Genomic DNA, 115343 nt, shown 5'->3' on the forward strand with positions numbered 1-115343 from the left:
ACCTGCCGCCTGGCCCGGATCGCCTGCCGTTGCTCATGGGCACGCTTTTGAAAAAACGCATCCGTATGCAGGGCTTTATCATCAACCAGGATTATGGTCACCGCATCGAAGAGTTCCAGCGCGAAATGGGCCAGTGGGTTTCCGAAGGGCGCATTCACTACCGCGAGCACATTGTGGATGGCCTTGAGAACGCGCCGGAGGCGTTTATCGGCCTGCTGGAAGGGAAAAACTTCGGCAAACTCGTGATCCGCGTCGGCCAGGACGATGCATAAACCAGCTGAATAACAACTTGTTAACCACGGCGGCTGCCGATATGCTCGACCAAAGCCTGTTGTCGGGAGCCGCCTGTGCCGCTGTTAACCCTCTCTCATCTTAGCCTGCAAAGTCGCCAGGCAACCCTGTTGCGTGATGTCAGTCTGACCGTCGAACGCCGCGAAATGGTGGCGCTGGTCGGCGAATCTGGCTGTGGCAAAACGCTCACTTCCCTTGCCGTCACCGGTCTTTTGCCGCGCGGCGTCTGGCAGAGCGGCGGCGAGATTTGCTTTGACGATACCACGCCCATTCTTCCTGATGCGCCATACCCGGCGGGCCTGCGCGGCCGCCACATCGCCATGATTTTCCAGGAGCCGATGAGCAGCATGAACCCGGTGCTGAAAGTGGGCGAGCAGATTGCCGAAGTGCTGGTGCGCCATCGCGGGCTGGGCTGGAAAGCGGCCTCGCGCGAGGCGGTGGCGCTGCTGGGCCATGTCGGCATCGGCGAGCCGGAAAAACGGGCGCGTCAGTATATTCACCAGCTCTCCGGCGGGATGCGCCAGCGGGTGATGATAGCCAGCGCCATCAGCGGCAAACCGGATCTGCTGATTGCCGATGAGCCGACCACCGCGCTGGACGTCACGCTTCAGGCGCAAATCCTCGGCCTGCTGAAAGATCTCCAGCAGGAGATGGGCATGGGCGTGCTGCTGGTGACACACGATCTTAGCGTGGTGGCGCGCTATGCCGATCGCGCCTGCGTGATGAACGGCGGCGAAATTGTCGAGCAGGGGCCGGTGGAGCCGCTCTTTACTTCGCCACAGGCCGACTGGACGCGGCGGCTGATTGCGGCTTCAACACCACAGGAGCCGCCTGCACGTGTGGTGGCGTGTAATGACACGCCGCTGTTGCAGGTGACGGGTATCGTAAAAAGCTTTGCGCGCCGTGCGCGGCTGCCGTTTATGCCCCCGGAGCGCCAGCGTGTATTGCACCCGACTACCTTTAGCGTGGCGCGCGGTGAAATCGTCGGGCTTATTGGCGAATCCGGCTCCGGCAAAACGACGCTCGGGCGCGCGGCTATCGGGCTTATCGAGGCTGACAGCGGCCAGATTTTCTTTGACGGCGTCGATATGGCGCAGGCGAGCCGAACGGAGCAAAAACGCGTGCGCCGCCGCGCGCAGATGATTTTTCAGGATCCTTACGCGAGCCTCGATCCGCGCATGAGTGTCGGCGATCAGCTCGCCGAGCCGCTGCGGGTGCACGGCCTGCGCCACGGCGCGGCGATTGCCGAACGGGTGAGCGAACTGATGACGCTGGTGGGGCTAAAACCGGAATGGGCGCAGCGGCGTCCGGCGGCGTTCTCCGGCGGACAGCGCCAGCGAATCGCCATCGCCCGCGCACTGGCGCTGGAGCCGGAACTGCTGGTGGCGGATGAAGCGGTGGCGGCGCTCGATTTACCCGTGAGAGGCCAGATCCTGCGCCTGCTGGCGGAGCTTCGCGATAAGCTCGGGCTGTCGGTGCTCTTTATCAGCCACGATCTCCAGGCGGTGCGTCAGCTCTGCGATCGCGTTTTAGTGCTCTATCTCGGGAACGTGGTGGAGGAAGGGCCGACGCGTCAGGTACTGCAAACGCCTGCCCATGCGTATACCCGGCGGCTTATCGACAGCGCACCGGATATTCACCAGGCGCTGCGCCTGCGCGAAAGCGCTTAAGCGACGCCAAAGAGCGGCAGCGCGGTGCCGACATTCTCCTGCGTCGCGCGCTGCAATACCCGGGCGGCGAGCGCGATATCAAACACGTTCAGCCCGAACGACGAAAAGTAAACGCAGTCGTCCGGCGCTGCGCGCCATGCGCCCGTTAACAGTGCCGCGAGATCCGCTGACCAGCCGTCATCGGCAAATTCGCCCGCGCGGTACATCTGGAACAGGCTTTTGGCGCTGGTGTGGCGAAACTCCCCCCAGGCGTCCACCACCACCTGGGTGGCGCGTTTAATCGCCGCAAAACTCACTTCGTGATAGCCAATCTGCATGATAAGCCGCCCCGGCTGACACCATTCGGGGCCGAGAAACGGCTTTTGCGCGCCGGTGCAGGTGATAACGGCATCCCACGGCTGTTTCTGGGCCTCACGAAGATCGCCGTAAACCTCACACGGGAACGGCAACGCCGCGACGGGCATACTTTCCAGCCGCGCGGGCGTGCGGTTCCACAACCCTGAACACGAGAGCGCCGGAAAGTGCGCGCGTAGCATCTCCAGATGCGCGCGCGCCTGTACGCCCGCGCCGAGCAGCAGGACGCGCTTCACCTCGCGCGGCGCGGCGTGGCGCAGGGCGAGCGCCGAGACCGCGGCGGTACGCACCGCCGTCAGGCCGCCGCTCTCCACCAGCCCCACCGGCACGCCGCTGTCCGCGCGATTGATGAGCGTCACCGTCAGCGCCATCGGAAGCGCGTCCTGCGGCTGCGGGCGGTGCGCCGTCCACTTCACGCCGGTGGCGTTAAACCGCCCGCCCACGCGCGCGGGCAGGGCGTAAACCTTACCCGGCGCGGTATCGAGCGGCACGTGCGTTTCGGCGGGCATCACGGCATCGCCTGCCGCCATCAGCAGCGTCGCGTCGGTGACGTCACTGAGTGCGGCGTGCGGGTCAAGCCCGCCGAGCGCCGCCACCTGCTGGCCGGTGAGAAATCGCATGGTTATCTCCTGAGTCCGTCAGAATGAGAGCAGCCAGTCGCGCAGCGACCGGGTATAGCGCGTAAGCCCGCGCAGGGTGACAAATTCGTTCACGCCGTGCGCGTTGCCACCATAACCCAGCCCGCCGATGAGAAACGCGGGCGCCACCGGCGCAAAGGCGTAGGCTGGCGCGCAGCCGGGCGCCCAGGGCCAGAGCTGTGGGCGCGTCTGCTGCTGGTGATAGCTATTGAGAAGTTCCATGACGCCCGCGTCGTCAGCCGAAAAGCGCCTGCCGGGGTAACTGTCATCAACAACCATTTCCACGCCTGCGATCTCCTGATGAGAAAGCGACGCGCGCATGGCGTCGAGCAATATATCCGGTGAACTGCCCGGCGGCGTGCGCAGCGCGAATTCAGCGCAGGCGAGCGGGGGAATAATGCCGCGGCCCGGTAGCGGCGTGGTGCGGATCTCGCTTAAGTTCAGCACCGCGCTGCCAAGTAAAAACGCCAGCGCCTCGCGGGTATCGCCGGTTATCGTCAGCCGCTGGCTTTTGCGCATCGTCAGTTCATCAGCAATGCTGAACTGCGGGGCCAGCTCGTCAAGGATACTCAGCGCGGCGTCATCCAGCGGCAGCGTTTCCAGCACGCCGTTGCGCCCGGCGGGCGCGATGGCGGCGAGCGCCTGCACCAGCCGCCACGCGGGGTTGGCTATCCACGCCGCGTTGCTCGCATGAATGGCGGCCTGCGGGCCGCCCCAGTCGCCGCCCGCGACGCGCAGACGCCCTGCGGTCATGCCGGTAAAGCCAAGATAGAGCCGCGGCGCGCCGCCGCCATATTCGCACAGCGACGGAAAAAGCACGGCGAGCGCGGGCGAAACCGGGCAGGGTGTGCGGGCGAGATAGCGCCGGAGCGTACCGCTGCCGCACTCTTCTTCGCCCTCCAGCAGGATCTCCAGATTGGTGGTGAGCCTGCCGCTCTCCCACAGATCGCGCACGACGGTGAGCATGCCGGCGAGCGGGCCTTTGTTGTTCTCCGCGCCGCGCGAAATAAACACATCGCCTTTATCGGCCCAGTGGCGAATGCCGCCGGAGAATGGATCAACCTGCCAGCCCTCTGCATCGGCGGGCATGACGTCATACATGTTGTAGAGCACCAGCGTGTCGGGCGCACCGATGTCGACACGCACATGCACCAGCGGCGGGCTGTCGGTGGGCTGTTGCGCCACCGGCAAAATCACCTCGGCGTCCAGTGCGTCGATAAGCCAGGCTTCGAGCCAGGCGGCGAGAGATCGCTGCTCATCCGGCTGGTCCGCCACGCTTTGCCAGGCGGTAAGAGAAGAGAGCAGCTCCAGGGTCGCATCCAGGCTGGCATGCGGCTGAACGGTCATAAACGTATCCTTGGATTCAGTACCAGGTAAAGCAAATCAATCAGCAGGTTCACCACCACGAACGTCAGTGCGGCGAGCAATACCACGCCCTGCACCAGCGGAAAATCGCGGTTCTGAATAGCCTGCACTGCCAGGCGGCCAATGCCCGGCCAGGCGAAAATAATCTCTGTCACCAGCGCGCCGCCAAGCAGCGCGGCGAGCGAAATGCCCTGTACGGTCACGACAGGGATCAGCGCATTGCGAAGCCCGTGACGCACCAGCACCCGCCAGGCGCTGAGCCCTTTGGCGCGCGCGGTGCGGATATAATCCTGGTCCAGCACGTCAATCAGGCTGGCACGCACCAGACGCGCCATCGCGCTCATATAGTATGCGCCAAGACAGACAGCAGGCATGACGAGCTGTAACGGCTCGCCGTAGCCGCCGGAGGGCAGCAGGCGCAGCTGCAGGCTGAAGAATAAAATCATCAGCAGCCCCAGCCAGAAAACCGGCACCGCCTGGCCGCTAAAGGCCACCAGACGCGCCAGCAGGTCCCAGATAGTGTCGCGCCACAGCGCGCTCACCAGCCCGAGCGCCAGCCCCGCGAGCGTGCTCCAGGCGAGCGCGGTCAGCGCCAGCAGCGCGGTGGCGGGCAGACGCTCGGCAATCAGCGCGGAGACCGGCTGGCCAAAGCGCAGGGAATCCCCCAGATCGCCGCGCAGAAGGTGTCCCGCGTAATCGGCGTATTGGGTGAGCAGCGGCCTGTCAAAGCCCATCGCGTGACGAAAATCGGCAATCTCCTGCGTGGTGGCACCCGGCGGCATCATCACGGCCGCCGGATCGCCTGTCAGATGCAGGCTGAAAAATATCAGCAGCGAGACACCGAACATCACCAGCAGCGCCTGGAAAAAACGGGAAATCAGATAGCGCGCCATTATTCGACCCTCGCCTGGGTAGTGCGTAGCCAGTAGTCGCCGAGCAGGTTACAGCCCACCACCAGCATCGCGATGGCGCAGCCGGGCCAGACCACCAGCCACGGCGCAAGCAGCATATAGGCCCGGCCTTCGCCGATAAGATTGCCAAGCGTCGGCGTCGGCGGCTGGATGCCCATGCCGAGAAAGCCGACGGAGGCTTCCAGCACAATGAGACGCGGAATATCGAGCGTCAGCAAAACCAGCAGCGGCGTCGCGAGCGCCGGTAAAATATGGCGCAGCATAATACGCAGGTGCGAAAAACCCATGGTTCTCGCGGCTTCAATGTACTCCAGCTCGCGGATTTCCAGCGTTCTGGCGCGCGCCACGCGGGCGTAAATCGCCCAGCTGGTCACGCCCATAATCACAATAATGTTAGCAAGCGAGGTGCCAAACAGCGCCATCACCAGCAGGATCAGCAGAATAAACGGCACCGCCAGCTGAATGTCGATAAGCCGCATGATAAGCGCGTCGACCCAGCCGCCGAAGTAACCGGCCACCATGCCCATCAGCGTGCCCATGGTGGCGGCGATGAGGGCGGCGATAATCACCACGAACAGCGAAAGACGGGCACCGGCGAGAATGCGCGAGAGCACGTCGCGGCCCAGTTGATCGGCACCCAGCCAGTGCTGCGGGCCAGGAGCCTGAAAGACTGCCGCGAGATCGCTTTGCAGCGGATCGGGTAACGGCAGCCAGGGAGAGAGCAGCGCTGCCAGGATAAGGACAGCCAGCAGCGCGCCGCCGAGAAGGCCGTCCCCCGGTAGGGGACGGCGACGTGAACGGGATGCGTAACGGCCAGGGAAGATCATTTCACCCTCATATCGAACAACGACACGCGGGCGTCTTCACGGCCTTTAAACGTGACGTTGTCACTGGAAGCGTAAATCGCGTCTTCGCGGTAGAGCGGGATCAGCGGCTGTTCGGTCGCGACGCGCTCCTGAATCTGCTCCAGCAGCGCTTTACGCTTCGCGGCATCCACCGTGGCACGGCTGTCGTTCAGGAGCTTATCCAGCGCCGGATCGCTTACCGTTGAGTACGGCTCGCCCCCGTGCAGCACCGGGTAGAGCGCGGCGTCGGCGTCCAGCGTCTGGGTGGAGCCCCAGCCCAGCATATAGAGCGGGGCCTGTTTGCCGGACGCCACCTGTTGGGTGTAGACCGACCACTCCGGCACTTCGAGCTGCGCTTTTACGCCGATAGCGGCGAGATCGGCCACAATGGCCTGGCCTACGTCAGCGCTGGCAATATAACGGCGCGGTGCCTGGAATTTAACGGTAAAGCCCTGCGGGTAGCCCGCCTCTTTCAGCAGCGCTTTGGCTTTTTCGCGGTCCTGTTTCGGCGCGGCAATGGCTTTATAGCCGTAGTCTTTCGGGCCTGCCAGCGTGCCGGTCGGCGTGCCGAAGCCGTGCAGCAGCGACTGCGTATAAGCGTCGCGGTTCAGCGCCAGCGACAGCGCCTGGCGCACGCGCACGTCGTTTAGCGGCGGCTCGCTGTTTTTAATGCCGAGATAAATCGTCAGCCCGCCGCCTTTGACTTGCTCAAGCTTCACGCCGGGTTTGCTTTTCACCAGCGGTGCGAGATCCGCCGGAACGCCTTCCACCAGCTGCGCCTCGCCGGTCAGCAGCGCGGTGATGCGCGCGGTCGCTTCCGGGATAGGGCGCCAGGTCACTTCATCGATTGATGGCTTGCCGCGCCAGTAGTTCGGGTTGGCCTCCATCACAACACGCTCATCGGGAATGAAAGTTTTGACGATATAAGCGCCACTTCCGACAGGTTTTCGTGCAAATTCCGCAGCACCGACTTTACTTACATAACCAGGCGGCACGATATAGGCCGGATAACGACTCATGCGCGTGGGCAGGAGCGGATCGGGGCCGTTGGTGTGAATACGCACCTGATAGTCGCCGGTGACCTCTACCGATTTAATCGTACGAATATAAGAAATGGTGGGGGCGTGGTTGGCCGGGTCGAGAATGCGGTCGATGGAGAATTTCACCGCCGCGGCATTGACTGGCTCGCCGTTGGTAAATTTGACATCCTTACGTAAATCGAACTGCCATGTGGTGTCGTTGATGGCTTCCCAGTGGGTGGCGAGGCCGGGTTTCAGTTGCATCTGCGCGTCGCGCAGCACCAGAGTATCGAAAACGTTATCCACCAGGGTCGCGGCTTCTTTCAGGAAGCCGGGATCCATGGCAGTAGCGGAAGTGGGCTGCGCAATCGTCAGCGAACTGGCCTGACTGAGCGGAGCGAATAAAGAAAGCGCCACAGAAAGTGAGAGAAGCTTACGGGACAGTCGTTTCATTAGGTCAATACCTTAATGGTTGTCGTACTGGTCAGTGAACGTTTTGGTTATTTTTGGTTTTCCTGACCATAAAAACCGTGTTATCAAAGATATAGAATATATCCTCTGGTCAGGATGACGAGACGTTAGTTAAGCGCCTGCTAATACAAAGTAAATTTTTTACGACAGGAAATAAACATGTTGGATCTGGAAAAAGCGCAACGCCTGAGTTTAACCATGCAAGTGGAAGTGAGATTGAAAAACGCCCTTATCGTTGGCAGCCTGCGTCCGGGTGCCCGTCTGGTCACGAAAGAAATCGCCGATCAGCTGGGGATCAGCATCACGCCGGTACGCGAAGCGCTGCTGCGACTGGTCTCCTCCGGTGCGCTCAACGCGACCCCGGCACAGGCGTTTCTGGTGCCGGAAATCAGCGAGGCGCGTTACGACGAAGTGACGAAGATCCGTAAAAACCTTGAAGGAATGGCGGCGGAAGCGGCGGCGAAAAATATGACGCCAGCGCGTATGGCTCACCTGCGTGAACTCTGTGACGCGTTTCGCGAAGCCAAAATGTCCGACAGTGTCGAGCAGGCTTTGCAGGCTAACCGCGCGTTTCGTTTTCAGCTCTACAACTGGGCTGAGATGCCAACGCTGGTGTCGCTGATTGAGCAGCTCTGGATGCGCATCGGCCCGTGCTTTAACTATCTCTATCCGCAGTCCGACGATTTTGTGCGCGGTCATCATAATTATGATGATTTGCTGGAAGCGCTTGAGGCGGGCGATGGCGAAGCGGCGGCACGCGCGGTGCATAAAGCGATTAACGACGGCGCGCTTATCCTGAAAAAACAGTATTTCGGCTAATCCGCACACCGGCAAAACATTGCCGGAATGCGTATTTCCCTTTTCGTCTCCCCGGCGCTTTACTGACAGGGCAGCACAACGCCTGCGCACCGCCGAGGAGGCGATCATCATGCATATCTCCGTACGTCGTCACGCGTCGCGCTCACGTATTCGTCGCATTCTCCGCGCCTGGCTCACGCCGCACCCGCCCGAAACGCGTGCGCTGATGCTGGAATCCTTTATCCCTTACGGACATCTCTATGGTCTTGATTTCGGCAATATCGATCCGGGCCTGCACCGCCCGCGCTAACCGGTATCGCCGCGGTATCCGGCTGCGTTACTGGAATGAGTTATGCACGCTTCAGATGGCCTTTGTCACGACAGCTTCGCAGGAGGCTGTCGGGTAAAAGGCCATTTTTATTGCGTGTGAGTTTATGCCAGACGCTTACGCGACGCCGCTATCTTGCGCCAGACGCCCATGATGGCGCGCCAGGCGATAAACGCGCACAGCGCAGAGGCAATGAGATCGGTAAAAAACCACAGTTCGTCATAGTTTTCCTGATTAGCGCTGCCATGCAACCAGGTGGCGAACGCGTTAGCCGTCTCCAGGCCGATAAACCGGGACGCGTCAATCACACGTGCAAAGATGCAGAAAAGGGCGAGAAAGAGCAGCGTCTTAGCTGCGCGTCGGGCAAGTGTCGCCATAGACATGTCGTTGAACCTCAATGAAACCGCGTGCTTTAAGACTTTTCATGCAAGGTACATCAATAAGCGACGTACCGAGTAAGCTGTTACGCAGAACTTCAAAATCAGAGCTTCGATACAGAGTGATGCAACCTTCCGATACTGTACCTGGATGGAGACGGAAATTTCCTCTTTTAATTCCGTTGATCCATGTCCAGTCATCAATCCCTAAATCGTCCCGCCAAAGCGCAAACCAGTCCGCGTGACCAAACTGCGCATCGTGAAAAACTTTATTGTAGAGATCCTTCGTACCTGACACGCTTCGCGCATAGAACCCACCCTGCTCACGATCGACAATCCAGTATTTTCCTGGTGGAAGCGGGCCGATTGTCGGAATGTGGGAACACCCGGCACGATTACGATTTGCGCCATTTCCTGAAAATGCCATAAACGTTCCGATACCCGGAAAGGTGAGCGGAGCATAATCTGCTCCATTAAGAACAAATGAACCATTCAATGCCATTTACTTTTCCTCAACTCCATGTAAGAGAGTGAGGAATAATATTGCTCTTCCGTTTTTAACCTTGTGATTGGGATGGTTATTCTGGGCATTGCTTTTTGAATCAGAATTTGGCCTGCATTGCCCTCAGTCTCACGCTAACATGGTTATAAGAGCAAGAATAATTATTGCCCATTTTTTCCACATTTTGCTAAAAAAATCTGCGGCTTAGCCGATAACCTCCTGTGGCGCCTGACGAGGCCCGACTATCGTAAAACAGGAGGCAGGATGGCTGTACTGGTAAACCGATTACGCAACGTTCGCATAACCCGCAAGCTCGCCGCCGGATTTGGCGTGGTGCTGCTGCTGGTGGCGCTGGCGACAGCGCTCTCTGTGGCGCGTTTTATGGCCATCCGCGACGCTAACCTCAAAAGTCATCTTATCGACGACATTAATATCGACGTCTTACAGGCCAAAATTAACCGTCTTAACTATTTCTATACCGGCGATGACGACGCCCGCGCGTTGATGAGTCGCTATGTTGACGAGGCGCTCGCGAAAACCGCTGAGGCCAGCGCCCTCGACTGGCCCCCCAACGAGCGCGCCATCGTCGCCGATATCAGGCGTTATCTGGAAAGCTTCCAGGGCAGCGTCACCACCATGAGCGACGCCACGGCGAAGCTCAGCCAGATCCGAAGCGCGCTTGACGCGCTGGCAGGCCAGGATGAAACCGCGCGGTATACCCAGCTTATCCGCACGCCGGTGGCCGACCCCGAGCTCTCTTACGCGATTTACGATCTCCTGTTCGCCATCAGTAACCTGCGGGATTATGCTTACGCGCTGCGCTTTACCGGCACAGAGCAGGCAAGCGAGGCGCTCCAGCGCCGTTTTAGCACGGTAGAAAGCCAGTACCAGGCGCTCGTGAGCCGTCTCCCGCCGGAACTGCTGCCGCCGTTCGCGGGGCTCTGGCAGGATACCGTGCGCTATCAGACGCTGAGTCGTGATTATTACGCCGCCCGGGAATCGCTGAAAGGCGCGGAAAGCGCGGTGAAAACGGCAGGGGATCAAAGTAGCGGCGTGATTAAACAGATGGTGGCGCTCACTAAAGCTGAGAATGACGAACTGGCGTCCGGCTCCTCAACGCTAGCCCTGATCCTGGGCGCGTTTGTGATTCTGCTCGGCGTTATCGTCGCGTGGGCCATCAGCCGCCAGATAATTCGCCCGTTAAAGCTTAACCTGGCGCTGGCCGAGCGCATCGCCGGGGGCGATTTGAGCGCGCAGATTGAGATCGATCGCCATGACGAATTTGGCAAGCTCACCGGCGCGATGGCTCGCGTGAACGAGAGGCTTCGCAGCATGACTGGCGAGCTGCGCGCAAGCGTCGGGCGTCTCACTCACACGGCGCAGGAGATTGCCTCTGGCAACCATGCGCTCGCGGCGCGTACCGAACAGCAGACCACGGCGGTGGTGCAGACGGCCGCCAGCATGGAGCAGCTCACGGCGACCGTGAAAAATAATGCCGACAACGCCCGCCATGCCAGCCAGATAGCGTCGCAGGCATCACAGACCGCCGGGCGCGGCGGTGACGTGGTGCGCGATGTGGTGCAGACGATGCAGGATATCTCCGCCAGTTCGCGCAAAATCGCCGACATTACCGAGGTCATCAACAGCATCTCTTTCCAGACCAATATTCTGGCGCTCAACGCCGCGGTGGAAGCCGCACGTGCGGGAGAACATGGCCGCGGCTTCGCGGTGGTGGCGTCTGAAGTGCGCAGTCTCTCCCAGCGCAGCGCGCAGGCGGCGAAAGATATCGCGGTGTTGATCGATGAATCGGTCAACCGCATCAAAACCGGCAGCACGCTGGCGAGCCGCGCCGGTGAAACGATGAATGAGGTGGTGAGTTCCGTCACCCGCGTGAACGATATTATGGAAGAGATTTCGTCAGCGTCGCAGGAGCAGAGCCGCGGTATTGAGCAGATCGCCCGCGCGGTTGGCGAGCTGGACGCCACCACGCAGCAGAACGCGACGCTTGTCAGCGCGTCCTCCGCAGCCGCAGGCGAGCTCGGCACCGAGGCGGCGCGCCTGCGTCAGCTTGCTGGCGCGTTCCGCCTGAATACGCAACCGGCTTCGCCGCGACCGGAAGCCACCGCGCCCATCCGTTCGGCAGCGCCTGTCACCGTGACCGCGCGCAAACCCGTCACGGAAGAGGGCTGGACCACGTTCTGACGCCGCGTTTCCCGCACTTTCTTCTCTCGCGCCCGGTTCGCCGGGCGCCCACTTTTCTCGCGCTGTACTAAGCTTTCGTTACCCTTAACGCAAATCAGGATAACGACATGACAAAAAACGCCTTTGTTGCTGTCGTGACCGGCGGCAGTTCAGGAGTCGGGCGCGCGACAGCCAGTTACTTTGCGGCCTCTGGCTATGATGTGGCGATCATTGCCCGTGGAGAGCAGGGCGTGGCGGAGGCCACAGAAGACTTAAAGCGTTACGGCGGCCGGGTGCTTGGCATCTGCGCTGACGTGGCGGACCCGCAGCAGGTAAGCAACGCGGCACAGCGTATCGAAGAAGAACTGGGGCCAATGGCAGTGTGGGTGAACTGCGCCATGACAACCGTGCTTGCGCCGGTGGAGGATATCAGCTTTGACGAGTTCCGGCGTGTCACCGAGGTGACCTATCTCGGCGCGGTGAACGGCACCCGCAGCGCGCTGCGCTATATGCAGTTGCGTGACAGCGGCACCATCATTCAGGTGGGTTCGGCGCTCGCGTGGCGCTCGATTCCGTTGCAGTCCGCCTATTGCGGCGCGAAAGCGGCGATCCGCGCGTTTACCGATTCCCTGCGCTGCGAACTGCTGCATCAGAAAAGCGGGGTGCGGGTCTCGATGGTGCAGTTGCCTGCCATTAACACCACGCAGTTCAACTGGGCGCGCAATAAGTTTCATCACCGGATGCAGCCGATAGAGCCCATTTACCAGCCGGAAGTGGCCGCTAAAGCGATTTACGACGCCGCCGTGGCGCGCCGTCCGCCGCGCGAGGTGTGGCTTGGGAAAAACACGGTTATGTCGATTGTCGGCAATATGTTCTTTCCAGGATTACTCGACCGTTATGTGGCGAAAACCTGGGAAGGGCAACTCACCGACGAAGCCGAACCGACGCAGCGCCCTGATTACCTGTTTCAGCCGCTGGAGAACGGTCATCAGGCGCACGGACGCTTTGACAGCCACGCGAAGAACAAGGCCATTGCCGTGGATTCCCGCGTGATGGGCGTGGCAGCCGTGGCGGTAGCAGGGCTGCTGATAAAAGCCCTGTTCCGCCGCCGTTGATTTACCGTACCCGCAGCCAGCGGTAGCCATAGCCGTTGATGCGAAGTGAGCAGGCGACTGGCGGATACTCATCATCCGCCAGTATCTCGCAGGCGCCTTCCAGATCTAACTCGCCCAAATCCACCGTCACCGCCTCATGGCTCAGGTTCGTCAGCATCAGCGTGGCGACGTTATGGTTCTGATAGCGCACCGCAAACACGCTCTTTTCTTGCACCGTGAACGGGTGGAAATGCTGATAGCAGATCTCCGGCAGCGTGCGCCAGACGGCGATAATCTGCCGGATACGGTGCAGCAGTGAGCCGTCGCGCGCTTCTTGCTCTTCCACATTTATCGCCTGATAGCGAAAGGGGCCGTCGGTAATTAACGGCTCCACAAAGCGCGCCGGATCGCAGGCGGAAAACCCGGCACCCGGCCCCGCATTCCACTGCATCGGCGTGCGCACCGATTCACGCTCCGGCTGTGAAAGCAGATCGCCCATGCCGATTTCCGCGCCATAGCGCACCACCGGCGTGCCGGGCAGCGAAAAGAGCAGGGCATGCGCCATCGCCTGCTGGCGTTCGTTGCCGTCGAGCATCGGTGCCAGGCGGCGGCGGATGCCGCGCCCGTAAATGCGCATGTCAGGATCGGGGGCGTATTTCTCCATCACGAAGTCGTAATCTTCCGGCTCCAGATCTTCAAGATCCAGCTCGTCATGGTTGCGCAGCCAGAAGCAGTAACCGCCGTTGGCGGGCGGCATCGGCAGCTCGTTAAGCGCTTTCACCAGCGGTGCCGCCTCTTCGCGGGCCAGCGCCAGAATGGTGTTTTTGTTGATCCAGAAGTTAAGCAGTGTGGTCAGACGTTCGCCGCCGCCGAAGAAATCTTCAAATTCCGAGACGTTCACGTCCACTTCGCCAAGCAGGATCATATCCGGATGATCTTCCGTCAGCAGGTCGTAGAAGTGGTTAAACAGCCGGTAGCCGCTCTCTTTATCACCCGGCAGGCTGGCCTGTTCCACCATGTGCGAAGCGGCATCGACACGAAAGCCCGCCACGCCTTTATCCGCCCAGAAGCGCAGCACGTGATCGACAGCCTGAATGACGTCCGGGTGGCGCAGGTTGAGATCCGGCTCATGATGGTAAAAGAGATGGCGGTAGTAGCGCTGCGCCTGCTCATCCCAGCGCCAGATGTGCGGCTCGATTGTCGGAAACATCGGCGCGGGTTCATCCGGGCCTGGCGTGTCGCGCCACAGATAGTAGTCATGAAACGGGTTGTCGCGGCCTTTGCGCGCCTCCTGAAACCAGTCGTGGGCATCTGAGGTGTGCTGCGCCACCAGTTCGATAATCACACGAATTCCCCGCTTTTCCGCCTCGGCTATCAGCCATTCAACGTCATCCAGCGAGCCGATACGCGGGTCCGGCTCGGTGTGGTTTTCCACGTCATAGCCGTTATCCCGACGCGGCGAGAGATAAAACGGGGTCAGCCAGATGGCGGTTGCGCCAAGCGATTCAACATAGTCGAGCTTTTCGACAATGCCGCGCAGGTCTCCCCAGCCGTCGGCGTTGCTGTCAAAAAAGCGGGTGGGATCTATCTGGTAAATGACGGCGTTCTGGTGCCACAGACGGCTCATAAGCGGATTCCTTTTGGCGGTTAAACGGAATTCGACGAATGTTAAGTATAGGCGCGACGGTACGGCCTGCATGGCGAACGATGTGTCTCTGTGTTGTAAAGCGCGCAGAGAGGTTTCATCACAAATGCGAGCCGTGCCGAACGTTTTAACCGTCATTCAGCATCAGGCTTCTGGCGTATGCGCAACGCTGATAAGGTGCTGCGCAGTGGAAAGCGTAAGCCGTAACTTAACGCTTATCTGGGTGTTGCGCATGGCGCAACACTGATTTAAAATCTTCATCAGGAGCGAGGTGGCAGGGATGATCAGAAGCTTCAGGCATAAAGGCCTGCAACGCTATTTCGAAACGGGTTCCACCGCAGGCATTCATGCCCTCCATGCCAGAAAGATTTCTCTGCGGCTGGCGGTGCTGAATCAGGCGATAAGACCCGCTGACGTCGACTTACCGGGATTTTTCCTGCATCCCCTGACGGGGGATCGTAAAGGTATATGGGCTGTGACCGTCAGCGGAAACTGGCGCATCACGTTTGAGTTTCGGGATGGCGATGTCTTTATCGTCAACTATGAGGATTACCACTGATGGCAACGATGTTTAACCCACCGCACCCGGGCAGGCTGGTGCAAGAGTCAATGGAAGCGCTCGGCCTCAGCGCCCGTGCGCTGGCCAAAGCGCTGGACGTCGCGCCGTCGACGGTGCAGCGGCTGCTGGTCGGCAAATCTGACGTCTCCCCGGAAATGGCGCTGCGTCTCTCGGCAGTCCTTGGCAGCTCGCCGCATGTCTGGCTGGGTATGCAGAATGAATACGATCTCTTTCAGGCGCGCCAGTCTGTTGATCTCTCGCAGTTGCAACGGTTGCAGAGGGCATAAAAAAACGGGCGGTGAAGCCCGTTTTTTGTGTGCCGCTAAAAGCTCGCGAAAGCGTTACTCGAAGCGGTAGCTGACGCTTGCGCCAACGCCATAATTGCGGCCCGGCGCGGGCTCGTAGTAGCGGCCATTGGATTCGTTAACGATAACCGAGCCTACATACGATTTATCAAACAGGTTATCGACGCGGCCAAACACATCCAGCAGCCAGTTGCCGCGCTGGAATTTATAGCCGGTGTTGAGGCCAACCGTCGTGTAAGACGGCGCTTTGTCGGTATTGGCGTCATTAGCCATGATGCTGCTCATGTAGCGCACGTCGCCGCCTGCGTACCAGCCGGTTTCCGGCTCGTAACCGAACGAGGTGTAGAGCATATTGCGCGCAATCCCCGGCATGCGATTGCCGTTACAGTCGCCAGTGCGGCAGACGTTGGTGCGGTAGGTGGCGTCCAGGTAGGTCCATGCCGCTTTCAGCTTCCACGCATCGCCGAACTGCTGATCAAGCGCCAGTTCAACGCCCTGACGGCGGGTTTTTCCGGCGTTTTTATAGCTGCTGCGCCCGCTGCCCACACTCTGATCCACGACGATTTCGTTGTCCGTATCGGTCCGGAACAGCGCGGCGGTCAGCAGACCATTGCCGATGCGCGTTTTGCTGCCGATCTCCACCGTATCGCTGGTGGATGGCTTAAGCGCGAAGTTCAGGCCGCTCTGACCGTTTGAGCGATAAGAAAGTTCGTTGATGGTCGGCGTTTCAAAGCCGCGGCCATAAGAGGCATAGACGTTCCAGGCGTCGGTCAGGGCATATTTCAGCGAGCCTGCCGGCAGCCACTTGTGATAATTGGCCTCGCCGCTGTCGTCGCCGTTGCCCGGCACCACATAAAAATCGTTCGAATCGAACCAGATATTGCTGTAGCGCACGCCCGCGTCGAGGCTCAGTTTGTCGGTCAACTGCCAGGTGGTTTGCAGATACGGATCGACGTTCCACATCAGGTTGCGTTCGTTGCGGCGCAGGTTGCCTTTCTCGCCATACTGTGGCGCGCCGTTGACCAGACGGTAGTTTTCAAAGCCTTTACGGTCTTCGCTCATGTTTTCGTAATCAAGGCCGAGCGTGAAGCTCACCGGCAGGCTGAGCAGCGCGTCGCGGTGCGTCCAGCGGCTGTCGATGCCCTGATAGTGGCGGGTGAGGTCGATAACGCCGCCGGGGTTGGTGGGCGCCGCCTGGAAGCCCTGTTTGAACGACTGAAACTGGGTGGTTTCGCGCTCACCTGCGTACGCCATCACGCTGATATCGTCATTCTCCGTAAGCGCGCGCTCGTAGCGCAGCCCCGCCTGGGTCTGTTTTGTGGTTTTACGGGTGTTGAATTCATCGCCGCGCGGCGACTGGCGCGGGTTTTCACGCCACTCGTCGCGGGTCAGGCCGCCCGGATCGTTGGCTTTGATATCCACGCTGTTAAAAAGCAGCGTCAGCTTGCTGGCCTCGTCAAGCCGCACGCCGAGTTTCGCGTTAGCGAGGTTTTTACGCGCGCCGCTGTGGTCGCGATAGCCGTGGGTGGTGAAACGGGTCGTTGAAACCGTGTAATCGACATCGCCCGCCTGAGTGCCGTCGCCGGTCGCGCCGGACGCTTTCAGGCCGTAGCGCACGCTGCCGTAGCTGCCGTACCAGGTGCCCGCTTCGATTTTCGGCGGCTGCTCGCCGGTTTCGGTTTTCACATTGATGACGCCGCCGGAGGCGTTGCCGTAAAGCGCCGAAAACGGCCCGCGCAGTACGTCCACGCTCTCAATGCTGTTGAGATCGAAATTCGACGTATAACCCTGGCCGTCCGGCATCGTCGCCGGAATGCCGTCGACATACATACGAATGCCGCGCACGCCGTAGGTGGAGCGGGAACCGAAACCGCGCATGGAGAGCTGCAAATCCTGGGCGAAGTTTTGCCGATTCTGGATCTGCAGGCCCGGCACGCTGCCCAGGTTTTCAGAGAGATTGACCTGCGGCGCCGCGTGACGCAGATCGTCGCCGTTGACGACGCTGACAGACGCGGGCGTGTCGAGTTCAGAGATCCCGCCGGGCGCGGCGGTCACAATCATGGTTTGTTCATCTGTAGCGGCGGCCTGCGCGTGGGTGAGAGCGACAGGCAGCAGAAAAGCGAAGGGCGCATAGACAGCGCGGGAGATTTTCATGCGGTTTACGGAGTCCCGGAAGTAACAAAATCAATAAAATCTGTGACGTAATCTTAAACGTTATGTAAATTTTTGAAAAACTTAACGGCACGTTGCGTTAACTCAGGCAAGTGTAGCGGCCTTTTGTCATTTCGCTAGCCATAAAAAGGCTTCCTTTCACGTGAATAATGATTATTATTCTCATCCATAATAAAAGGTTCCGGCCAGACCGGGCCATGTTTTTCCTTTTGGTTCCAGTGTGATGCAACCCATTCTGTTTGTTTAAAAGGGAGTTCTTATGCCGTTACGTCACCTCTCCACGCCGCGTGCGCTGCTCGGCGCGCTGTTTATCGCGGGTACGTTCGCGTCGTTCACCTCGCAGGCGGCCGACGAGCTGCTGCGCAAGCCGGTCGGCAAAGGCGCGTATGAAATGGCCTACAGCCCGGCGGAGCAGGCGCTGTTCGTCGCCACGTCCCAGAGCCGCAAGCTGGATAAAGGCGGCGTGATCTACCGTCTCGACCCGACGACGCTGGATATTACCCAAACCATTCATAACGATCTCAAACCGTTCGGTGCCGCGATTAACACCAAAACCAATACGCTCTGGTTCGGCAATACGGTCAATGGCGCGGTAACGGCGGTGGACGCGAAAACCGGCGACGTGAAAGGGCGTCTGGTGCTTGACGGGCGCGCGCGTTCAGAAAGCGTGAAGCCATTGCAGCCGCGCGAGCTGGTGGTCGATGAGACTACCAATACCGTTTATATCGGCGGCATCGGTAACGAGAGCGAGATCTGGGTGGTGGATGGCGAGACGGTAAAACACCGCGCAAGCATTACGGGCCTTGGTAAATACAGCGCCGGGCTCGCGCTCGACGCGGCCGCGAAGCGTCTGTACACCACCAACGCTGATGGCGAATTTATTACCATCGACACCGCGACCAATAAAATCCTGTCGCGCAAAAAGCTCGCTGACGACGGTAAAGAGCACTTCTTTATCAACCTGAGCCTGGATACGGCTAACCATCGCGCGTTTGTGGCGGATTCAAAACAGCCGCAACTGCTCGTGGTGGATACCCGCACCGGCAACGTTATCAAAACCGTCGAGGCACCGAACGCGCTCGCGGTACTGTTCAATCCGGCGCGTAATGAGGTTTATCTGACGCACCGCGAGGCGGGCAGCGTCAGCGTGATTGACGCCAAAGGTTACACTGTCACGAAAACTTTTAAAACGCCGGTACACCCGAACAGCCTGGCGCTCTCGCCGGATGGTAAAACGCTGTATGTTACGGTGAAGCAGGCCTCCAGCCGTCAGCAGGAAGCTACCAGCCCGGATGACGTCATCCGCATCGCCCTGTAAAAAAAGGCCCCGCACTGGCGGGGCTTTTTTTAACGCTGCATGCCCCAGCGCCGCACCGTGGCTTTTTCCAGCGTGGCGAACACCAGTCCTTCCACCAGCAGCCCGATGATGATGACGGTCGCCAGCCCGGCGAAGACCCGGTCGGTAAACAGCTCGTTGCGATTCTGGAAAATATACCAGCCGAGCCCGCCGTCGCCGCTTGAGGCGCCAAACACCAGTTCGGCGGCGATAAGCGTGCGCCAGGCGAACGCCCAGCCAATTTTCAGCCCGGAGATAATCGACGGCAGCGCCGCCGGGATCAAAATGTTGAGCACCAGCCGCGGGCCGCTCAGCCCGTAGTTTCGCCCGGCCATTCGTAGTGTTTCCGGCACACTCTGAAAGCCCGACCACGTATTGAGCGCAATCGGCCACATCACCGAGTGGACCAGCACAAAAATCAGGCTCCCCTGACCAAGCCCGAACCAGAGCAGCGCCAGCGGCAGCAGGGCAATCGCGGGCAGCGGGTTAAGCATGGCGGTCAGCGTACTGAGCAAGTCGCGCCCCAGCCGTGTGGAAATCGCCAGCGCGCTGAACACCAGCGCCAGCACGCTACCAATGGCATAGCCTTTTAACAACGTGCCGAGCGAGTTGAGGATTTTCGCTGGCAGCTCGCCGCTGTGCATGTCTTCGCTAAAGGCGCGCAGCGTTTGCCAGAACCCCGGCAGCATCAGATCGTTATTCTGAATACGCGCCACGCTTTCCCAGACGGCAAGGAGTGCAATGACCAGCAGCGTTTTGCGTACCCATGCCTGGTTCCACAGCCGGGTGGTGAGCGGCAGTGGCGTGTCCAGCGGCAGTGCGCCGGGGAGCGCGGTTTCACGCTGATACTCGGGACGGACGGGGGGCAGTTGCGCCATAGCGGGTCTCCTTCGCCGGTTGCGTGGCATTAACAGGGAACAGCAGGTCGTGAATGTGGCGAGCAGCCTGCGCAAAGGCCGGGCTTGCGGTGTCATTCATGCCAAACTGGTGGCAGTTGATCTCGGCGCGCACCTGGCCCGGATGCGGTGAGAGCACCAGAATGCGGCTGCCAACCATCAACGCTTCTTCAATGGAGTGGGTCACGAAGAGCAGCGTAAAGCTGGCGTCCTCCCAGAGTTCCAGCAGCTCCTCCTGCATGTGTCGGCGCGTCAGCGCATCCAGCGCGGCGAACGGTTCATCCATCAGCAGGATTTTCGGCTTCATTGCCAGCGCGCGGGCGATGGCCACGCGCTGCTTCATGCCGCCGGAAAGCATATGCGGCAGCGCGTCGGCAAAGGCGGCTAGACCCACTTTATTCAGAAAGTGCAGCGCGCGCTCGCGCGCCTCGGCTTTGCTGGCCTGACGGCTAGCCACCAGCGGGAACATGACGTTCTCCAGCACCGTTTTCCAGGGCGGAAGCTGGTCAAATTCCTGAAATACCATCATGCGCTCCGGGCCGGGTTTGGTGACAACGTCACCGTCAAGGCGAATGGTGCCGCTCACGGGCGCAAGAAACCCGCCGATGGCCTTGAGCAGGCTCGATTTTCCGCAGCCGGACGGGCCGAGCAGGATAAACCGGTCGCCGGGCCAGACGTCAAAAGAGACCTCATGCGCGGCGCGAACGCGGCTTTCCCGGGTGCGGTATTCCAGGCTCAGCGCGTCGAGACGCAGCAGCGGGCCGTTGGTCTGTGCATTCTGCATGGCTGCCTCCGTTAAAATGGCGCGTCGCCTTCGATGGTGGTGCGATAGAGCTTGCGGCGCAGGTGCGCCGGGCAGCCGGTCGCGAGATGAATCAGCGAACGGTTATCCCAGAACACCATATCGCCCGGTTGCCACTGGTGGCGGTAGAGATGCTCCGGGCGCACGCTATGCGCCCAGAGCGCCTCCAGAATGTCGCGGCTCTCCGCCTCCGGCAGCCCTTCGATATGCGTGGTGAACCCTTCGCTGACAAACAGCGCCTTGCGCCCGGTTTCCGGATGGGTGCGCACCACCGGATGCGACACAGCCTGCACTTCGGCAAGCTGCTGTTCCGTCAGTTGCGGTCGCCAGTGGCTGCCGAATTTCGGGCGGCTGTAAGTCGCGGTATAGGAGTGCACCGCCTTTTTGCCTTCAATGGCGCGCTTCAGGTCGTCCGGCAGCGTTTCATACGCCAGCTCCATATCGGCAAAGAGCGTGTCGCCGCCTTCTTCCGGCAGCTCCTGCGCATAGAGCATGGAGCCCAGGCTTGGCAGCGTTTTATACGACAGATCCGAGTGCCAGAATTTACCGGCGTCGCCAAGACCAATCGGCTGGCCGTTCTCAATAATGTTCGAGACGATGAGGATTTCCGGGTGGTCAGGCAACAGGAACTGCTTCAGCACATGGATTTGCAGCGGCCCGAAGCGGCGGCTGAAATCGATCTGCTGACGCGGCGTGATTTTCTGGTCGCGGAACACCACCACGTGATGGTCGAGATGCGCCTGATGAATGCGCGCAAAGTCGGCGTTATTGACCGGCAGGCGCAGATCCAGCCCGGTAATTTCCGCGCCGAGGCGCGCAAAGGGCGTAATGGTAAACGGCTGCGCGGCAACCGGCGTGGCGTTGAGCGTTGTGGTCATCGGTTTTTCCTTTATCGTCGCAGGTGAATTAACTGCCGGGGTTTTCCCAGGCTTCGTTAAAGAAATAATCTTTCCAGCTGTCGGCTTTATTTTTTAATACGCCAAGCTCATGCAGCTTTTCGGCATAAACAAAAGTGCGTTGCGGTGAGACGGTAAAATCAATTTCCGGGTCATTCACAATTTTTTCGACTAACGCTTGCGGCAGGCGCGATTTTTCCGTGCGGATATACGCCGCAGCCGCCGCCTTTTTATCGGCGTTAATGATTTTCGCCGCCTCGCTTAAGGCGCGATAAAACGCGCGGTACGTTTTCGGGTTGTCATCGTGGAATTTCTGAGTGGTGTAGAGCACATTGAAAGTGGCCGGGCCGCCCAGCACGTCGTAAGAGCTTAAGATCTTATGCACGTTGCCGTGCTCCAGCGCCTGGTACTGAAACGGCGGGCTGGAAAAGTGCGCGGTGATTTCTGACTTCCCGGCGACAAGCGCCGCGCTGGCGTCCGGGTGCGGCAGGCTCACGCTGATCTTATCAAAGCGTTTATAGTCGCCGTTGCCATAAAGCCGGGCGGTTTCGATTTGCAGCGTGCGGGACTGAAAGCCCACGCCCGCCGCCGGTACGGCGATGCGGTCTTTATCGGTGAGATCGCGAACGCTTTTGACCGCCGGGTTGTTGCTCAGCAGATAATTGGGCATCGAGCCGAGCGACGCGATGGCTTTAACGTTCTGGCGGCCTTTGGTGCGATCCCAGAGCGTGAGGAGCGGCGGCACCCCCGCCGAGGCGACGTCCAGCGCGCCCGAGAGCAGCGCTTCGTTCATGGCGGTAGCGCCGGAGAGCGTGCGCCACTCCACCTTAATATCGAGCCCCTCTTTTTTGCCTTCTTTTTCGATAAGCTGCTGGTCGCGCACTACATCCAGCAGTAAATAACCAATGCCGAACTGTTGCGCGATGCTGATATTACCTTCCGCCTGCGCCAGACCGGCCGCCGACATTAACGCCAGCCCGAGCCAGGCGCGCCCCGTGAATTTTTTCATGGATATCCCGCTAATAATAAAAGTGAAGGGTGATATATCGTTCTGGCTTTTATCGTGCAGGGGCGGGATTAAAAATGAAAAGTGTTTATTGGAATAACTTAGCGCGAATAAATAAATGCTTTTTTTAGCGAAGCTTTGCCGGAAATAAAAAAAGCGGGCCATCGCCCGCTGTGATTATTTCGCCGGAATGACCTGTGTGACCAGCGTCGGCATCTCCCAGGTACCGCCTGCGCGGATGAGGCGGCATTCGCCGGTGGTGTAGTCTTCGCTCTGAATGAACGTTTCACCATTCCACGTCCAGTTCGCGCCGCCCATGCAGTCGCCGATGCCGCGCCCGCGCTGTACGGAAGTGATAACGCCTTTGTCGTAATCGCTGCCGATAAGCGTTACCAGCGTTGGCTTGCCTTTCAGCGCCTCGTCAATGACCCAGAAGCCGTCGCCTTCGTTATAGGCAGCACGCCAGCAGGTCGCCGAGACCAGCGCTTTGCCATTGCTTAATGGCGTGACGGTCACCGGCTCGTTACGCAGCGTTTCATCGGTGAGCCCGTCGCAGCTGTCGCCGTCGAGTTTGGTGGCTTCAAGACGCGGCAGCAGCGTGGCGAGCGCCGCGCCGGTGAGCGTGGCGGGCTGTGCGTCGCTTACGGCGGCGGCGTGGATCACCGGGGCGGCGATTGGCGCCGGTACCGCGCTTTCCGGCTTATTGCCCTTTTTCATGAGCGCGCCGGGCGTGCCGATGCGGCCCTGCACGTCATCCATCTTCAGCAGCACGGCGCTGGCACCGGCCGCAGAGAGCGTGAAACGGCGGTTATCTGAGGCAAACACCACGTTGCCGCGGCCTTTCACGGCGTTAATCACGGCGGCGGTCTGCGCGTCGTTCAATTCCCAGGTTTCGTCCTGCTTATTTTCTTTCAGCATGCCGGTGTCTTTACCGTCGATCTCAAGGCGCATCGGCCCCTTTGAGGGTTTTGCGTCGTCATCCATTTCACCCAGGCGGATCATGGCGGTAACCGGCGCGTCAGGCCCGGCTTTGCGGGTCAGCAGCAGTGAGCCGCCGGTGCCTTCATCGGCCTCGTAGGCATCCACACGGCAGGTGCCGGTGTTATCGCAGACCATGCTCCAGTCTTTATGGTTAAAGTAAGGCGGTTTCGGCGTAACAGCGGCGGCGCTGAGTGCCACACAGAGCGGCGTCAGGGCCAGTGCGCGAAGGATTGCAGGTTTCATAACGGTTCCTTGTAGACGTAGTGCAGCGCCATAGCGTGAAGCGCTGCGGCGTTTCGGACAAGCTACCAGTAATAGTACGCATAAAAAAAGGAGCCTTACGGCTCCTTTTCACAACATGCTATTTAATCCTGATGCGGTTGCGGCGCGGTGCTGTGGATCTCCGCCACGCGTTTACGCACGCCAAACCAGCCCGCAATCAGCAGAATAGCGAGAACCGGAATGGAGGCCACGGTAAAGGTGCCGTTCGGGTAGTCAAACGCCATCAGCACGACGACGGCGGCCAGGAACAGCAGCGTCAGCCAGGAGGTGAACGGCGCGCCCGGCAGCTTGAAGGAGACATCGTCCGCTTTGCCTTCTTTGATGGCTTTGCGCAGACGCATCTGGCAGACCATGATAAACGCCCAGGAGGAGATGATGCCGATGGATGCCACGTTCAGGACAATCTCAAACACCTGCGAGGGCACCAGATAGTTCAGGAAAACGCCGACGATATAGACGCAAACCGTCACCAGAATGCCCGCGAACGGCACCTGGGATTTGCTCATCTTCGACATAAACTTCGGCGCGGAGCCGCCCATCGACATCGAGCGCAGGATACGGCCAGTGGAATAGAGCCCGGAGTTGAGGCTGGAGAGCGCCGCGGTCAGTACCACCATATTCATGATATCGCCGATATAAGGTACGCCAAGCTTCGAGAAGAAGGTGACGAACGGGCTCTGACCCGCCTGGTAGGCGTTCCACGGCAGCAGCAGCACCAGCAGGACGACGGAACCAACGTAGAACAGGCCGATACGCCAGATAACGCTGTTAATCGCCTTCGGCACCATAGTCTGCGGATCTTTACATTCGCCCGCGGCGGTACCGACCAGCTCGATAGACGCGAAGGCGAATACCACGCCTTGAATCAGCACCAGCGCAGGCAGCAGGCCGTGCGGGAAGAGGCCGCCGTTGTCGGTTATCAGATGGAAGCCGGTAGCGTTGCCGTCGAGCGGTTTACCGGTGCCGAGAAACACCACGCCGACAATCAGGAACACGACGATAGCCAGCACTTTGATGAGCGCGAACCAGAACTCCATTTCGGCGAACCATTTCACGCCAATCAGGTTCATGGTGCCGACAATCGCCAGTGCGCCGAGCGCAAACACCCACTGCGGCACATCGCCGAACGCGCCCCAGTAGTGCATATAGAGCGCCACGGCGGTGATATCGACGATACCGGTCATCGCCCAGTTAACGAAATACATCCAGCCCGCCACGTAAGAGGCTTTCTCGCCGAGAAACTCACGGGCGTAAGAGACAAAACTGCCACTGGACGGACGGTGGAGCACCAGCTCGCCCAGCGCGCGAAGAATGAAGAAAGAGAAGATGCCGCACACCAGATACACCAGCGCCAGCGACGGCCCGGCCGCCTGGAGACGCGCGCCCGCGCCCAAAAACAGACCGGTACCGATAGCGCCGCCGATGGCTATCATCTGCACCTGACGGTTGCCCATCGCTTTGTGATAACCCTCTTCATGAGAGTTCAACCAGCGTCGTTTCGCGGCGCGATGCTCAGCCGCGTTTTGCTTCGTTGTTTTCATTGGTTTTCCTGTAGTCCTGTCTGAACCTGAACGAGCCAAAATAACCGACCGCCGTATACCAACCAAACGTTTGCCTGTGCTGGTTTTTGTACGGCAAATGTTCGTCTTTCCTGTGATTATGTTGTGCGGATAAGACAAAACATGGCGCAGCATCCTAACCGCAAACCGGGGGCTTCGCAAAGCCTACCAGTAAGGGTGTGAGCCAGAACGGATTAGCCCGTAAAAGTGTCAGGGTTGTTGTATGCGCGATAACCCAAATCCGGCGAGAAAACGTCCTGTGTTAGGGAAAATAATGGAGTTTTGTCACAGTAAGCGGAGATAATGGCGGTTTGTGTGCGATGAATGAGGCGAGGAGAGCCGATGAAAAGCAAAGTCAGTGCGCTGTTAATGATGATAGTTCTTGCGGGCCATGCGCAGGCCGCGCCCGTTGCGCCGCCGGATGCGGTCGTTAAGCCATTGATGGCGCGCTACCAGATCCCGGGCATGGCGGTGGCGGTGTCGGTTAACGGCGAAACGCATTTCTGGCATTACGGCGTGGCGTCAAAAGCAACGCGCAAGCCGGTGGATGAAAACACGCTTTTCGAAATCGGCTCGCTAAGTAAAACCTTTACCGCGACGCTCGCAAGCAAGGCGCAGCAAGACGGCAAACTGGATTTCAGCGCGCCCGCCAGCCAGTATCTTCCTGCACTGAAAGGCAGCGCGTTCGATAACGTGACGCTGCTGAATCTCGCCACGCACACCGCGGGAACGCCGCTCTTTGTGCCGGATGCGGTGAAAAACACCACACAGCTGATGGACTGGTATCGCGCCTGGCAGCCTGAAAAGCCGGTCGGCACCGAGCGCGTTTACTCGAATCTTGGGATAGGGCTGCTCGGGATGATTACCGCGAAGGCGCTCGATAAGCCGTTCAGCGAGGCGATGGAGCAGGGGCTGCTCAGGGATTTCGGCATGACGCACACCTTTATCAACGTGCCGGTGGCTGCGATGGACGACTACGCCCAGGGCTATAACAAGGACGACAAACCGGTGCGGGTGACGCCCGGCCCGCTGGACGCCGAATCGTATGGGCTGAAATCCGGCAGCGCGGATCTGCTGCGTTATCTGCAAATCCAGCTTGGCGAGCAGGAGGTGGCACCAGGCTGGCGTCAGGCGATTAACGCCACGCACAACGGCTACTACCGCAGCGGTGAGTTCACACAGGGGTTGATGTGGGAATATTATCCGTGGCCGTCGCCGCTCTCGCGCCTTGTTGAAGGCAACAGCAGCCAGCGCATCATGAAAGGGCTTGCGGCCACCGCGATCGTTCCGCCGCAGCCTGCGCCGCAGGCCGCGTGGTATAACAAAACCGGCTCGACCAACGGCTTTTCTACATACGCAGTGTTTATTCCTGAAAAGCGTATCGCGCTGATTATGCTCGCCAACAAGTGGTTCCCGAATGACGACCGTATTAAAGCGGCGTATGCGATTATTCAGGAGCTTGATAAGTAACGCGTCATAAAAAAGGCCGCCCGTGGGCGGCCTTTTTGTGAATTAACGCGCTCAGAGCTGCGTGATCACCACATCCTGATCCAGACGGGATTTCGGCAGTGTGGCGTTGAAGTCGGCATCGCTGCGATAACCGATGGTCGCTACCACCACGCTGCGCAGACCTTTTTCTTTCAGGCCCAGCACTTCATCCATTTTCTCCGGATGGAAACCTTCGATAGGCGTCGCGTCGAGGCCCATCGCGGCCGCGCCCAGCAGCAGGAAACCGAGCGCCAGGTAGGCCTGACGGGTCATCCATTCGCGCTGCTGCTCCGGCGTTTCGCTGTTCAGACCAACAAAAAAGCGGCGGCCTTTATCGTTCGCGGCGCGCGCTTCCTCGCTGTCGTAGCGACCATCCTGCTGCTCTTTTTCCAGCAGCTGCAGCAGATGCGCTTCGTTCAGCTCTTCTTTAATGGTGAACACCACGGTCATGGCGGCGTTTTTCGCTTTTACCTGATTAGCGTCCATCAGCGCTGGCAGGATCTGCGCTTTGCCTTCTTCAGTAGTCACGGCAAAGAAGTGCCACGGCTGGGAGTTGACGGAAGAGGGGCTAAAACGCAGCAGATCCAGCAGCTCCTGCTGCTGTTCGGCCGTCAGTTTACGGCTGTTGTCGTAGGCTTTGCTGGTATGGCGAGTGCGAATGATCTCATTAAGGTTCATAAATGTTCCCCGGTTGAATGCCGTGCCTTTATCAAAGGCCGCGAGCAGGTTACACCATTATTATCTTCGTTAAGGGAAACGATAGTAGCCTAAACCTGACGGCAGCAACACCTGTCGCCAGGGGTAAACCCGCTTGACGGCAAAAAATGCCAAATGCGTGACAACGTCACTGAGAAGGTAAGGTGTTGCACGTAAAAAAGCGTGAATGAACAGTCTGGTCTGGGGCATGATGATGAACCGTTCACGTTTCAAGGAACCGTTATGCCGCATATCGATGTGAAATTCTTCCCGCGCGATCTGAGCGACGCGCAACAGCAGGCGCTGGCCGATGAACTCACTAAGGTCATCGTTAAACATCTGCAAAGCAAAGAGAGTTCCGTTTCGGTGGCGCTCAATGAAGTCCAGCCGGAGCAGTGGAAAAGCGAGGTGTGGGATACCGAGATAGCGCCACAGCTTGATACGCTGGCCCGCAAGCCAGGCTATGATATGTAAGCCATAAAAAAACCCTGCCGGAGCAGGGTTTTCTTTTAAGGCCGGTTATTTTTTCTCAACCGGCTTTTTCGACTGACGCTCTACCGGGGGCACTGATGCGCCCATTTCCGCGCCGGTCACCGGGTTGATGCCCGGATCGGACTGCAGTCGCTGTGCCATGGTCAGTACGCTCGCCTGCTGTTCCGGCGAAAGCTGGATATCAATCATACCGTCGCCTCCATTAACTGCCGGCTGCGGATCGGCGACATACTCGAAGTTTTCGTCGCTGTTCCAGCTGCCGCGCAGGTCGTCACCTTTGGACATGTTGTAGTAAACATTTGTGTACTGTTCCACCGGCGGCAGTTTGCCCGGCGGGAAGTTATTACGAATAGAGTAGAGCGCTTTCTCAAACGAGAGCATATGCGCGACTTCACGGGTCATCAGGAAGCCGAGGGCATCTTTAACGCCCGGATCGTCCGTCAGGTTGATCAGTCGCTCATAGATAATTTTGGCGCGCGCTTCCGCCGCGATGTTCGAGCGCAGATCCGCGGTGATTTCACCGATGGTATCGATGTACGCCGCCGTCCACGGTACGCCTGCGGAGTTAGTCAGCGGCGGCCCGCCTCCGTAAAGCACCTGGGTCAGATGGCTGTCGTTACCCGCACCCGTAATGGAGCGGTAAAGCTCGCCTTCTGTTTCAGTGGCTTCCGCCAAATCGCCTTTAGCACCTTTGTTGAGCATCCCCACAAGGGAACCGATAATTTCCAGATGGCTCAGTTCTTCTGTGGCGATGTCCATCAGCATCTCTTTACGCGCCGGATCTTCATCACCCAGCCCCTGGGTGAAATAGCGGGTAGCTGCGGCGAGTTCGCCCTGCGGGCCACCAAATTGTTCCAGCAGTAAATTTGCCAGCCCCGGGTTCGGTTCCGCGACGCGGACCGTATATTGCAATTGTTTTACATGTCGGAACATCAGGTTCTCCTGTTTACACGACAACACTCATTTTTTGCCTGCCATATAAATGACAGGCGAATTTATTCAGAAATTATTTTTTCGCTTCAACGCCTGGCGCGGCTGCGCGATTAAGGAATTGCTGAGTAACATCCGGTAAATGGTTCAGACACCACTCTGCCATCGCAATTTCCTGCTCAAGGATCTGTTTAAAAATCACCACACCCTGTTCATCGCCCACGGCTTTTGCCGCCGCAATCAGCGAGGTGTAGCAGGCAATTTCAAACTGTTCGAAGACATAGCCGCTGATAGCGCCTTTCACCACTTCATCAGAAGCAAACATACCGCCAACGGCCTGGCCCATCGCCGTCATTTTGCTCATGGTGTCTTTGACAACAGAGGTTGAAACGTTATTTCTTTCAATAACGGAATTAATCAGCTGCTGCTGGTGGCGCGTCTCTTCCAGATGCTGCTCAAGACGGGATTTGAGGTCAGGATAGTGCTCAATACGGGAGGCCATTGACTCCAGCATCTGTTCCGCTTGTTTCTCCATCGCATGAGCGTCACGCAGCCAGTCATGATAATTTTCTTCGTATGTCGTCATAAATCACCTCTTCCGAAATATACAGTTACCTGTAAAGAAATATTTATGCGTCCTCTACAGAATTTATAAATTTGATACGCCCTAAAAAGCGTAGCAGATATTTTTAAACGGGAGACGGAATCGCGGATATCCTGGTTTTTGAGAGTAATCTTAACTCAAATTAACTGGATAATTATTATCCACTTGCGGCGAAATATGTACGAAAACTCCTTTTCTGTATAACTTCAGGAAGCAAATAATTGCATGTGAATTTTATTTTTACATTCGCTTTACATAAAAGGAAATAAATGTAGAGAGCGGTTTTAAGCGAAGCGGTAAAAAGGAGCGACTACGATTTTCATTAATATATCGCCCGATGCATGGCGCTTTTTCGTTATGCGGTGACAATTCAATAGCCTGAACACGCCCTGCCACATGCTTTACGGGAAAAGCGCTATCATCAGACAGACAAAGGACGCAGATTAAGGACTTCGCATGGCATTCAAACGACAGGATTACTTCTCCCGAATTGGCTACACCGGTGAACCGCGCCCAACGCTTGAGACGCTTACCGCGCTGCACAAGTGCCACACCGCGACCATTCCTTTTGAAAATCTCGATGTGCTGTTAGGGCGCGAGATCCTGCTTGATGATGACGCGATTTTCGTCAAGCTGGTGGAAGCCGGGCGCGGCGGCTACTGCTTTGAGCAAAACGCGTTGTTCTCCCGCGCGCTCGCGGAATGCGGCTTTGCCGTGGAAGCGCTCGCCGCGAGGGTATTAATCGCCGATCCTGACGCTATGCCGCCGCGCACTCACCGCCTGGTGCAGGTGATGATTGACGATGCGCCGTGGATTGCTGATGTCGGTTTTGGGGGGGCGACGCTGTGCGCGCCGATCCCGCTTGCACATGGCGCGGAGATAACCGGCCCGGAAGGGCGCTTTCGTATTGAGAGCCGACAAAGCGAGTTTTTGCTCTTAAAAGAAGAGGGCGACGACTGGCACGCACTTTACCGCTTTGACCAGGCGCGTCAATATCCGGCAGATTACCTGATGGCCAACCATTTTATTGCCCACTGGCCGGATTCTCATTTCCGCCATCACCTGCTGGCGGCGCTGCACCCTCCCGGACAAACGCCCTTAAAACTGCTTAACCGCCATCTCACCATGAATGGCGAGCGCCGGACGCTTGCCGACGACGGCGCGGTCTATGACTGCCTGCAAAAGGATTTCGGGATGCGCTTTACTCATCCGGTACATGGCGTTTCACGCGAGACGTTTTGCGCGATGATGGCGCAGCTTGCTCGCGATAACCCCTAAGGGCGGGCGTGCTGCTGGCGGAACTGGCCCGGCGTAACGCCCCAGGCGTTTTTGAACGCTTTGCTGAACGCGGCCTGGGTCAGATAGCCGCACGCCTCCGCCACGCGGCCGATAGCGTCCTGTTCGCGCTCAAGAAGCCTTGCCGCGCGCGCCATCCGCACCTGATTCAGCCAGGCCTGTGGGGTAAGCGGGTAACGGCTGGCAAAGTGTCTTGCGAAGGTGGCGCGGGAGAGAAAACAGCGTGCCGCCATGCTTTCCAGCGTCCACGGCTGTTCCGGATTCGTCAGCACCGCGCTTACGGCGGGTGCCAGCCGTTTATCCGCCAGCAATGGCAACATGCCAGGCGCGCCGTTCTCATCGGCCAGCAGGGCGCGCAAGACCAGCGTGAGCAGTGTGGAGGAGAGCTCGCGTACAATCGCCGCGGCACCCGGTCGCCCGCTCAGGCTCTCATCCGACAGCATGGTCAGAAGCGCCGCGAGCGAGCGGCAGTCTTCCCGCCCGTCTGTGGCGATACGCTGCAACGCAGGCTGACCGCTAAAAAGCAGTGCGCCGCTGACGCCGGTGCGAAACTCACCGCACAGCATCACCAGCGGCGTATCGTCGCCTTCCGTCACCACTTCCGTCACCACCGCATTGTCGTGCCGCTGCACGCGGGCGGCGGCACCGTCCTGCTTATGACTTTCCAGACGGTGCGCCGCGCCGTGAGGCAGCAGAAAGATATCGCCCGCCCGTGCATGAATGACTTCACCACTGAGCACCAGTCGCGCGCTGCCAGAGAGGATGGCATGCCAGGGAATATGGCCGACCGGGCTTTGCGCATGATCCGACTGCCAGCGTCCGGCGAAGCGGCAGTGTAAATCGACAGAACTTTCCGGCGCGAGAAGGGCGATGAGCTGGCTGAGGCTGTCCATAAAGCTCCTGAGACGATAAGACAAAAATCCGCGACGCCCGGCGGCAGATGGCGTAAGGCGTCACGCGTAGTATGCACACAACGCCCGCAGACGGGCATTTATTGACGAAGGAGTGCATCATGAGCCGTTTACAGACCATTGCGACAGAAACCGCCACCGGTAAAACCGCCCAGCTGTTTGATACGCTGAAAAGCGCGATGGGTAAAGTCCCTAACGCGTATGCCACCATCGGCAGCAACGCGCCGGATATTCTCTCCCAGGCGCTGCAACACAATATGACCCTGAAAAAAGGCGCGCTGAGCGCCCGCGAGCTGGAAGCCATCAATCTGCTGGTGAGCGAGACCACAGGCTGTGATTACTGCCTCGCCGCCCATACCCTGATGGCGAAAAAAGCGGGTTACAGCGCCGACGATACCCGCGCGCTGCGTGCCGGGCGGTTTGCGCAGGATGCCCATATCGACGCGCTGCTGCGTTTTGTGAAAACCATGATAACGACGCGCGGCACGCTGCCGGAAAGCGACGTGACCGCGCTGCGCGCCGCCGGTTTCGACGACCGTCAGGTTATTGAGATCTTAAGCGCCATCAGCGCCATTCTGTTTACCAACATGGTGAACCGGGTGAACGACACCGTGGTGGATTTTCCTAAAGCAGAATAATCCGCACCTGGCGGGGGAGGGGAGCGGTACTAACGATATCAAGACGTTAGCGCTCCGCTCCTTACAACCCACCCTAACCGGCACCGCCCGGTACCTGGCAAAAGTCACCGATGCGCAGTATAAGAAGTAAACACCGCTGATACGCGTAACCGGAGACAATAATGACCATGAAAGTGCTGGGCTATGCCGCGCAGAGCCCCGAAGCGCCGCTCGCGCCTTTTGAGTTTACCCGCCGCGCGCCGCGCCCCGACGATGTCGTCCTCGAAATTCTCTACTGCGGCGTCTGCCATTCCGATCTTCATCAGGCTCGTGACGACTGGGGTTTCAGTCAGTATCCCATTGTGCCGGGCCATGAAATCATTGGCCGCGTCACGGCGGTCGGCAGCGACGTCAAAAAATTCAAACCGGGCGATCTCGCGGGCATCGGCTGTATGGTCGATTCGTGTCGCAGTTGTCCTCCGTGTCGCGAGGGGCTGGAACAATACTGTCTTGAAGGCTGCATTCAGACCTATAACGGTATCGATCGTCACGATGGCGAACTGACGTTTGGCGGCTACTCACAGATTATTCTCGCCTCGCAGGACTTCGTGCTGCGCATCCCCGAAGGGTTAGATCTCAAAGGCACCGCGCCGCTGCTCTGCGCCGGGATTACTACCTGGTCGCCGCTGCGCCACTGGAACGTCGGCAAAGGCAGCCGTGTCGCGGTGGTTGGGCTTGGCGGTCTCGGGCATATGGCTATCAAGCTTGCCCATGCGCTCGGTGCCGACGTGACGCTGTTCACCCGCTCGCCAGGGAAAGAGGAAGACGCCCGCCGCCTTGGCGCGCATCACGTAGTGCTCTCTGAAGAGCCAGGCCAGATGCAGCAGGTCGCCGGACATTTCGATTTAATTATCGACACCGTGCCTTACGCGCATGACATCAACCCGTATCTGTCGACGCTCAAAATTGACGGCACGCTGGTTTTTGTCGGCCTGCTCGGAGAGGTACAGCCTGCGGTCAATACGGTACCGATGATTATGGGGCGGCGTAGCGTGGCGGGCTCGTGTATTGGCGGGATCGCCGAGACGCAAGAGATGCTCGACTTCTGTGCGAAGCACAACATCTCTGCCGACGTGGAAGTGATCAACATTCAGGAAATCAATGAGGCGTGGGAAAGGATGCTGAAAAGCGATGTGAAATATCGCTTCGTGATCGATATGGCGTCACTGCAGCAGGGCGCGCGTCTGGAACCCGTGACGGCGGCTTAAAACGCTCTTATTTTTGATGCAAAAAGCAAAAGCGGGCATGAAGCCCGCTTTTTTGTTACGCCTGTTTGGGCTGACCATTTGAGGCCGTCAGGCCGCCATCCACCGGCAAATTCGCGCCTGTGATATACCGGGCGTCGTCGCTCGCGAGAAACGCAATCGCATCGGCGATATCTTCCGGCTCGCCCGCACGTTGCAGCGGGATTCGCTCATAGAATTTTTGCAGCAGCGCTTCATCCTGCTTCATATCTTCTGTGAGATCGGTAAACGTAAAGCCCGGACAAATCGCATTCACGCGTACGCCATCGGCACTGTAATCCATCGCAAGCGATCGGGTAAAGTTTGTGACCGCGCCTTTTGCCGCGTTATAAACGCTCATGCCCCAGTCGCCACCCAGCCCGGAGACCGATGAAATATTAATCACGTTGCCTTTGGTTTTCAGCAGGCCCGGCATAAACGCGTGCAGGCAGTAGAATACGCCGTTGAGATCGGTGCCCATCAGCGTTTCCCAGTCCTCAAGCGTAATCTCATGAATTTTGCCCTGTACAATCACGCCAGCGTTATTCACTAACACATCGACGCGACCAAATTCATCCGCCACGCGCTGCGCGAGCGCCTGTACCTGTTGCGCGTCAGAAACGTCGCAGGGCACGACCAGGTGCTTGCCTTGCGTAAGCGTCGCGGCCACTTTATCGAGTTTTTCTTTTGTGCGCCCAACCAGCACAACGCTTGCGCCTTCATGCGCAAAACGACGCGCCGTGGCGGCACCAATGCCTGATCCTGCACCTGTCACGACCACGACTTTCTCTTGAAAACGGTTCATACATCCTCCTTTCCAGTGTCTGGCACAATGCTGTGCTTAATCATCAAGTCCTTGTTAACTCTGGCATTCATTGCACGCTTCGCAAGTCTCAGGCTTATTTTTCTTTATAAGCCTCTGTTTTCGTTTGAATAAAAAGTCATTAAAAAATGTGACGCAAACCAAAATTTCGCGCCGAAAATAAAGGGGGCCGGAGAGAGGGAGGGTTTAACTTTGCTTATCAACGGGTTAGTGATTTATCATAAAGATATTCTTGCGCGGGTTCGCTTTCTTGTGGATAACATGTGCAAAGTGAACAAAAAATATCCTGATAGACGATCGCATTTGATCCCGCCGCATGCAGAGCGACTAACTCTGTCACTTTTAGCGATCCTTTTTAATTAAACAGATCTTAATTTAGATCCCGACCTTTTTAAGTCGGAGTTAATTCCTGTACCCCAACCGGGAGGAGAGTGATGAGCGTTTCCCGTGAATACGTGACGTTTGTCCTGGACCAGCTGGCACCGCTCGGCGTGGTAGAAACCCGCCGTATGTTTGGCTGCGTGGCGCTGTTTCAGGCCGGACGGATGTTTGCGCTGGTGGATGGCGACGCGCAGCTTTACATCAAAGCAGACGATCAGAACCGCGAGCGGTTTATCGCCGAAGGCTTCCCGCCTTTTACCTATGTCACCACCCGGCGCAGCGGTGGCCAGCAGGAAGTCGCGTTGGGTTATTACCGCATTGCCGAAGAGCTGGTGGAAGATAATCAGGAATTGTTGCGCTGGGCGCATGAAGGAATTGCCGCTGCCATGCGCACACCGGAGAAAAAACCTCGCAAAACCACGAAAAAACCGGGCGTAAAGGCTTAACCGAACGATAATCACCTGCTTTAGTTACAACATACATAATACGATCCAACAAATCTGCTTCAGCGTCAGCGCCAGGAAAAGGCTTTCCAGAATAAAATGGCGGCGAATGGCAGGATTGATCGTTTGCCAGAGGCATAAAAAAAGCCAGACGCGCTGGCTTGGGAATGGACGTGAGAAGGGCGTTCAGATTTCGTTGTCAGTACGCGGGAAAGCCTCGCCGATAGCATAAAAATGTCCGCCCGCGACGTGATGCAGACTGCGCAGCTCAGACGGCGCATCTTCAAAGTGCCAGCGGCCATCGTGAAAAACGCGGGTATCCGCCCAGGCAGCAGTCACCTTACCGATAAACAGATCGTACTGCTGCTGATTATGCGGCTCGGGAATCAGCTCGCAGGCGAGCCATGCCGAGCAGCCCGCAACCAGCGGTGCCTCAACGCCGTCCATATGAAACAGTTCCACACCGGCGAGTTTCAGTTTCTCAGGCTCGTTATGCAGGCTCAGCGTGCCCGCCTGATACGTCATTTCCCGCTGTGCGATGGTTGGCACCTGTAAAACAAATGACCCACTGCGCTCAAGCAGTTCGCGGGTGCGGGCGATTTTATCGATAACCACCGTCACCTTTGGCGGCATAAAATCCAGCCCGCAGGCCCAGGCGGCGGCCATCACATTTTCCACGCCGTCATGACGGGCGGAAACCAGCACCGTTGGCCCGTGATTAATTAACCGGTACGCTTTGTCCAGCGGCACCGGTGCCATAAAAGAGTGAGTGTCGTTCATTCGCATAACCCTGTATTGACCCAGGCGGGCAGGGTAACACAGCCGCCCGGGCACCATTTTGCGCTACGTGTCGCGCATCCCAAGCGCCAGCGACTGCGCCGGGTCGAACAGCGACAGGCTCTCAATCTGATTGAGCAGAATGACTTTGCGATAAGCGAGCGCCGATTTCTCTCCGGCCTGCAGCGTGATGCCATGGCTGTCATACCAGGCGCTGTAATTATGCTCGACGCGCAAATCCAGCGTTTCGTGGTCGCGGTAGCCGCTCAGCATCGGAATGAGCACCAGATTGCTGATATCGCTGCGGGTACTGTCGAAGGTGGCGCTATGGATCATCCCGATATACACACGCTGGGATTTCATGGTTATCCAGATAAGCTCGCCCTCTTCCATGCACTCATACAGCAGCCCTTCGATGCCGTTGGCGCGCGAGAGCGTGCGGTAGAGCGTGCGGCGGCCAGTGTTATCAAGCTTCGCCGTCGGCGACCAGTTCGCGCGGTAGAGGCAAAACAGAATGGCAAAGCCCAGCATCAGCACCACCGGCGCCTGGATGCCGAGAAAGCTCCAGTTCATAAACGCCATCTGGTAGTGATAGTCGTCGCTGCCGGACCACGCCGGGAATGCATTCAGCACGCTTGAGACGCCAAGCAGCGCCAGCCACAGCAGGCCGGTGGCGATAATGCCCTGCAACACGAAAATACAGCCGTAAAGCGCCACCAGGAAATAGACGTCCCACCCCGAGGTGCGCATAAACTTAAACCGGGTGGAGAGATCGCGGCTGGTATACCAGTAACCGCACACCATCAGCACCATAAATATCGCCGTTCCCATCTTAAGCCCTCTTCAGCATTTCGACGTGGCGGGCGAAATCTTCCTGTACGGCAAGACACTCCACATTAACTGAGGCGTTGCCATCCTCGTCGATAATAATGCGTTCTCCTTCGTCAATCGCATCCTGGATATGCGCCGGATGAACGGCATGAACCAGCTTTTCCGGGCTGGTAAAAAGCGAGCGAAATATTCTTAGCATGTAAAACCTCCCGGCCAACAGTATAGAAAGCCTGGTGGATGCAGGGTAAAAGTGGCGGGTTTTACGGGTTTATCTGATGAAAAAGGCCCGCCAGCGGGGCGGACTGAGGGTTATTTGAGCGGCTTCAGGGCATCCAGCCGCGCGGTGCCCCGACTGGCGGCGCGTGGCCGGGATCGTCAAAGCGATGAGCGCCGCGTGGGGAATGGCGCTCGCCGCCGCCTTGCCAAGCGCCGGGTAGTCGCCAAGCGTCTTTTGCACTTCTGGCGGCGCGGCGTCTTTGCCGGGCGCGGTTGTATCTTTATTGCCAATCAGCAGCAGCGTCGGCATTTTCAGCTGGCCAAATTCATACACCACCGGCTGGGTGTAGATCATGTCGTAGAGCAGCGCGGAGTTCCACGCCACCTTCTCTTTGCCCGCGCCCTGATACATCCCGGCAAGCATCGTGACCCAGCGGTCATACTCCGGTTTCCACTGACCGGCGTAATAGGTGTTCTGTTCATACTTGCGGATGCTCTGCGCGCTGGTTTTTAGCTCGCGCTGATACCACGCATCCACCGACTGCGCCGGCACGCCTTTCGCTTTCCAGTCCTCCAGGCCAATCGGGTTAATCATCACCAGTTGTTCTGTTTCATCCGGGTACATCAGCGCGTAGCGCGTCGCCAGCATCCCGCCCGTGGAGTGGCCAATAACGGTCGCCTTTTTAACGCCGAGTTTTTCCAGCAGCGCGTGGGTATTCTGCGCCAGCTGCTGAAAGCTGTACTGGTAGCGCTCGGGTTTAGTGGATTTGCAAAAGCCAATCTGATCCGGCGCGATGACGCGATACCCGGCGTCGCGCAGCGTGCGAAGCGTCGTATCCCAGGTGCCGGCGCAGAAATTTTTGCCGTGCAACAGCACCACGGTGCGGCCGTTGGGTTTATCGGGTTGCACATCGATATACGCCATCTGCATCGGCTGGCGCTGGGATTCAAAATTAAAGCGCGCCACCGGCCAGCCGTAATCGAAGCCTTCAAGTTCGGGGCCGTAAGCGGGCGTTTCGGCAAGCGCAGATGCGGCGAGGGCGCAGAGCAGCGCCGCACAGGAAAGGCGTAATGACACAGGCGGTTCTCCTTAACGGTTCAACAGCAAACGTGTTTGACTATAGCCAACGGGAGCAGCGCGCGTGTCGAGCGGGGTAAATGGCCTGTAAAAAAGCGCAAAGCCGGGGCGAACCCCGGCAGAGATGATTAATGCGGGCTGGCCGTCGGACGCACTACGATTTCGCTTACGTCCACGTTATCCGGCTGTTCAACGGCGTAGGCGATAGCGCGGGCAATAGCGTCGGCAGGCAGCGCGATACGGCGGAAGTCGTCCATCGCCACGCGGGCGGTTTCATCCGTGATATGCGTCGCCAGTTCCGATTCCACGACGCCGGGGCTGATTAACGTCACGCGTATCGTTTCATTTTCCTGGCGCAGCCCGTCGGTTATCGCGCGCACCGCATATTTGGTGGCGCAGTAAACGGCGGCGGTTGGGGAAACTCGATACGCGCCAATGGACGCGATATTAATGATCTGCCCGCGATTGCGCGCCTGCATCACCGGCAACACGGCGGCGATGCCGTGCAGCACGCCACGCACGTTCACATCCAGCATCTGATTCCACTCGTCCACTTTCAGCGAGGCCAGCGGTGAGAGCGGCATCACGCCCGCGTTATTAATAAAGGCGTCAATCTGGCCATATTTATCCAGCGCCGTCTGCACAAAGGCTTCCATGCTGTCGAGTTTTGTTACGTCCAGCGCCGCGTAATCTATCTGCGCGCCGTTAAAGCGCAGTTCCTCGCACAGCGCCGCGAGACGGTCGGTGCGGCGCGCGCCAACCAGTAAACGGTAGCCCTGGGCGGCCAGCAGGCGCGCCGTCGCTTCGCCGATACCGCTGCTGGCACCGGTGAGCAGGATAACTTTGCGTTCTTCGGTCATCGTCATGGTGCTTACTCCTTCACAAGAAGGCCCGGCGGGCTGCCGGTGCCGTATGCAGAAAGCCTACGCCCGCAGCACTCGTCTCAATAGCGCCATTCCTCTTGCTGTATTGCCTGATCCTATTAGACCTGGTGAAGCTTTACGCGCAACGTGCCACAATCATTGCAGGAAAATATAACGGAGACGCCGCAATGACCATGCCGATGCCGCCAGTACAGCGTGAAACCATTCAACTGCTGGAACAGCTGGCCCCGCAGGAGGGCTACACCCGCTCACAGCTTGAGGCGGTGCGCTTTATGCGCTCCAACCGCGCGCTGCCACGCACACCGGTGCTGTATGAGCCGTGTATCGTGATTGTCTGCCAGGGCTGCAAGCGCGGTTATCTTGCCGATAAGATCTACACCTATAACGCCAGTCATTATCTGGTGCTCTCAGTGCCGCTGCCGTTCTCAACGGAAACCGACGCCACGCCGCAGGAGCCGCTGCTTGCCGTGGCGGTGCGGCTGGAAATGACCGTGATTGCCGAACTGGTGCTGGCGCTCGACGGCGAGCGGGGCGCAGATGCCGCACCGCCGGAAGGCATTCTCTCGACGCCGCTCGACGCGCCGCTTGCCGATACCACGCTGCGGCTGCTGCGTGCCCTGAGCCACCCACAGGAGGCGCACATTCTCGGCCCGGCGATTGTCAAAGAGCTGTATTACCGGGTATTGATCGGCGAGCAGGGCGGTGCCATCCGCGCGGCGCTGGCAAGCTTCGGCAAATTCAGCCGCATCTCGCGCGTGCTGCAACGCATTCACGCCGACTACGCCGGGCGGCTCGATGTCGCGACGCTCGCCGCCGAAGCCGGCATGAGCGCGCCCGCCTTTCACGCGCACTTCAAAGCCGTGACCAGCAACTCGCCGGTGCAGTACATCAAAGCGGTGCGTCTGCATCAGGCACGGTTATTGATGATCCGCGACAATCTCAGCGCCGCCACCGCCGCGTTGCGCGTCGGCTATGAAAGCCCGTCGCAGTTTAACCGGGAGTTTCGCCGTCTGTTTGGCCGCACGCCGGGGGCGGAAGCCCGTGAAATGAAACAGTCGTTCGCGCTGCTGCCGCCCACGCAGTTTGAGGCGATGACGGCGAATCATTAATGGCTCGCAGATTATTTTCCAGGTGTGGTTTTCAGACGCTGATATTTTATTTAAGGCCCATCGCAGGCAGAAAATATATTATTCGCGCCATTTTAAATGACGCGAAATGCATTAATTACCCGCGTTACTGGTTTCATTCTTTTTGCTTTCGTTTATTTCCCAACGCCCTGTGACGCGCCTCTCGCTTTGCGCGCAGGCCGCGCCGAATGGGAATATTCCCACTTGGCGTCCGCGCGCTTGCCGATAATATGATGATATCTTAACCAGCCGATACCGATTATTTCATGCGTATGCTTTCCTTTTTCGTTTGAAAACAGGAGACGTGACGGCGCGCCATTACGGGAATATCACCATGCGATTAACCGGATTTTGTCATGCGGACATTCTGATGGATAACGTCAAGGGGCGTCGTCATGGTTAACCGTATTACCGCGACATCACCGGGCGCGCCCGGCTCGCTGTTATTCTGGGCGCTGAAGGGCGAGGAAAAGCTTTCACCGCCGTTTCGCTTTGAAGTCGATCTGCTGAGCGACGATTTCATGCTGGATCGTCAGCAATTGCTCGGTCAGCCGATGACCGTCACGATCCCGACCCAGACGCTGAACCCGCGCTATCTGACCGGCAACATCACCGCCGTCGCGGTACGCAGCGAGGAGATCGACAGCAAGCGTTACGCCGTTTACCAGCTGACCCTGGAGCCTGATTTCTGGCCGATGACGCGCGATCGCAACTTTCGTATTTTCCAGCAGCAGCGCGTGCCGGATATCGTCAAAACGCTCTTTTCGGAGCACAACGTTAAATTCGAAGACCAGCTTACCCGCAGCTACCGGCAGTGGGATTACTGCGTGCAGTACGCCGAAAGCAGCTTCGATTTCATCAGCCGCCTGCTGGAGCTTGAGGGCATCAGCTATCTGTTTCGCCATGACAAAGACGGCCACACTCTGATGCTGATGGACGACTACACCCGCGCTACACCATTTCCCGGTTATGAGGTTATCGCCTGGCACGCCACCAGCGGCGGCGGCGTGGTGAAAGAAGAGGGCGTGAGCCAGCTCACCGCAAGCCATGTGGTGACGCCCGGCCTCTACAGCACCGACGACTACGATTTTCGCAAGCCGCACGCCTGGATGTTGCAGACAATGCAAAACCCGGTGTCGCCAAGCCCCGGCAAAATCGATGTGTACGACTGGCCGGGCCGCTTTGTGGAGCATGGCGACGGCGAAGCCTACGCCCGCATCCGCCAGCAGGCGTGGCAGGCGCAGCAGCAACAAACGCGCGGCTCCGGCACCGCCAGCGGCATCGCGCCCGGGCATACCTTCCGGCTTATCAAAGCGCCGCACGTGGCGGATAACGCTGACTGGCTCGTTGTCGGTGCAGAGTATGAATTTGAAGAAAACCCGTATACCTCCGGCGGGCTGGGCGAAGGCCGCCAGCGGATCGATTTTACGGTGATCCCGGCGCAAACGCCGTTTCGCCCGGCGCTCGTTACGCCGTGGCCGCGCACCTACGGGCCGCAAACCGCCCGTGTGGTGGGGCCGAAGGGCGAATCCATCTGGACCGATCGCTATGGCCGCGTGAAGGTGAAATTTCACTGGGATCGGTTCAGCCAGGGCGATGAAAACAGCTCCTGCTGGGTGCGCGTCTCCAGCGCCTGGGCGGGTCAGGGCTTTGGCGGCATCCAGATCCCGCGTGTGGGCGATGAAGTGGTGGTCGATTTCATCAACGGCGAACCGGATCGGCCGATTATTATCGGGCGCGTCTATAACGAGGCGCGGATGCCGCCGTGGGAGTTGCCCGCCGCCGCCACGCAGATGGGCTTTATGAGCCGATCCAAAGACGGATCGCCCGATAACGCCAACGCCCTGCGCTTTGAGGATAAACCGGGCCAGGAGCAGTTCTGGCTGCATGCCGAGCGCAATATGGATACCGAAGTGGAGCAGGATGAAACGCACTCGATCGGCAGCAACCGCACCAAAACGGTTGGTAAAGACGAAACCAGCCACATTAAGCAAAACCGCACCCGTACCGTGGACGGCAACGAAACGGTGACGGTGGGCCAGAACCGCACTAAAACCATTCAGGGCAGCGAAACCACCACGGTTAACCAGCACCGTACCGAAACCGTCAAAGGCAATGAAACCCTGAGCGTCGAACAGAACCGCGATGAAACCATCACCGGCAACCACACGGCGACGGTGAAAAGCAACCAGACCGGCATCGTCGACGGCAATCAGACGCTGACGGTGAATCAGGATCGCACGCGCACCGTCAACGGCAATGAAAAGGTGCAGGTGCAGCAGAACCGCACCGTCTCGGTCACGGGCAACCAGACGCTGAACGTCACCGGCAACCGCGACGTGACGGTCAACAGCAACGAAAACCGCGTGGTGAGCCAGAAACAGGTGGTGTCCATCGGTGCCGGGCGCACGCTGACCATCACCGGCGGCGATACGCGTTTTACCGAAGGCAGCGTCGCAGACAGCGCCACCACCACGTTCCAGATAAACGTCGGCGAAAGCGGCATTCTTATCAGCAACGGCAGTATAGAGATAACCGCAGGCGGCGCCAGCATCACCATTAATGCCGCAGGCGTCATGGTCAACGGCAAGAAAATCGAGCTTAACGCCTGACAGGTGCCACGATGAGCGCAAAAAACCCGACCGAAAATGCCGTCAGTAAACTGGAGCTTAGCTGGCTCGATCAAACGGATGATCCGGCGATTAAACTGATCGTCTGGCGAGTGCCGGCGAGTGGTGAAAGCCTGCTGAACGCGTTTTTCGCCCTGCAACAGCACCCGGAAGGGCGAAGCGTGCCGGATCTCTTTGTGACGCTCGACACCCCTTTTGATACCGGCTATGGCTACAGCCAGGCGCTGGCGCGCGACTTCCTTGAAAGCGTGGAGGCGACGCCCGACGCGCGTCCGTGGGAGGGCGAGCGCTTTCTGCCCTGTTATCACGCCGCGGCGCTCTGCGCGCTGCTGGAAGATTTCGCGCGCGTCCATCAGGACGATCTGCGCCATCTCATTTTAATGCTTAAACCCTCCGCGGTGAGCGATATCGCCGCGTTCAACCGCTGGCTGACGCAGTGGCTTGCCGCGCCGGCGCAGCGCGTACGCCTGCTGCTTACCGACACCACTGAACAGCCGCTCTGGCAGCCTCTCGTTAACGCGCACGCGCAGCAGGTGCGGTTACTGACCGATGAACCGGACGCCATGCAGGTGATGCAGCAGACTGCCCGCCAGCAGACCGATCCGGATAGCGATCGGTTACTGTTCCGGCGCTACCTCGCCGACGCCATGCTGCTGCTCGAAAGGGGCCGCGCCGCGCAGGTAGCTAGCCGGGCCTCGCTTGCCATGCCCATCGCGCAGCGTCGTGGCTGGGCCGATCAGGAGGCCGTGCTGCATCACCTGATGGCGGGTGCCTGGCTTAAAGAGAAAAACACGCAGCAGGCCGTTGCCCATTATCAGCAGGCGCAAAGCGCCGCGACCCGCGTTACCGATAGCCCGGTGCGCGGCCAGCTCGCTGTGCAGGGCGCGTTTGGCGAGGCGGGCGCGTGGTTTGCCGGTAAACACTACACCGAGGCGGCGAAGCACTATCGCCGCGCCGCCACGCTGGCGCGCGAGATCCCGCACCCGCTGTTTGAGCTGGAAGGCTGCCGGATGGCCGGGTTTGCGCTCTGGCAGGCGGGGCATCGCACCGTGGCGATGGACGATTACGCCGCGGCTCTGCACGCCGCAAAAAACATCGCGCAAGAAGAGCGCGCGCAGACCACGCTGCCGCTGGTTTTCGGCGATCTGCTGCGTATGCACGATAAACGTCGCAGCGAGGCGCTGGAAACCGCCGCGACGCACTACCATGCGGCGTGTCAGCGGCTGATTCTTGAGGCGGAAGCGGCCGTAGCGCTTCACGCCGCACCTGGCGCGGAGGTGGTAAAAGCGGCGGACCGCCGCCTGCAATTGCGCCTCGAAGCCGCGTTTCTGACACTGCGCCAGCAGCGCGAAGCGCTGATAGAACAGGGCGACGACAGCGTGCGCCAGACGGTTCGCCTCGCCCGCGACATGCTTCACCCTCACTGGAACGGCCTGCCGGATGTCGCGCACCCGTTCGACGCCCCGCCGGGCGAATGGCAATTCCTTCCCGCCTGGAGCGCCAGCGCGCCCGCGGCCCCGTTATCTGAACCTGCAGGAAGCGCCAACGCATGAGACAACGCCACGATCGTTCAAAAAACAACAGTCATTTCGCTATGAAAGCGGGCATCATCGTCGTCGTGACGCTACTCGCGATACTGTTTATAAGCCTCTCTGACAGCGACCTTGCGACAGAGATCCGCACCTTCCTGCGCGCGCTGCTTCGCGCCCTGTTCTGACGAGCATCCGATGCACTCCGGCGCCCACTTCGACCCGCAGCTCGGCCTGGATATTCATCTGTATCCGTGGCCGCTGCCGACGCCGCATATCGGCCTGGTGTTCGACGTGTTCGACTATCTGCCGTTTATCGGCACGACGGTGCATGTGAACGGCATCCGCCGCGCCAGCGCCGGAACGGGCGGCATCGTGATTCATATTCCGACCGGCGGGGCGTGGGTGCCGCCGCTGCGTATGCCGGGCGGCCCGCAGCTCGATGACGAGCTTTTTATGGGCAGCAAAACCGTGGCGGTGGACGGCGAGCCGTTCTCACGCATCGGAATGCCGGTTCTGAGCTGCAATATTGTCGGCATGATGCCGCCGTTCCGGCCAAAGCGCGCCGCCAAACCGAAGCTGCCGTCGCTGACGCTGCCGCTCACGTTCAACCTGGCGCTGCCGAATAACGTCATCGTCGGCGGGCCGCCGACCGTCAACCTGATGGCGCTACTGATGCGCGCGGGTTTAAGCGGCCTTGGCAAAGGGCTTAAAAAGCTGAAGGCCACGCCCCAGTGGCGGCTTTTTATGCGCCGCTTCGCGAAGTTTCGCCAGAAGCTGTTCCGCAATATGGAACCGGGTTTCCTCAAATGCCGGGTACTGCGCGCCGAGCCGGTGGATATCCGCGACGGCAGCGTGCATCTGGAGCATCGCGATTTCCTGCTGCCAGGGCGGCTGCCGCTCGACTGGGGGCGCTTTTACTCCTCGGCGGATATTGACCAGCAAGGACTGTGTGGCTTCGGCTGGCTGACGCCCGCCGATACCACGCTTGAGGTACTGCGCGAGGAAGGCGTGGCGCTGCTGACCCAGCCGGAGGGCGTCACGCTGTTCGCCGGTCTGCCTGAGATGCCAGGGCGTGAAAACGCCGTTTTTGGCCTGCCGGACGGCAGCCGTCTTTGGTATGCGGAGCAGGGCGGCGAACGCTGCTGGCACGTCGAACAGGAGGGCGCGCTTATCTGGCGTTTCGCCGGGCGCGACGGGCTGCTCAACGTGACAGCCATCGCCGATCACAACCACAACCGCTGGCAGTTTGAGCGCGACGGCGGGCAGCTCACGCGCCTGTGCGAATACAGCGCTGAAGGCGTCACGGGCCGCGAGATCCTCGTAACCTGTCAGCACGGCAGGCTTCAGGCGATGCAGCTGCGCATCGCGCAGGACGGCGAGGTCACGCCGCTCACCCGCTATGAGTATGACGACGCGGGCCAGCTCTGCGCGGAGATCGACGCGCTGTCTCATCCCCGGCGTTTTCATTACCGGCAACGGCGAATGGTGAGTCACATTGACCGCAACGGTCAGGGGTTTCATTACGCCTATGACGACGCCTGGCGCGTGGTGCATGCATGGGGCGACGGCGGCGTCTGGGATTATCATTTCGAGTATCACACGCTATTAAATGAAGTGGCGGTCACCGATTCGCTCGGCAATGTGTCGCGCATTACCTTTGATGAGAACGGCCTGCCGGTGTCGGAGACAGACCCTCTCGGCGGCAACACCGTGTTCCGGTATGACGATGTTGGCCGCACGGTGGAGGTGACAGAGCCGGACGGCAGCCAGCACCGCTGGGAATATGACGAGCAGGGCCGCATGACGGCGGAGCATTTGCCCGGCGGCGGCGTGGTGCGCGCCACCTTTAACGACGATGGCCAGCCCCTGTGCGTCACGGATGAAAGCGGGGCGCAGTGGGTCTCTTCGTATGACGCGGCGGGCAACCTCACCGAAGGGCGCGACCCGACGGGCGTTTCTGCGCATTACGTTTACGATGCGCTCGGGCAGCTGCGCGAAGCTGACGTGCCAGGGCGCGGGCTTACGCGCTATGACTATGACCATTACGGGTTTCTTGCGGTCATTCAGGAAGCCGGTGCGGGAGTAACCCGGCTGCGCCATTCACCGCGCGGCAATCTTCTCGACAAACGCGACGCCAGCAGCGGCGTGACCCGGTATTTCTGGGACAGGAAAGACCGACTTGTCGCGATGCAGACGCCTGGCGGGCAGGAGATCCGCGTCGAGTACAACCGTGACGATGAGCCGGTGCGCTACACCGATGAAGCGGGCCGGGAAACGCGATTTGACTATAACGCCACGGGGATGGTCACGGCCTGCCACACGCCGGACGGCGCGCAGACGGCCTATGAATACGATCCTGAAGACCGCCTGCTCGTCGTTATCAACCAGAACGGCGAACGCTGGACGCTGTCGCGCGATGCGCTGGGCCGCGTGGAGACGGAAACCGACTACTGGGGACAGGTGACGCGCTACCAGTGGGATAAAGGCGACCGGCTCATAGGCCGCCGCGATCCGCTGGGGCGCGACGTGCGCTACGGTTACGACGCCACGGGCCGCGTGCGTGAACAGCGTACAGGCGACACCTTGACCGCCCGCTACCATTGTGACGACGCCGGCCGCCTGACGCTGTGCGAAAACCCGTGGCGGCGGCTCGCCTGGCGCTATGACCGCGCAGGTCGCGTGTTGTGCGAAGATCAGGACGGCTTTCAGCTCCGCTATGGCTACACCGCGCGCGGCCTGCCGGCGTATCGCGAGAGCGACGCCGGGCATCGTGTGGGTTATGACTGGAACGAAAACGACCAGTTGATCGGCGTGCAGCTAAACGACGACGCGCCCGTTGCGCTGCGTTATGACGAAACGGGCAGGCTCGCGAGCGAGCAGCTTTCCCCGTCCATCCGGCGCGCAATGCAATATGACGCGCAGGGCAGGCTGACGGCGCAGGAAGTGACCCGGAGCGATCAGCCGCTGTTCGCAAGCGGCTTTGCCTACGATCGCACCGGTAATATGACGCTGCGCCAGGACAGCCAGTGGGGCGATGACCGTTATCACTACGATCCGGTCGGCCGTCTTATCGCACATACTGAACCCGACAACCGGCTACGCCACTTTGTGCAGGATGCCGCAGGCAATCATCTGCACACACGCATTCAGGCGGTGGATGACTCACCGGGCGGCTGGTTTCGTGAAGGCGTTCACGAGGGCGTGCGTTACGTCTTTGACCGCGCAGGCGAACTGCGCCAGCGCCGTAACCTGCAAACCGGCGAGGCGAAAGAAGATTTCCTGTGGGATGAGAACCGCCAGCTTATCGCGGTGCGCAAGGGTGAGCATCAGGTGCGCTACGGCTATGACGCGCTCGGGCGGCGGGTGTTCAAAGCGACGCCGGAAGAGACGCGCTGGTTTTACTGGCAGGGCGACGCGCTGGCTGGCGAAACGGTCACGCGCGCGGCCGACGCGCCGCTCGCCCCCTTAAGCCTTTTCGACACCGGCGGGCGCATCAAACGCGAGCAGGCGCAGGCAACGCTTTTTCATCGGATGCGTGAATACATCTACTACCCCGGCACGTTCCGCCCGCTGGCCCTCCTGACGCAGGAGGCGGGTGTGCGCGAAAGCTGGCACTATCACTGCGATCCGAACGGCGCGCCGGTGCGCCTGACGTCGGTTGAAGGGGAGATAGTCTGGTCAGAACGCACCGGGGTATGGGGTGAAAAAGGCCCGGTTTACGCCTGCCGCATCGAAAACCCGCTGCGCTTCCAGGGCCAGTATTTCGACCCCGAAACGGGTTTACATTACAACCGCTATCGCTACTATGATCCGGCCATCGCGGCCTATATCAGCCAGGACCCGATAGGGATGCTGGGCGGGGGGAATCCTTATCGCTACGCACCAGATGCGTTGATGTGGATTGATCCGTTGGGTTTGATTCGCGGCCCGGTTTCTTTACCCGACGAACCCGGTATTTATATCATTCATGCAGGCGGAAAATCTTATGTAGGTTCGGCAGGCATTAAGCAGCAAGGCATGCTTTCACGTGTATCAAGCCCTGAACACGCTCACGCGCAAAGGTTACTTTCTCAACCTGATGTTAAGATCCAGTATGTCCGTGTTCATCTCAATGATTCTCTCACTGAAAGTGAAAGAAATAATATTTTACGATATTTTGAACAGCGTGAGTTTGATAAAGAAGTCAAGCGGGTAGGTATAAACAATATGCTTAACGATCCTCATGCGAGGATTCAGGCTGAAGGAAAAAGAAATTATGCGCTGTCATTAATTTCGAAAAATAAAGTTCGCGCTTCAGGCAGACGTACCACTTGTAAAAAGAGTTAGGACGAGGGAGTAAAATGCAACAGAGTAAACTTAGCGCTATCACGCATGATTATTTACCAGATAATAACAAGGGTTATTATTGCATGGGGAGTAAGTCCGCCTGCCAGCCATTTGCTGCGGATGGCGCAAAAATTATTCCCTGGTCTAAAGATCCTGAATTTGATGATAGTGTCGTCTCGCTTCGTCTGGTGCTTACCGACAAAAATGTGAAATCGCTGAAGGGCCGGCCACCGCAGTGGTTGCAAGGCTTATCTAATCTGACGTTTCTGCAAATGCCGCTTGAATTAATGGTGAACCTGGAGCCGGGTGATCTTCCCGTCGGACTTAAAAGTTTAATGTTAGTTCATTCTGAAACAAGTGTTTATTCCGCGCCCATTGCATGGAGAGCGCTTGCCGAATCGACTGCATTAGAGGCGTTAATATTACAGAATGATTTCGGGTCAGTAAGTTGCGCTGATTTTACTTACGTTAGTGACTTCCGGATGTTGAATTTAACATTTCTGTCCTATGATTCTTCAAAAAATGGGAAGCTTGCCACGCTGATTGATAATCATAAGATTTTGGAGTTAATCAGTATCGATAATATAACCAAAGATGAAATAAATTCAGAGGCGGTAAGGAAGGCCTCCGGACTAAGTTTGATCGGCGTTGATAAATCCATAGATCTTCATTCTCTTGAAGGCCTGAGCTATCTGGAAGCTATTTTCATCAATGGCGCAAAATGCGAAATTGATTGTAGTGCTTTTGATAAAATTCCAAAAATCAAAGAAGTGGAAATTATCAATAGCAAGAAAATAACTAATCCCGCTGCGCTGTTAGCTAACCGAAACATTAAAAAAATCGTGGTGGTGAATTGTGGAAACCCTTTCAAAAAGTCTAAGGGCGAGGTTAACCCTTCAGACTACGACGTCCTTGATATAGATTTTTCATGATAATTTGAAAGGGTGATTAAGCCTCGTGAAATTCGAGTATTTCCCTCCGCGGGTGCGCTTCGCTTACCCGCGCTACAAATGTCAATATCAGGTGCACATCCCTGAAAAAAATCACGCTGCCTTCACCACCCCTTTTAATAACGCATAATCATACAACCGATCGCGGGCGATATTTTTCATTTTCACTTCGCACATGATGTCGAAATCGGTGAAAGAGAGCGCCCAGTCGTTCAGCGTACTGTTGAAATAATAATCGGAATGCGCGCGCAGTTTAGTTTTCGGAATGCCGAGCTGTGACTGTTCCGGAAAACCCTGTTCCGGAATAAGTCCTTCCTGAGAGATGGAATAATGCATGACCGGGCGCACGCCGCGCCACGAGGCTTTTATCTGTTCAATACGCGGATCGTCCGGCGTAATAAACGCGTTCTCTTTTACCCAGTGGTGGTGAATATCCAGCACAATGGGGCAGAGCGCCTGCGCCTGTAATACATCGTCCAGCGAACAGGAAATTTCGTCATTTTCCACCGTCAGCATCCGCTGCGCCCGCAGGCTTAACCGGCCAAACGCCTCGCGAAAGCCTTCGAAACCGCGCTTGCCGTTCATATGGATATTGATTTTGAAATCCTGAAACCGCTGGCCATACCCCATCATCACGGCGCACAGGGTGTGATATTCCACATCCTCAATGGCTCTTTCGACCACATCAGGGTTATCTGACGCCAGTACCGAATACTGGCCGGGATGAAAAGAGAGACGAATATCGTGTGTGCGGGCAAACTCGCCGCAGCGGGTAAATAAGGGTGCCAGGTCGGATAGAAATTCCTGATAGACCGGGCTAGCCTCCGGCACGGTATAAAGCGGCAATAAATCGCTGCCAATACGCATCATCCTTAACGCCGCCGGCAACTGCGCGAGTTGTTCCAGCGTCAGATACAAATTGTTTAGATTGGTCTGTGCGAGCTGCGATAACAACGTCAGACGCGCCTCATGGCCGAGACTTAAAAAACGGGTGCGGGTCGTCGATTTAAACGGAAACTCCTGTTTGAGCCCTGAATCTAAAAATTTACACGCGAAACCTAATTTCATGCACCCTCCGGTTGTCAGTATTTCCAGTGTAGCAGGTCGCTAACCGGGCGTTTCGGTGGGCCGTAGAGCTTAAGTTTAAGCAAAACGGTTATACTCTCCGTTTGCCGCGGGCATGCCGCGCTTTCACTGACGTATCAGAATCAACTTATGAAATTACTCTCCTGGCGTTTTATTCTTCCTGTTGTCGCCTGTGCGGCGCTGGCGTACTGGTGGCTGACGCCACACTTCAGCCATGAGGACAAGGCGTACTACGCCTCCGTGTTCTGCACGATCCAGACAGACAAGCCCGATAACTGGGCAGCGAGCATGGAAAATGTGATTGAAGGCAGCAACAACGACTACGCGCTGCAACGCCAGCACTATTCCGCCGCGCTGGGTCGTGAAATCATCAGCACCTGGCAGGGGCTCAATAGCACGCAGCGCGCGGCGCTCGCGAGCAACCCGCAAACCTGCGGCCAGCAACTCGCCCGTCTGTTGCGCTGAGGGCGGCTACACTCAGTGGGGGTCATTTACTTCGCTGAGGTTGCCTTGCTGTCCGAACATCAATTCCTCGCCCTGAGCGGGTTCTCGCTTATTGCCGCCGCCTGTGGGCTGACGCGTTTCTCGTGGGGATTACAGCTACCCGAGGTTATCCGGGATATTCCGATGTCTTCGACGCGGGTCGGCGCACTCTTTGTCTGGCTGCTGGATACCTTAAGCGCCGTGCCTGCGCTCGGTATTTTCGGGCTACTGACGCTGCTCGCACTCTGTTTACCGGCTGAGCGAGCAAAAAAAGACCACCCGGATATATGCTCAAGAAAGCCTGCCGCACGCCGATAAGCATCTTATAAAGCCTCGCCTTAAGGGGCGTGACAGGCGTAAGCGTAATACCTCGGGAGCTTACGCCTGGCTTGCGGTTCTGCCGGCGGAGTGCCGGAAGAGTGTACAGGAATGTTTTAGTGCCGGTCGAACAAGCAGCGCACCGCTGTAATGGACGTCGAAAAACGAAACCGGAGGTTGAAATGTATTCCTTCATAGCGCGACAGCCTATCTTTGATGCGTCGCTGAACACGGTGGCTTACGAGCTACTCTACCGGGACGGGCTCACGAACGCCTTTCCGCCCGTGACTGCCGAGTTCGCGACCAGCCAGCTGCTTGCCGATCATTTTCTGGTCACGCCGTTACAGCGTTTGTCCGGGAAACATACGTCGTTTATCAATTTCCCGTATGAAATGATCGTCAACGGGCTGGCGCAGTCGCTGCCGCGCCAGAATGTCGTGATTGAAATTCTTGAGAACAGCGTGCCGGATAACGCGCTGTTTACCACCGTGCGCGCGATGTATGAGGAGGGGTATTGCTTCGCGCTGGATGATTTTACGCTGGAGAGCGAATGGAGCCGCTTTCTGCCTTACATCAGCGTCATTAAGTTTGATATTCAGTCCACAAGCGTTGAACAAATCAACGCGTTCCTGAAAGCGCACCCGAACCTGCGCTGCAAACTGCTGGCTGAAAAAGTCGAGCGGCGTGAAGAGCTGGAACAGTACCAGAAACTCGGTTTTCATCTTTTTCAGGGCTATTTTTACAGCAAGCCAGAACTCATTAAGACGAAAAAGCTGCCTGAACAAAAAGTCTTTATTCTTGAGCTTATCCGCGAAGTTAACGCGGCGCGCCCGGATATGGCGAAGATCGAAAAGCTGATTAGCCGCGACGTGGCGATCACCTATAAGCTGATGCGCTACGTCAATAACATCAAATATCAGCATAACTACCACGCCAACGCCGAATCGCTGCCATTTCGCAGCATTTTCGCGTTTCTTGGGCTCTATGAGCTGAAAAGATTCATTACTATCCTCGCGGTCACGCACATCAGCGATCCGTCGGTAAGCGAACTGTACAACGTCAGCCTGGTGTACGGGCGCTTTTGCGAACTGGCGGCGCACCGAATCGGCGGCGTGAGCGAGGACGACGCGTTTATCGCCGGGCTGTTCTCCCGCCTCGACGCGATTATGGATATCCCCATGGATGCGCTGCTTGAGCAAATCTACGTCTCGAAGGAAGTCAAAAAAGCGCTGATCAACCGTGAGGGCGTTCCGGGTACGCTGGTCCGTCTGTGCGAAGCGTTCGAGCGTGCCGACTGGCCACAGGTGGTAGAAGTGGCGCAGGAGCTGAATCTTAGCGAGCGGGATATCATCGATATGACGCACGAAGCGGTGAAATGGGGCGACACTATCATCTGATTTTTACAGCGGGCGGCCCGTCTGACGCCGCCTGTGAGGCTCCTGGCTAAAACGCGGTTCGATAATTCCGTCATTCTCGCGCATCTTGACTACGCTTTTACAGGCACGCTGACGTGCGGCGCCTGGGCGCTGCCGTCGCTGGTTCTGGATGACTTCAGGAGACGGATATGCACCCGCACACGACCGCACGATCCCCGGCAGCCGCCGTGGCGCTTTATGAACTGCTTAATCCCATTCCTTTAGGCTTTTTCACGGCCGCCTGGATTTTCGACATCCTCTACATGAAAAGCTACGTGCAGATGTGGACCGATGCCGCCAGCTGGCTTATCGCCATCGGCCTTGTTATCGCCATCATTCCGCGCCTGATTAGCCTCGGGCAGATCTGGCCCGGGCGTCGCCATCTGCATGGCCCGGCGCAGCGGCTGCACTTCTGGCTGAATCTGGTGGCGATTGTGCTGGCCATTTTCAACGCCTTTATTCACAGCCGTGATGCTTACGCCGTGGTGCCTGCGGGCGTCATTCTTTCAACGCTGGTCGTGGTGCTGATGCTGCTGGCGAATGTTCAACTCGCGTTACGCCAACGCGCTGCTTAAGGAGAAGCCCGCATGAACAACATTCATCGTCTCGCGCTGGCCGTGTCGCTGGGCGTTCTGCTTAGCGGCTGTGATAACAGCGCAACACTCGATCCGCAAAAACAGGTAGGGCCCAACCCGGAACTCCCGGAAGCGAAAAATTTCCTGCTGCCGCCGATGCAGGTGCCGGAAGGCGTGGCCTGGAAAGAGGACGAAAAGCCGAAGGTGGCGCAGGGGCTGAAGATTGAAAAAATCGCCGACGGACTGATGCATCCGCGCCAGGTCTATGTACTGCCCAATAACGATATTCTGGTTGCGGAATCCAACGGCACGCCAAAACCGACGACGCGCCCGAAACAACTCATCATGGGCGTGGTGCAAAAGGCGTCGGGCAAGGGCGGCCCGGGCGGCAACCGCATTACGCTTTTGCGTAACGTGAACGGCAAATGGGAAAAGCATAACTTTATTGAAAATCTCAATGCGCCGTTCGGCATTCAGCTCACCGGCAATACGCTGTGGGTGGCGAACGCCGACAGCCTGGTGAAATTCCCGTATCAGGAAGGGCAAACGGCGATCCGCACGCCGGGCGAAGAGGTGACTGAACTGCCAGGCGGGCCGATCAACCACCACTGGACCAAAGCGCTGCTGGCAAGCCCGGATGGCAGCAAGCTCTACGTGGGCGTGGGTTCTAACAGTAATATCACCGAAAACGGCATCGGCGCGGAGTATCGCCGCGCCGCGGTGCTGGAAGTAGACGCCGCGACCGGCGCCAGCCGTATTTACGCAAGCGGCCTGCGCAACCCGACCGGCCTCCAGTGGGAGCCTGAGAGCGGCAAGCTGTGGGCGATAGTGAACGAGCGCGATGAAATCGGCTCCGATCTGGTGCCGGATTATATGACATCGGTGCAGGAGAAGGGCTTCTACGGCTGGCCGTACAGCTATTTCGGCAATCACGTCGATAAACGCGCCGAGCCGCAGCGCCCGGATCTGGTCGCCAAAGCGATCAAGCCTGACTACGCGCTCGGCTCGCACGTGGCACCGCTTGGCCTGCATTTCTACACCGGCGATAACATGCCGCAGTATCGCGGCGGGGCGTTTGTAAGCGAACACGGCAGCTGGAACCGCTCGCCGCTCAATGGGTATCAGGTGGTGTGGGTCAAGTTTGAAAACGGCAAACCGGTCGGGATGCCGCAGCCGGTCGTCACCGGTTTTCTGACAGACGATCAGAAACAGGTGCGCGGGCTGCCGGTTGGCGTGACGCAGGATAAATCCGGCGCGCTGCTGATTGCCGATGACGCCGGTAACGCCATCTGGCGCGTGAGCGCTGCGCAATAAAATCAGGCCGCCGCGCGCGGCCTTTTCCTTTCCAAAAGGGCGTGAAAGCGCCTGCTATACTTTTCTTTCATTCATCAGCAAGGAGTTCACGATGCCGGAATCTACCCAACGCGACGGGATGCCTTATTTTCTGTTTCTCTGCGAAGGCCGCGTGCTGGCGCAAAACATCGATGGCCGGATTATCGATCTCGGCGAAGCCACACAAGAGAATGGCGCTTTCGCCTGGCGTCTTGATGGCAATGATGAACATGGCGAAGGGCTGAAAAATGCCGGGGCGGTGCTTGATGATATCGCCGGACACCTGACGTTTCTGTTTATCGACGGGCAGTTTACCAGCCTGCCGGATCTCTCGGACGATTACGCAGGAAAGCTTGATGACGCCCCCGCGAAAGAGATTGTGCTCAGTGAGCTGAGCGACAAGGGCGGTGACGATAACCCGCCAGTGGTGTAAACCCTGCGAGGCCACAGAAGCACTGTGGCCCTCAGGCTTACCCGCGATTACTGGCGAGATCGGGCGGCGTATTATGATTGAGCGTGACAACAGAGCTGATATTATCCGGCAGGCGACGCGCTTCTAAATATACGGTCTGCCAGTAAGGATTATTTAACGAAGACCGGGTAACGCCTTTACTGGTGGAGGCGTGAATAAATTCGCCGTCAGAGTCATAAAAACCGACATGCAGCGCGCCCTTAATACGGAAGAACACCAGATCGCCCGGACGCAGTTTATTTTTCTCAACGCCTTTACCCATGTGAATTAATTCCCGCGTGGTGACGCGCGCCATCGGCAGATTAAACCGGTCGTGCAGGGTGCGCCAGACAAATCCTGAGCAGTCGATGCCATCGCGCTTTGTGCCGCCCCATTGATAAGGTGTGTCCTGCCAGGTGTTCATCTGGTCGTGAAGGGCGGCGATAACGGGGATCAGGTCAGGCTGGCGGCTGCTGGCGGTGGCATCAGGAAGCGGGGCGACCGTCTTAGGTTTTGGGGCTTTGGTGGCGCATCCCGTCAGATAAGCACAGAACAAAAGGGCAAATAAAGGTTTGGCGGGGAAATCCATATCGACTCACTGGCACGCGGTAATTTACGTTAGGTGCCGGAATTCTTACTAAAAATGCGTCCCATCTCCAGCGCTTTCTTATCCTTTACAATTATTGACATTGCAAAAGAATATTAATCTGTCACCGACGCATTCTGGCGCAGATATTCACGTTCAGAAACAACTCAATGTAAAAGCGGGGCTTTACATCGGGCCGGAAATGATATTTTCGGCGAAGGGAAATAACGTGCGGTAATTATCCCTGGGAAGAATTAATGTCATTTTTGATAGCCAACGGTGGGTGCGCTTCGCTTACCCACCCTACAGAAATACCAAACGCGTAGAGCGGGTAAGCGGAGCGCACCCGCGGAAGGCTATTATTTATGTAACGTTACCGCATCGCTGTGACCATTCTGCCGCAGCGTCTCAAGCAGGCGCGCTTTGCGCTGCTCAAGTTCACTTATCTGATCTTCGATTTCTTTCAGCCGCTGATACTGTATGGCCTGGGTTTCCGGGCAGAACGTCGCGCCTTCAATGAGCAACATGCAATCGGGGAAACGGCGGATCTCGGCCACGCTAAATCCAGTCGCAATCAGGCGCTGGATCTGGCGCACCTGGGTAATGGCCTGCATGTCGAAATAGCGGTAGCCGTTACAGGCGCGAACGGCCGCCAGTAAGTCGTTGTTGTGATAGTGGCGGATGGATCGAGCGCTCACGCCGGTGGCTTTAGCCAGTTCGCCAATGGTCAGTTGCATGGTTTCTCCTCATCAGGCGCTTGACTCTGACACTAGTGTCAACGTTCAGGCTAGCCAGGAACCCATTAATGAGGAAGTGAAAATGCCTGCATTGATTAGCCGTATTGTGATAAGCCTGCTGTTCATGGTGATGGCAAACGCGACTGCCGCTGAACGGCGCTTTACCGTCACCGCGCCGGATGGCGTTCCAATTGCCGTGCAGGAGAGCGGCAACCCGGACGGCCCGGCGATAATTTTCATTCACGGACTGCTGGGCAGCCATCTCAACTGGACCCGGCAAATCACCGACCCGCGGCTGCAACGTTTCCGGCTCATCACCTTTGATTTACGCGGCCACGGGCTTTCCGGGAAGCCTGACACCGACGCGGCGTATCGGGAGGGCAGGCGATGGGGAGACGATCTGGCGGCGGTTATCAGCCAGAGCCAGGCGAAGCGGCCGGTGCTGGTCGGCTGGTCGCTCGGCGGCGCGGTGATTTCGGCTTATCTGGCCGAGTATGGCGACAGCCGGATCGGCGGCGCGTTATACGTGGGCGGCGTGGTGGAGCTAACGCCCGCGCTGATACCCGCGCATCCGGCTATTTATCGCGACATGACGGCGGCGGATTTACAAACGCACCTCGATGGCGAGCGCCAATTTTTGCGGCTCTGTTTTTATCAGCAGCCTGACCGCGACACGTTTGAGCGTCTGCTGGCTAACGCGGCGATGGCGTCCTGGACCATGCAGCGTAACGTGCCGCGCATAGCGGTTCCCGCAGAAAAAGCGCTGAGCGCCACGCGCGTGCCGTTGCTGTTTATCTACGGCCAGCACGACGCGCTGGTAAATCCGGCTGCTTCGTTGAAAAGAGCGAGCGCGATCAATCCGCAAATACGTTCCGACATTTATGCGAACGCCGGACATGCGCCATTTATGGAAGACGCCGCGCGGTTTAACGCACAACTGGCGGCGTTTGCTGATAACGCCGTCGCGCGGGTTAGCAGAGCGCACCCGCGATAAACAATATAAAAACGGTGCGCTACGTGAAATCTGAGAAAAGTTGTGAGGCTCAGTCCTGCAGATTTCGCGTAGCGCACCGGGAGAGATAGAGAGGTTTGGGTCTTAAGCGAATGCAGACACGCAGGGCAGGCAATAGCGGTATCAGGCGGCCATAGCGAGTAAGCATGGTTCTGATGTCAGATTCAATTTAACATAATATACATTATGCGTACCAAAGGAGAATCCAGGCAATGTTCAGTGAGTTCGGGCCGCATTCCTCACGTCGATAAGATGTTTCGGGTGCACATAACGCCTGAGAATCGGCATGCTAATTTGCCACCGCGGGTGCGCTCTGCTTACCCGCGCTACCGGCTTCATCTGTCACGTTGAATTAATTGCCCACCACGGGTGCGCTTCGCTTACCCGCGCTACTGGCTTCATTTGTTACGTTGAATTACTGGCTGGCGCTGCCGCCTTATGTCGCTGAAGGCATCGCGCTCAATCGCTGGTGTACGAAATCAATGAACGCTCTTGTTTTCGCGGGCAAGAAACGCCGGTTTGAATACACCGCGAACAACTGCAACGGCGCTGCCGCTTGTTCAAACTCAACCTCGATGAGCCGTCCATCGTTAATGTAAGGCTGACAGGCTTGTTTTGACAGAATGGCAAACCCGACGCCGGCGACTGCCGCGCGTCCCGCCATCTCTCCGCTGTTGACGCGATAATGCCCTTTAACCTTTATCGTCTCGAACTCCCCTTTGCGGTTCACAAACTGCCAGGGAGCGCCTTTCAGCGCAGTTACCGTGGTAATACAAGGCAATGCTTCAAATTGTCTTATATCGGAAGGCGTGCCATAGCGTTCAATGATCGCGGGCGCGGCGACAACGGTACACGGAATGGTCATCAGATGACGGGCAATGTAGTCACTGTCATCCAGTTGTCCACGGGTAATAATGATTGCGACATCGAGATCGTCTCGCAGGGATTCGAAACCTGACAAACTGGTGATACAGCTGATTTCAAGATCTGGGTTTTGGCAGGCGAAATCGGCAATAGCCGAACCCAGCAATACAGGACCTGATTCACTGGGAATACAGATACGCAGCGGCCCCTTAAGCTGCATTTGTCGCAACGTTAATTCCGTCTCCGTTTGCTCAAGCGCCTCCAGTAATGGCTTCGCCCGGCTGTAAAGCAGATGCCCTGCCTGAGTGATTTTCATATGCCGTGTGCTGCGCTCAATGAGTTGCAGATTCAGTTTTTCTTCTAACTGCGCAATACAGCGGCTGACATTCGATGTCGGCATTGCAAGGGCTTTCGATGCCCCGACAAAACTTTCCTTTTCAACTACCGTGATGAACACTTTCAGGCTATTAAAATCCAGCGCCGGACGCATCTGATATCCCAATTTTGATAACAAAGAATGCCTTTTTTACCATATAAAAATCACTATTGATATCAGATAAAATCAGGCTTCTTTTATCAACAGGTTGCTTGTTATGCCAGTGGAAACACAGATCGTTAATTATAAATCCGTTATGCGGATAGCCCTTGTTATCGCTTTTATCCAGTTCACCAATGCCCTGGAATATATGGCGTTCACGCCCGTTTTTACTTTTATGACGGACGCATTGTCTGTTCCTGTCTCCTTTGCTGGCTATGCATCGGGTATTTATACATCAGGGGCGGTTATTTCTGGCGTAGCGGCGTTTTATTGGGTTGAGAGATTTAATAAAAAGCGGTTTATATTCCGCAATATGCTGCTGCTTGGAATATTTACTGGTTTGTGCACAGTGACCACGCATTTTGGCACGCTTCTGATAATACGTTTCTGCGCAGGCCTGGTGGGTGGCACAACAATGGGTGTGGGTATGAGTATTTTAATAAATTCTGCCCCAGCACCATTGCGCGGAAAAATGCTCGCCACGGTGATAGCTTCATTTTCGATGGTGAGTATCGTCGGTATGCCAGCGGTCATGTTTTTATGTACCCATTATGGCTGGCAGGCTTCGCTATGGTTAATCAGTGTGTTATGTCTGGTTTGTTTACCGCTAATTGCGTTTACTCTTCCCCGCGATGCGGTTTCTTCAGGCGTAAAAACCACACTCTCTTTTGATGCTCAAACCTTACTTTTTGCATCATCAACGGCACTGGTGCAATTTAGCCCCATGCTTATTATCCCCATTTTAACGCCTTTACTGATTCAGTTTATGGGCGCACAGGAATCTCTCTTGCCGTTATTATTTTTAAGTGGTGGCATTGCAGGTTATGCGTCTACGAAAATAACAGGAATTCTTATATCGGAAATATCTTCGTTGGCTCTGTCTATCCTTTCAACGCTGTTATTTGTAGTAAGCTTGCTCATTCCTGTGATGGGATTTAATAATGTTTTTCTCTTTATCACCCTGTTTCTTGGCGCGTCCTATAGCCGACTGGTTTGCGCCTCGGCGCTGGCGATGCACTACCCTGCAAATGAGCAAAGAGCCAGTTTTTCGTCACTACAGACAGCAATAATGTATCTGATAACCACGCTCGCGTTCTTTCTCTCTTCTTTATTACTTCCTGAGCACGTAATACACCCGCGAAACCTGAACAGCCTGTTGGTCATAAGTGCGCTGAGCGCGGCAGGATTTCCCGTCCTGGTGGTCATACTGCAGAAAAAACTGGCCAAACGCGCCGTTAGTCATAGAGCCAGCGGCCAGCCCGGGCAGATTCAATAAGCATACCGATGGTAAAAAACGGCACTATGGGGATCTCGCGTTTACGAAATGGATTGAGCATAACGCTCAGCGGTGGATCGGGCGGATAGTAAGTCGTGATGGAGAAATTTCCCCGCGCCACGCTAAATGTCGTAAAAAAATCCTCCATCAGCGCCAGCGCTTCGTCCTCGTCCAGCTGCAGGTCAAAATCGAGATCGGTCTGTTCGGTCAGTTCAGGTTTGCCGAACAGATAAAAGCCGTCATGCTTGCGCACATGGGCATAAACCCGCGCTTCCAGGCTGTCGCTGTTCATTGCTGTCTCCGCGCCAGCGCCTGCTGTTCAACCCGCGCGATAAACTCGTTTTTCAGTTCGCTGTAGATGTCCGACTGAAAACCGCTGTCGCGCGCGGCCACAAATTTTATCTGCGCATATTCCTGCATGACGACATCATGCCGGCGCAGATAATCACGAAACGCCAGATGCCGCGGCACGTGGTCGCTTCCGGCCACGAATGCGTGAATATGATGCGTTCGCACAGCGTGGCCTTTAATAAAGTAACGCCTGCCGGGAATGCCGTACTCACCGCGCGGCGTGTAGCCCAGCGCCTGCATCACGGCGTTACAGCCATCAAGCGCGCTTAAACCGGAGACCTCAATCAGCATATCGATAACCGGTTTGGCCGCGAGCCCCGGCACCGACGTACTGCCAATATGATGAACGGCCAGCGCAACGTCGCCGAGCACTTCACGCACCCTTTTCTCTTCTTCAGCAAATTGCGCAGGCCAGGCCGGGTTGTAAGGTTCCAGCACTATCTGTCGTCCGGCCATCATTTTCTCGTGTATACGGTCAGCCTGGCTGAAACGTTTCTGTGGTGATTTGCGCGCCCGGCATCATCGCGGCCAGGCCTTCGGCCAGTTCACGCGCGGCGGCGTCGGCGGCTTCCTCCGGCATGGCCGGTAAGCATTCCAGAATAAACCACATCTCCTGCGCCTGCGAATCCAGCCGTGTGCGCACGCCCTGACGCCAGTTCCAGCGGCGGCACGTCACGCCCGCGTCGTCGCGCCAGACCGGTTCGCCAGGCTCCGGGGATTCATTCACCGGCTCGCCGTCTTTAAAGGTGTCGAACGCTTCGCTGCCGTCGGCAATGACCAGACGCGGCTCACCCTGGTATGCCGCGCGGTTTTCCCCGCCAATGGGCACGGCGTATTTAATGCTCACGGCATTATAGAGATCGACCACCGGATCGAGCGACGCCATTGCGCCGTCACGCGCGACCCGTTTACGCAGCGCCTGGGCGGAACACGGCGTGCGTTTCGGCTTTGCGCCGAATGCCTGAAAAACGGCGTCCCATGCAGCAAGATGCGACTGCGCCCAGGGGAAATCGTTCTCCTGCACGTGGCGGCAGGCAGCTTCCAGCGCCCTTCTTCCCACGCTTTCATCTGCCAGCGGCGCGGCAATAACGTTAATGCTGATAGCCCGGAACCCCGGCGCGAGACGGGCGATCTCCGGGGCAATTGACGGTGTTAATGGTTTCATCAGATAATCCCGTAATGACTATTTTATTTCATGGTAATGACCAGTGACCCATAAAGTCAATATAATGACTGAACCAGGCGCTGATGTTGACTCGCTTAGCGTTGCTCTGGCGCAAAAGCTGAAAGCCTGGCGTAAGGAACATAAAGTAACGCTGGATGCGCTCTCGCAGCGCGCGGGCGTCAGCAAAGGTATGCTGGTTGAGCTTGAAAAAGCCGCGGCCAACCCGAGTATCGCTATCCTCTGCAAAGTCGCCGCCGCGCTGGGGTTATCAGTAGCCGACCTGCTGGATGTGGCGAGCCAGCCTGCGGCGAGACTGATTGAGGCCACGCAAATTCCGGTTTTGTGGACAGGTGACCATGGCGGTACGGCGCGTCTGCTTGCCGGAACCAGCGGGCCAAATATGGTGGAGCTGTGGCGCTGGGAGTTGCAGCCGGGCGATGTGTTTACCTCGCCGGGCCATCCGCAGGGAACGTCAGAGCTATTACATGTGGAGCGAGGCGTACTGACGCTTGGCGTCAATGATGAAGTGTTGCAGGTCCATGCGGGCGCGTCCGCCGTGGCGCGCACCGATTCCCCGCACCGCTACGCGAATGAACACGAGGAGACGCTTATCTTTACCATGACGGTTCATGAACCCCACTGATTCGTGACAACGTCACGTTAAAACCGCTTGCAGAGTGTCAGGCGGTTTATCTGCCCCGCCCGGTAATCCACGTCGTCGACACAGGCAACGATCAGCATCAGCCCTCGCCCGCCTTCGCTCATCAGCGCAACGTCATCATCCTTTGCGCCTGCTCTCGCGGCGTCCAGTTTGCCGTCAGGGATAGCATTGCCGTCATCGGTGAAAATCGTCCGCGCGAAGGTTTCGCTATGTTGAAATTCGACGCTAAACGTGCGCTCTGGTGTCTCTTGCAGCGCATGGCGAATCACGTTCGCCGCCGCCTCGCACACCGCCAGATCGAATTCAAAACGCCAGCCGTCGTCCACCGGTAGCGGCGCCATAAACTGCGCCAGCGCGTCGGCGAGCGGGCCAAGCGCATCGAGGCGCGCGGGAAGCGTCAGCGTGGCGCTCACCGGTTCATCCTTTTTGCAGCCGGGCCAGTGCGGCGGCGCGATCCGGGCAAAGGATAAATACGCGGTCCATGCGGGTCAGCTTAAACATATTCATGATGTTACTGTTGAGCGAACAGAGCGCCATCTCCCCTTTGCCGTTCATCTGCTTAAAGAGCGCGATCAGCGTGCCGAGGCAGCTACTGTCGATAAAATCGACGCGCGAGAAATCGATAACCAGCCCGCCCGTGGTGCGGGCTATCTCTTCGCTTACGCCCTGGCGAAACGCGGCGGCGACCGAGGCATCAAGCCGTCGTGCCACCGGCGTTATCACGCTCACGCCGTCCAGATGTTCAGTCTCAAGATTCATCGCGCACTCCCTCGTGGCTTCTTTCAATAATTAACAGTGAGACATCGTCGGCCATCGCCACCTGATCGCCCTGCGTTCTGGCGCGCCAGTCGACAAGCTTGTCGTGCAGGGCCGGAAAAATCGCGTCAAGCGGGCTGGAAACGTGACGTTGTAACCACTGCTCCAGCCGCTCATGGCCAAACTGCTCCTGCTGTGGGTTTTCACACTCCGTGATGCCGTCGCTGTAGAGGCACAGCCGGTCGCCGCGGTTAAGCGTAAACGTGGCATCCTCCCAGCTTAAGCTTGCCAGCAAGCCCACCGGCGCGCCGCCACTGCCGATGCGCGTCATGGAACCGTCCGGATGCGTAATAAACGGCGTCGGGTGTCCGGCCTGGCAGAGCTTGCCTTCGCCGGTTTCGGTGTCGATCACGCCGTAAATCATTGTGAAATAGCTGACTATCTCGGTGTCGTCATGGCAGAAGCGCTCGTTCAGGATCCGGATCACCTCATGCGGCGCGGTGACGCCGTCGCCATCAAATAAAAAACGCTCCACCGCGCGCCCATGCAGGAACTGGCGCGCTACGGCAAGCGACATCATCGCCGCGCCCACGCCGTGCCCCGCCACATCCACGCAGTAAAAACCGAGATGGCGGTCGAGCGGGAAAATATTAAAGATGTCGCCGGAGACATAGGCCGACGGCACAAACAGCCAGTCGGCGAAAAAGTTATCGTATTGCATGCGCCGGGCCGGCAGCACCGAGCGCTGTAACTGCGCCGCTGCCTGGAGATCGCTTTCGATTTGGGAGAGCGCCTCGCGAAGGCGCGCATTTCGCGCCGCGAGCGTCGCTTCCAGCTCCAGAATGCGCTCGCCCGCGTGCAGCCTGGCGCGCAGTTCACTCTGGTTTACCGGCTTGCTGAGAAAATCATCCGCGCCCGCCTCGAACCCTAACGCCAGGTCGTCCACGCTCTCCCGCGCCGTTAATAAAATCAGGTAGATATAGTGTTCCTGAAAACGCGCGCGGATCTCCTGACACAGCGTCAGGCCATCCATCACCGGCATCTCCCAGTCGCTCAGCACCATATTGACCGGCTGTGTGGCCAGCACGTCCAGCGCCGCGACGCCGTTGACCGCTTCCAGCACCTCGTAGCCCCATTTGCCGAGCATGCTGCCGAGCAGCCGCCGGTAAACGGTGGAGTCATCAACAATCAAAACCCGCTGTCTGTCCGGCATCAAAGCTCCTTAAAGGGGTAAATACCAGATAAGGCTGACGGTGCCTTCGCGGAATTTGCCGTTGCCGCTGGCATGACCGGGATACCGCGTGCCGCTGTAGTTGGCGTACTGAATTGAGAATGAGCCCGGCGTATAGCCCGCGTAGCCAAAGCTGTAGCTGTAATCGCCGTTCCACGGCTGTTGCTGGCTGCTGTCGGGGAACCAGAACGCCGTGGCGCGCACAAAGAAATGCTGTTTGAGCGTATAGCCGCAGCCGCCCAGCACCACATTTTTATTGCTGCGAATGTCGTTACTGTTGAGATCGTAATAGCGCGGCACCCACGTGTAGCCCACCTGGCAGATAATCGAATCGCCTTTATTGATCAGCAGATGTTTCTCAAGCGGTTTCGGCAGCGAGAATTTATAGGCTGCCGTCACGCCGCCCTGTTCAAAATAGGTGTGACGTTTGTTGCCCGATGGCCAGATATGGTTATCGCCGTAGTTGCTGTACACCAAGCTGAAGGTATTGGCGTGCCAGTCGTCATAGCCGAAGCTGTAGCGGAAATCGCTGGAATAACGTGTTAAATCACGCACCGGTGCGCGCAGCGTGACGTTGGCGAAGAGATAACTCCACGGCGAATATTGCAGGCTCAGGTTGACGGTCTGGTTAATTTTATTGGTCTGCGTCGCCGTATCACTACTGTTTGGGATCGTCACGTACTGCTCTTTCAGCCCGCTGTTAAAACTCAGCGCGCCGGAGAATTTTTTGTCGTTGCCCGAAAACAGCCGTCCCCAGCGGCTCGTGAATACGCCCGCCTGAATCGGCTCGGATTCGTTATCCGCACTCGCCCCACTCTGCGTGCTCGCAGGCGGCTGGTCAGCATGACACGGGAAGCCCGCAAGCGTAAGCATCGCCAGACCAACGCAGTGATATATCCTCGTCATACCCTTGTCGTTCCTTAATTGGGGATCCAGCGTCCGGCGACGTCATACTTCGCCATCAGCCAGAGAATGCCCAGCGCCACGCTATGAACCAGCGTATTCACAAGCCAGGCCTGATGCCATAAATCGAAATGCACTACCTGGCTTACCAGCAGCACCACATACACATGCAAAATGAAGGTATAGAGCGAGTGCTGGCCAAGCGGGATCAGAAACCAGCCGGTCAGGCGGTAAATGGGGGTCCAGCACCAGGTAAGCAGCGCATAGACCGCCACCATCAGACAAAAATCGTTCAGCACGCGCAGCGGCCCGAGTGCGTTTTTGGCGGCCCACGTATGGTAGAGCGCATTGAAATCGGCGGGCGGAATAATATGCAGCAGCAGGCCCGGCGGCATAAAGGGGTTGGTATGGTTCTGGGCGATAAACATCAGCATCAGCGCGCAGAGGATCATAAACGCGACGGTCACTTTGCCAGGGCCAGTGCGCGCCAGCGATAACAGTTCCTCTTTGTACCAGCCGCAACACATCCCCAGAATATAAATGAGCTGCCAGGCCATCAGCGGAAATGCGAACTCAAACTCACTGGCGGTCAGACGAAATGAGGTCACCTGATACAGGCCATACACCCCTGCCGAACCGGCAATCAGCCAGGCGGTTTTACGATAGTGCAGTAAAGCGAGAAACAGCGGGCTCAACAGCAGCAAAAACACATACAGACCCAGAATTTGTGTCTGGTGCGGGCCAATCTGTAAAAACAAAATAATATTGAACCAGGTTTCTTTAATTTGCGGCGTGGTGGGAAACAACGACCAGCTATTCCCCGAGAAACGGTCCACAAAGTGGGTTATTTCAAACGTATTAATAAAAGGTATTTTCGATAACAGCAGCACGCTCAGGATAATAATGATATTAACCAGATAGATCTTCCAGGCACGCCGCCAGAGTGTCCAGCCTACCGTCAGTAATACCGCTTTTTGCAACCGCTGGCGGTTAAGCATGCCGAGCATAAAACCGGCCAGGATCACAAATCCTTCAGCCCCTGTGGTTAATCCGAAACGCTCCCACGTCAATATATTAAATATCGACATCACTTCAGTATGCGCGACGACCATCATCACAAGCGCAATGCCGCGCATCAGGTCGATACGCAGATCGCGCCGGTCGGCCGCCACATAGCGCCAGGAGACGCGCACGCGCGGTATATCGCGGGTTGAAGCTACGCTTGCAGTATCGCTCATCGGCACGGTTTCTTATCGGCTGGGGCCGCCAGCTCCGGGCAGCGCAATATATTCTGAGTATTATCAGGAAAGTGTATACGGCAATAAGCGGCTGTCAGCGTTTCGCGGAAAATATATTTTCCCGTAGCAGTAAACGAAAAAGCGAAACGGCGCAAAGCGCGCCATCAATTTATCTTTCTGGAAAGTTCAGCGCGGGCATCTACAATCACTTCATAAACTTAAAACGAATCTAAAACTGAACCAGAGATATTTCGCTGACGATGAATAGTTACCATTGATAATTATTCAACGCCACTGTCTTTGTTGTGTCTGGATGATGATGCCGCTATGGGTTTTTATTTCTCGCGTTTTGAAAACCGTAAACCGCCGGAGCCCTTAGAAACGCCCCGCGTCGTGAAAATTCTCTGGCAGATAATGTCGGTCGCGGCATTGGTGCTGGGCGCGAATTATATTCGCTGGCGCTGGATGGAATCGCTCAATATGGACGCGCTGTGGTATGCCCTGCCGCTGGTCATCGCCGAAACCTGCGCCTGGATTGGCACCGTGCTGTTCACCATTAATCTCTGGCGGGAAGACGACCCGCCGCAGCAGCCCGCTCCGCTGGATATTAACGACTGTCTGAACGCGGAAGACCAGGCCGAGCCGCGCCCGGTACGCGTCGATCTCTTTATCGCCACCTACTCTGAAGATGTCGAGCTGGTGCGGCTCTCCATTCAGGATGCGCTGAAAATGCGCTACCCAGGCCCGCTCGATTACCGTATTCACGTGCTGGACGATGGCCGCAGGCCCGCGATGCGGGCGGTCTGTGAGGAAGAAGGCGTCAATTACATTACCCGCGAAACCAATATCGGCTTTAAGGCGGGCAACCTGCGTAATGGACTTGAGCAGACCGACGGCGATTTTATCGTGATTTGCGACGCCGACACCCGCGTCTTCCCGACGCTGCTTGAGCATACGCTCGGCTATTTCCGCGACCCGGATGTCGCCTGGGTACAGACGCCGCAGTGGTTTTTCGATCTCCCCGAAGGCGAGCGGCTACCGCGCTGGCTGTCACGTAAAGCGGGCAAACCGGGTTACGCGCTCGGCTGGCTGTCGGAGAAAATCGTCGGCCCGGTGACCATCGGGCGCGACCCGTTCTTTAACGATCCGCGCATGTTTTATGACGTGATCCTGCGCCGTCGCAACTGGGCCAACGCGGCCTTTTGCTGTGGCGCGGCGTCGGTGCACCGCCGCGAGGCGATTATGCAGGCGGCGCTGCGCAGCTATGTCTGGACGGTGGAAGAAGAGATTGACCGCCACACGCGCGATATCCGCGACCCGTCGATGCGCGAAGCGCTTCAGGACGCGATGCGCCCGCATGTGCTCTATGACACCGAGCTGACGCCCTATAAATTTCACGTTTCAGAAGATATCTACACTTCCATTGTGCTGCATGGCGACAGTGCGCGCCGCTGGCGCTCGGTGATGCACCCGCGCATCGAATCGAAAATGCTCTCGCCGCAGGATATGCTCACCTGGATCATCCAGCGCTTCAAATATGCCGCGGGTTCGCTGGATATTCTCTTTCACGACAATATCTTCAGCCGCCGCCGTTTTAAGCTCTCGCTGCCACAAACGCTGATGTACGCCACCACGTTCTGGTCTTATCTGGCCTGCATCTGGAATACGGTGTTTCTTGTCTCGCCGCTGATTTATCTCTTTACCGGCATCCCGCCCGTCTCCGCGTGGTCGACGCCCTTTTATCTGCACTTTCTGCCCTTTTTCATTGTCTCGGAGCTGGCGTTTATGTTCGGTACCTGGGGAATTTCCGCGTGGGACGGGCGCGCCTCGTACCTGTCGTTTTTCTCAATGAACTTAAAAGCGCTCGATACGGTGCTGCGCGGTGAACAGATTAAGTTTCACGTCACGCCAAAAGAGCGCCAGACCGGGCGGTTTCTCTATCTGGTGAAACCGCAAATCGCCATTGTGGTGCTGACGCTTATCGGGCTTATCTGGGGTGGAATTCAGGTGGCGCGCGGCGCGGTCGATGACCCGTCCGGCTACGTGATTAACATCTTCTGGGGCGCGGTGAATATCGCCGCCATGCTCCCCATGATCATGGCCGCCATGTGGCAGCCCGCGGATGAGGAGAGCGGCGCATGAAAGTCTCCAGTGCGCTGCTTAGCGCGCGCAGTTATATCACCATTCTGGTGGGCTTTCTGATTGGGTTCGCGGTGGTGGTCTGGGTGGAGCGCCAGATGCCGACGCGCGTGGAGAGCAGCAGCGGCATTATGCTAAGCGACGATTTTCCGCCGCTGCCCGATGCCCGCCCGCTCACCTTTGATGAAGCGATTTGGGCGCGCGTGGCCTGGCAATATTTCGTTAATAACAGCCGACCCGACGGGCTGGTGAACGCTCAGGATGGCGCGCCGTGGTTCAGCCTCTGGAGCACCGGCAGTTATCTGCTGGCGGCAGTGTCGGCCTACCGGCTGGACGTGATCACCCGTGACGAATTTGACGAACGCATCAGCCAGGCGCTGTTCGCGCTGGGCGAACTGCCGCTGACGCCGGACGGCCTGCCTGCGGCTTATTACCGCGGCGATAAACAGGAGATTTTAGGCAAGCCGGAAAGCAGCGCGATTGGCGTCGGACGGTTACTGATGGCGCTTCAGGTTTTGCTGTGGCACTACCCGCAGCATGCCCCTGCCGTAAACGCGCTGCTCTCGCACTGGCATCTCGACGCGCTGTTTGTGCAGGCGAAAAACACCAACGCGGCGCTGGCGGTACGCCACTGGGTTATCCCAACCGACGAGCCGCGCGACAGCTTTGGCTATCGCACTTACGCAAGCCATACGCTGCGTTTTATTAATACCACCGCCGGGCTTGCCGTCACGCAGCCGCCGGAGGGCCAGAGCATGATCGACATCGACGGGATCATGGTGCCGGATGAAGGGCTGCGCACACCGTGGGGCAAACAGCCGTCGCTGGTGAGCCTCCCCTGGCTGTTAACCGGGCTTGAGCTTGGCTTTGACGCGCAGAGTGGCGAAGTCGCGTGGCGCATCATGCAAATCCAGCAGCGCCGTCACAGCCTGCGGGTGCGCAAGCCGCCCATCAGCACGGATTATGCTGAACAGGCGCCCGATTTCGCCACCGCTATCCCTGAACGCCAGCCTCAGCGTGCGCCGGGCGAAACGGCGTATGACAAAGCCGCGCCGGAGCGCACAGCCATTACCTCGACCCGCTCCGCCTTCGCCTGGTATGCGCTCTTTCGCAACGGCTGGAGCGAAGCGCTGCGCCAGCAGGTACAGCCGCTACTGGTGCCGGGTAAAGGCTGGCAGCGCGGTCTGAATTTGAATAACAGCGTGAATAATGTAATTGATGCCGACACCAACGCGGTGGTGCTGGAGAGCCTTGCCTATATTGCGGGCGGGCAACTGCTCTGTCTGGGATGCCAGCACACGCCTTCCACCGCCACTGCTTCTGCGGGAGTTACGCCATGAGTCTGAAATCTTTGCCCCTGTTTATTCGCAGCGTAGCCTGCCTCTTTTTGCTGCTGGGATGCACTGTCACCGCACAGGGCCGGGGCGAACTGCCCGCGAACGACTATCCGGCGCGTCATGGCGAACTGACCGAGCGCGAAATGAAAATGGCGAAAAACGCCTGGCAATATTTCGTGGTCAACTACCAGCCGACGACCGGGCTGGTTAACGCCGTTAACCAGTATCCGTCCACTACCATGTGGGATACCGGCTCTTATATCGGCGCGCTGGTGGCCGCCCGCGAACTTGGGATTATTGATAAAGCGGAATTTGACCGCCGGATGCTAAAGCTGCTCGGCACGCTGAATAAACTCGATCTTTTCCGCAACCAGGTGCCCAACAAAGCCTACAACACCATTACGGCGCAGAAAGTAAACTACCTGAACAAACCGGGCGAAATCGGCTTTTCGGCGCTGGATATTGGCCGCATGCTGATATGGCTTCAGAACGTTAAAGAGCGCTACCCGGAATACAGCAACAGCGTCGATAACATCGTGCTGGGCTGGGATTTCACTAACGTGATAGATCCGTGCGGTACCATGTATGGCGCGTATCTTGAGAACAACCAGCCGAAATATGTTCAGGAGGGCCGTCTCGGGTATGAAGAGTATGGCGCGGCGGGCTATCAACTGTGGGGGTTTAACACCTGCCAGGCGAGCCGTCCGGAGCCGTATGCGCTGGCGGACATCTACTGCGTGCTGGTGCCTTATGACTCCCGCGACCCGCGCCGTACCAGCCAGCATAACTATGTGGTGACGGAGTCGTACCTGCTCTATGGGCTGGAGATGGGCTGGGATACCGCGAAAGATCGCGACGACAGCCCGAACAACTACTCGCATCCGTGGATGAAAAACTTCGCTGACCGCGTCTATCAGGCGCAGGAGAACCGCTACACCATCACCGGCGTGCTGACCGCACGCTCTGAGCATCAGCTCGATAAATCCCCGTACTTCGTTTACGACACCGTGTTCAGCGACGGCTTTAACTGGAACACCATCACCGACAAGGGCCAGTATGTGCCGCAGGCGGCGGCGGTGTCGCTCAAGGCAGCGCTTGGCATGTGGGTGCTGTGGGATTCGCCCTATACCGACCGTCTCTTCACCACCATTGAAAATGCCAACGATCCGAAACAGGGCTATTACGAAGGTATCTATGAGAACGGCGACGGGCCCATTAACGCCTTCACCGGTAACAATAACGGCATCATGCTGGAAGCGCTGCTCTTTAAGAAACAGGGCAAGCTGCTGCGCTTTAACACCAACGATCCCAAGAATAAAAATTACGCTCCGTCCATGTGGGAGAAAAAACTGGTCGATCTGTTTGAGGAGAACAACTCGCGTCGCAACCGCCCGTTCCTCAATATGACGCCTGGCATCCAGAACTGGTGTCAGCAGAACGGCACCGCGATACGCAGCAAACCGACCTGTCAGGCCTGCCAGTGCGCGACCTGTAAAGAGGACGAACCTGTGAAACTGCCACCGGTTACCGCGACATGCTTAAAACAGTAAGCCGCCTGCTGCTTATCCTCGCCGTGCTGGGCGTGGCGCTCGCCTGGCTGTTGCTTCGCGACGATCGCGCGGGCTGGCGCTGGCTCTCGCACGGGGGCTGGCACACCACCGCGCGCATCAGCACGCTCACGCCGCAGGAGCGCGAATGGGCCGCCATCGCCTGGCGCTATTTTGAAAACAACACCCAGGACGCCACGGGCCTCGTGAACGGCAGCGACAAACGCCCCGTCGTGTCCCTCTGGCAGATAGGCGATTCGCTGATTGCGCTGACGGCCGCGCGCGAGCTGAATCTGATAGACGAAAAAATTTTCGATGAGCGCCTGACACGTCTGCTCGGCACGCTCAATCGCCTGCCGCTCACCCCTCGTCAGACGCCAAACCGCCTCTATTCCACGTGGTCTCCCACGATGGTGGATTTCACCGGCAAACCGGGCGTGATGGGCTGGTCGGCGCGCGACATGGCGCGGCTGATGCTGGCGCTGCGTCTGGTGGCGCAGTATCACCCGCAGTACAGCGAATATCTGGAACGCGTGGTGATGCGCTGGAATTTCTGCCCGGTCATCGATAAAGACGGCACGCTTTACGCCGCGCAGATGCAAAACGGACTGCTGACACCGCGCGATGAAATTCGGCTTGGCGAAAGCGAATACGCCGCCGCGGGCTTCAGCCTGTGGGGATTCCAGCCCACAAAAGCCTGGGGGCCGCCATCGCAGAATGTGATTCTCTATGACCGCGCGCTGCCGGTGGACGCCCGCGATCCGCGCACGACCTGGCAGCCGTCGCTTATCACCACGCTGCCGTATACGCTGCCGGGGCTCGAATTTGGCTGGGAAGTGCCGGGCGTCGATCGCGCGCAAATAGATAACCTGCGCGAGCGCGCGAAGCTTGTGTACCTCTCCCAGGAGAGCCGCTGGCAGCAGGAGAATATTCTCACCGCCCGCGCCGATTTCAGTACCAGCGCCGCGCCGTGGCACGCTTCGGACACCGTCTGGGCGAATGGCTACCCCTGGAACACCCTCGGCGATGACGGCAAAGAGTACCCGCGCCTCGCCCAGGTTTCCACCAAAGCGGTTTTTTCGCTGTGGGTCTTGTGGGATACCCCGTACACCGATGCGCTGATGCAGGCGACACGCCTGATGTATGACGAAAAACGCGGCTGGTACGAAGGACGCGTCGAGGCGACCGGCGACTACAACCGCTCGCTGACGCTTTCCACCAACGCCACTGTCCTTGAAGCGCTGTTCTATAAAGCGAACGGCGGCCCGCTGCTGGCAAGCGACACCCCCGCGCCCGGCAGCTATTTCAGCCGCCGCCTGAGTGACGTGTTCAACCCCCTGCGCCAGTGCCTGCCTGGCGAAAGCCGCCCGGAGGTTCGCCCATGATGCTCTATCGGGATCTGTTCGACGAAAGCTACAGCCGGTTGTTTCCGAACGACGATAAGCAGCCCTTTTTTGACGCCTTTTTTAACCGCTTTATTCATATGACGCCGGAAACCGAACAGCATTTTGCGGCGGTCGAACCGCGGCTGTTACGCAATTTCGTGTATAAAAGCTTTTTCGCGATGCTGATGGTGGATGGCGTGCTGATGGTGCCTGATTTTCTGGAGCGCCTGGCGCGCCAGCAGGAGAGCAACGGCGTGCGACTGCCGCCGAACTTCTTCGCCCACTGGCGGCGGGCTATTCTCGATACCGTGGCGGAACGCGACCCGGCGTGCGATGAAGAAGTACTGACCGCCTGGGCGATGACCATCGCGCCGGGGCTTGAATATATGCGCCGCCAGGCGGAGCTGCATTACCAGCCAGGGGCGGCATTATGAACAGCGCCTCTCTGGCTCCGGCGCTCGACGCGCTGCCCGCCGCCCTGCTGGTTTACGATAAAGATGAACGGCTGATCGCCTGGAACGCGCAGGTGAGCCGTTTTTACCCCGGTATCGAAGCGCATCTGGTTGAGGGGGCGGCGTTAAGCGCGCTGGCGCAGACGTTTATCCATACGGGCTATCAGACCGACAGCCGCAGCCGCGACACGCTTGTTGCCTCACTCATCGCAAATTGTCGTCACGATGGCCACTGCGAAGTGCGTCAGTTGCAACAGCGGCGGCTTTTTATTCAGCATCAGCGTACCGCCGACGGCGGCATCATCAGCCTGCACACCGATATCAGCGCGCTGGATAACGTGCAGAACACGCGCCAGTTGCTGCATGACGATTTCCTGCTGGCCGCCGAATCGATTCATATTGGCATCTGGGACTGGCAGGTCACGACCGACGCGCTGCATCTCAACGACGCTTTTCTGAATCTGCTCGGCGAGCCGCGCGGTCAGTTGCAACATACCAGCCATTTTCTGCTCTCGTTGATCCACCCGGACGACCGGGATCTGCTGAAAAGCGCGATGCAGCGCGCCAGCGAACACCAGATGCCGGTGTTTGAGTGCGAGATCCGCGTGCAGCATCGCAGCGGCCAGTGGCTGTGGATGCTGCTCTCGGGGCAGATCATCGCGCTCACCGTCACCGGCGAGATTGAGCGCCTGATTGGCACCCTTCAGGACATCACCCGGCGCAAAGAAGCGGAGTTGATTTCACGCGAGGCGGCCAACGCCGCGCGCGCCGCGAATGAGGCCAAAAGCGCGTTTCTTGCCAACATGAGCCATGAGATCCGCACGCCCATGAACGGCATTCTCGGCATGACGCAGCTCTGTCTCGATACGGATTTAAACAGCGAACAGCGGGAATACCTGACGCTGGTGATGAGCTCCGCGCAGTCGCTGCTGCATATCATCGACGACATTCTCGATTTCTCGAAAATCGAGGCGGGCAAAATCGTCCTGCATGAAGAGTATGTGGCGCTGCGGCCGTTTATACAGTCGCTGGTGCGCCCGCTGATGCCGCTTGCGAGCGAAAAGCAGATAGAGCTGCTGGTCGAGGTGGATGAACGTGTACCGCAGACGCTGCGTGTCGATGTTGTGCGTCTGCGCCAGGTGTTGACCAACCTGCTTAGCAACGCGCTCAAATTCACGCATCAGGGCGAAATCCTGCTGGCGGTAGCGCCTGGCCCGCAGCCTGGCGAATGGCGCTTTCGGGTGCGCGACAGCGGCATCGGCATTCCGCCGGAAAAACAGCAGGTGATTTTTGAGGCGTTCAGCCAGGCAGATACCTCCACGACCCGCCGCTACGGCGGCACGGGGCTGGGGCTTACGATCTCCGCGCGGCTGGTGGCGATGATGGGCGGGCTGCTGACCGTCACCAGTGAAGCGAATCAGGGCAGCGAATTTAGCTTCACCCTGCCGCTGCAAAGCGCGGCGCAGGCGACGCCGGAAATCCCTGCGCAAACGCATTTCAACGGCGAGCGGGTGCTGGTGGTGGATGATAACGCCACTAACCGCCGTCTGATGCAGGCGATGCTGAAACAGCTTGGCTTAACCCCGGTCTGCGTTTCCGGGGCGACGGGCGCGCTGGCGCTGCTTGAAAATGACAGCGATTTCCCGGTGATCGTCCTTGATGCCCAGATGCCGGAAATGGACGGCATTTCGCTGGCGCTGGAGATTTCCGTGCTCCCGCAGGCGTCGCGCAGCAAAATTATTATGCTCAGCTCAATGAGCCGCGATCTCGATCTCTCCACGCTGCGCCGTACCGGCATCGCCTGGTATCTCAATAAGCCGGTCGATCAGCAGGAGCTGGCGCGTGCGCTCGGCGAGGCGCTGCGCCCGGAACCCGCCAGAACTGAGCAGGCCGCGCCCGTAGCGCCCGTGATGCCGGAACTGGCGCACAGCGCGCCAATGCGCATTTTGCTGGCGGAAGATAACCCCGTGAACCAGTTGCTGGCGGTGCGCCTGCTGGAAAAACTCGGCCATGAGTGCGTGACGGTGGATAACGGCCTGCTGGCGCTGGAGGCCTGGCGCGGCGGCGGCTTTGATATTCTCCTGATGGATTTGCAGATGCCGGTCATGGACGGCGAAGCGGCGATCCGCGCGCTGCGCCAGGAAGAGGCGCTCCGCGGCGGCCATCAGATAGCGATTGTAATGACGGCTCACGCCATGCAGGGCGATAAAGAGCGCTGCCTCGCGATGGGCTTTGATGGCTATCTCTCAAAACCGGTGGCGCTGGTCGCGCTCGCCGACGAACTCTCACGCTTTGCCCCGCAAAGCGCCCCGCCGCCGCCTGATGGCCTGCCGGACAGCGCGCAGCTGCTGGCCGCGTTCGACGGCGATATGGCGCTGTTAAAAGAGTTGCTCGGGCTCTTTTCCGAAGGATTTGACGAGCTGGCCGGGCTGCTTGATGCCGCGCTTGCCGCAGGCGACGGCGAGCAGGCGCACCGGCTGGCGCATAAGCTTCGCGGCGAGGCCGCGACGTTCGGCTTTGACGGGCTGACCGCGCGGTTACTGGAGATAGAAAGCCAGGAGCCTGGCGCGACACCGGCGCAGCGCGAGGCGTGGCGTCAGGCGCTCGGGACGCAGCAGCGTCGCGTGCGTGAATTCCTGATTCAACTGCTGGAGGGATGATGAAACGTCTGGCCTGTGCATTAGTGGTCATCACAAGCGGCGCGGTGGCCGCTAGAGAAGCGCCCTCGGTGCCGGTGCCTGCCAGCTGGTCGCTTGCGGGCAGCTGGCGCGCCCACGACGGCAACGATGCCGCGTTTATGGGCCAGCAAGGCCCGGTGCGCGACTGGCGCGCGTTACCGGTGCCGTCGAACTGGTATACCGCAGGCTGGGATCATCAGGGCGTGCTCTGGTATCGCCATGAATTCACCTTGCCGCCGTTACCCGAAGATACGATGGCGACGCTGGTGTTTGACGGCGTGGATTACTACGCCGACGCGTGGCTGAACCAACAGCCGCTCGGCAGACACGAAGGCTATTTCCAGCGTTTCGCGTATGACATCACCGATAAGTTACAACGTCACAATAAGCTGGCGGTACGTGTCGACAGCCCGTTTGAAGACCCCAAAACCATCTGGCCACTGCATAAAACGATGGTAAAAGGCGTGCTGAATCAGCACGATACCCGCCCCGGCGGTGCCTGGTCGCCACGCGGCCAGGACGCGAACTCCGGCGGCATTTGGGCGCCGGTGCGGCTGCATCTGAGCCGCGGCGTGACGGTTGATAATCTTATCCTCCGCCCCGATTTTCAGCACGGGCTTGATAAACCACAGCTTCGCGTTGAGCTGGTCTATCGCGCCACGCAGGCGCGCGAGGTGGAGCTAACCCTGCGCGCCCGGCCAGCAAATTTTAGCGGCGAGCGTTTTACACAAAAACAGAAAGTACGTCTTGAGGCGACCGGCAGCACGCCGCAGCGTCTGACGTTGACGCTGCCGATGGAAAACGCGCAGCTCTGGTGGCCGAAAGGCTACGGTTTTCCGCACCTTTACCGCGTCAGCGCGACGTTTAACGATGACAAGGGCGAGATGGAACGCATTACGAGCCGCACCGGCCTGCGCCAGATTGTCGAGCAGCCGGATAACAAAGGCTGGGTGCTGAACGGTAAACGCATTTTCATTAAGGGCAGCAACTATATCGGCTCGCCGTGGCTTAGCGAGATGGATGAGAAAAAGTACCGGCGCGATCTGCAACTGGTGCTGGATATGAACGCCAACGCCATTCGCGTCCACGGCCACGTGGCGGGCCGCCCGCTCTACCGCATGGCTGATGAAATGGGGCTGATGATCTGGCAGGACGTGCCGCTCCAGTGGGGCTACAAGGACACGCCTGAATTTGCCGATAACGCCGCGCGGCAGAGCCTGGAGATGACGGAGCAGTTCGGCAATTCGCCGGCCATCATCGCCTGGGGCGGTCATAATGAGCCGCCGTGGAACTCGCCGTGGATGGAAAAGCGCTTCCCTGACTGGCATAAGGATCTCAACCGCGTTCTGACGGAACGTGTCGCCGACGCGCTCGCCAAAGACGACAGCCGCATCGTGCACCGTTTCTCGGCGGTGGAAGAACATTACTGGCAAGGCTGGTATTTCGGGGTCACCACGGATGTGCTGCAACCGGCGAAAACCGGCATCATTACGGAATTCGGTGCTCAGGCGCTGCCGAAACTCTCGACCCTGAAAACGATTATCCCTGCCGACAAACGCTGGCCCGCCTCGACAAAAGCAGACGATCCCGACTGGGAAATCTGGAAATACCATAACTTCCAGCCGTTCCAGACCTTCGGATTTGCGAAAATTCCGCGCGGCCAAAATATGGACGAATTTATCCACAACACGCAGAAATACCAGGCCGATTTAGTGGGCATGGCGGCGGAGAGTTATCGTCGCCAGCGCTATCAACCGGTGACCGCCCTGTTCCACTTTATGTTTGTTGAAACCTGGCCGTCGATTAACTGGGGCGTTGTGGACTATCTGCGCCAGCCGAAAGCCGGTTATTACGCGCTGCAACGCGCGTATCAGCCGCTGTTGCCGTCCATCGAGCCAGTGACGCTTAACTGGCGCGCCGGCACGCCCGGAGTGGTTAAATTATGGGCGATAAACGATAGTTTTTCGCCCTGCGACGGGTGTACACTGCGCTGGCGCGTAAAAACGCCCGGCATCACCGGGCAGCAAGAGAGCAAACCGATGACCCTCCCGCCTGACTCTGGTCGCCAGGTGGCGCAGTTGACGTTCACTCCCACAGCCCCTGGCGCGCTGCGCATCGAGTACGAAATTCTTGATGCGCAAGGCAAAACGGTTGGCCATAACTTTTATGAAACCACCGTCGCGCCCTGAGGCGTTAAGCACGCTGTACGGATAACTGGACGCTCCGCGGCGTTCAGTCTCTTCTTAAACTCTTTGCCGCCCGGTTAAAGAGCGATAACGATTTGCTAAACTTACAGAATCTGAAACGAAAGCCGCTCTGGAGGTACGTATTAGCATGTTTCAACAGACAACACGCTTACCTTTCACAGAGGAATTAGCTGAGAAGGCGCGTATGGACCCTGAATCGGGTGAAATTATTCCGGATACCCGCGACGTCGAGCCGCAGCCTGAATCGATCGAAGGCATGCCATCCCCCGACGCGCTGACGCCGGCAGACCGCTATTTAGAGCTGTTTGAGCATGTTCAGGCCTCCCGTATTTTTGCGGACAGTAAAACGTTCCCGGACTGCGCGCCGAAAGTGTCGCCGCTGACCATTCTGATGAACTACCGTCAGGCCAAACGCTTGCCGAACTTTGACCTGCGCCGTTTTGTCGAAGAGCACTTTTACTTCCCGGTGATCAACACCAATCCGTATGTCTCGGACCCGAACCGGACGCTGACTGAGCACATCGACAACTTATGGCCAATTCTGACGCGCCAGCCGCATGAGCATCTGGAGAACTCATCGCTGCTGCCGCTGCCGCAGGCGTATATCGTGCCAGGCGGACGCTTTACCGAGACCTATTACTGGGATTCTTACTTCACCATGCTCGGCCTCGCCGAGAGTGGCCGCCACGATATGTTGCGTTGTATGGCGGATAACTTCGCCTGGATGATTGAAAACTACGGGCATATTCCGAACGGCAACCGCACCTATTATCTGAGCCGCTCGCAGCCGCCGGTGTTTGCGCTGATGGTGGAGCTGTTTGAAGAGGATGGCGTGCGCGGCGCGCGGCGCTATCTTGATCATCTGCTGATGGAATACGCGTTCTGGATGGATGGCGCCGACACGCTGGAGGCAGGTCAGGCGTTTCGCCACGTGGTGAAAATGGCCGACGGCACGGTGCTTAACCGTTACTGGGATGACCGCGACACCCCGCGCGATGAATCCTGGCGCGAGGATGTGGAAACCGCAAAACTCTCCGGGCGTCCGGCGAGCGAGGTCTATCGCGATCTGCGCGCGGGCGCGGCCTCCGGCTGGGATTACTCCTCCCGCTGGCTGCGCGACCCGGACCGCCTCGCGAGCATCCGCACCACGCACTTTTTGCCGGTGGATCTCAATGCGTTTCTCTACAAGCTGGAAACCGCCATTGCCAATATCGCGCAGCTTAAAGGCATTCCGGCGACCGCGACCGTGTTTCGCAAAAAAGCGATTGACCGTCGCGAGGCGGTTAATCGCTACCTGTGGGATAACGACATGGGCGCGTTTCGCGATTACGACTGGCGTCGTGGCCAGCTCGCGTCGTTCTCGGCCGCCTGCGTGGTGCCGCTGTATGTCGGGCTTGCCAGCTATGCGCAGGCGGATCGCATCGCGACGAATCTGCGTGAACGCCTGCTCTGCCCAGGCGGTATCCTGACTACCGAAGTGGAAACGGAACAGCAGTGGGATAAACCGAACGGCTGGGCGCCGCTCCAGTGGATGGCCATTCAGGGGCTGAAAAACTATGGCGACGACGCGCTGGCAGACATCATTGCCAACAACTGGTTGCGTACGGTGAAACGATTCTACAATGAGAACCATAAGCTCATCGAGAAGTACCATATCGCCGACTACTCACCGCGCCCGGGTGGCGGGGGTGAATACCCGTTGCAGGACGGCTTCGGCTGGACTAACGGCGTTACGCGCCGCCTGATTGCGCTTTATGGCGAACCGTAAGCCGTTCACCGTGTAAAAACAGAGGGCAGCCCTGATGGCTGCCCTTTTTTATGACGTCAATGGACTCAGAACGAGGCGCTGAGGCCGATGTTATAGCGCGTCTGCTCGCCGCTGCTAAGCCCTGCGGTTTGCGACAGCGCCGCAAACGCCGACACATTACTGCTTAGCGCGACGCTGGCACCGGCGGTGATATCCATCCAGTTTTTATCATCTTGCGCCCCGTCGCGGCTGAAAGTGAGCGATGTTGACTTCAACCCGCCCTGACCGCGCCAGACCGAATCACCGAACTGGTGTTTGTAATCCACCTGCGCGTACGGTTTCACCGGGCCGATATCGGCATCGAGACGCCAGCCGATGCTGCCGATTTGCGAATGGAAGTTCTGATCGCGAAAGCGCATCGCGGTGCTGTCGTCGCCCGCTTCGCTGTACCCATCCACGTGGCTGTAATCCCACGCGTACTGCACCACCGGCCCGGTCGTGAGCGCGCGGGTCACCGGCAGATCCAGCCCGGCGGTCAGGCGCGCGCCCCAGAGTCTGGCATCCGTTTCGCCTGTCTCAACGCGCGTCAACGGTCCTAACTCCACGCGGCGCTGAATATTGCGGTACTCGCCTTTCAGCCAGTGAACGTCGGCGTTGACCCAGCCCGGCCCGAAATCGACGGCAGTAAAGAGCGCCGCCTGATAACCGCGCGCGTCGTAGCTCAGGTTATCGGTCGGGCGCTGATCGTCGAGCGACCCGGCAATCAGCGCGCCGACCAGCCAGTTTTCTGTCACCCGATAATCCGCGCCGATTGTCAGATTGTTGGTGTTGGCGCTGCCGTCGCCGGTCTCATTTTTGGTGTAGCGGGCATATTCGCCGCTGTAGCCGCCAAAAATACCCGCGCTGCCCTGCTCCGCCTGTTCAGTACGGCGTTGCTGATAACGGCTGTCGAGCGTGGCGCGGCTGTTCTGCACCTGCGCCGCCGTCGCCTTGTTCAGCAGCGCCACCTGCGCCGGGGCGGCGAGTATCGACTGGATATAATCCGCCATCAGGCGATGCACCTGCGGGCTCGGATGCAGATGATCGGCAAAGAGCCACGCCTGACTGCCATTAAACCCGGCGCTCGACGACGTACAATCAGCGGCGGAAAGGCCCGGCGGGCACGCCATGCCCGCGGTATTGGTGATGCCGAACTGGCCCGGATTCGCGAGGATTTCATTAAAGATAGCGTTGATATCGGCACGCACGATATTGCCGCCGCCGTTCGCGACCAGCGCCTGCTCCTCGGTCGCGTTATAGAGCTGGCTTAACGCAGAGACCTGTTCAGCGGCCGCCTGATACGCCGCATAAAGGCCGTCGCCAAGCGCCTTCGAAAGCGCCGGAACCGGGCTCACTTCTCCCGCCGCCGCATAAAACGCGTTGCGAATCGCCTCCTCGCGCGCGGCGAGTGTCGGGGTTTGCGCGTTGCCAAGCGACGCGAACGCGGCCTGCAGCGCGGCGCTGTTACCGGCCGTTCCCAGCTGAACAACGGTTTCAATTAACGTCGGCGTTGCCGAGACGTCCGGCACCGTTGGCACAATCACCGTGCCTGCGCCCGCGTTTAAAAGCGTGCGCACCTGCGACGCCGCCGCCGTGGCGCTGCCGGTCACAATGGATTGCGCCTGTAGCGGTTGCAGCACCGCGGCACCCAAATCGTTACCGCCCACATAGTGGATATAGAGCCCGTCGCGGTCCGCCCGGCCATTCGTCTGGCTCAGATAGCGCTGCACCTGCTCCTGGGTGTTGTCTGTGCCAAGCGCCGGCACCGCCACCCCGCCGCCTGCGGCGTAGTTATTGCCGCCTTTATCCGAGGGCGCAAGCGTCAGGCCATATTTTTGCGAGAGGATTTCGTCATACAGCGGATAACGATTGCTGTCGAACGTGTAGCGGCCATTATTGCCGGTATCGCTCAGGCTGTCGCCAAAGACGTAGAGGTTATCCCACGCGGCGGCGGGCGCGGCAACGCCACAGGCTAAGCCCAGCGCCAGCCCTACCTGCAGGGAAAGACCAGAGAGTGAAAAAGACATACGCGCTCCTACGTTTCAGAGGTCAATATCGAAAGAAAACCATGCGTTATAGAGTGTAGAGCGTTTGCGCCAGCCCACCCGATTAACACCAGGAATTGAGAGTCTGCGCGAGAAATGTGACGGTTTGCCTTATGTTCACTGCCAGAAAGCAAACAGCGTTGTGGCTTAAGCGTAAGGTTTTTTGAATAAATAGTATGTTGTAACTAAAATCATAACTTTATGAAAAAACCCGGCAGCCGCCGGGTTCGTTTTGAATCGTATGCGCCTGTCAGCACAGCGGCGCGACCGCGTCACGCATGCCCTGATTGAGAATGGCGTCAAGATTGCGCGTTACCTGCGCCGCGAGCCCCGGTACCGCTGTCAGATCCTGCTCCCAGTGCTCGCAATCGGACAGTACCGCGTCCACCAGCTCGCGAAGCGTAATGGTGTTATCGCCGCGTTGCGTCCAGAGCTGCTGATAGCGCGCGAGCCAGTGGGCGTCATCCTGAAGCGGATAACCTTCTCCGTTTCGCTCGCCGCGATAAAACGCAATGAGTGCCGCCAGCGCAAAGGTCAGGCGCGGCGGCAGCGTGCCCGTTTGCGCCTGCCCCGCCAGCAGCTGTGGCAGAATACGGGTGCGGAATTTGGTCATGCCGTTAAGGGCGATGGAAAGCAGCTGATGCTTGATGTACGGGTTGCGAAAACGGCTCACCACCGCATCGGCGAAAGATTCCAGCTCGTCGCGGGGCAGATCCAGCACCGGGATTATCTCGTCATGGATAGCCCTCTCAACGAACGCACAAATCTGCGCGTCGTTCATCGCCTCGCCGACCGTATTCAGCCCGGCCTGGAAAGCCACCGGCACCAGTGCCGTATGCGCGCCGTTCAGAATCGCCACCTTACGCGCCTTATAAGGCTTAATGTCATCGACGATAAGCACATTGAGCGACAGTTTATCGAGGCGTAACTCCTGTGCGAGCCATTGCGGCCCCTGAATCACAAAAAGATAAAAGTGTTCGGCGGTATCCAGAAACGCGTCGTGATAGCCGAGGCTTTCCTCCAGCTGCGCGACTTCATCGCGCGGATAGCCCGTGACGATACGGTCAACCAGCGTCGAGCAAAACGTATTCGCATTCTCAAGCCAGGTGGTAAAGGCGGCCGGCAGCGCCCATTCGCGGGCGTAGCGCAGCACCAGTTCACGCAGCGCCTCGCCGTTATAATCAATCAGCTCGCAGGGAATTATCACCCAGCCTTTATCCTGCGCGCCGTCAAAATGGCTGAATCGTTCGAATAACAGGCGCGTGAGTTTCGCCGGATAGCTCACCGCAGGCGCGTCGTCGAATTGATCCCCGGCGTGATAGCTAATCCCCGCTTCGGTTGTATTCGAGAACACAAAGCGAATATCCGGATTATGCGCAAGCTTCAGGAACTCGTCATACTGCGCATAAACGCTGATCTCACGATTCACCGAGCGAATGAGTCGTGACTCGCTGACCGCCTCGCCCTTCTCATTCAGCCCGCGAATAATCGTCGTATAAAGCCCGTCCTGTGTGCTGAGCGACGGCGGGAAATCGCTGGCGATAGGACGCACTACGACCACCCCAGCGTTGAGATCGGTATGTTCATTAAGAAGATCAACCTGCCAGTCGATAAAAGCACGCAGGAAGTTCCCTTCACCAAACTGGATGATGCGCTCCGGCCAGAGCGCGCCGGGAAAATCACGACGATTCAATGTTTTCACAATGGGTTCCTTGATGGATTAACAGCAGACTGCTGACGGATATTGCGCTCCACGCTATCAGAACCACCGTTTATGAAACCCCGTTTCGATCAAACTGAGCCGTTTTATTAAAAAATTTTATAGCTGCTTAAAAAAAAGCGTGGTGCCACAGGGACTGCCATCCGGCATCAGAGCGTAATGCGGGATCACGCCGACCCGCTCCCATTGATGACGCGAATAAAAACGTTCGGCATCGCTGCCCGTAGAAGTATCCAGCACCAGCACCGTTTTCCCGGCCCGGCGCGCCTCGCTTTCCAGGGTTTCCATCAGCGCCTGTGCAATACCGGCCCGACGCGCGCGTCGGTGTACCAGCAGTTTTGAGACGTCCGCGCGGTGCGGCTGGTTTTCCGGCTGGCTGAGAATAAGCTGTACGGTGCCGACGGCCTTCCCCTGCGCATCAAATGCGGCGAGCACAACGCGCTCGTCACGGGCCGCGCTTTTTGCGACATCCAGCCAGAAGGCGCGCGCTTTCTCCACGCTGAACGGCAGCATAAAACTCACCGACGCGCCGCCTTCCACGCAGTCGGTTAGTACATCACAAAGGGAATCAAGGTGGGTCGGAATTTCCGCCGCGCTGAGACGACGAACACTATAGGATGTAGACATTGACACTCCGCCATGAGGATTTATCAAAGGGTTAACCGATAATCCTTATCATGGCGGAGAAACGCCGCAGTTGGTCAGAGGAAAATCTTATCCTGCGGCGCGCTTGTGGGTGGTTTTCATCTGATACATCTCATTATCAGCGGCGTTCAGTAGCCCGGCGAGATCCTGATGTTTATCGTCATCAAATTTTACCACGCCCCACGAGAAGCCAAGCCGCCACGGTTTACCGCTGTCGCGGTTGAACGCGTCGGTCTGCTCGACCAGATACTGCAGCGCAATCCATGCGCCCTTTTCGTCGGTATCGTTAAACAGCACGACGAACTCATCGCCGCCGAGCCGTCCCAGCAGATCGCTGTCGCGAAAGGCATTTTTCATCAGCATCGCCATCGCGTTTAACGCCTCATCCCCCGCTGCGTGGCCCCAGGTATCGTTAATCTCTTTAAAATCGTCGAGATCGATAAACCCGAGCGACATCGGCTCGCTGCGACGCTTATGGGTTGAGAACGCGTAACCGGCAAGTGACGTAAAACCGCGACGGTTCAAAAGGCCCGTCAGTTCGTCGCTCGTCGCCACGCTCAGTACCATAAACTCATCTTCAACGATCGCCGCCAGATCGCGTAGCAGATGCGCGTCTGCCTCGCTGAACGCGCGGGGTTCGGTATCGATAATACACAGCGAACCGGCGGTCGCGCCGTCGGGCAGCCTGACCGGACAACCGGCATAGAAGCGGATATGCGGCGGGCCATTCACCAGCGGATTATCACAAAACCGTTCGTCGCTGAGTGCATCCGTGATGATAAGCGGCGCATTGCTCAAAATCGTATGCCCGCAGAACGAGACGCGGCGCGGGATGGGTTTCGGCTCAGCGCCATCACAGGAGACGAACCAGAGCTGCTCCTGATCGACGAGACTAATCAACGCCACCGGCGCGTTAAAAAGGCGCTTCGCAAGCCGGGTAAGACGGTCAAAACGCTCTGTCGGCGCCGCATCAAGCAGGCCAGAATCATGCAGGGACTGAAGACGCGCCTGCTCATTAACCGGGATATCGGGTGTTTTCATTGCGCAACCTGTAAGCACTGTTTAATTGAAGCATAGCGTATCCGGCATCAGGCAAAGAGACCGCCGCCGTCAAAGCGCGTAAATACGATTTTTACCTTCGCGCTTGGCGCTGTAAAGCGCCTCGTCTGCGGCTTTTAACCACTGCGACGCTTCGCGCATCTCCGCCGTGGCGCGCGCGATGCCGATACTGAGCGTGCAGCGCAGCGCAGGCTTCGGGAAAACGTCCATCTGCGCGGTCTGCGCCATGATGCGATCGGCCACCGCACAGGCGCGTCCGAATGACGTATCGGGCAGCAACACCACAAACTCGTCGCCGCCAAAGCGCGCCACGGTATCGCCGCCGCGCGTCGCCGCGCGCAGGATGTCAGAAAAGGTGACCAGCAACTGATCCCCTGCCTCGTGCCCGTAGCGATCGTTCGCAGCTTTAAAATCATCAATATCGATAAACATCAGCGCCGCAGGCTGTTCGCTTTGGTGAAAGCGCTGCAGCGCCGCGTCGATATCATGCTCAAGCCTGCGCCGGTTGGCGATATTGAGCAGCGGATCGGTGTTAGCGAAGCGTTCCAGCTCGCGGGTTTTCTCTCGCAGCCGCGCTGATAGCGCGTGGCTCACCATACTGAGCGCCAGCACATAGACGGAGATGAGCGGCAGCGTGGCGTAAAGCGTGCGGGATGAGACCGACAGCGTGACCGGCAGACCCAGCGCCATCCATGTTGCCCCGAACATGAGCGCCATGACGCCCGCCGCCTGCCGCATCAGCGGGAAACCGCCTGCGGCGAGCCGGTCAGCAAGCAAAATGGTGGCGATCGTCACCGAGGTCAGGGGTGAAAGCGCCGTCTGCGCTATCCAGAAGCCGCCCGCCGCCGCGTCAGCCAGCAGGTTTTGCAGTTCGGTACGCGCAGGATGAGGGCTGCGGCGCGCGCGATAACGCGCGGCAACCGGCCAGAGAAACGCATTCGCGGCCAGCAGCGCCTGCGTCCATAACGGGCGGTGGAGTTCCAGTAATAAGGCGAACAGCGGAATAAAGCAGAGGGTGGTACCCAGCTGGCGCATAAAAAACATGCGCCTGACGAACCTGAGCGCGGAGGAATGCTGATGACGGTTTAGCTGCTCAGATGCGCTCTTCATACCAGTATCCGGTGACGAAACCCCGCCATCTTAGTAACCCCGGATCCTGGCGGCAAGTACTTTAAAGCGCTGACAGAAACAATTACTTCATTTCCGAAAAGAAACGGCAGTTCAATATCTTATTCACGTGACGTTGTCACTGAGAGTTTGCGTCACGTTATGTGAGATGCTGCGCCAGGCGGAGCGTGGGCTGATGTTCATCATCTACCGACGTGCGGTTGCGCCCCTGTCGTTTGGACTGATACAGCAGCGTGTCCGCCTCACGCATCAGCCGGGTGAACGCGTCGCTCACCCGCTCACGCGGTGCGGCGTCATAGCCAAGCCCGATACTGACGCTAAAAGAGACGCTTTTCCCTTCGCACACCACCGGTTGACCCGCCACCTGCTGGCGAATCGTTTCGGCCAGATGACACGCGCGGTCGAGCGTTATAGTCGGGCAGACCACCACGAACTCCTCGCCGCCCATTCGCGCCACGCGCCCGGCCTCGCCCGTTATCTCCCGCAGTTTTTGGCCAAACACCGCCAGCACCGCGTCACCGCACTCATGCCCGTAGTTATCGTTAATACTTTTGAAATGATCGAGATCCATCAGCATCACGCACAGCGGCCGACCGGCGAGCGCCGGATTGGCGTCGTCGCGCGCCAGCGCCTCAAAAAGCCCGGAGCGTGAATACACGCCGGTGAGATGATCATAATTGGCGCGCCGGGAGATCTGCGCCAGCAGCGAGTTAATCGCACTGACGCTCACCGCCACAATCGCCGGGCAGATAGCGATGGTCGCGACACCAAGACGCGTCGAGAACATCTGGCTGCCGACCGAGAGCTTCGCGGAGCTGATTTCAATGATCCCGGCGCTGACCAGAATAATTTGCAGCACACCGGTGCAGAGCGTTAAGAAACAGGTCACGTTCAGCGGATAGCGCACCGCGCACCAGATAAGCGCCGCGACGGGAAACGCCAGGCAGCCCGCGCCGCCGATGACCACCGAGGCCGCAAGCGACGCCACCAGCGCCAGAAACGGCCACAGCGCTTCGGGTTTCACGCGCGACGGCCACGACGGGCGCGTAAGCGTCAAAATCCACGGCATCAGCAGCACGCCTGTCGAGAACTGCTCGCTGAACCAGTCGCACAACAGCGGCAGAAAGCCCTGCGCGTTAATGCCGAGGCTGCCCGTCGCGCCGAAAAAGGCGCACAGCAGCGCCGCCGCCAGGCAGTAGTTAAAGAGCCGTAGCGCATTTACCGGGCGGGCGAGCGCAGGCCCGCGACGTTTATCGCGCACCAGCAGCAGCGCCACGGTCACGATAAACACCATATTAGAGAAGTTAATCAGCAGCGAGGCCGCGCCCCACGTGGTGGTCATCGCGTCATAAGCGAGCATCGCCACATAGCAGATAGCGTAGTAACCAGGGCGGTTCAGGAATGGATAGCGCGCAAACACCGCCGCCATCACCGCATTCAGCGGCCAGAACAGCGACAAGGGCTCAACCAGACGCATCATCGCGCCCAGAAAATAAAACAGGGTGGTCAGAAGAAAAAGAAGGGATGCGTTGAGCAACATTTTTTCTTCACGAAAACCAGTCAGCTTCGCCTGGTTAAACATAGTGTATCGCTTACGGCTGCGGGCGACAGAAAGACGGCGCCGGGATAACGGAATGGCAATAAGCTTAACACGTTTTAAACACAAATCGGCGGGTGTTTACGCGTGTCAGCGCAAAATCGCGCCGCCGCTCAGCGGTTCATCTCCTGTACCAGCCAGCTGTGGATCACGGCAACGATATAGGCCTGTTGTGCGGCGCTGAGCGCCACACCCGCCGGGATGTGATGCCACTTCGCCAGACACCCGCGACAACAGGTGGCGGTGGCGTGCTGGGCGATAAATACCGGGTGCCCGCGCATCGGCGTCTGCTTACCATCATTCGCGGGCTCAGCGGGTGCCAGCCGTCTGGCGATAAAATCCGCGGCGTGCTGGTCAATCACCTCCGGGCCTTTATCGATGCAATACTGCCGCTCTTTCGCGCCGAGGTGGAAACGGCGGCGAAAGGCGGAACGGTTCAGGCGCGCGAAAAGCGCATCCATAACGCCTCCTTAAAAAATCGAACGGCCAATCTCGCGGGCAAGAATTTCCAGCGCCGCGATGCCGGCGAGCGAGTTTCCGGCGTGATCGAGCGCCGGGCTCCAGACCGCGATAGACATCTCATGCGGCACCACGGCAATAATCCCGCCGCCGACACCCGATTTCCCCGGCATTCCCACGCGCCAGGCGAATTCGCCGGAGCTTTCATACATGCCGCTGGTCGCCATCAGCGCGTTAACCTGTCGCGCCTGCACCGGGCTGATTACCGGCGTGTCCAGATGCGGTGCCCTTCCCTGATTCGCCAGAAACAGAAAGGCGCGCGCCAGCTCCGCGCAGCTCATCTTCAGCGCGCAGTAGTGAAAATAGTTCTGCAAGACGGTGATGACGTCGTTATGGAAATTGCCGAAGGACTTCATCAGATACGCGATGGCGGCGTTGCGGGCCGAGTGTTCAAACTCAGAGCGCGCCACGGCGGTGTCATAAATGATATCCGGCGCGCCGCAGAGGTTACGCACCACTTCCAGCATCCGCTGTTTCGGGGCGCTTAAGCGGCTTTGCAGCATATCGCAGACCACCAGCGCGCCCGCATTAATGAACGGGTTACGCGGTTTGCCCTGCTCCAGCTCCAGCTGCACCAGCGAGTTAAAGGGTTGCCCGGAGGGATCTTTCCCGACGCGCTCCCAGATCTCGTCGTCATCATAACGGCCCATCGCCAGCACCAGGCTCAGCACTTTGGAGATAGACTGAATGGAGAAGCGCTCATCGGCGTCGCCTGCGGCAAAACACTCGCCGCCGACGGTGCAGACGGCGATGCCAAGCCGGTCGGCGGGGACATCCGCCAGCGCGGGAATATAGTCCGCCACCTTACCCTGTGCGGCAAGCGGGCGGACCTGTTCGAGAATTGAAGCCAGTAATTCGTTATTAAGCGTGTGGGTCACCAGAGACTCCCGGCGCGAAGGACGATCGTTCGGGCCGGGAGTATAGCAATCTCAGGCGGAAAGACGAAAGCGCGAGACGGCCTCCGTGAGCCTGCGCGATTCATCACGCAGGCGCAGCGATGCCTGGGTGGTGTGCTGCACCAGCGTCCCGGTCTCGCCCGCCACCTGGTTGAGCGCGCCGATGCGCTGCGTTACCTGATGAATGCTGTCGCCCTGATTGACGGTCGCCACGGCGATTTCGCCAAGCAACCCCGTCAGATGGCTCACCAGCGCCATCACCCGCCCCAGATTCTCTTCAAGCTTCGATACCGCCTGCGAGCCTTTCTCGATTCCCTGCAACGAGTGATGGATAAGTTCCTGAATGGTCTGCGTCGAATGGCTGCTCTTACGCGCCAGCAGCCCGACCTCTTTTGCCACCACGGCGAAACCGCGGCCGTGATTCCCGGCGTGAGCCGCTTCAATGGCGGCATTAAGCGCGAGAATATTGGTCTGGAACGCGACGCTTTCGATCATCGCCACGATCCCGCGCATCTCCGAGGAACGCGAGACGATATCCTGCATCGAGTGGTTTACCGTCACCATCATTTCATCGCCGCCTGCGGCCACCCCCCGCGCTTCATCGGCGCGGGCGTTCGCCACGCGGGCGTACTCGCTGTTCTCTTCCACGTGCGCTTCCAGCGTTTCGATATGCTCGGTGACTTTTCGCAACTCTTCCGCCTGCAGTGCCGACTGACTGAAAAGCTGCTCGTTGCCCGCCGCCAGCTCGCCGATATTGGCGACCATCGCGGACGTCGCCTCGCGGACCTCGTTAACCAGCTGTTGCAGCCCGCCCTGCATCTGGCCGATGCTCTGGCTCAGCTCCGCCATCTCGCGATTAACCAGCTTATCTGACGGCAGCGGCGTGCCAAGATCGCCTGCCGCCAGCCGGTTGATATGGGTGATAAGTCTTCTTAGCGGGCGGATCACCCACACCGCCATACTGCGCCACACCAGCAGCGCGATGGCGAGCAGCACGCCGAGCGCCATAATAAACAGCCGCTGCGCCTGCTCAAGACCGCCCAGCAGCTCGCGGCTGTCGCGGTCCGCACGCTGCGCGTTGGCGCTTTGATAGCGGGCGAAGTTGTCGTTGAAATCGGCCTGGAACGCCTGCACCGGCACCGCGAAAAACGCGTCAATGCTGTTGGTGCTGACAAGGCCGTCCGCCTGCTCTTTCAGCGCGCCATAAAAATTTTCATAGCTCGCCTTTAAGGGATCGTCTTTCGCCGGGTTAAGTTTGCCGTAGCGCTCAAACGCCGCATGGGAGCGTTTCAGCGCGGCCTGCGCCTCATCCATCAGGCTGTTCCAGCTCCCCACCGAGCCGGTTTCTTTATCCTGCATAAAGTAGATGCCTGCACGGTTCAGTAAGTCACTTGCCATCAGGAGCGTGACGCGGGCGTCATCCATCGCCACCTGCTGCTGGCGCTGCGCCTCGCGGTGCTGGACCTGCTGCTTCGTGTCGCCAAGCAGCGATGAGAGCATCAGTGTGGAGAGAATTTGCAGTGCGGAGAAGAGCGTAATAACACACAGAATGCCGGCCATCAGCCCGAAGCGAGTGCGCGGCACGACGCGCCGGATGGCGCGGGTAATTTTAGTTAGGTTCATGTTTTTCTTCGTTAAACAGCGAAAACCTCCGCGAGTCTACAAAGCAAAAATGACAGAACCATGTCACGGATATGACAAAGGGCCGCATGAGCGGCCCCTTACTCCCTGGGCGGGTAAGCGAAACGCACCCGCCAGCAGGCTGAACCACTGCCACCGTAGGGCGGGTAAGCGAAGCGCACCCGCCGGTCAGGCTGAACCACTGCGCGGCCCGGCGGGATAACGCGTTTATTCACCGCATCACTTAGCGGCGGTTTTTCCACACGGTCTGGATATTACAGAACTCATGCAGGCCAAAGTGCGACAGCTCGCGGCCAAAACCGCTCTTCTTCACGCCGCCAAACGCCACGCGGGCGTCACTTGCGCAGTAGCCGTTAATAAAGACGCCGCCGCACTCCAGACGCGCCGCGAAATCCTCCGCGCGGGCATCATCGGCGGTCCAGACGGTCGCGCACAGGCCAAATTCGCTCTCGTTCGCCAGCTCCAGCGCCTGTTCGGCGTCGCGCGCCACGCTAATGGCTGCCACCGGCCCGAACAGCTCCTGGCGAAACGCGGTCATCTCGCGCGTCACGTTGCCAAGCACCGTCGGCGCGTAGAAATTCGCCGCACCGGCTACCTTCTCGCCACCCAGCAGCAGCGTCGCGCCTTCGCTGAGCGTCGCCGTCACCTGCGCATGCAGCTCGTCACGCAGATCAAAACGCGCCATCGGGCCCAGGAACGTGGTTTCGTCGGTCGGCGCGCCCATTTTCAGCTGCTGCGTGGCGGCCACGAATTTTTCGGTAAAGGCATCGGCGATGCTGGCTTCGACGATAAAACGCTTGGAGGCAGCGCACACCTGCCCGGTGTTCTGGTAGCGCCCCGCCACCGCCGCTTTCACGGCCTCGTCGAGATCGGCGTCCGCCAGCACGATGAACGGATCGGAACCGCCCAGCTCCAGCACGCATTTTTTCAGCGCCGCGCCCGCCTGCGCGCCGATTGCGGCACCCGCACGCACGCTGCCGGTGACGGTAACGGCGGCGATACGCGGATCGTTAATCGCCTGGCTCACCCCGTCGTTGGTGGCGTTAATCACCTCGAACACGCCGGCCGGCACGCCCGCGTCTTCAAAAATCTCATTAATCAGCAGCGCGCAGCCCATCACGTTCGGCGCATGCTTAAGCAGATAAGTGTTGCCCGCCAGCAGGATCGGTACCGCGCCGCGCATCACCTGCCACAGCGGGAAGTTCCACGGCATGACGGCCAGGATCGGTCCGAGCGGACGGTATTCAATCACCGCCTGCTGGTTTTCCACCAGCGTCGGCTCCGTCGCGAGCATCGCCGGGCCATGTTCGGCGTACCAGTCGCAGAGCGCGGCGGATTTCGCCACTTCGCCGCGCGCCTGAAGGATCGGCTTGCCCATCTCGGCGGTGATCATCTGCGCCAGCTCTTCGCTGCGTGCGCGCAGTGCATTGCCGATGTTACGCAGCGTCTGCGCGCGTTCATCAATACGGCTGGCGCGCCAGCGGCGAAAGCCTTCGCTTACGCGGGTAATAGCCAGCTCGACCTGTTCAGCGCTTGCCAGCGGGTACGCCGCCAGGGTTTCGCCGGTGGCCGGATTTACGGAAATCGCATGGGTCGCAGGGGAAATGCTCATCAATGGCCTCTCTCTTATAGGTTGTTATCGGTGACGCTTTTTTACACAAAACACGTCAAAACTTCTGGCATAGCCTGGCCTGCTCTGGTATTTCTGAAAAGTGAATAATATTGACGATTCCATTCACCCGGAGAGAATGCGATGGATTTAACCCAGTTTGAGATGTTTAACGCCGTGGCCGAAACCGGCAGCATCACGGCCGCCGCCCAGCGCGTTCACCGGGTGCCGTCTAACCTGACCACCCGCATCCGCCAGCTTGAAGAAGATCTGGGCGTGGATCTGTTTATCCGCGAGAACCAGCGCCTGAAGCTCGCGCCCGCCGGGCACAGTTTTCTTGATTACAGCAAGCGTATTCTGGCGCTGGTGCAGGAGGCTCGCGAGGTGGTCTCCGGTGACGAGCCGCAGGGGATCTTCTCGCTCGGATCGCTTGAGAGCACCGCGGCGGTGCGCATACCCGCTGTGCTGGCCGCCTTTAACCAGCGCTACCCGAAAATTCAGTTCGATCTGGCGACCGGCCCGTCCGGTACCATGATTGACGGCGTGCTGGCGGGCGAACTGAGCGCGGCGTTTGTCGACGGCCCGGTTTTGCACCCGAATCTGGAAGGTATGCCGGTCTATCAGGAAGAGATGATGCTGGTGGCGCACGCGAATCACCCTGAGGTTACGCGCGCGCAGGAGATTAACGGCGCGAGCATTTACGCCTTTCGCGCGAACTGCTCCTACCGGCGACATTTCGAGAGCTGGTTTAAAGAAGATCAGGCGATGCCGGGTAAAATCCACGAAATGGAGTCTTACCACGGCATGCTGGCGTGCGTGGTGGCGGGTGCCGGTGTGGCGATGATCCCGCGCAGTATGCTGGAGAGTATGCCAGGCAGCCATCAGGTGCAGGCGTGGCCGCTGGCCGATAAATGGCGCTATATCAATACCTGGCTTATCTGGCGGCGCGGCGCGAAAACCCGCCAGCTCGACGCCTTTACAGAACTGCTGCCGTGTCTGACACCCGCTTTCGCATAAACACACTCAGCGGATCGGGCTGGTAAGGCGCAAACGGTGCGGTGTGCGTATAGCCGCAGCGCTCGTAGAGCTTCACCGCCGCATGCTGGTGAATGCCGGTTTCCAGTTGCAGCGTGTGGCAGCCGCGTGAGCGCGCGGCGGCTTCCAGCGCCGCCATCAGTTTTTCGCCGAGCCGCTGCCCGCGGTGGCGCGCATCGATATACACCCGCTTAATTTCTCCAGAGCCGTCAGCATTCAGCATCACCGCGCCGCAGCCCACCGCCTCGCCCTGATGGCGGATCACCATAAAAATCATCTCATCTTCCAGCACGTTGGCGAGATCAACCAGATGGTTGCTTTCTGCCGGGTACAGCGTGCTTTGGTACGCGTCCAGGGCGGCAATCAGCGCCCGGCTTTCAGCGCTGCCTGGCGCTTCGGCGGTTATCGGGTACATAGCGGCTCCTTGTTTGTTTTTATTAGCTTTACCGGTTGCGCGCGCCGCCGACAACCCGCCGGTCAGACGATTGTCTTATGTTGCGCGCTTTAATACACAATGGGGATTTCCTGGCACCGGGTTGTGCAGGTACTCTGTGCGGCGAAATGGGTTAACAAGGAATGACGCCATGAATAACAGAGCACGAAAAGTGATGATTATCGGTGCGGGCAACGTGGGCACCGCCGCCGCCTGGGCCTTACTCAACCAGAATATCGGCGAGGAGCTGATTCTGGTGGATCTCGATGCCGCGCGCGTCGAAGGGCACTGCCAGGACTTGCGCGACGCCGCCGCGTATATGCCGGGGATGATTAAAATCTCCACCCGCCAGGCGCAGGAGTGCGCCGATGTCGATATCGCGGTGATCACCGTTTCCGGCGGCGCGCTGAAGCCTGGCCAGACGCGCCTTGACGAGCTGACCAACACCGCGCGCATCGTCGGCCAGATAGTCCCACAGATGATGGCGGGCGGCTTTAACGGCATTTTCCTCATCGCCACCAACCCGTGCGATATCATCACCTGGCAGGTGTGGAAGCTCTCCGGCCTGCCGCGCAACCAGGTGATTGGTACCGGCGTCTGGCTCGACACCACCCGCCTGCGCCGTTCGCTTGCCGAAGCGCTGGATATCGGCCCGCAAAGCATCGACGCCTTTATTCTGGGTGAACATGGCGACACCCAGTTCCCGGTCTGGTCGCACTCTTCCGTGTATGGCTCGCCGGTCGCGCAGGTTTACGAGCGCAAAACGGGTACGCCGCTGGATACCGCGGCGCTTGCCGAGCGCGTGCGCAAGCTGGGCTTTGAGATTTACGCCCGCAAAGGCTGTACGGAATATGGCATCGCGGGCACTATCGCGGAGATCTGCCGCAATATCTTCACCGGCAGCCACCGGGCGCTGGCGGTATCGTGCATTCTTGACGGCGAATATGGCGTCGACAACGTGGCGATAGGCGTTCCGGCGGTACTGGCGCAAAACGGCGTGCAGCAGATTATCGAACTGCAGCTGGAAGGCGAGGAGCAGGCGAAGTTTCAGCATTCGGTCGCGGTGATTAAAGAGAATATCGCCCGTCTGCCCTGAGCATGAAAACGGCGCCTGCTACGGGCGCCGAAGCATCAGCGCAGCAATATCTGGCCGATAAGATACGTTACCGCCTGGCCGCCAATCAGCACGCGATCGCCCTGCCATTCACAACGTAAATCCCCGCCCCGCGCCGAGACCTGACGCGCCATCATCGCGGTCTTGCCAAGCTTCTCGCCCCAGAACGGGATCAGCATACTGTGCGCGGAACCGGTCACCGGATCTTCCGGCACGCCCTCTCCGGGGCAGAAAAAGCGGCTGACGAAATCATACGGGCCGCCGGGTGTGCCGGGCGCGGTGACGCAGACCTGTTTGCCGAGCGGTATCAACGCGTGAATATCCGGAGTCAGCGCCTCTACCTGCGCCTGAGTCTGGAGCTCCACCAGATAGTCTCGATACGCCGCCACCGACACCGCGCCGTCAATCCCCAGCGCGCTCAGCAGCAGCGCGGGCGCGTCCACCGGCTGCGCCTGCCACGCCGGAAAGTTCAGCGTCAGCCAGTCACCGCGGCGCGTGACGGTCACCTCGCCGACAAAGCGCGTCGAGAAGCGGATTTCACTGTGCGGGTAATCAAGATGCTCGAAAATCACATGCGCGGCGGCAATCGTGGCGTGGCCGCAGAGGTTGATTTCATAGCGTGTGGTAAACCAGCGCAGTTCGAAGCCGTCGTCGGTGCGCACGAAAAAGGCGGTCTCCGACTGGTTATGCTGCTGCGCCATCGCGAGCAGCGTCTCATCCGGCAGCCATTCGCTTAACGGACAGACCGCCGCCGCGTTGCCGCTGAAGGTTTTATCGGCGAACGCATCCACCATATAAAAATCAACTGATTGCATTGTTACCCCCGCCCTGTTTTTTGTCGTTGCTGTTTTTCCACCCTATCACGCGGTCTGCAATCCGTGACGGCAATTGCGTTTCTGCCGCTTCGTTTGTTACATAACGGGTATAAAAGTGAGATTTGCGTCACAAAATGGTTGTGTCCCGACGGGCGAAAGTTTTAAGATCGCTCGCTTCTTATTCACTTCTGACCAGCGCGAATCTTTTTTATGACGATGAATACAGTCTCTCGCAAAACCGCGTGGCTGCGGGTGGTTACGCTTGCGGTCGCAGCATTTATTTTTAATACCACCGAGTTTGTGCCGGTGGGTCTGCTCTCTGATATCGCCGCGAGCTTCCATATGGAATCCGCGCAGGCGGGCATTATGCTGACGATCTACGCCTGGGTGGTGGCGCTGATGTCGCTGCCGTTTATGCTGCTGACAAGCCAGGTGGAGCGCCGCAAGCTGCTGATTGCGCTGTTTGTGGTGTTCGTCGCGAGCCATATGTTGTCGTTTATGGCCTGGAGCTTCGAGGTGCTGGTCATCAGCCGTATCGGCATCGCCTTCGCCCATGCGATTTTCTGGTCGATTACCGCGTCGCTGGCCATTCGCCTCGCCCCGCCGGGCAAACGCGCCCAGGCGCTGAGCCTGATTGCGACCGGCACCGCGCTGGCGTCGGTACTCGGTCTGCCCATCGGGCGCATCGTCGGGCAATATTTCGGCTGGCGCACCACGTTTTTCGCCATCGGCATCGGCGCGCTGATTACGCTCGCCTGCCTGGTGAAACTGCTGCCAAAAATCCCGAGCGAACACTCCGGCTCTCTCGCGAGCCTGCCGGCGCTGTTCCGTCGCCCGGCGTTGCTGTGCATCTATGTGCTGACCGCCGTGGTGGTGACCGCGCACTTTACGGCCTACAGCTATATTGAACCGTTCGTGCAGAACGTCGCGGGCCTGAGCGAAAACTTCGCCACGTTCCTGCTGCTCGTGCTCGGCACCGCGGGCATCATCGGCAGCGTGATTTTCGGCAAGCTCGGCAATCTGCACGCCTCCGGGCTTATCAGTAGCGCCATCGGCGTACTGGTTATCTGCCTGCTGCTGTTGCTGCCGGCCTCGCACAGCGCTGTGAACCTGACTATTCTCAGCGCGTTCTGGGGTATTGCGATTATGCTTATCGGCCTCGGGATGCAGGTGAAAGTGCTGGCGCTGGCCCCGGACGCCACCGATGTGGCGATGTCGCTCTTCTCCGGCATCTTTAACATCGGTATCGGCGCGGGCGCGCTGGTGGGCAACCAGGTGAGCCTGCAACTCTCGATGTCGTCCATCGGTTATATGGGCGCTATTCCGGCGCTGGTCGCGTTTGTCTGGGCGATTGTGATTTTCCGTCGCTGGCCGGTTCAGCTTCCTGAGGAACAACCGCACCACGGTTAATCTTAACGCCGCCGCTTCAGGCGGCGTTTTTTTATCTTTTTTCTCTGTTTTCACCGCTTAACGTTACGCCTTTCCGCGCTTAACAGGCGAGCGCTATCGCAGCGATAGCCCTTACCTTTCCTTTGATTTTGAAGGATTTTTAACACGTTTTGGCAGATCGTGTGATCGCGAAAATCATTCGGTTGACTTATGTTTGCCTGGGCAATAATATCTCGCGTGACTAATCTACTTGCCTGGGCAACTATGTTGGAAAATAACAGCGATCTGTTTAACGAGATTATTCCTTTAGGACGACTGATTCACCTGGTGAATCAGAAAAAGGATCGCCTGCTCAATGAGTACCTTGCGCCGCTCGATATCACGGCAGCGCAGTTTAAGGTGCTCTGTTCCATTCGCTGTCCTGGCCGCATCACGCCAGGGGAGCTGAAAAAAGTGCTCTCAGTAGATTTAGGTGCTCTGACGCGCATGCTGGATCGTCTGGTATGCAAGGGCTGGGTGGCGCGTCTGCCTAACCCTAACGATAAACGGGGCATCCTGGTTGAGCTCACGGAAGAAGGCGCGGTGCTGTGTGAACAGTGCCACCAGCTGGTAGGACAAAACCTGCATCAAGAATTAACAAAAAACCTGACGGCAGACGAAGTGGCGACCCTCGAATACCTGCTTAAAAGGGTGCTGCCGTAACAGCAAAGAGGTAAGACGATGTCCAGACGCAACAATGATGCCATTACTATTCATAGCATTTTGGACTGGATTGAAGATAACCTGGAATCCCCCCTTTCCCTTGAGAAAGTGTCGGCGCGTTCGGGTTACTCGAAATGGCACCTGCAACGCATGTTCAAAAAAGAGACCGGTCACTCGCTGGGCCAGTATATCCGCAACCGGAAACTGACCGAGATTGCCCTCAAACTCAAAGAGAGCGACGAACCGATTCTTTATCTGGCCGAGCGCTATGGGTTTGAATCCCAGCAGACGCTGACCCGCACGTTTAAGAACTATTTCTCCGTGCCGCCGCATAAATATCGCGTGACGCGGATGCCGGGCGAAGGCAAGTACCTCCACCCGCTGAATCACTGAGTAGTTAAAGAACGCCGACGGCGGCATCCCGCCGTTACACTTCTCCTTTCGGGAGATAACCGAGGAAATTATGAAATCCGTCACGTGCGCCGCAGCGCTGTTGCTGGCGTTGACCTCCGGCTATGCGCTGGCAGGCAGCCCCAAAACTGACGCGTGCGCCGGGGACACCAGCACAATGATGGTGCCGATTGAGCATCATGAATCGCTGGATCTCAGCCATCGCAGCGCAGGCAGCGATAAATCAGACGAACTGGGTGTGCCGTACTACAACCAGTCGCGTTAAAAAAAACCGGGCTTTGGCCCGGTTTTTTATGCGCTGCGCACCGCCCGCCGTACCCGCCAGCCAAAGACGTTGATATAAAGCCCCGCCATCACCAGTAGCGCGCCAATAATCTGCAATACCGAGAGTCGCTCATCCAGCAGCAGTGCGGCACTGGCAAGCCCCACCACCGGCACCAGCAGTGAAAGCGGCGCCACGCGCCAGGTCTCATAACGCCCGAGCAGCGTGCCCCAGATGCCATAACCAAGAATAGTCGCGATAAAGGCCAGATAAACCAGCGACAGCACCGTCACGCTGTCGATATTCACGAGACTCTGCACCACCGCATCCGCGCCGTCGAACACCAGGCTCGCCGCAAAAAACGGCAGCACCGGGATCAGCGCGCTCCACACCACCAGCGACATCACCGCAGGCGGCGTCGGCAACTGCATGATCTTTTTGTTGAAGATATTGCCGCACGCCCAGCTCAGCGCGGCGGCGAGCGTCAGCATAAAACCGGTCAGCGCCACATGCTGGCCGTTAAGGCTGCCCTCAATCAGTACCAGCATCCCGCCGACGGCGAGCGCAATGCCGGTGAGCTGTTTAGCCTGCAGACGTTCGCGAAAAGCAAACACGCCGAGCACAATGGTGAAAAACGCCTGCGCCTGCAGCACGAGCGAGGCGAGGCCCGCGGGCATCCCGAACTTAATGGCGCTAAAGAGAAACGCGAACTGCCCGAAGCTTATCGTCAGTCCGTAGCCGAGCAGCAGCCGAAACGGCACTTTCGGGCGGGCGACAAACAGCAGCGCGGGAAAGGCGACCAGCAAAAACCGCAGCCCCGCCAGCAGCAGCGGCGGCATGGCGTGTAAACCGACTTTAATTACGACGAAATTCAACCCCCAGGCCAGCACCACCAGCAGCGCCAGCAGCCCGTCTTTACGCGTCATCCCCTGCCCCTGTTATTTATTAAAATTATGTTAATACTTCACCATACCGGAATCTTAAGGTGAGAGACAGATCACTAATTTATGGGGGGAATGTAAAGCACTTCTGAACACCCCACAGGGTGTACAGCGCCCGGATGGCATGTTATTGCTTTAAAAGAGGCCTGAACAGGCGCTCGCTCCCGCTCACCCGATAAAAAAGATAAGAAAATGTTATCAAAGAAAACGCGTTCCACCGTCGCGCTGCTGGGCTCGTCGTTAATGTTAACCATTGGCCGCGGCGCCACGCTGCCGTTTATGGCGATTTATCTCGCGAAGCGTTTCGCGATGTCGGTCGATGAAATTGGCGTCGCGCTAACGAGCGCGATGACCGCAGGCGTCTTTTTCAGCCTGGCGTTTAGCGTGTTCGCCGACCGCTTCGACAAAAAGCGCTATATGCTCATCGCTATCGCCATCTTTGTGGCGGGCTTTGTGGCGATCCCGCTGATGCATAACGCCCTGCTGGTGATCCTCTTTTTCGCCATCATTAACTGCGCGTATTCGGTGTTTTCTACCGTGCTGAAGAGTTATTTCGCCGATACGCTGGGCGCGGCGGCCAAGGCGCGTATTTTCTCGCTTAACTACACCTTTCTGAATATCGGCTGGACGGTGGGCCCGCCCGTGGGCACGCTGCTGATGGTCTATGGTCTCAATATGCCGTTCTGGCTCTCGGCAGTGACCTCTGGCATTACCTTTGTGGTTATCACTATTTTTGTGCAGCGCGTGGCACCGGCGCATGAGCAGGCCGACGCTCCCTCAGGCCCGCCGCCGCTCTCGCTGCTGTGGCGCGACCAGCGTCTGCTGTGGTTCACCGGCTCGGCGTTTCTCGGCTCGCTGGTGGCGGGGTCCTTTGCCGTCTGTATTTCGCAATACGTCTTAACCTTTTCCGACAGCGCGCTGGCGCAGCAGATTGTCGCGGTGGTGTTGCCGGTCAACGCCGTGCTTGTGGTTTCGCTGCAATATCTGGTGGGCCGAAAACTGCGCGCCGAGAACTTAAGCCGCCTGATGCTCTTCGGTACCGTCTGCTTTATTCTCGGCCTCGGCGGCTTTCTGATGTCGGGCACCAATCTCTGGATGTGGGGCGCGGCAGCGGCGGTCTTTACGCTTGGCGAAATCATCTATGCGCCGGGTGAATATATGCTGATCGACAATATTGCCCCGCCGGGCCTGAAAGCCGGTTACTTCTCCGTGCAGTCGCTCGGCTGGCTGGGCGCGGCGTTTAACCCGATGTACAGCGGCTTTGTACTGACCACGCTGCCGTCATGGTCGCTGTTCGCGTCGCTGATGGTTTTTGCAGCTATGGCGTATCTGATGATGGTAAAAGGCATGCGCGTGAAAGCCGTTGGGGTGATGCAACCGGGCTGAGTGAAGTGCGGGCCGGGTAAACGCCTGGCCCGCACGTTTATAGCGGAGGGATTTTGAGTAAAACGGCGACCTGTCGATAGACCACATATTTCATAAAAAGCATCAGCCCACCACCGAGTAGCCAGTAAAAGCTTAACAATATACAGAGTATGAAATGTGTTGAGCCACCGAAGCCAAAGAGCATTACCGGTATTAAAAGCATCAGCAACAAATGCCCTTTCATTAAGCGAAGCGGTAATAACGCCATTATAATGAATGCTGGAAATATGCCATACCACAAGGCTAAATTAAGCGAGGCGGTTTCCCGAACACTATAAGTGCCGTAAAATATTCTGTAGACAGAAAAATAGATCGCATCGTGCAGCATGAGCACGCAAATCATAGATAAGATTACCATCAGTGGACGAGAAACTATCTCACAAAAGAAACGACTGAAATCGTTATCCATGCTCTTTTAACCTTTTCTGCCATAGCGCTTTAAATCCGCTTCGGTGATAGGTTCCGCGAGCATCTCACTTTTAACTGGAAAAGTACTTTCGTACACCATGACACGAGGATAATATTGATTGTTGGTCACGACGTTATAAGTGAATCGCTTACTGGCATAAAGCGCACCGCGTAGAACAAAGAAATTATCATAAGTATTGGAGTCATCATAACGACTGGTAAACGTTCCGTCCGCCCAACGCCTTGCTATCTCCAGCGTTTGCTCCACAGAATGCGTAGCCCGATAGGTATCGACGGCATAAGGGATCTGTCCGACAGCGTCAGCCCAATAAGGTAAGCCATTAATGAGTACCAAAAGATATCCATCGGCACCTTGCGCACTGGCTTTCCAGTCTCCCGGCATTCCCGAAGCGAATGATAATGAAGGCCGGTCTGTTTCAGCGAAATCGACGATATCCTGCCAGCTGAAATGCTTATAGGCATTCTGAACTTCTTGCTCATGATTAAAATATATCATCGGATGATAATTATCCGCCAGTGGTTCAAACCATTGCCATGCATAGCGATCGTATAATTCTTTCGCTGTAATTATCTCAAACATTTCACCTTCTTTTAAACCAAGCGCAAACAAAATATCACCATTAGTTCGCGTAATGATTTTACAGGAAGGGATATAAACCGTTTGGACGTAGTTTTCTGTAACTGGCCGGGTATGTGAATAGTAGACAAGATGTGTGCCGCCATTCTCTGTCTGGAAATTATAGGCTCGCCCATTGATAATATGTTGAGTTTTTTTCATGGCCATTCCGTTTACTGCGACAATTTGCAGCACTTTACGCCAGTCACCCTTTTGATTAAGTATCCTCTCCTTTTTATCAGAAAATATTTATCTCAGAAGCTATGCTCAGAAAAACAGTGGCCAGCCTCCTGCCAGCCTTTTTACCGCTATCAAATCGCTACCAGCCCTCGCACGCCGTCGGCTTTCATCGCAGCGCCGGGGCCGCGTTGCACGATAGCGCCGCGGGACATCACCAGATAGTTATCCGCAAGCCCGGCGGCGAAATCGTAAAACTGCTCCACCAGCAGAATGGCCATATCGCCGCGGGCGGCCAGCGCCCGGATAACGTCGCCAATCTCTTTGATGACCGACGGCTGAATGCCTTCGGTGGGCTCGTCGAGGATCAGTAACTGCGGGCGGCTGGCGAGCGCCCGGCCGATAGCGAGCTGCTGCTGTTGCCCGCCGGAGAGATCGCCGCCGCGCCGCTGGCGCATCGATTTCAGCACCGGAAAGAGCGTATAAATCTCCTCTGGCACGCTTCTGGCCTCTGCACCGCGAAAGCGTGACAGCCCCATCAGCAGGTTTTCCTCCACCGTGAGCCGCGGGAAAATCTCTCGCCCCTGCGGCACATACGCGATGCCTGCCGCCACGCGCTGGTGCGGTTTATAACGGGTGATAACGTCGCCCTGCCAGGTGACCGAGCCGGTTTTCGCCGGAATCAGCCCCATCAGACATTTTAGCAGCGTGCTTTTGCCCACACCGTTGCGCCCGAGCAGACAGGTCACTTCGCCCGTGCGCGCCTCAAGCGACACGCCGCGCAGGATATGGCTGCCGCCATAGTATTGATGCAGTTCGTCCACGTTTAACATCGTTGCTCCTTAACGCCCGAGATAGACGTCGATCACCTGCTCGTTGGCCTGAACCTCGGCAAGCGAGCCTTCCGCCAGCACCTGGCCCTGATGCAGCACCGTCACTTTGTCGGCAATGGTCTCCACAAAGCCCATATCGTGCTCCACCACCATCAGAGAGTGTTTGCCCGCCAGCGCGCGAAACAGCTCGGCGGCGTAGTCGGTTTCCGCGTCGGTCATGCCCGCCGCAGGCTCGTCGAGCAGCAGCAGGTGCGGCTCCTGCATCAGCAGCATGCCGATTTCCAGAAACTGCTTCTGCCCGTGTGACAGCGCGCCAGCCTGGCGCTGGCGCTCTGCCCCTAAGCGCAGCGTTGTCAGCATCGCGTCGATACGGTCGGTCTGCTCGGCATTCAGCCGCGCGCGCAGCGTGCCGCGCACCGATTTATCGCCCTTTTGCGCGAGCTCCAGATTCTCAAACACCGTCAGCGCCTCAAACACCGTCGGCTTCTGGAATTTGCGCCCGATACCGCGCCGGGCGATTTCCACCGGTTCAAGGCGCGTCAGGTCGGTTTGCTGATCGTAAATCGCACGCCCGCTCTGGGGCCGGGTTTTGCCGGTAATGACATCCATCAGCGTGGTTTTGCCCGCGCCGTTGGGGCCGATAATGCAGCGCAGTTCGCCGACGCCGGTCGAGAGCGTCAGATCGGTGAGCGCCTGGAAGCCGTCAAAACTGACATTGATTTTCTCCAGTTGCAGCACCGGATCGGTCTCGGCGCGAAAGCGGTCGGTCTCATACTGCCGGGTATAGAGCGTATCCGTGGCGTGCATTATTTCTCTCCTCTGCGCAAAAGCCCCGCCACACCGCGCGGCAGAAACAGGGTGACCAGAATAAATATCAGCCCTAAAAAGAGCTGCCAGTACTCCGGCATCACCACGGTAAAGAGGCTTTTGGCCCCGTTGACCAGCAGCGCGCCGAACACCGGCCCCACCAGCGTGCCGCGCCCGCCGAGGGCCACCCAGATGGCCGCTTCAATGGAGTTGGTCGGCGACATTTCACCGGGGTTAATGATGCCGACCTGCGGCACATAGAGCGCGCCTGCAAGGCCGCACATTACCGCGGAAATCGTCCAGACCAGCAGCTTGAAGCCGCGCGGATCGTAGCCGCAGTACATCAGGCGGCTTTCCGCGTCGCGCACCGCCGTCAGCACCCGGCCAAATTTGCTGCGCGCCAGCCACAGCCCGACGGCGAGACAGGCCAGCAGTAAGGCGAGCGTGGCGATAAAGAGCGCGATGCGCGTGCCGGTCGCGGTGAGCGAAAACCCGAGCAGCGTGGTAAAGCCGGTAAAGCCGTTGTTGCCACCAAAGCCGGTTTCATTGCGAAAAAAGAGCAACATTCCGGCAAAGGTCAGCGCCTGGGTAATGATGGAAAAATAGACGCCTTTGATTTTCGAGCGGAACGCAAAAAAGCCGAAAACCAGCGCCAGCAGCCCCGGCACCAGCACCACCAGCAGCAGCGCCCAGAGAAAATTCGACGTGCCCCACCAGTACCACGGCAGCTCGCTCCAGGAGAGAAACGACATAAACGCGGGCAGCCCGTCGCCCGCCGCCTGGCGCATCAGGTACATACCCATCGCGTAGCCGCCGAGCGCGAAGAAAATTCCGTGGCCGAGCGATAAAAGCCCGGCGTAGCCCCAGACCAGATCCAGCGCCACCGCGACAACCGCGTAGCAGAGGATTTTGCCCATTAATGTCAGCGTCCAGGTGGAGACCGCGAGCGGGTGGCTTGCGGGTAACAGCGTCAGAAACGGCAGCGCGAAGAGCGCCGCCAGCGCCAGCCCGCCTGCGATAACGCTCAGGCGCGGCGCTTTTCGGACCAGCGTTAAAGTCACCGGCTGCGTCATTCCACGGCCCTCCCTTTGAGTGCAAACAGCCCCTGCGGGCGTTTCTGAATAAACAGGATAACCATCACCAGGATGGCGATTTTGCCAAGCACCGCGCCGACCTGCGGCTCAAGGATTTTATTGAAAATCCCCAGACCAAACGCCGCCGCCACGCTACCCGCCAGTTGGCCAACGCCGCCCAGCACCACCACTAAAAAGGAATCGATAATGTAGCCCTGACCGAGCTCTGGCCCGACGTTGCCAAGCTGTGAGAGCGCTACGCCGCCAAGCCCCGCGATACCGGAGCCAAGCCCGAAGGCCAGCATATCGACGCGCCCGGTGGGCACGCCGCAGCAGGCGGCCATCGCGCGGTTCTGCGTGACCGCCCGCACGTTCATGCCAAGCCGTGTTTTATTGAGCACAAGCCAGGTGAAAAACAGCACCAGCAGCACAAAGCCCATCACCACCAGCCGGTTCCACGGCAGGATCAGGTTCGGCAGCACCTGAATGCCCGCGGAGAGCCAGGCCGGGTTCGCCACCTCGACGTTTTGTGCGCCAAACGCCATGCGCACCAGCTGGATGAGCATCAGGCTGATGCCCCAGGTGGCGAGCAGCGTCTCCAGCGGGCGGCCATACAGGTGGCGAATAATGGTGCGCTCAAGCGCCATTCCCGCGCAGGCCGTTACCAGAAACGCCACCGGCAGCGCCAGCAGCGGATAGAACGTCAGCCACTGCGGTGCAAATTCCGCCAGCGCGTTCTGCACGCACCAGGTGGCGTATGCGCCGAGCATCAGCATTTCGCCGTGGGCCATATTGATAACGCCAAGCAGCCCGTAGGTGATGGCAAGGCCGAGCGCGGCCAGCAGCAGAATCGAGCCGAGCGACAGCCCCATAAACGCCTGGCCGAGCAGATCGCCGACCATCAGGCGATGGTCAATTGCACGAACGCTTGCGGCTGCGGCCTCGCGCACGCGAGCGTCAGGCTCGCTGGCCGCGTCGGTAAAGGGCTGGAGCCGCGCGCGGGTTTGCGGATCGCCGGATTCGCCAAGCCGCGTGACGGCATTCAGGCGCACCGTCGCATCCGGGCTTGCCAGTTGCAGGCTCGCGAGCGCGGTGGCGAGCGCGTCGCGCACGGTGTCGTCTTTTTCAACGGCCAGACGCTGCGTCAGTAAGGGGACCATTTGCGGGTCGCCGTCGCGCTGTAACGCGCGGGCGGCATCCAGGCGCTGCGTGACGTTGTCACTCACCAGACGATGCGTGGCCAGCGCCGCGGCGGCGAGATTGCGCAGGCGGTTGGTGAGCCGAAGGGGTTTTACCGCGCCCACCGGTGTGGCGGCGCTACCGAGCGCGGTCAACCCTTCCGGGCGCTGCGCGAACGGATGCTTCTGCGTATCAACGACCAGATTCTCATCGCCGAGCGCGACCAGCAGCGGCAGACGCGCAACGTCAGGGGCGGTCGCCCAGGTTTGCAGCAGCGTCGCCTGGGTGCTTCGGTTGGCGGCCGCAAAATCATCGGCGTCACCGGCGCGGGCGAGCCACGGCACCAGCAAGACGGCGACCATCAGCCAGCGGAATAATGTCATGGTTATCTCCTTTGCAACCGTTGTGGCTTGCAGTCGGTTATGGCGGGTGCGCGGTTACAGAGTTTTTACGGCGGGTGCGCTTCGCTTACCCGCCCTACAAAACACGTTTATTCCGTGTAGGGCGGGTAAGCGAAGCGCACCCGCCACATTAACCGGCACAATTGCCTGTCCCGTGACCGCCCCTTAATTGCTGGCGGTTTTCACCGGCGTATCGGCTTTTTTGTCGTTCCCGGCGATATACGGGCTCCACGGCTGCGCGCGCACCGGGGCTTCGGTCTGCCACACCACGTTGAACTGGCCGTTGCCCTCGATTTCGCCAATCATCACCGGTTTATGCAGATGGTGATTGGTGTTATCCATCGTCAGCGTAAAGCCGGACGGTGCCTTGAACGATTGCCCCGCCATCGCCGCGCGCACCTTGTCGACATCCGTCGTGCCCGCCTTCTCTACCGCCTGCGCCCACATATGAATGCCGACATAGGTCGCTTCCATCGGATCGTTGGTCACGACGGTATCGGCGTTCGGCAGCTTGTGCGCTTTGGCGTAAGCGCGGTAATCAGCGACAAATTTTTTGTTTTCCGGGTTATCCACCGACTCGAAGTAGTTCCACGCGGCCAGGTTGCCCACCAGCGGTTTGGCGTCAATCCCGCGCAGTTCTTCTTCGCCCACCGAGAACGCCACCACCGGCACGTCGGTCGCCTTCAGCCCCTGGTTCGCCAGCTCTTTATAGAACGGCACGTTGGAATCGCCGTTAATGGTGGAAACGACGGCCGTTTTACCGCCCGCGGAGAATTTCTTGATGTTGGCGACAATCGTCTGGTAGTCGCTGTAGCCAAACGGCGTGTAGACCTCTTCAATGTCTTTATCCTGAACGCCTTTGGCGTGCAGGAACGCGCGCAGAATTTTATTGGTGGTACGCGGATAGACGTAATCGGTGCCGAGCAGGAAGAAGCGCTTCGCGCCGCCGCCATCTTCGCTCATCAGGTATTCCACCGCCGGGATCGCCTGCTGGTTAGGCGCGGCGCCCGTATAGAAGACGTTCGGCGACATCTCTTCGCCTTCGTACTGCACCGGGTAGAACAGCAGCCCGTTGAGTTCTTCAAAGACCGGCAGTACCGATTTGCGCGAGACCGACGTCCAGCAGCCAAAGACGGCGGCGACCTTATCTTGGCTCAGCAACTGGCGGGCTTTCTCGGCGAACAGCGGCCAGTTGGAGGCCGGGTCGACCACCACCGGCTCCAGTTTTTTGCCGAGAACGCCGCCTTTGGCGTTGATCTCATCGATAGTCATTAACGCCACATCTTTGAGCGGCGTTTCCGATATCGCCATCGTGCCGGAGAGCGAGTGCATAATGCCCACTTTAATGGTGTCGGCGGCCTGGGCGCTGAAGGCGAACCCCATGCTGATGACCGAGGCGGAAAGGGCGAAGGCTTTTAACAAAGTACGACGATGCATAAGGTCACTCCTGATAATGGATGCTGTGTGTACGGTTAATCTGACGCGCCACGCCGCGCCTGTTGCAGGGCGTGCAGCGTAATCTTGCGAACCTCTTTCTGGCTTTGGGCGATATGGTCGTGCAGTCGGGTCCGGGCCTCCTTCAGGTTGCGTTCAAAAATGGCGAGCAGGATCTGGCCGTGCTCGGCGTAGGTCGCGCTAACGCGCGACGCCTGGGTGAAATCCATGCGGCGCACAATGCGGATTTTTTCCGTGACCTCACGATGCACGCGCGCCATTTCCGGGTTGCCCGCGGTGGCAACGAGCGTCAGGTGGAATGCCTCATCATGCGGCGCGACATCGCTGCCGTCCGCGAGCGGCGGCGCGTCAATCCAGAATTCGCGCAGCTCACGCAGCGGCAGCGGCGTGACGTGCGCCGGTAAGGCGCAGAGGCGCGCAACGGCTTCGGTTTCCAGCACGATGCGCAGATCATAGAGCGCCTCCAGATGATCGAAATCGATCGGCCGCACCTGCCAGCCGCTGCGCGGCTGGACGTCGAGATAGCCTTCCTGTTCAAGCCGGTGCAGCGCCTGGCGTACCGGCGTGCGGCTCGCGCCCATGCGCGCCGCGACGTCGTTTTCGCTGAAGCGATCGCCCGGCAGCAGGCGGAAATCGAAGATCGCCTGTTTCATCAGCCGGTAGATGCGATCGCCCTGCGCCTCCGGGTGCGCCTCGCGGTGTCGGGCGGTAAGCGGCATAGCGCCTCCTTTTTGCGTCTGGTTTGATATGGCGGGTGCGCGTTGCTTACCCGCCCTACGGGGCGGCTTGCGTTGTAGGGCGGGTAAGCAACGCGCACCCGCCGCCCGGCAAGCCAGATCAGCCCAGCCACAAAAGGGCATCGCCCGGTGCCACAGGCCGTCCCTGCTGACAACGAATACGCGCCACCACGCCATCCACCGGCGCATGCACCATCAGCTCCATCTTCATGGCCTCCACCACGATAAGCGGCTCGCCCTGCTTCACCCGCTGGCCCGGCTCGACCAGAATCTTCCAGATGTTGCCGTTGAGATCGGCGCTCACCAGCTGCCCTTCGCTTTCGGCCTCATCTTCTGCCTGCGCCTCATGGGGGTCATCCTCCGGCTCCTGCGTGTGCCAGTGCGCTACCTCGGCACTGAACGCGGCCTGCTGACGCTCGCGGAACGCGGCAATATCCTGCTCGTTGGCCGCTAAAAAGGCGCGATACGCCGCAAAATCAAACTCGCTCTCTTCAATACGGACAGACGCGCGGCCCTCGCGGAAAGCGTCGCGGAAATCATTCAGTTCGGCTTCGCTCACCGGGTAGAAGCGCACCTGATCGAAGAATTTGAGCAGCCACGGCTCCTCGCCGAACTGCGGGTTTTTGAGGAATTTGTTCCAGATGGGCAACGTGCGCCCCACCAGCTGGTAGCCGCCGGGCGAATCCATGCCGTAGATGCACATATACATCCCGCCGATGCCGACGGTGCCCTCGGCGGTCCACGTGCGCGCCGGGTTATATTTCGAACTGAGCAGGCGATGGCGCGGATCGACCGGCACCGCGCACGGCGCACCGAGATAGACATCCCCCAGCCCGAGGATCAGATAGCTCGCGTCGAACACTACCTTTTTCACGTCGTCGCGGTGCGACAGCCCGTTCGCGCGGCAGATAAAATCGACGTTATTCGGCAGCCACGGTGCCTGGGCGCGCACGGTCTGCTGGTAACGCTCGACCGCGCCAAGCGTCGCGCTGTCTTCAAACGCCATCGGCAGCCAGACGATTCGCGAGGGGATCTTCAGCGACTCCACATCGCCAAGCTGTTTTTCAAGGCTCATCAGCAGCGTCAGCAAGGCGCGCTGCCCCAGGCGCTGGCTGTCGTAACGCACCTGCAACGACCGCACGCCGGGTGAAAGCTCCTCCACGCCCTCGACGCCGCTTGAACGAATCGCCTTCATCAGCAGATGCACACGCAGTCGCAGCGCCAGATCCAGCACGTTGTCGCCATATTCGATGAGAATGTAGCTGTCGCCCGCCTGCCGCCAGACCACGGCGGGCAGCCCGTTCTGCGCAGGCACTTCGGCGAGGATCGCCGCACTTCCGGTTGTGCCGGGCAGCAGCGTCGGCGTCTCATCCGGGCGGGCCGTCACCGCGCGCAGATGGTTGCACGCCACTTCCTGCGCCAGCTCCAGCGACTGCGCATGTTCGATGCTTACCGGGTGAAAACGAATGCGATCGCCAGGCTTCACCTGACCGACTTTCCACAGCTCCGCGCGGGCAATGGTGACCGGGCAGACAAAACCGCCGAGGCTCGGCCCGTCGCGGGTGAGGATCACCGGGAAGTCGCCGGTAAAGTTAATCGCCCCGATAGCGTATTCGCAGTCATGGACGTTTGACGGATGCAGGCCCGCCTCACCGCCGTCGGCGCGGCTCCACTCCGGCTTCGGGCCGACCAGCCGCACGCCGAGACGGTTGGAGTTGTAATGCACCTGCCATTCGGCGGCGAAGAAAGCGTCCATTGACGCGGGCGTAAAGAAATCGGGCGCGCCGTGCGGCCCGTAGAGCACGCCGATATTCCAGACCTCGCCATAACGCGGGATAACTCCCGGCTCCGGCGTCCGGGGCGGCGAGATGGGCGCAGGCGTGGTGCAGGCGGCGAGCGCCGGGCGCGATATCGCCAGCACGTCGCCGGGGCGCAGCGTGCGTCCGGCATGGCCGCCGAACTGCCCGAGCGCGAACGTGGAACGGCTGCCGAGATACTGCGGCACGTCGATGCCGTTACGCACCGCCAGATAACCGCGACAGCCTGTGCGGGCGCGGCCCAGCGTCAGCGTCTGTCCGGCGCGGACGGTAACCGGCTGCCAGCAGGCGACCGGCTCGCCATCGAGCTTTGCGTCGCAGTCCGCGCCGGTGAGCGCGAAGATAGCGTCGCTGTGAAAGCGCAGCGTCGGCCCCTGAAGCGTGAATTCAAGCCCGGCGGCCTCCGGCGCGTTACCGACGATGCGGTTCGCCAGCCGGAAGGCGTAATCGTCCATCGGCCCGGACGGCGGCACGCCGATATCCCAGTAGCCCAGACGGCCCGGATAATCCTGTACGCTGCTCCAGGTGCCTGGCTCCAGCACTTCGATGGCGTGCGCGTGGTAGCTCACTTCATCCAGCAGACGCGTCCACATGGTGGCGTTTTCAAACGCCTCCAGACGGATAATCTGGCGCAGATAATCGAGATTAGTGGCGATGCCGTGCAGGCGCGTGGCGTCAAGCGCCTGACGCAGCTTCGACAGTGCCTGCGGGCGGTCATCGCCGTGAACGATGATTTTGGCGATCATCGGATCGTAAAAGGCGCTGACCTCCGCACCGGTGCTGACCCAGCCATCGACGCGCACGCCGTCAGGGAAATGCACGTCGGTAAGCTGCCCCGGCGACGGCTGAAAGTTTTTCAGCGGATCTTCGGCATAGAGACGCACCTCTATCGACGCGCCCTGCGGCGCTTTTGCGAGCCGCGCCCTGTCCAGCGGCTCGCCCGCGGCCACATTAATCATGCACTCGATAAGATCCAGCCCCGTCACGGCCTCGGTTACCGGGTGCTCCACCTGAAGGCGGGTGTTGACCTCCAGAAACCAGAAGCGATCGCTCCCGGCGTCGTAGATAAACTCCACGGTTCCTGCGCTGCGATAATTGACCGATTCGCCAAGCGCCACCGCGGCGGCGTGCAGCGCCTCGCGGGTCGCCTGCGGCAGACCCGGCGCGGGCGTCTCTTCCACCACTTTCTGATTACGGCGCTGGAGCGAACAGTCGCGCTCGCCGAGCGCCGCCACGTAACCCTTGCCATCGCCCAGGATCTGCACTTCCAGATGACGCGCGCGGCTGATGAATTTCTCAATAAACACGCCGTCATCGCTGAAAAACTGGAGGCCCTGGCGTCTGACGCTCTCCCAGGCCTGCGCCAGCGAAGGCGCGTCGTCGCAGCGCGTGAGCCCGATGCCGCCGCCGCCCGCGGTGGTTTTCAGCATCACCGGGTAGCCAATATCTTCTGCCGCCTGGGTTGCCTCCTCCAGCGAGCGCAGCAGCCCGCTGCCCGGCGTCATCGGCACGCCCGCCTGTGCCGCCAGCGCGCGGGCGCGGTGTTTCAGGCCAAAATCGCCAATCTGCCGCGGCGTCGGGCCGATGAATACCAGGCCCTCGGCTTCGCACGCCGCCGCGAACTCGGCACGCTCGGAAAGAAAACCGTAGCCGGGGAAAATCGCCTGCGCCCCGCTCGCTTTCGCCGCTGCGAGAATTTTATCGACGTTAAGATAGGTGTCGCGCGCCGCGTCGCCGTCGAGCGCGATGGCGATATCGGCATCGCGCACATGCTGCGCGTTACGATCCGGCGCTGAATAGACCGCGACGCTCGCGATGCCCATTTTCTTCAGGGTACGAATGGCGCGACAGGCGATCTCGCCGCGGTTGGCGATAAGCACTTTACTGAACATGATTTTCTCCTCAGGCGCTCTGGTGGCGGGCAAGCCAGGCTTTCCAGCCGCCCCATTCCGTGATGTCGGTGGCGCTCCCGAGCGCCTGCGGTTCGCAGATAAAGCCTTTTACCGCGCGGCCATCGGCGAGCGTCAGCGTGCCGATACCGAGCGGCGGCGGGATCTCCGCGACAAACTCCCCAAAGCGCGCGAGCGGGATATCCCACAGCTCCACCGCGATGGGCTGCCCGCTGTCTGCACGCGCAAGCCCTGGCTTCGGCGGCGTGGTGTTGGCGAGCGCATAAAGGCGATAGTCCGCCGCCGTGGTGGTCTCTTCGATAAACACCGCGTCGCGGGTGGTGAGCTGGTGGTTGAGCGGCATGCCGCGCAGGTGCGCGCCGACGACCGCGAGGCGCACGTGGTGCGGCGATGGCGCGAACGGTTCGGCCGCGGGCAGCGCTTTATTCGTTGCGCCGAGCGGCAGCGGCACCGCCTGCTGCCAGAGCGCGCCGAAATGTGCCAGCGCCGCGTCATGCCAGGCGGGCGCGATAAGCGTAATGCCAGCCGGCAGGCCGTCGTCACGGAAATCGCCGGGCAGCGCCAGCGCGCAGAGATCCGCCAGGTTAGTGAAATTGGTGTAGTAGCCGAAGTGCGAGTTGTAGCGCACCGGCTCTGCTTTCATTTCATCGAGCGTATGAATGGTGGGCGATGTGGGCACGACCAGCGCGTCTACGGTCTCCAGCACCTGTGCAATCTGGCGCGCGAGCGCGGCGCGGATATATTCCGCCTGCCAGGCGTCGCAGGCCGTGTATTTCAGGCCGCCCTCCACAATATCGCGCACGGTCGGGTCCATGACGTCCGCTGGCGCATTGAGCATCTCGCCCACCGCGACGGTGCGCTCGGCGACCCAGGCGCCCTGATAGAGCTGCTCCGCAAGCGTGCGAAACGGCGTGAAATCGACAGGCACCAGCGTCGCGCCGAGCGCTTCGAGGCGCGTCAGGCTCTGGCGGTACGCCGCCTCGCTGTGGCGGTCGCCATAAAATTCGGGCGCGTCAGGCACCGCAAAACGGGGTTGTGCGGGAAGTCGTGCGGGCGCGGTGCGCGGGTTGGCGCGCGAGTATGCGTCAGCGGCGTCATAGCCGCCCGCGAGGCTCGCCACCTGGAAAGCATCGGCGGCGCTTAACGCGAAGACCGACACGCAGTCGTTCAGGCGGCACGCGGGCACCACGCCACGGTTCGACAGCCAGCCTTTGGTGGGTTTGAGGCCGACAATGTTGTTGAACCCGGCCGGGACGCGCCCGGAGCCTGCGGTGTCGGTGCCGAGCGCGAAAGCGACCAGCCCGCGCGCCACCGTGGACGCCGAACCGGCGCTGGAGCCGCCGCTGACATACGCCGGGTTAAAGGTGTTCGGCACCGCGCCGTAGGGCGAGCGGGTGCCGACCAGCCCTGTCGCGAACTGATCCAGATTGGTTTTGCCAAGCACGATGGCTCCGGCGGCTTTGAGTTTCGCCACAACGGCGGCGTCTTCCTGCGGGGTATACGCAAACGCCGGACAGGCGGCCGTTGTGGGTAACCCGGCAACGTCAATATTGTCTTTTACCGCGAACGGCACGCCGAAGAGTGGAAAATCCGCAAGGCTTTTGCCCTCGTTGATGGCCGCCAGTAACGGCGCGATTTGGGCTTCAAGATGTGACGGGCTGGCGCGGGTTATCCACGCCGGATCGTTATTTTCTTCATCGGTAAAAGCCGCGGAATAAATTTCCGTAATGCGCGTCGGATCGTCCTGATATTCCCTGCGCCACTCAGCAAGCGTCAGAGGCGTAAACAGCGGTGAACTCTGTGACATAACTGGCATCCCATCTGGTATACAAGATGGGAGTTATTTAGCAAAGGGAATGCCAGTTTTTAAAATTACCTATATTTCAACATCTTAATAATTAAATCTCAAAATACTTTCTGTTTAATCTTTAAAATCTCCTCCTTCTTATAATACGTGGTTTCGTTATGGTGCAGCTGTGCGACATTAATGTGCAATGCGCCGATAAAATAAATAAAGATTATGGTTAACGTGGCGGGAATATATTTTTGCGATGGTTAAGAAGATTTTGTGTCAGGGTGTTCGCAATATAAATGGTGGGTGCGCTGCGCTTACCCACCCTACGATGAGGGTGGCGTTTTGTAGGGCGGGTAAGCGAAGCGCACCCGCCATGCGATGAGGGTGGCGTTTTGTAGGGCGGGTAAGCAAAGCGCACCCGCCATGCGATGAGGGTGGCGTTTTGTAGGGCGGGTAAGCAAAGCGCACCCGCCATGCGATAAGGGTGGCGTTTTGTAGGGCGGGTAAGCAAAGCGCACCCGCCAGCCATTTATTAACATATCAGGTCAGTGAATTCGTTCCGTTCGCCACAATGTCATCTTTATATAGACGCTTTCCTCACGCGAACGTGCAAAGGGGGCT

General features: G+C 58.7%; 104 protein-coding genes and 1 pseudogene (1 of these 105 running past the window's edge). 45 read left to right on the top strand and 60 right to left on the bottom strand.

Annotated elements, in window-relative coordinates; genetic code table 11:
- Together G9X48_RS04965 and G9X48_RS04970 are read left to right on the top strand one after the other, a co-directional pair.
- Nucleotides 1–272: the 3' portion of an NADP-dependent oxidoreductase gene (locus tag G9X48_RS04965; RefSeq protein ID WP_004387850.1), read on the top strand. Its footprint begins 769 nt before the window's first position; only the last 272 of its 1041 coding nucleotides appear in the window; the start codon falls outside the window, past its left edge; its stop codon occupies nucleotides 270–272.
- A gap of 75 nt (nucleotides 273–347) precedes the next feature.
- Complete coding sequence (locus G9X48_RS04970) at nucleotides 348–1961, top strand: ABC transporter ATP-binding protein (RefSeq protein ID WP_097641413.1); 1614 nt, start codon at nucleotides 348–350, stop codon at nucleotides 1959–1961.
- On the opposite strand, the gene G9X48_RS04975 is transcribed toward G9X48_RS04970, so the two are convergent.
- The 5 genes from G9X48_RS04975 to G9X48_RS04995 are packed head-to-tail and all read right to left on the bottom strand — an operon-like array spanning nucleotide 1958 to nucleotide 7546.
- Nucleotides 1958–2935, bottom strand: a complete 978-nt coding sequence (locus tag G9X48_RS04975; RefSeq protein WP_097641414.1) for an ornithine cyclodeaminase family protein — start codon at nucleotides 2933–2935, stop codon at nucleotides 1958–1960. The two genes, G9X48_RS04970 and G9X48_RS04975, sit on opposite strands and share 4 nt — an antisense overlap.
- An 18-nt stretch (nucleotides 2936–2953) precedes the next feature.
- Entirely contained in the window at nucleotides 2954–4300 is a 1347-nt protein-coding gene (locus G9X48_RS04980) for a M20/M25/M40 family metallo-hydrolase (protein ID WP_097641415.1), read from the bottom strand.
- A complete protein-coding gene (locus tag G9X48_RS04985; RefSeq protein WP_007888796.1) occupies nucleotides 4297–5211 on the bottom strand; it encodes an ABC transporter permease in 915 nt (304 codons plus the stop codon). Before G9X48_RS04985 ends, G9X48_RS04980 begins: the two co-directional genes overlap by 4 nt.
- Complete coding sequence (locus G9X48_RS04990; protein WP_007888795.1) at nucleotides 5211–6056, bottom strand: ABC transporter permease; 846 nt, start codon at nucleotides 6054–6056, stop codon at nucleotides 5211–5213. The genes G9X48_RS04985 and G9X48_RS04990 overlap by 1 nt, the downstream gene beginning before the upstream one ends.
- The gene (locus tag G9X48_RS04995; RefSeq protein ID WP_007867698.1) at nucleotides 6053–7546 is read right to left on the bottom strand and encodes an ABC transporter substrate-binding protein; all 1494 of its coding nucleotides are present in this window, start codon (nucleotides 7544–7546) and stop codon (nucleotides 6053–6055) included. The genes G9X48_RS04990 and G9X48_RS04995 overlap by 4 nt, the downstream gene beginning before the upstream one ends.
- A 177-nt stretch (nucleotides 7547–7723) precedes the next feature.
- Here G9X48_RS04995 and G9X48_RS05000 point away from each other — a divergent pair, with 177 nt between their 5' ends.
- Entirely contained in the window at nucleotides 7724–8383 is a 660-nt protein-coding gene (locus G9X48_RS05000) for a GntR family transcriptional regulator (RefSeq protein WP_012124825.1), read from the top strand.
- Nucleotides 8384–8492: 109 nt separating this feature from the next.
- Entirely contained in the window at nucleotides 8493–8672 is a 180-nt protein-coding gene (locus G9X48_RS05005; RefSeq protein WP_004387071.1) for a hypothetical protein, read from the top strand.
- A gap of 122 nt (nucleotides 8673–8794) precedes the next feature.
- Here the strand turns inward: G9X48_RS05005 and G9X48_RS05010 are convergent, their stop codons facing one another.
- The gene (locus G9X48_RS05010; protein WP_069682038.1) at nucleotides 8795–9073 is read right to left on the bottom strand and encodes a hypothetical protein; all 279 of its coding nucleotides are present in this window, start codon (nucleotides 9071–9073) and stop codon (nucleotides 8795–8797) included.
- Complete coding sequence (locus G9X48_RS05015; protein ID WP_074459837.1) at nucleotides 9039–9569, bottom strand: DUF2778 domain-containing protein; 531 nt, start codon at nucleotides 9567–9569, stop codon at nucleotides 9039–9041. Before G9X48_RS05015 ends, G9X48_RS05010 begins: the two co-directional genes overlap by 35 nt.
- Nucleotides 9570–9833: 264 nt before the next feature.
- On the opposite strand from G9X48_RS05015, the gene G9X48_RS05020 reads away from it, so the two are divergent.
- Together G9X48_RS05020 and G9X48_RS05025 are read left to right on the top strand one after the other, a co-directional pair.
- Entirely contained in the window at nucleotides 9834–11771 is a 1938-nt protein-coding gene (locus G9X48_RS05020) for a methyl-accepting chemotaxis protein (RefSeq protein WP_105629561.1), read from the top strand.
- A gap of 107 nt (nucleotides 11772–11878) precedes the next feature.
- Nucleotides 11879–12865 carry an SDR family oxidoreductase gene (locus G9X48_RS05025; protein ID WP_097641417.1) on the top strand — a complete coding sequence of 329 codons (987 nt, stop codon included), beginning with the start codon at nucleotides 11879–11881 and terminating at the stop codon, nucleotides 12863–12865.
- Nucleotide 12866: 1 nt separating this feature from the next.
- On the opposite strand, the gene G9X48_RS05030 is transcribed toward G9X48_RS05025, so the two are convergent.
- Nucleotides 12867–14471, bottom strand: a complete 1605-nt coding sequence (locus G9X48_RS05030) for an alpha-amylase family protein (RefSeq protein ID WP_097641418.1) — start codon at nucleotides 14469–14471, stop codon at nucleotides 12867–12869.
- A 298-nt stretch (nucleotides 14472–14769) separates the two neighbouring features.
- Here G9X48_RS05030 and G9X48_RS05035 point away from each other — a divergent pair, with 298 nt between their 5' ends.
- Nucleotides 14770–15048, top strand: coding sequence for a type II toxin-antitoxin system RelE/ParE family toxin (locus G9X48_RS05035; RefSeq protein ID WP_032989567.1), 279 nt, complete (start codon nucleotides 14770–14772; stop codon nucleotides 15046–15048).
- A complete protein-coding gene (locus tag G9X48_RS05040; RefSeq protein WP_097641419.1) occupies nucleotides 15048–15335 on the top strand; it encodes a HigA family addiction module antitoxin in 288 nt (95 codons plus the stop codon). The genes G9X48_RS05035 and G9X48_RS05040 overlap by 1 nt, the downstream gene beginning before the upstream one ends.
- Nucleotides 15336–15389: 54 nt before the next feature.
- Here the strand turns inward: G9X48_RS05040 and pqqU are convergent, their stop codons facing one another.
- Nucleotides 15390–17507, bottom strand: a complete 2118-nt coding sequence (pqqU, locus tag G9X48_RS05045; protein ID WP_105536232.1) for a TonB-dependent receptor PqqU — start codon at nucleotides 17505–17507, stop codon at nucleotides 15390–15392.
- Nucleotides 17508–17784: 277 nt separating this feature from the next.
- On the opposite strand from pqqU, the gene G9X48_RS05050 reads away from it, so the two are divergent.
- Nucleotides 17785–18843, top strand: a complete 1059-nt coding sequence (locus G9X48_RS05050; RefSeq protein ID WP_097642007.1) for a YncE family protein — start codon at nucleotides 17785–17787, stop codon at nucleotides 18841–18843.
- A gap of 29 nt (nucleotides 18844–18872) precedes the next feature.
- Here the strand turns inward: G9X48_RS05050 and G9X48_RS05055 are convergent, their stop codons facing one another.
- The 6 genes from G9X48_RS05055 to ansP form a co-directional block, all read right to left on the bottom strand.
- Nucleotides 18873–19739, bottom strand: a complete 867-nt coding sequence (locus G9X48_RS05055) for an ABC transporter permease (RefSeq protein WP_012124816.1) — start codon at nucleotides 19737–19739, stop codon at nucleotides 18873–18875.
- Nucleotides 19699–20541 carry an ABC transporter ATP-binding protein gene (locus tag G9X48_RS05060; RefSeq protein ID WP_105536233.1) on the bottom strand — a complete coding sequence of 281 codons (843 nt, stop codon included), beginning with the start codon at nucleotides 20539–20541 and terminating at the stop codon, nucleotides 19699–19701. Before G9X48_RS05060 ends, G9X48_RS05055 begins: the two co-directional genes overlap by 41 nt.
- An 11-nt stretch (nucleotides 20542–20552) precedes the next feature.
- Nucleotides 20553–21437 (bottom strand): TauD/TfdA family dioxygenase, encoded by an 885-nt coding sequence (locus G9X48_RS05065; RefSeq protein WP_080320790.1) that lies wholly within the window; start codon nucleotides 21435–21437, stop codon nucleotides 20553–20555.
- Between the two features lie 28 nt (nucleotides 21438–21465).
- Entirely contained in the window at nucleotides 21466–22464 is a 999-nt protein-coding gene (locus tag G9X48_RS05070; protein WP_014728907.1) for an ABC transporter substrate-binding protein, read from the bottom strand.
- Between the two features lie 174 nt (nucleotides 22465–22638).
- On the bottom strand, nucleotides 22639–23685 hold the full coding sequence (locus G9X48_RS05075) for a DUF1176 domain-containing protein (protein WP_097641774.1): 1047 nt from the start codon (nucleotides 23683–23685) through the stop codon (nucleotides 22639–22641).
- A gap of 122 nt (nucleotides 23686–23807) precedes the next feature.
- Nucleotides 23808–25265 carry an L-asparagine permease gene (ansP, locus tag G9X48_RS05080; RefSeq protein WP_007848558.1) on the bottom strand — a complete coding sequence of 486 codons (1458 nt, stop codon included), beginning with the start codon at nucleotides 25263–25265 and terminating at the stop codon, nucleotides 23808–23810.
- Nucleotides 25266–25625: 360 nt separating this feature from the next.
- On the opposite strand from ansP, the gene blaCSA reads away from it, so the two are divergent.
- A complete protein-coding gene (gene blaCSA / locus G9X48_RS05085; RefSeq protein ID WP_097641773.1) occupies nucleotides 25626–26753 on the top strand; it encodes a CSA family class C beta-lactamase in 1128 nt (375 codons plus the stop codon).
- 51 nt (nucleotides 26754–26804) lie between these two features.
- Here blaCSA and nfsB read toward each other — a convergent pair whose 3' ends face one another.
- Complete coding sequence (gene nfsB / locus G9X48_RS05090) at nucleotides 26805–27449, bottom strand: oxygen-insensitive NAD(P)H nitroreductase (RefSeq protein ID WP_004384956.1); 645 nt, start codon at nucleotides 27447–27449, stop codon at nucleotides 26805–26807.
- 261 nt (nucleotides 27450–27710) lie between these two features.
- Here nfsB and pptA point away from each other — a divergent pair, with 261 nt between their 5' ends.
- Complete coding sequence (gene pptA / locus G9X48_RS05095; protein ID WP_097641772.1) at nucleotides 27711–27941, top strand: tautomerase PptA; 231 nt, start codon at nucleotides 27711–27713, stop codon at nucleotides 27939–27941.
- 45 nt (nucleotides 27942–27986) lie between these two features.
- Here the strand turns inward: pptA and G9X48_RS05100 are convergent, their stop codons facing one another.
- A complete protein-coding gene (locus G9X48_RS05100; protein ID WP_004384954.1) occupies nucleotides 27987–28892 on the bottom strand; it encodes a manganese catalase family protein in 906 nt (301 codons plus the stop codon).
- Nucleotides 28893–28965: 73 nt separating this feature from the next.
- Nucleotides 28966–29475 carry a DUF892 family protein gene (locus G9X48_RS05105; protein WP_004384953.1) on the bottom strand — a complete coding sequence of 170 codons (510 nt, stop codon included), beginning with the start codon at nucleotides 29473–29475 and terminating at the stop codon, nucleotides 28966–28968.
- Nucleotides 29476–29949: 474 nt separating this feature from the next.
- Between G9X48_RS05105 and G9X48_RS05110 the strand changes: the two genes are divergently transcribed.
- Complete coding sequence (locus tag G9X48_RS05110) at nucleotides 29950–30771, top strand: arylamine N-acetyltransferase (protein WP_007867732.1); 822 nt, start codon at nucleotides 29950–29952, stop codon at nucleotides 30769–30771.
- Here G9X48_RS05110 and G9X48_RS05115 read toward each other — a convergent pair.
- Nucleotides 30768–31682 (bottom strand): AraC family transcriptional regulator, encoded by a 915-nt coding sequence (locus G9X48_RS05115; RefSeq protein ID WP_097641771.1) that lies wholly within the window; start codon nucleotides 31680–31682, stop codon nucleotides 30768–30770. The two genes, G9X48_RS05110 and G9X48_RS05115, sit on opposite strands and share 4 nt — an antisense overlap.
- A 119-nt stretch (nucleotides 31683–31801) precedes the next feature.
- Here G9X48_RS05115 and G9X48_RS05120 point away from each other — a divergent pair, with 119 nt between their 5' ends.
- Together G9X48_RS05120 and G9X48_RS05125 are read left to right on the top strand one after the other, a co-directional pair.
- Entirely contained in the window at nucleotides 31802–32338 is a 537-nt protein-coding gene (locus G9X48_RS05120; protein WP_097641770.1) for a carboxymuconolactone decarboxylase family protein, read from the top strand.
- 161 nt (nucleotides 32339–32499) lie between these two features.
- On the top strand, nucleotides 32500–33585 hold the full coding sequence (locus G9X48_RS05125) for an NAD(P)-dependent alcohol dehydrogenase (protein WP_097641769.1): 1086 nt from the start codon (nucleotides 32500–32502) through the stop codon (nucleotides 33583–33585).
- A 55-nt stretch (nucleotides 33586–33640) separates the two neighbouring features.
- Here the strand turns inward: G9X48_RS05125 and G9X48_RS05130 are convergent, their stop codons facing one another.
- Nucleotides 33641–34405: an SDR family oxidoreductase gene (locus G9X48_RS05130; RefSeq protein ID WP_166499915.1), complete on the bottom strand. Its 765-nt coding sequence runs from the start codon at nucleotides 34403–34405 to the stop codon at nucleotides 33641–33643.
- A gap of 452 nt (nucleotides 34406–34857) precedes the next feature.
- On the opposite strand from G9X48_RS05130, the gene G9X48_RS05135 reads away from it, so the two are divergent.
- Nucleotides 34858–35250, top strand: coding sequence for a TfoX/Sxy family protein (locus G9X48_RS05135; RefSeq protein ID WP_097641767.1), 393 nt, complete (start codon nucleotides 34858–34860; stop codon nucleotides 35248–35250).
- 183 nt (nucleotides 35251–35433) lie between these two features.
- On the opposite strand, the gene G9X48_RS05140 is transcribed toward G9X48_RS05135, so the two are convergent.
- From G9X48_RS05140 to G9X48_RS05160, 5 genes and pseudogenes are all read right to left on the bottom strand, one after another.
- Nucleotides 35434–36027: a flavin reductase family protein gene (locus G9X48_RS05140; protein WP_097641766.1), complete on the bottom strand. Its 594-nt coding sequence runs from the start codon at nucleotides 36025–36027 to the stop codon at nucleotides 35434–35436.
- 63 nt (nucleotides 36028–36090) lie between these two features.
- Nucleotides 36091–36855 carry a hypothetical protein gene (locus G9X48_RS05145; protein WP_007867746.1) on the bottom strand — a complete coding sequence of 255 codons (765 nt, stop codon included), beginning with the start codon at nucleotides 36853–36855 and terminating at the stop codon, nucleotides 36091–36093.
- A gap of 1 nt (nucleotide 36856) precedes the next feature.
- The gene (locus G9X48_RS05150) at nucleotides 36857–37054 is read right to left on the bottom strand and encodes a hypothetical protein (protein WP_004384946.1); all 198 of its coding nucleotides are present in this window, start codon (nucleotides 37052–37054) and stop codon (nucleotides 36857–36859) included.
- A gap of 124 nt (nucleotides 37055–37178) precedes the next feature.
- Nucleotides 37179–38149: pseudogene (locus G9X48_RS05155) on the bottom strand (alpha/beta hydrolase).
- A gap of 128 nt (nucleotides 38150–38277) precedes the next feature.
- Nucleotides 38278–39015, bottom strand: coding sequence for an SDR family oxidoreductase (locus G9X48_RS05160; protein WP_097641765.1), 738 nt, complete (start codon nucleotides 39013–39015; stop codon nucleotides 38278–38280).
- A gap of 191 nt (nucleotides 39016–39206) precedes the next feature.
- On the opposite strand from G9X48_RS05160, the gene G9X48_RS05165 reads away from it, so the two are divergent.
- From G9X48_RS05165 to G9X48_RS05190, 6 genes are all read left to right on the top strand, one after another.
- Nucleotides 39207–40142: an AraC family transcriptional regulator gene (locus G9X48_RS05165; protein ID WP_097641777.1), complete on the top strand. Its 936-nt coding sequence runs from the start codon at nucleotides 39207–39209 to the stop codon at nucleotides 40140–40142.
- A gap of 413 nt (nucleotides 40143–40555) precedes the next feature.
- The gene (gene tssI / locus G9X48_RS05170) at nucleotides 40556–42772 is read left to right on the top strand and encodes a type VI secretion system tip protein TssI/VgrG (protein ID WP_166499916.1); all 2217 of its coding nucleotides are present in this window, start codon (nucleotides 40556–40558) and stop codon (nucleotides 42770–42772) included.
- An 11-nt stretch (nucleotides 42773–42783) separates the two neighbouring features.
- On the top strand, nucleotides 42784–44343 hold the full coding sequence (locus tag G9X48_RS05175; protein ID WP_097641763.1) for a hypothetical protein: 1560 nt from the start codon (nucleotides 42784–42786) through the stop codon (nucleotides 44341–44343).
- A complete protein-coding gene (locus G9X48_RS05180; protein WP_165770556.1) occupies nucleotides 44340–44507 on the top strand; it encodes a hypothetical protein in 168 nt (55 codons plus the stop codon). Before G9X48_RS05175 ends, G9X48_RS05180 begins: the two co-directional genes overlap by 4 nt.
- A 10-nt stretch (nucleotides 44508–44517) precedes the next feature.
- Nucleotides 44518–48648, top strand: a complete 4131-nt coding sequence (locus tag G9X48_RS05185; RefSeq protein WP_097641762.1) for an RHS repeat-associated core domain-containing protein — start codon at nucleotides 44518–44520, stop codon at nucleotides 48646–48648.
- 14 nt (nucleotides 48649–48662) lie between these two features.
- On the top strand, nucleotides 48663–49580 hold the full coding sequence (locus G9X48_RS05190) for a hypothetical protein (RefSeq protein ID WP_014728890.1): 918 nt from the start codon (nucleotides 48663–48665) through the stop codon (nucleotides 49578–49580).
- Between the two features lie 111 nt (nucleotides 49581–49691).
- Here G9X48_RS05190 and G9X48_RS05195 read toward each other — a convergent pair whose 3' ends face one another.
- A complete protein-coding gene (locus G9X48_RS05195) occupies nucleotides 49692–50666 on the bottom strand; it encodes a UV damage endonuclease UvsE (protein ID WP_097641761.1) in 975 nt (324 codons plus the stop codon).
- A 147-nt stretch (nucleotides 50667–50813) separates the two neighbouring features.
- Here G9X48_RS05195 and G9X48_RS05200 point away from each other — a divergent pair, with 147 nt between their 5' ends.
- The 6 genes from G9X48_RS05200 (at nucleotide 50814) to G9X48_RS05225 (ending at nucleotide 55240) form a co-directional block, all read left to right on the top strand.
- Complete coding sequence (locus G9X48_RS05200; protein WP_032989548.1) at nucleotides 50814–51149, top strand: hypothetical protein; 336 nt, start codon at nucleotides 50814–50816, stop codon at nucleotides 51147–51149.
- 45 nt (nucleotides 51150–51194) lie between these two features.
- On the top strand, nucleotides 51195–51485 hold the full coding sequence (locus G9X48_RS05205; protein ID WP_097641776.1) for a hypothetical protein: 291 nt from the start codon (nucleotides 51195–51197) through the stop codon (nucleotides 51483–51485).
- Nucleotides 51486–51667: 182 nt separating this feature from the next.
- Entirely contained in the window at nucleotides 51668–52882 is a 1215-nt protein-coding gene (locus G9X48_RS05210; protein ID WP_007867754.1) for an EAL domain-containing protein, read from the top strand.
- Nucleotides 52883–53049: 167 nt separating this feature from the next.
- Nucleotides 53050–53475, top strand: a complete 426-nt coding sequence (locus G9X48_RS05215; protein ID WP_004384940.1) for a DUF2231 domain-containing protein — start codon at nucleotides 53050–53052, stop codon at nucleotides 53473–53475.
- 12 nt (nucleotides 53476–53487) lie between these two features.
- The gene (locus G9X48_RS05220) at nucleotides 53488–54789 is read left to right on the top strand and encodes a sorbosone dehydrogenase family protein (RefSeq protein WP_105629560.1); all 1302 of its coding nucleotides are present in this window, start codon (nucleotides 53488–53490) and stop codon (nucleotides 54787–54789) included.
- A 91-nt stretch (nucleotides 54790–54880) separates the two neighbouring features.
- Nucleotides 54881–55240 (top strand): hypothetical protein, encoded by a 360-nt coding sequence (locus G9X48_RS05225; RefSeq protein WP_014728885.1) that lies wholly within the window; start codon nucleotides 54881–54883, stop codon nucleotides 55238–55240.
- A gap of 37 nt (nucleotides 55241–55277) precedes the next feature.
- On the opposite strand, the gene G9X48_RS05230 is transcribed toward G9X48_RS05225, so the two are convergent.
- Both G9X48_RS05230 and G9X48_RS05235 read right to left on the bottom strand, forming a co-directional pair.
- Nucleotides 55278–55847, bottom strand: a complete 570-nt coding sequence (locus tag G9X48_RS05230; RefSeq protein ID WP_097641760.1) for an NlpC/P60 family protein — start codon at nucleotides 55845–55847, stop codon at nucleotides 55278–55280.
- A 356-nt stretch (nucleotides 55848–56203) separates the two neighbouring features.
- On the bottom strand, nucleotides 56204–56581 hold the full coding sequence (locus G9X48_RS05235) for a MerR family transcriptional regulator (RefSeq protein ID WP_097641759.1): 378 nt from the start codon (nucleotides 56579–56581) through the stop codon (nucleotides 56204–56206).
- Between the two features lie 82 nt (nucleotides 56582–56663).
- On the opposite strand from G9X48_RS05235, the gene G9X48_RS05240 reads away from it, so the two are divergent.
- On the top strand, nucleotides 56664–57575 hold the full coding sequence (locus tag G9X48_RS05240; protein ID WP_097641758.1) for an alpha/beta hydrolase: 912 nt from the start codon (nucleotides 56664–56666) through the stop codon (nucleotides 57573–57575).
- Nucleotides 57576–58029: 454 nt separating this feature from the next.
- Here the strand turns inward: G9X48_RS05240 and G9X48_RS05245 are convergent, their stop codons facing one another.
- Complete coding sequence (locus tag G9X48_RS05245) at nucleotides 58030–58947, bottom strand: LysR family transcriptional regulator (RefSeq protein WP_097641757.1); 918 nt, start codon at nucleotides 58945–58947, stop codon at nucleotides 58030–58032.
- Nucleotides 58948–59050: 103 nt separating this feature from the next.
- Between G9X48_RS05245 and G9X48_RS05250 the strand changes: the two genes are divergently transcribed.
- Nucleotides 59051–60271 (top strand): MFS transporter, encoded by a 1221-nt coding sequence (locus tag G9X48_RS05250; RefSeq protein ID WP_097641756.1) that lies wholly within the window; start codon nucleotides 59051–59053, stop codon nucleotides 60269–60271.
- Here the strand turns inward: G9X48_RS05250 and G9X48_RS05255 are convergent.
- From G9X48_RS05255 to G9X48_RS05265, 3 genes are read right to left on the bottom strand one after another with little or no spacing between them, the layout of a single operon-like run.
- A complete protein-coding gene (locus G9X48_RS05255) occupies nucleotides 60231–60563 on the bottom strand; it encodes a DUF1493 family protein (protein WP_007848630.1) in 333 nt (110 codons plus the stop codon). The two genes, G9X48_RS05250 and G9X48_RS05255, sit on opposite strands and share 41 nt — an antisense overlap.
- Nucleotides 60560–61078: a GrpB family protein gene (locus G9X48_RS05260; RefSeq protein ID WP_097641775.1), complete on the bottom strand. Its 519-nt coding sequence runs from the start codon at nucleotides 61076–61078 to the stop codon at nucleotides 60560–60562. Before G9X48_RS05260 ends, G9X48_RS05255 begins: the two co-directional genes overlap by 4 nt.
- Before the next feature lie 19 nt (nucleotides 61079–61097).
- Nucleotides 61098–61787: a B3/4 domain-containing protein gene (locus G9X48_RS05265; protein ID WP_097641755.1), complete on the bottom strand. Its 690-nt coding sequence runs from the start codon at nucleotides 61785–61787 to the stop codon at nucleotides 61098–61100.
- Between the two features lie 43 nt (nucleotides 61788–61830).
- Here G9X48_RS05265 and G9X48_RS05270 point away from each other — a divergent pair, with 43 nt between their 5' ends.
- A complete protein-coding gene (locus tag G9X48_RS05270; RefSeq protein ID WP_097641754.1) occupies nucleotides 61831–62430 on the top strand; it encodes an XRE family transcriptional regulator in 600 nt (199 codons plus the stop codon).
- Nucleotides 62431–62447: 17 nt separating this feature from the next.
- On the opposite strand, the gene G9X48_RS05275 is transcribed toward G9X48_RS05270, so the two are convergent.
- The 5 genes from G9X48_RS05275 to opgC are packed head-to-tail and all read right to left on the bottom strand — an operon-like array spanning nucleotide 62448 to nucleotide 66576.
- On the bottom strand, nucleotides 62448–62861 hold the full coding sequence (locus tag G9X48_RS05275) for an ATP-binding protein (protein WP_085046017.1): 414 nt from the start codon (nucleotides 62859–62861) through the stop codon (nucleotides 62448–62450).
- Nucleotides 62862–62865: 4 nt separating this feature from the next.
- Nucleotides 62866–63207, bottom strand: a complete 342-nt coding sequence (locus G9X48_RS05280; RefSeq protein WP_004387337.1) for an STAS domain-containing protein — start codon at nucleotides 63205–63207, stop codon at nucleotides 62866–62868.
- Nucleotides 63197–64417 (bottom strand): SpoIIE family protein phosphatase, encoded by a 1221-nt coding sequence (locus tag G9X48_RS05285; protein WP_004387336.1) that lies wholly within the window; start codon nucleotides 64415–64417, stop codon nucleotides 63197–63199. Before G9X48_RS05285 ends, G9X48_RS05280 begins: the two co-directional genes overlap by 11 nt.
- Before the next feature lie 9 nt (nucleotides 64418–64426).
- Nucleotides 64427–65341: a hypothetical protein gene (locus G9X48_RS05290; RefSeq protein WP_007848641.1), complete on the bottom strand. Its 915-nt coding sequence runs from the start codon at nucleotides 65339–65341 to the stop codon at nucleotides 64427–64429.
- A gap of 14 nt (nucleotides 65342–65355) precedes the next feature.
- Nucleotides 65356–66576, bottom strand: coding sequence for an OpgC domain-containing protein (gene opgC / locus G9X48_RS05295; RefSeq protein WP_097641753.1), 1221 nt, complete (start codon nucleotides 66574–66576; stop codon nucleotides 65356–65358).
- Between the two features lie 327 nt (nucleotides 66577–66903).
- On the opposite strand from opgC, the gene G9X48_RS05300 reads away from it, so the two are divergent.
- The 8 genes from G9X48_RS05300 (at nucleotide 66904) to G9X48_RS05335 (ending at nucleotide 80089) form a co-directional block, all read left to right on the top strand.
- On the top strand, nucleotides 66904–68718 hold the full coding sequence (locus G9X48_RS05300) for a cellulose synthase catalytic subunit (protein WP_004388149.1): 1815 nt from the start codon (nucleotides 66904–66906) through the stop codon (nucleotides 68716–68718).
- Entirely contained in the window at nucleotides 68715–70055 is a 1341-nt protein-coding gene (locus tag G9X48_RS05305; RefSeq protein ID WP_004388148.1) for a DUF3131 domain-containing protein, read from the top strand. Before G9X48_RS05300 ends, G9X48_RS05305 begins: the two co-directional genes overlap by 4 nt.
- Nucleotides 70052–71602 (top strand): DUF3131 domain-containing protein, encoded by a 1551-nt coding sequence (locus tag G9X48_RS05310; RefSeq protein ID WP_007867816.1) that lies wholly within the window; start codon nucleotides 70052–70054, stop codon nucleotides 71600–71602. Before G9X48_RS05305 ends, G9X48_RS05310 begins: the two co-directional genes overlap by 4 nt.
- Nucleotides 71587–72984: a DUF3131 domain-containing protein gene (locus G9X48_RS05315; protein ID WP_032989528.1), complete on the top strand. Its 1398-nt coding sequence runs from the start codon at nucleotides 71587–71589 to the stop codon at nucleotides 72982–72984. The genes G9X48_RS05310 and G9X48_RS05315 overlap by 16 nt, the downstream gene beginning before the upstream one ends.
- Complete coding sequence (locus G9X48_RS05320) at nucleotides 72981–73418, top strand: globin (protein WP_032989527.1); 438 nt, start codon at nucleotides 72981–72983, stop codon at nucleotides 73416–73418. The genes G9X48_RS05315 and G9X48_RS05320 overlap by 4 nt, the downstream gene beginning before the upstream one ends.
- Nucleotides 73415–76096 (top strand): response regulator, encoded by a 2682-nt coding sequence (locus G9X48_RS05325; RefSeq protein WP_097641751.1) that lies wholly within the window; start codon nucleotides 73415–73417, stop codon nucleotides 76094–76096. The genes G9X48_RS05320 and G9X48_RS05325 overlap by 4 nt, the downstream gene beginning before the upstream one ends.
- Nucleotides 76096–78303 carry a sugar-binding domain-containing protein gene (locus G9X48_RS05330; RefSeq protein WP_097641750.1) on the top strand — a complete coding sequence of 736 codons (2208 nt, stop codon included), beginning with the start codon at nucleotides 76096–76098 and terminating at the stop codon, nucleotides 78301–78303. The genes G9X48_RS05325 and G9X48_RS05330 overlap by 1 nt, the downstream gene beginning before the upstream one ends.
- Before the next feature lie 145 nt (nucleotides 78304–78448).
- Nucleotides 78449–80089 (top strand): alpha,alpha-trehalase, encoded by a 1641-nt coding sequence (locus G9X48_RS05335; protein ID WP_029464105.1) that lies wholly within the window; start codon nucleotides 78449–78451, stop codon nucleotides 80087–80089.
- A gap of 65 nt (nucleotides 80090–80154) precedes the next feature.
- Here the strand turns inward: G9X48_RS05335 and G9X48_RS05340 are convergent, their stop codons facing one another.
- The 10 genes from G9X48_RS05340 to sad form a co-directional block, all read right to left on the bottom strand.
- The gene (locus G9X48_RS05340) at nucleotides 80155–82134 is read right to left on the bottom strand and encodes an autotransporter domain-containing protein (protein WP_097641749.1); all 1980 of its coding nucleotides are present in this window, start codon (nucleotides 82132–82134) and stop codon (nucleotides 80155–80157) included.
- Nucleotides 82135–82402: 268 nt separating this feature from the next.
- Nucleotides 82403–83854, bottom strand: coding sequence for a tagaturonate reductase (locus tag G9X48_RS05345; RefSeq protein WP_097647633.1), 1452 nt, complete (start codon nucleotides 83852–83854; stop codon nucleotides 82403–82405).
- A 117-nt stretch (nucleotides 83855–83971) separates the two neighbouring features.
- Nucleotides 83972–84499 carry a GNAT family N-acetyltransferase gene (locus G9X48_RS05350; protein ID WP_038880423.1) on the bottom strand — a complete coding sequence of 176 codons (528 nt, stop codon included), beginning with the start codon at nucleotides 84497–84499 and terminating at the stop codon, nucleotides 83972–83974.
- Between the two features lie 87 nt (nucleotides 84500–84586).
- Nucleotides 84587–85558, bottom strand: coding sequence for a sensor domain-containing diguanylate cyclase (locus G9X48_RS05355; protein WP_097641815.1), 972 nt, complete (start codon nucleotides 85556–85558; stop codon nucleotides 84587–84589).
- Between the two features lie 69 nt (nucleotides 85559–85627).
- On the bottom strand, nucleotides 85628–86620 hold the full coding sequence (locus G9X48_RS05360) for a sensor domain-containing diguanylate cyclase (RefSeq protein WP_032989520.1): 993 nt from the start codon (nucleotides 86618–86620) through the stop codon (nucleotides 85628–85630).
- 223 nt (nucleotides 86621–86843) lie between these two features.
- Entirely contained in the window at nucleotides 86844–88286 is a 1443-nt protein-coding gene (locus G9X48_RS05365; RefSeq protein WP_097641816.1) for a GGDEF domain-containing protein, read from the bottom strand.
- Nucleotides 88287–88414: 128 nt separating this feature from the next.
- Nucleotides 88415–88762, bottom strand: a complete 348-nt coding sequence (locus G9X48_RS05370) for a DUF4186 domain-containing protein (RefSeq protein ID WP_097641817.1) — start codon at nucleotides 88760–88762, stop codon at nucleotides 88415–88417.
- Between the two features lie 9 nt (nucleotides 88763–88771).
- On the bottom strand, nucleotides 88772–89698 hold the full coding sequence (glsB, locus tag G9X48_RS05375; protein ID WP_007867877.1) for a glutaminase B: 927 nt from the start codon (nucleotides 89696–89698) through the stop codon (nucleotides 88772–88774).
- Nucleotides 89699–89749: 51 nt separating this feature from the next.
- A complete protein-coding gene (locus G9X48_RS05380) occupies nucleotides 89750–91339 on the bottom strand; it encodes a Tar ligand binding domain-containing protein (RefSeq protein ID WP_097641818.1) in 1590 nt (529 codons plus the stop codon).
- 241 nt (nucleotides 91340–91580) lie between these two features.
- A complete protein-coding gene (gene sad / locus G9X48_RS05385) occupies nucleotides 91581–92969 on the bottom strand; it encodes a succinate-semialdehyde dehydrogenase (protein ID WP_012124761.1) in 1389 nt (462 codons plus the stop codon).
- Nucleotides 92970–93110: 141 nt separating this feature from the next.
- Here sad and G9X48_RS05390 point away from each other — a divergent pair, with 141 nt between their 5' ends.
- Nucleotides 93111–93983, top strand: coding sequence for a LysR family transcriptional regulator (locus G9X48_RS05390; protein ID WP_097642006.1), 873 nt, complete (start codon nucleotides 93111–93113; stop codon nucleotides 93981–93983).
- On the opposite strand, the gene G9X48_RS05395 is transcribed toward G9X48_RS05390, so the two are convergent.
- Nucleotides 93943–94416: a GNAT family N-acetyltransferase gene (locus G9X48_RS05395; RefSeq protein ID WP_097642005.1), complete on the bottom strand. Its 474-nt coding sequence runs from the start codon at nucleotides 94414–94416 to the stop codon at nucleotides 93943–93945. The genes G9X48_RS05390 and G9X48_RS05395 overlap by 41 nt on opposite strands.
- A gap of 169 nt (nucleotides 94417–94585) precedes the next feature.
- Between G9X48_RS05395 and G9X48_RS05400 the strand changes: the two genes are divergently transcribed.
- The gene (locus tag G9X48_RS05400) at nucleotides 94586–95530 is read left to right on the top strand and encodes an L-lactate dehydrogenase (protein WP_085046601.1); all 945 of its coding nucleotides are present in this window, start codon (nucleotides 94586–94588) and stop codon (nucleotides 95528–95530) included.
- A 35-nt stretch (nucleotides 95531–95565) separates the two neighbouring features.
- Here the strand turns inward: G9X48_RS05400 and G9X48_RS05405 are convergent, their stop codons facing one another.
- Nucleotides 95566–96363 (bottom strand): PhzF family phenazine biosynthesis protein, encoded by a 798-nt coding sequence (locus tag G9X48_RS05405; protein ID WP_085046600.1) that lies wholly within the window; start codon nucleotides 96361–96363, stop codon nucleotides 95566–95568.
- A gap of 210 nt (nucleotides 96364–96573) precedes the next feature.
- Between G9X48_RS05405 and G9X48_RS05410 the strand changes: the two genes are divergently transcribed.
- From G9X48_RS05410 to marB, 4 genes are all read left to right on the top strand, one after another.
- Nucleotides 96574–97773, top strand: coding sequence for a sugar transporter (locus G9X48_RS05410; RefSeq protein WP_063265595.1), 1200 nt, complete (start codon nucleotides 96574–96576; stop codon nucleotides 97771–97773).
- Nucleotides 97774–98019: 246 nt separating this feature from the next.
- Nucleotides 98020–98454, top strand: coding sequence for a multiple antibiotic resistance transcriptional regulator MarR (gene marR / locus G9X48_RS05415; protein ID WP_004384919.1), 435 nt, complete (start codon nucleotides 98020–98022; stop codon nucleotides 98452–98454).
- 18 nt (nucleotides 98455–98472) lie between these two features.
- A complete protein-coding gene (gene marA, locus G9X48_RS05420; RefSeq protein WP_004384918.1) occupies nucleotides 98473–98847 on the top strand; it encodes an MDR efflux pump AcrAB transcriptional activator MarA in 375 nt (124 codons plus the stop codon).
- Nucleotides 98848–98917: 70 nt separating this feature from the next.
- The gene (marB, locus tag G9X48_RS05425) at nucleotides 98918–99130 is read left to right on the top strand and encodes a multiple antibiotic resistance protein MarB (RefSeq protein WP_004384917.1); all 213 of its coding nucleotides are present in this window, start codon (nucleotides 98918–98920) and stop codon (nucleotides 99128–99130) included.
- Nucleotides 99131–99156: 26 nt separating this feature from the next.
- Here marB and eamA read toward each other — a convergent pair whose 3' ends face one another.
- Entirely contained in the window at nucleotides 99157–100053 is an 897-nt protein-coding gene (gene eamA / locus G9X48_RS05430) for an O-acetylserine/cysteine exporter (protein WP_007900143.1), read from the bottom strand.
- A gap of 207 nt (nucleotides 100054–100260) precedes the next feature.
- Between eamA and ydeE the strand changes: the two genes are divergently transcribed.
- On the top strand, nucleotides 100261–101454 hold the full coding sequence (gene ydeE / locus G9X48_RS05435; protein ID WP_097642004.1) for an efflux MFS transporter YdeE: 1194 nt from the start codon (nucleotides 100261–100263) through the stop codon (nucleotides 101452–101454).
- A 37-nt stretch (nucleotides 101455–101491) separates the two neighbouring features.
- On the opposite strand, the gene G9X48_RS05440 is transcribed toward ydeE, so the two are convergent.
- From G9X48_RS05440 to atzF, 10 genes are all read right to left on the bottom strand, one after another.
- A complete protein-coding gene (locus tag G9X48_RS05440; protein WP_097642003.1) occupies nucleotides 101492–101902 on the bottom strand; it encodes a hypothetical protein in 411 nt (136 codons plus the stop codon).
- Between the two features lie 6 nt (nucleotides 101903–101908).
- Nucleotides 101909–102700, bottom strand: coding sequence for a hypothetical protein (locus G9X48_RS05445; RefSeq protein WP_097642002.1), 792 nt, complete (start codon nucleotides 102698–102700; stop codon nucleotides 101909–101911).
- 149 nt (nucleotides 102701–102849) lie between these two features.
- A complete protein-coding gene (urtE, locus tag G9X48_RS05450; protein ID WP_097642001.1) occupies nucleotides 102850–103548 on the bottom strand; it encodes an urea ABC transporter ATP-binding subunit UrtE in 699 nt (232 codons plus the stop codon).
- 9 nt (nucleotides 103549–103557) lie between these two features.
- Entirely contained in the window at nucleotides 103558–104355 is a 798-nt protein-coding gene (urtD, locus tag G9X48_RS05455) for an urea ABC transporter ATP-binding protein UrtD (RefSeq protein WP_063265598.1), read from the bottom strand.
- On the bottom strand, nucleotides 104355–105428 hold the full coding sequence (gene urtC, locus G9X48_RS05460; RefSeq protein WP_054625327.1) for an urea ABC transporter permease subunit UrtC: 1074 nt from the start codon (nucleotides 105426–105428) through the stop codon (nucleotides 104355–104357). Before urtC ends, urtD begins: the two co-directional genes overlap by 1 nt.
- The gene (urtB, locus tag G9X48_RS05465) at nucleotides 105425–106990 is read right to left on the bottom strand and encodes an urea ABC transporter permease subunit UrtB (protein ID WP_097642000.1); all 1566 of its coding nucleotides are present in this window, start codon (nucleotides 106988–106990) and stop codon (nucleotides 105425–105427) included. The genes urtC and urtB overlap by 4 nt, the downstream gene beginning before the upstream one ends.
- A gap of 183 nt (nucleotides 106991–107173) precedes the next feature.
- On the bottom strand, nucleotides 107174–108445 hold the full coding sequence (urtA, locus tag G9X48_RS05470; protein WP_014728842.1) for an urea ABC transporter substrate-binding protein: 1272 nt from the start codon (nucleotides 108443–108445) through the stop codon (nucleotides 107174–107176).
- A 35-nt stretch (nucleotides 108446–108480) separates the two neighbouring features.
- Entirely contained in the window at nucleotides 108481–109182 is a 702-nt protein-coding gene (locus tag G9X48_RS05475; RefSeq protein ID WP_038880411.1) for a GntR family transcriptional regulator, read from the bottom strand.
- A gap of 118 nt (nucleotides 109183–109300) precedes the next feature.
- Nucleotides 109301–112909 carry an urea carboxylase gene (uca, locus tag G9X48_RS05480; protein ID WP_097641998.1) on the bottom strand — a complete coding sequence of 1203 codons (3609 nt, stop codon included), beginning with the start codon at nucleotides 112907–112909 and terminating at the stop codon, nucleotides 109301–109303.
- Between the two features lie 10 nt (nucleotides 112910–112919).
- Nucleotides 112920–114734 (bottom strand): allophanate hydrolase, encoded by a 1815-nt coding sequence (gene atzF, locus G9X48_RS05485; protein WP_097641997.1) that lies wholly within the window; start codon nucleotides 114732–114734, stop codon nucleotides 112920–112922.
- Nucleotides 114735–115343 lie beyond the last annotated feature (609 nt).

This window comes from Cronobacter sp. HA18006, from assembly GCF_011605445.1.
Taxonomy (GTDB): domain Bacteria; phylum Pseudomonadota; class Gammaproteobacteria; order Enterobacterales; family Enterobacteriaceae; genus Cronobacter; species Cronobacter sakazakii.

Bases quoted from the DNA above. Each gene is read 5' to 3' on its own strand.
- G9X48_RS05400 (WP_085046601.1), top strand. From the start codon at position 94,586: ATGAATAACAGAGCACGAAAAGTGATGATTATCGGTGCGGGCAACGTG.
- G9X48_RS05035 (WP_032989567.1), top strand. From the start codon at position 14,770: ATGATCAGAAGCTTCAGGCATAAAGGCCTGCAACGCTATTTCGAAACG.
- sad (WP_012124761.1), bottom strand. From the start codon at position 92,969: ATGAGCATTTCCCCTGCGACCCATGCGATTTCCGTAAATCCGGCCACC.
- G9X48_RS05200 (WP_032989548.1), top strand. From the start codon at position 50,814: ATGAAATTACTCTCCTGGCGTTTTATTCTTCCTGTTGTCGCCTGTGCG.
- G9X48_RS05395 (WP_097642005.1), bottom strand. From the start codon at position 94,416: ATGTACCCGATAACCGCCGAAGCGCCAGGCAGCGCTGAAAGCCGGGCG.
- urtD (WP_063265598.1), bottom strand. From the start codon at position 104,355: ATGCACGCCACGGATACGCTCTATACCCGGCAGTATGAGACCGACCGC.
- G9X48_RS05055 (WP_012124816.1), bottom strand. From the start codon at position 19,739: ATGGCGCAACTGCCCCCCGTCCGTCCCGAGTATCAGCGTGAAACCGCG.
- G9X48_RS05225 (WP_014728885.1), top strand. From the start codon at position 54,881: ATGCCGGAATCTACCCAACGCGACGGGATGCCTTATTTTCTGTTTCTC.
- atzF (WP_097641997.1), bottom strand. From the start codon at position 114,734: ATGTCACAGAGTTCACCGCTGTTTACGCCTCTGACGCTTGCTGAGTGG.
- G9X48_RS05040 (WP_097641419.1), top strand. From the start codon at position 15,048: ATGGCAACGATGTTTAACCCACCGCACCCGGGCAGGCTGGTGCAAGAG.
- G9X48_RS05350 (WP_038880423.1), bottom strand. From the start codon at position 84,499: ATGTCTACATCCTATAGTGTTCGTCGTCTCAGCGCGGCGGAAATTCCG.
- G9X48_RS05380 (WP_097641818.1), bottom strand. From the start codon at position 91,339: ATGAACCTAACTAAAATTACCCGCGCCATCCGGCGCGTCGTGCCGCGC.
- G9X48_RS05440 (WP_097642003.1), bottom strand. From the start codon at position 101,902: ATGGATAACGATTTCAGTCGTTTCTTTTGTGAGATAGTTTCTCGTCCA.
- G9X48_RS05340 (WP_097641749.1), bottom strand. From the start codon at position 82,134: ATGTCTTTTTCACTCTCTGGTCTTTCCCTGCAGGTAGGGCTGGCGCTG.
- G9X48_RS04995 (WP_007867698.1), bottom strand. From the start codon at position 7,546: ATGAAACGACTGTCCCGTAAGCTTCTCTCACTTTCTGTGGCGCTTTCT.
- G9X48_RS05070 (WP_014728907.1), bottom strand. From the start codon at position 22,464: ATGAAAAAATTCACGGGGCGCGCCTGGCTCGGGCTGGCGTTAATGTCG.
- G9X48_RS05190 (WP_014728890.1), top strand. From the start codon at position 48,663: ATGCAACAGAGTAAACTTAGCGCTATCACGCATGATTATTTACCAGAT.
- eamA (WP_007900143.1), bottom strand. From the start codon at position 100,053: ATGACGCGTAAAGACGGGCTGCTGGCGCTGCTGGTGGTGCTGGCCTGG.
- G9X48_RS05355 (WP_097641815.1), bottom strand. From the start codon at position 85,558: ATGAAAACACCCGATATCCCGGTTAATGAGCAGGCGCGTCTTCAGTCC.
- G9X48_RS05010 (WP_069682038.1), bottom strand. From the start codon at position 9,073: ATGTCTATGGCGACACTTGCCCGACGCGCAGCTAAGACGCTGCTCTTT.
- G9X48_RS05075 (WP_097641774.1), bottom strand. From the start codon at position 23,685: ATGAAACCTGCAATCCTTCGCGCACTGGCCCTGACGCCGCTCTGTGTG.
- G9X48_RS05245 (WP_097641757.1), bottom strand. From the start codon at position 58,947: ATGCGTCCGGCGCTGGATTTTAATAGCCTGAAAGTGTTCATCACGGTA.
- urtC (WP_054625327.1), bottom strand. From the start codon at position 105,428: ATGACGCAGCCGGTGACTTTAACGCTGGTCCGAAAAGCGCCGCGCCTG.
- G9X48_RS05280 (WP_004387337.1), bottom strand. From the start codon at position 63,207: ATGAATCTTGAGACTGAACATCTGGACGGCGTGAGCGTGATAACGCCG.
- G9X48_RS05260 (WP_097641775.1), bottom strand. From the start codon at position 61,078: ATGGCCGGACGACAGATAGTGCTGGAACCTTACAACCCGGCCTGGCCT.
- G9X48_RS05335 (WP_029464105.1), top strand. From the start codon at position 78,449: ATGTTTCAACAGACAACACGCTTACCTTTCACAGAGGAATTAGCTGAG.
- G9X48_RS05290 (WP_007848641.1), bottom strand. From the start codon at position 65,341: ATGACGAGGATATATCACTGCGTTGGTCTGGCGATGCTTACGCTTGCG.
- G9X48_RS05410 (WP_063265595.1), top strand. From the start codon at position 96,574: ATGACGATGAATACAGTCTCTCGCAAAACCGCGTGGCTGCGGGTGGTT.
- G9X48_RS05215 (WP_004384940.1), top strand. From the start codon at position 53,050: ATGCACCCGCACACGACCGCACGATCCCCGGCAGCCGCCGTGGCGCTT.
- G9X48_RS05370 (WP_097641817.1), bottom strand. From the start codon at position 88,762: ATGGATGCGCTTTTCGCGCGCCTGAACCGTTCCGCCTTTCGCCGCCGT.
- G9X48_RS05160 (WP_097641765.1), bottom strand. From the start codon at position 39,015: ATGACGATGACCGAAGAACGCAAAGTTATCCTGCTCACCGGTGCCAGC.
- pqqU (WP_105536232.1), bottom strand. From the start codon at position 17,507: ATGAAAATCTCCCGCGCTGTCTATGCGCCCTTCGCTTTTCTGCTGCCT.
- urtE (WP_097642001.1), bottom strand. From the start codon at position 103,548: ATGTTAAACGTGGACGAACTGCATCAATACTATGGCGGCAGCCATATC.
- marA (WP_004384918.1), top strand. From the start codon at position 98,473: ATGTCCAGACGCAACAATGATGCCATTACTATTCATAGCATTTTGGAC.
- G9X48_RS05240 (WP_097641758.1), top strand. From the start codon at position 56,664: ATGCCTGCATTGATTAGCCGTATTGTGATAAGCCTGCTGTTCATGGTG.
- G9X48_RS05235 (WP_097641759.1), bottom strand. From the start codon at position 56,581: ATGCAACTGACCATTGGCGAACTGGCTAAAGCCACCGGCGTGAGCGCT.
- G9X48_RS05265 (WP_097641755.1), bottom strand. From the start codon at position 61,787: ATGAAACCATTAACACCGTCAATTGCCCCGGAGATCGCCCGTCTCGCG.
- urtB (WP_097642000.1), bottom strand. From the start codon at position 106,990: ATGACATTATTCCGCTGGCTGATGGTCGCCGTCTTGCTGGTGCCGTGG.
- ansP (WP_007848558.1), bottom strand. From the start codon at position 25,265: ATGAAAACAACGAAGCAAAACGCGGCTGAGCATCGCGCCGCGAAACGA.
- blaCSA (WP_097641773.1), top strand. From the start codon at position 25,626: ATGAAAAGCAAAGTCAGTGCGCTGTTAATGATGATAGTTCTTGCGGGC.
- G9X48_RS05210 (WP_007867754.1), top strand. From the start codon at position 51,668: ATGTATTCCTTCATAGCGCGACAGCCTATCTTTGATGCGTCGCTGAAC.
- G9X48_RS05005 (WP_004387071.1), top strand. From the start codon at position 8,493: ATGCATATCTCCGTACGTCGTCACGCGTCGCGCTCACGTATTCGTCGC.
- G9X48_RS05130 (WP_166499915.1), bottom strand. From the start codon at position 34,405: ATGAACCGTTTTCAAGAGAAAGTCGTGGTCGTGACAGGTGCAGGATCA.
- G9X48_RS05015 (WP_074459837.1), bottom strand. From the start codon at position 9,569: ATGGCATTGAATGGTTCATTTGTTCTTAATGGAGCAGATTATGCTCCG.
- G9X48_RS04980 (WP_097641415.1), bottom strand. From the start codon at position 4,300: ATGACCGTTCAGCCGCATGCCAGCCTGGATGCGACCCTGGAGCTGCTC.
- G9X48_RS05220 (WP_105629560.1), top strand. From the start codon at position 53,488: ATGAACAACATTCATCGTCTCGCGCTGGCCGTGTCGCTGGGCGTTCTG.
- nfsB (WP_004384956.1), bottom strand. From the start codon at position 27,449: ATGAACCTTAATGAGATCATTCGCACTCGCCATACCAGCAAAGCCTAC.
- G9X48_RS05365 (WP_097641816.1), bottom strand. From the start codon at position 88,286: ATGTTTAACCAGGCGAAGCTGACTGGTTTTCGTGAAGAAAAAATGTTG.
- ydeE (WP_097642004.1), top strand. From the start codon at position 100,261: ATGTTATCAAAGAAAACGCGTTCCACCGTCGCGCTGCTGGGCTCGTCG.
- G9X48_RS05050 (WP_097642007.1), top strand. From the start codon at position 17,785: ATGCCGTTACGTCACCTCTCCACGCCGCGTGCGCTGCTCGGCGCGCTG.
- G9X48_RS05305 (WP_004388148.1), top strand. From the start codon at position 68,715: ATGAAAGTCTCCAGTGCGCTGCTTAGCGCGCGCAGTTATATCACCATT.
- G9X48_RS05315 (WP_032989528.1), top strand. From the start codon at position 71,587: ATGCTTAAAACAGTAAGCCGCCTGCTGCTTATCCTCGCCGTGCTGGGC.
- G9X48_RS05230 (WP_097641760.1), bottom strand. From the start codon at position 55,847: ATGGATTTCCCCGCCAAACCTTTATTTGCCCTTTTGTTCTGTGCTTAT.
- G9X48_RS05145 (WP_007867746.1), bottom strand. From the start codon at position 36,855: ATGGGAACGGCGATATTTATGGTGCTGATGGTGTGCGGTTACTGGTAT.
- G9X48_RS05360 (WP_032989520.1), bottom strand. From the start codon at position 86,620: ATGTTTTTTATGCGCCAGCTGGGTACCACCCTCTGCTTTATTCCGCTG.
- G9X48_RS05250 (WP_097641756.1), top strand. From the start codon at position 59,051: ATGCCAGTGGAAACACAGATCGTTAATTATAAATCCGTTATGCGGATA.
- G9X48_RS05140 (WP_097641766.1), bottom strand. From the start codon at position 36,027: ATGAACGACACTCACTCTTTTATGGCACCGGTGCCGCTGGACAAAGCG.
- G9X48_RS05110 (WP_007867732.1), top strand. From the start codon at position 29,950: ATGGCATTCAAACGACAGGATTACTTCTCCCGAATTGGCTACACCGGT.
- G9X48_RS05180 (WP_165770556.1), top strand. From the start codon at position 44,340: ATGAGACAACGCCACGATCGTTCAAAAAACAACAGTCATTTCGCTATG.
- G9X48_RS05185 (WP_097641762.1), top strand. From the start codon at position 44,518: ATGCACTCCGGCGCCCACTTCGACCCGCAGCTCGGCCTGGATATTCAT.
- G9X48_RS05165 (WP_097641777.1), top strand. From the start codon at position 39,207: ATGCCGATGCCGCCAGTACAGCGTGAAACCATTCAACTGCTGGAACAG.
- G9X48_RS05330 (WP_097641750.1), top strand. From the start codon at position 76,096: ATGAAACGTCTGGCCTGTGCATTAGTGGTCATCACAAGCGGCGCGGTG.
- G9X48_RS05135 (WP_097641767.1), top strand. From the start codon at position 34,858: ATGAGCGTTTCCCGTGAATACGTGACGTTTGTCCTGGACCAGCTGGCA.
- G9X48_RS05000 (WP_012124825.1), top strand. From the start codon at position 7,724: ATGTTGGATCTGGAAAAAGCGCAACGCCTGAGTTTAACCATGCAAGTG.
- G9X48_RS05405 (WP_085046600.1), bottom strand. From the start codon at position 96,363: ATGCAATCAGTTGATTTTTATATGGTGGATGCGTTCGCCGATAAAACC.
- G9X48_RS04975 (WP_097641414.1), bottom strand. From the start codon at position 2,935: ATGCGATTTCTCACCGGCCAGCAGGTGGCGGCGCTCGGCGGGCTTGAC.
- urtA (WP_014728842.1), bottom strand. From the start codon at position 108,445: ATGCATCGTCGTACTTTGTTAAAAGCCTTCGCCCTTTCCGCCTCGGTC.
- G9X48_RS05025 (WP_097641417.1), top strand. From the start codon at position 11,879: ATGACAAAAAACGCCTTTGTTGCTGTCGTGACCGGCGGCAGTTCAGGA.
- G9X48_RS05255 (WP_007848630.1), bottom strand. From the start codon at position 60,563: ATGAACAGCGACAGCCTGGAAGCGCGGGTTTATGCCCATGTGCGCAAG.
- uca (WP_097641998.1), bottom strand. From the start codon at position 112,909: ATGTTCAGTAAAGTGCTTATCGCCAACCGCGGCGAGATCGCCTGTCGC.
- G9X48_RS04985 (WP_007888796.1), bottom strand. From the start codon at position 5,211: ATGGCGCGCTATCTGATTTCCCGTTTTTTCCAGGCGCTGCTGGTGATG.
- G9X48_RS05020 (WP_105629561.1), top strand. From the start codon at position 9,834: ATGGCTGTACTGGTAAACCGATTACGCAACGTTCGCATAACCCGCAAG.
- G9X48_RS05320 (WP_032989527.1), top strand. From the start codon at position 72,981: ATGATGCTCTATCGGGATCTGTTCGACGAAAGCTACAGCCGGTTGTTT.
- G9X48_RS05115 (WP_097641771.1), bottom strand. From the start codon at position 31,682: ATGGACAGCCTCAGCCAGCTCATCGCCCTTCTCGCGCCGGAAAGTTCT.
- opgC (WP_097641753.1), bottom strand. From the start codon at position 66,576: ATGAGCGATACTGCAAGCGTAGCTTCAACCCGCGATATACCGCGCGTG.
- G9X48_RS05475 (WP_038880411.1), bottom strand. From the start codon at position 109,182: ATGCCGCTTACCGCCCGACACCGCGAGGCGCACCCGGAGGCGCAGGGC.
- tssI (WP_166499916.1), top strand. From the start codon at position 40,556: ATGGTTAACCGTATTACCGCGACATCACCGGGCGCGCCCGGCTCGCTG.
- G9X48_RS05065 (WP_080320790.1), bottom strand. From the start codon at position 21,437: ATGACCACAACGCTCAACGCCACGCCGGTTGCCGCGCAGCCGTTTACC.
- G9X48_RS05125 (WP_097641769.1), top strand. From the start codon at position 32,500: ATGACCATGAAAGTGCTGGGCTATGCCGCGCAGAGCCCCGAAGCGCCG.
- G9X48_RS05195 (WP_097641761.1), bottom strand. From the start codon at position 50,666: ATGAAATTAGGTTTCGCGTGTAAATTTTTAGATTCAGGGCTCAAACAG.
- G9X48_RS05060 (WP_105536233.1), bottom strand. From the start codon at position 20,541: ATGCAGAATGCACAGACCAACGGCCCGCTGCTGCGTCTCGACGCGCTG.
- G9X48_RS05120 (WP_097641770.1), top strand. From the start codon at position 31,802: ATGAGCCGTTTACAGACCATTGCGACAGAAACCGCCACCGGTAAAACC.
- G9X48_RS05150 (WP_004384946.1), bottom strand. From the start codon at position 37,054: ATGCTAAGAATATTTCGCTCGCTTTTTACCAGCCCGGAAAAGCTGGTT.
- G9X48_RS05300 (WP_004388149.1), top strand. From the start codon at position 66,904: ATGGGTTTTTATTTCTCGCGTTTTGAAAACCGTAAACCGCCGGAGCCC.
- G9X48_RS05445 (WP_097642002.1), bottom strand. From the start codon at position 102,700: ATGAAAAAAACTCAACATATTATCAATGGGCGAGCCTATAATTTCCAG.
- G9X48_RS05325 (WP_097641751.1), top strand. From the start codon at position 73,415: ATGAACAGCGCCTCTCTGGCTCCGGCGCTCGACGCGCTGCCCGCCGCC.
- G9X48_RS05030 (WP_097641418.1), bottom strand. From the start codon at position 14,471: ATGAGCCGTCTGTGGCACCAGAACGCCGTCATTTACCAGATAGATCCC.
- G9X48_RS05175 (WP_097641763.1), top strand. From the start codon at position 42,784: ATGAGCGCAAAAAACCCGACCGAAAATGCCGTCAGTAAACTGGAGCTT.
- G9X48_RS05100 (WP_004384954.1), bottom strand. From the start codon at position 28,892: ATGTTCCGACATGTAAAACAATTGCAATATACGGTCCGCGTCGCGGAA.
- G9X48_RS05285 (WP_004387336.1), bottom strand. From the start codon at position 64,417: ATGCCGGACAGACAGCGGGTTTTGATTGTTGATGACTCCACCGTTTAC.
- G9X48_RS05310 (WP_007867816.1), top strand. From the start codon at position 70,052: ATGAGTCTGAAATCTTTGCCCCTGTTTATTCGCAGCGTAGCCTGCCTC.
- marB (WP_004384917.1), top strand. From the start codon at position 98,918: ATGAAATCCGTCACGTGCGCCGCAGCGCTGTTGCTGGCGTTGACCTCC.
- G9X48_RS04990 (WP_007888795.1), bottom strand. From the start codon at position 6,056: ATGATCTTCCCTGGCCGTTACGCATCCCGTTCACGTCGCCGTCCCCTA.
- pptA (WP_097641772.1), top strand. From the start codon at position 27,711: ATGCCGCATATCGATGTGAAATTCTTCCCGCGCGATCTGAGCGACGCG.
- G9X48_RS05105 (WP_004384953.1), bottom strand. From the start codon at position 29,475: ATGACGACATACGAAGAAAATTATCATGACTGGCTGCGTGACGCTCAT.
- G9X48_RS05390 (WP_097642006.1), top strand. From the start codon at position 93,111: ATGGATTTAACCCAGTTTGAGATGTTTAACGCCGTGGCCGAAACCGGC.